Here is a 111,367-nt window from a genome sequence, read left to right as displayed (position 1 = left end):
CGATCCTCGGCAGCCTGCAGATGCTGCAGAAGCGCCTGCCGGACGACCCGCAGACCACCCCTCTCGTCATCAATGCCATTCGCGGCGCCGAACGCGGCGCGGCCCTGACCCAGCGGCTGCTGGCCTTTGCCCGGCGCCAGGAACTGGATGTGCGCCCCGTCGATGTGCGCGATCTGGTGGAAGGCATGGTGGAGCTTGCCCGCCGCTCCCTTCCGCCCGACATCGCCATCGAGGTCGAATGCGAGACCGGCCTGCCCGCCGTCCTGACCGACGGCAACCAGCTGGAGACGGCGCTGCTGAACCTCATCGTCAATGCCCGCGACGCCATGCCGAACGGCGGCCTCATTCGGATTCTGGCGCGCCCGCGCCATGTCCTGCAGCGCGAAGGCCAGCTCGAACCCGGCCTTTATGTCGAGCTTTCGGTGATCGATGACGGCGAAGGCATGGATGCCGAGACACTGGCGCGCGCGCCCACGCCGTTTTTCACCACGAAAGGCATCGGCAAGGGCACCGGGCTCGGGCTTTCCATGGTACAAGGCCTGACGGAGCAATCGGGCGGTGCATTGCGGCTGACCAGCCTGCCGGGTTTCGGCACCACGGTGACGCTGCTGATGCCCGCGCAGGCAGGGGCCGTGCAGGCCGCAACAAGGACGGAAGACGCAATGACGACGATGCAGGACAAGCCTCAAGCGGGACGCCCGCTGACCGTGCTTGCCGTGGATGACGATGCGCTGGTGCTGATGAATACCGGCCTGATGCTGGAGGATCTCGGCCATACGGTGATCGAGGCGTATAACGGGGTCGATGCGCTGGCCATCGTCGAAAGCGGGCAGGAGATCGACGTGGTGATCACCGATCATTCGATGCCGCGCATGACGGGCGCCGAACTGGCCGGACGCATCCGGCAGATCCGGCCGCACCTGCCGATCGTGCTTGCCACCGGCTATGCGGAGCTGCCGAGCGGCGACGGCGCCAACCTGCCGCGCCTGCCCAAGCCCTTTTCGCAGCAGCAGCTGGGCGAAGTCCTGGCCAGCCTGCCAGCCTCCCTCTAGCGATTTCGCCGCGAACATTTGCCGCTCCTTGGGTGTTTGGCATGCAACAACGCCAGGAGGACAGACAATGGTGTTCAAGCCCCAGACCTATCATGAACGAGAGCCGACGGTGGATGTGCAGTATCCGCCGCAGGCCGCGCTGGAAACCCGGGTGGCGGCAGCGCTCGCCAGCGCCGGCGGACTGGATGCGACCGACCTTGCGGTGACGGCCGAAGGAAACACCATCGTCCTGACCGGCAGCGTGCTGCAAACCGGCGAAATCGAGCGTGCTGCGGAAGTGGCGATGTCCGTCGAGGGCGTCACCTCCGTCACCAATCGCCTCAGTGCCAGCGAAACCTCCTGATTTTCCGGATCTTCGCCGAGCTTCAGACATCGAAAAGCCCGGGGCGTTGGGTAACGCCCCGGGCTTTTGCTGTTGGAAAGAGCTGCAGCCTATCGCGGCAGGGCGTAGGCGATCACGTAGTCGCCGGGCTTGGTGCCGATCGAGCCATGGCCGCCCGCGACCATCACCAAGAACTGGCGCCCGTCCTCCGCCGAATAGGTCATCGGGGTTGCCTGGCCGCCGGCCGGCAGGCGTGCTTCCCACAGTTCCTCGCCTGTCGTCAGGTTGTAGGCGCGCAGATAGTTGTCGACTGCTGCGCCGAGGAAGACGACGCCGCCCTTGGTGATCATCGGTCCGCCGATGCCCGGCACGCCGAGCTTGAAGGGCAGCGGCAGCGGCGTCATGTCGTAGACGGTGCCGTTCTTCTGCTTGTAGGCGATCTCGCCCGTGCGCAGGTCGGCGCCCGCGACATAACCCCATGGCGGCGCCTGGCAGGGGATCTGCAACGGTCCGAGGAAGGGACCCATCTTCACGGCATAGGGGGCGCCCTCATTGCGGTTCAACCCCTGTTCCGACCCCTTCTCGCCTTCCCCCTTCGGCGGCACGTCCGCACGCGGCACGAGCTGCGATGTGAAGGCGAGATAGGTCGGCATGCCGAACATCACCATGCGCTCCGGATCCACCGCGACCGAACCCCAGTTGAAGGTGCCGAAATTGCCGGGATAGACGAGCGTACCCTGCAGCGACGGCGGCGTGTACTGACCCTCATATTTCAGCTGCTTCAGCCGGATGCGGCACACCATCTGGTCGAATATGGTGACACCCCACATGTCCCGGCCTTCCAGCGTGCGCGGCCGGAACGTGAGCGCCGTAATCGGCTGCGTCGGAGAGGTCGTGTCTTCAGGAATCGCGCCGCCCGGTGCCGGGATCTCGCGGATCGGGCGCAGCGGTTCGCCGGTGCGGCGGTCGAGCACGTAGATATCGCCCTGTTTGGTGGGGCCGACAAGGGCCGGCACCTGCACACCATCCGGCATGGTCAGATCGATCAGAACCGGCTGGGCCGGCACGTCCATGTCCCACAGGTCATGATGCACCGTCTGGCGCACCCAGCGGTCGGCGCCGGTATTGAGGTCGAGCGCGACGATGGAGGACGAGTACTTCTCGACACTCTCCGAACGGTTCATGCCGAGCTGGTCCGGCACCTGGTTGCCAAGCGGAATGTAGACGAGGCCAAGTTGTTCATCGACGCTGAAGACCGACCAGCTGTTCGGCGAGTTCGCCGTATAGGTCTGTCCTTCCGGCAGCGGTGCAGTCTCAGTCGGATTGCCGGAATCCCAGTTCCAGACCAGCTGGCCGGAATTGACGTCGAAGGCCCGGATCACGCCGGACTGCTCCCGGACGGAATAGTTGTCGTTGACCGCTCCGCCGATGATGATCTTGCCGGCGGCGATCACCGGAGGCGACGTCGAATAATAGTAGCCGGCCGGATTGTAGGGCATGCCCTGTTCCAGATGCAGCACGCCGTTATCGGCAAAGCCGGTGCAAACCTGACCGTTGGTGGCATCAAGCGCGATCAACCGGGCATCCGAGGTCGGCAGGTAGACGCGCTGGGCGCAGGCTTGCCCCGGCTGGGCGGCCGGATCGGCATAATAGGTCACGCCGCGGCACGTCTGGTGCTGGCGATCGGGATTGAGGCCGACATTCGGATCGTATTTCCACTGCTCCTTGCCGGTTGTCGCGTCGATGGCGATTGCCCAGTTGTGCGGCGTGCACAGATACAGCGAATTGCCGACCTTCAGCGGCGTCACCTGATAGGTCGTCTCGCCGACATCCTCCGGCAGCTTCACGTCGCCGGTCTGGTAGCGCCAGACTTCCTGCAGGTTCGCCACGTTCTGGACATTGACCTGGTCGAGCGGCGAGTAGCGCTGACCGTAGGGCGTGCGGCCATACTGGTGCCACTCGCCGGGCGGCACGTTGCCGCCGAGATTGGGCGCGGCCGCGACCTGCTCTTCCGGCAGCCGGCCCTCCATATCCGTCGTGTCGGTGAACATCGAGAAGATGGCAACGGCAATGGCCAGCACCAGCACTACACCCAGAGGTCCGGCGCCGGCCGCATAGCGGGTGCCGGTATTGGGGCTGCGGAAACCGAGCGGCCGGCGCACCCACGGCGTCAGCAGCCAGAGGCCGAGCACGATGATGACACCGCCGCGCGGGCCGAGCTGCCACCAGTCGAAGCCGACCTCCCAGATCGCCCAGGCAAGCGAACCGATGACAATGAGGGAATAGAGAAGCAGCGCCGAGGAGCGGCGCATGAAAAGCAGAATGGCAGTGACCAGAAATGCAATGCCGGTGATGAGATAATAGGCGCTGCCGCCCAACATCAGGAGTTGGGCGCCACCGGCGGCCAACGCAATCCCTATCAAGGCGAACAGGATCGCAGTGATCGTAACGGACATGTCAGAAATCCCGAAAGTGCGAGGGGTGATCGAGGCTTTTTTGGGGCCCTACCCGGCGGGTCAACTGCCAAGCGTGCCGAAGGTTCCATGAAAAAGACCGTCCGCCCCAGCCGCCAGCCGCAGCCCGGAGAGAGCCGAGGGGGAAGCCGGAGAGAGCCGTGTCATGCCCGCCTGCGCTTCGGGACAGGCGACAGGCGAGCCATGCCACCGGCAAAGCGCCACAACCAACGCCCGAAGCCCGGGCATGCTTCCAGGGCCTCGCGAAGCGCACGCACAGGAAGGCGGATCAATCCTCGCCCAGTTCCTGCAGGATCTGGTGACGGGCCCGGTTCAGGCGACTCTTGACCGTGCCGACGGCACAGTCGCATATTTCGGCGGCGGATTCGTAGCTCTCTCCCAGGATGGCGACCAGCGTCAGCACCTCCCGGTAATGCGGGGGCAGCCTGGCGAGCGCCCGCTGCACCTCGCGGACACGGGCCTGCACCTCCTGTGTCGCCTCCATCGGGGAATCGCCCGACACGGCCTCCTCAAGCCCCGGTGCCTCGCGCCCCAGCACCTTGGCGCGCGTATAGAATGTGTTGCGCATGATGGTGAAGAGCCAGGATTTCAGCTTGGTCCCCGGCTCGAACTTGTCGAGGTTGGCCAGGGCCTTCATCAGCGTTTCCTGCACCAGATCGTCCGCATCCGAGGGATTGCGGCAGAAGGTGCGGGCAAAGGCGCGGAGAGCGGGGATGAGTCTGACAATATCTGCGCGTGCAGGATCGCGACTCAACTGTGATTCTGACACCGTTGCAAACCTCTCCAGTATCGGTGGTGGGATCGAGGTGGCAAACGTTGCGCATATGCATTTAGTTCCGCCCGCCCCTGCCATTCGCGGTTGTTGCGCAATAGGCCGCAAACCCGCCCGGAGCCTGAAGCCGCCTGCGGATGCAAGGCGCGACGTCCGGAACAAAGCCAGCCTCTCTGCCGTTCTCACGGGCAACATCAGGACAAACCGGAAAGGGAGATGTCATGAGCATTGTCGGCACGCAGGTGATTGCCGAAGGCAGCGGAAACGCAGGCTATACGGTGGAATTCATCGAACAGGATGGCGACGTGATCTCCGTCAGCCTGCGCTCGCAGACCTCGGGGGTGAACCGGACCAACGCGGTGGCCAAAGCCAAGGAATTCATCAGCCGGATGGTTCGCGACAACGAACTGCCGGACGAGATGGTGGATGCCGAGAACCAGGACGGTCGCGCCGCGACCATGGCGAGCTCCGCCTCCCGTCGCAGCGAGCCGCGCAACCTTGAGGAGCAGCTGCAGGAGGGACTGGAGGACAGCTTTCCGGCAAGCGACCCGATTTCCATCGCCGTTACCTCCATTCCCGGCCGTGACGGCCGCGGCTGAGACGCAAATGCGCACATTGATACAACGCCCGGCCCGGAACCGACCGGCCGGGCGTCGTGTTGCGGGCCTGTCCCATTGACAAGCGGGACCTTTCCGCGCTTTCCAGTAGTTTGACAGGGGATGCCGCCCCATCTTTCGCCGCACAGCCGGCGGAAAACGGCTGGGGCATCCTCCAGACAACCGGACCGCCGAGAGGTCGGAATGAAGCAGAACACGGACGAGACCACCACCGGCAACACCAGCACCGGCAAGCCGGAGCTGGGCGCAACCGTCAGCACGAAAGTTGCCGGCCTTCTCAGCGCAATCGAGAAGGAACCGGTGCCGGACCGGCTGATGGAGCTTGCGCTTCAGTTGCAGAAGGCGCTCAACGAAAAGCAGGCCCTGCCGGACTGAGCGGTCGGAAGGCTGCCGCGCACGCCGCGCCTCAGCGCCCGACCTGCACCGGCGTTATGGTATCGCTGCTGACCCTGCCCTCCAGCACGCCGCGCGGACCGTCGGACGGAAAACGCCCGGACATATCCTCGATCACCGTATACAGTTTCTCGCTGCGAAAGGCGCTCGCCATGTCGGTGGAATTGCCCTCCGCCGGCAGGGCATCGGTGTCGGTGTAGTCCACCTCCGCTTCGGTGGCGACCAGCCGCGCGTCGCCCGTCGTCCGCGCCCGTACCACCACTTCACCCTGCGGCGGACGATCCATCCACTGCGGATCCTCTGCCGGCGCATTGGGAACGAGGCGATAGATCTTCATGTCCTCTGCCAAGGTCTTGCACTCCTTCTGTCGTGAGAGCGCAAAACGCCCGCCCGCGCGCTTCGTTCCGCGGAACCTTGCCCGCCGCCTGCGGTTGCTGCGGCACCGGAGAGACCAAGGAGGAACCGATGGAAAATCCCGGCAACTGCCATCATCTCTGCATCGACATGCAGCGCCTCTTCGCCGAGGACACGCCCTGGCAGATCGACTGGATGGAGCGTGTGCGCGGACGGGTGGAAAGGGTGGCGCGCGCCACGGCGCAGCGGACGATCTTCACCCGCTTCATTCCGCCGCAACGCCCCGAGGCAGCGACCGGCATGTGGCGTCCCTATTTCGAGAAATGGTCGAACATGACGCGCGAGGCCCTTGGCGAGGCGATGATCGATCTGCTGCCGGAACTCAGGCAACTCGTGCCCCCGGCCGTGGTGTTCGACAAGCCGACCTATTCGCCCTGGCTCGACGGCCGGCTCCACCGCCACCTGCAGGACAAGGGCGCCGGAACCCTGGTCGTTTCCGGCGGGGAGACCGATGTCTGTGTGCTGGCGACAGTGCTCGGCGCCGTCGATCTCGGCTACCGCGTCATCGTGGTGCGGGATGCGATCTGCAGCGCCTCCGACCAGACCCATGACGATTCCATCGATCTTCTGGCGCGGCGCTTTTCGGTGCAGGTGGACCTGATGGAGGCGGATGCGGTGCTGGCCTGGTGGCCCTGAGCGGCGAGGTGCCACGGAACAATCTCCCGCCCCACCGGTTGGATTCGCAGACGGCAACAGCCCGCAGCGAGGAGGCAGGCCATGCGACATGAACCGAAAAGCGGCGGCAAGCCCGGCGAGATATCCCAGTGGCCGCGCTGGGAGGGGCCGGCGGAAAATCGTCCCAGCGGCTATGTGCAGGGCGAGGCGGACATTTTCGCCGAGCACCCCGTGGAAGACAAGAAGCGCGATGCGCGCGACTATCCGCTGGAGGATCTCTCGCCCGAAGAACGGGCGCAGCGCCAGGCCGAGGGCGGAGACAAAAGCGGAGACAAGGGCGGACATAGGGGCGGAGACAGGGCATGAGCACGGAACTCTGGTTCTTCGCCGTCGCGATCGGCCCGGTCCTGCTGGGCGGGGCGATCGTCTATGCCCTGATGCGCCGGCGCCGCATCAACCCGGTCGAGGACATGCGCCGGGAAGAGGCCGTGCGCGACCTTTACGACAAGCCGGGTTCCCGCAGCCGCTGATCCACCTTCGGCGGGAACCTTCTTCCGGTACCCGCGGTTAGATGGAGGCGACATCCCTGCTGCATTGACGGCCACCACCAGACCGGCGGCGGGGCCACGCACCCAATACCCCCGAGAAACAAGAACCAAGAAACAACCCACACCGAGGAGAGAAACACCATGGCTGACAAGACCCTTGAGGATCTGTTCTACGAGACGCTGAAGGACATCTATTATGCCGAGCGCAAGATTTCCAAGGCGCTTCCGAAGATGGCGCGTGGCGCCACCGACGAAAAGCTGAAGCAGGCCTTCCTCAAGCACAAGGAGGAAACCGACGGGCAGATCGAGCGCCTGCAGCAGGTCTTCGAGATCATCGGCAAGCGCGCCCGCGGCAAGACCTGCCCCGCCATCGACGGCATCATCGAGGAAGGCGAGGAAATCCTCGACGACTTCAAGGGCACGCCGGCTCTCGACGCCGGACTGCTGGCGGCAGCCCAGGCCGTGGAGCACTACGAGATCAGCCGTTACGGCACGCTGCGCGCCTGGGCGGGTCAGCTCGGCCTGAAGGACGCCGTGAGCCTGCTTGAGGAAACGCTTGCCGAGGAAACCAAGACGGACGAGACCCTGACGAAGCTGGCCGAAACCGCGGTGAACAACGCGGCCCGCAAGGCCGCCTGACGCGGGAAGTTCCCGAGACAGGAACACGAGGCCCGCCGTCCCGCAGAGGGGGCGGGCCTTCTGATGGCCACATGACGGCCACGAGGAACGCCCGCGGAGAAGGATCGCCGCGGGCTGGTTCGATGGACGCTCTGTCGCGAGCCGCCGCTCAGGCGGAGACGTGCTGCGAATGCGGTATCACGCGGCTCCACTCGCCGCTGACCTCCTGCCGTCGGAAGACGGTGCGTCGCAGCGTCTGGATGTCACGGGCCGCGTGGGCCCTTGCCGCCTGCAGCGCCAGTTCGTAGCTCGGGAATGATGCCGAGGGCTGGCCGTCCAGCACATAGATCCAGCCGGTCGAGTGCGGCACGATGTCGAAGTATTTTTCCATTGATGGGTCCTCCTTGCCAGCGCTTCGAACTGCCGGAAGAGGAAGAAGTTCCACCCCTTCTGCATTTTTACGCGAACGGAGGATTGCCAGCCGGCGCTGCAACGCACAAAATTCGATTCTCTCGGAACTTTAGCGGCTTCGGGGCGTTCTGACGGTTGGGCGAATGGAGAGGAAGATGGCGGACTCGAACGAGTGGATCAGAAACCGGGCCTACGCGCTGTGGGAAGAAGAAGGCCGCCCGCACGGCCGCGATGCCGAGCATTGGGCGCGGGCCTGCGAGGAATTCGAAGCGCAGTCGGAGGCGACCGAAAAGCCGGCGGCGGCAGTGACGGCGTCCCGGACCAGGAAAGCGGCAAGTCCGGCAACCGAGGCACCCGTCAGCACGGCGGAGCCGAAGAAACCGAAAGCCTCTGCCAAGACCAAGACAGCAACGGCCAAGGCACCTGCAAAACCGGTGGCAGAACCGAAGCCGGTGGAACCGATTGCCGCTCCGGCGCGCAAGCGGTCGGCCAAGACCCCCGTGGCCTGAGCCTCTCCCCCTATCGCCAGACTGTGCAGCGTCGCGGATCTCTTCGCGGTGCTGGGATATCGTTGTCTTTATCGTCGAGAGCGGCATGCAGGTCGAGTTTTCCGAGTTCCGGTTTTCCAGAGCGCAATGGAACAGCGCCGAAGGGCGAAGCGTTGATAGCGACGCGACAGGGGGCGCCGCCTGCGACAGGCCGGGCGGCTCGATTGTCTTCCTGTGCGCCGCGCGGAGGGCATTGGCATGATGAATGCGCCCTTTACCTTCGATGACCGCCGCGAGCGGCGCGGCAGCCGCGACCGGATCCTTGATCCGACACGCCTCGGAAGGGACATGCCGGCGATGAAAATTCTCTCCGTCACGTCCGAACTGTTTCCCCTGGTCAAGACCGGCGGCCTCGCCGACGTGACCGGTTCGCTGCCCAAGGCGCTGGCAGCGCTCGGCATATCAACCACGACCCTGCTGCCCGGCTATCCGGTCATGCTGAGGCAGATCGGCCAAAGCGGCGTACCGCTGATGACCTTCGAGGATCTGCTGGGCGAGCGGGCAACGCTGGTGCATGCCCGCCACGATGACCTCGACCTGCTGGTGCTCAACGCCCCCACCCTGTTCGACCGGCCGGGCGGCCCCTATGTCGACGCCAGCGGCAAGGACCACCCCGACAACTGGCGCCGCTTCGCAGCGCTATCGCGCGCGGCCGCCGAAATCGCCGCCGGCGCCCTGCCCGGCTGGCAGCCGGATCTCGTACACACCCATGACTGGCAGTCGGCCCTGACCTCCGTCTACATGCGCGAGATGGGCTGCCGGGTGCCGGTGGTGCTGACCATCCACAACATCGCCTTCCAGGGCCAGTTCGGCGCCGACCGGCTGCCGGCCATCGGTCTGCCGGACCACGCCTACAGCACCGGATGCCTCGAATATTTCGGCGATATCAGCTATCTCAAGGGCGGGCTGCAGACGGCCGACATCATCACCACCGTCAGCCCGACCTATGCCCGTGAAATCCTCACCCCACGCTTCGGCATGGGCCTCGACGGCGTGCTGAACGAGAGGGTGATGGCGCTGCGCGGTATCGTCAACGGCATCGATCTCGATGTCTGGAACCCGGCAACCGACCCGCACCTGCCACGCAACTACGATGCCACGAGCCTGAGGCGCAAGCGGGAGAACCGTGAGGTGCTGCTGGAGCGTTTCGGGCTTGATCAGGACGAGGGACCGGTCTTTTCCGCCGTGACCCGTCTCACCTGGCAGAAGGGCATGGACATGTTTGCCGATGCCGCCGACGAGGTCCTTCGCCAGGGCGGCAAGGTGATCGTGTTCGGCCAGGGCGATCACGAGATCGAGCAGGCATTGCGCACCACCGCCGCCCGTTTCCCGGGCCGCATGGCCGTGCATATCGGTTATGACGAGCCGACCGCGCACCTGATCCATGGCGGTTCGGACGCCATCGTCCAGCCCTCCCGATTCGAACCCTGCGGCCTCACCCAGCTTTATGCGCTGCGCTACGGTTGCGTGCCGGTGGTATCGCGCACCGGCGGGCTGTCGGAAACCATCATCGATGCCAATGATGCGGCCATGTCCGCCCGCGTTGCGACCGGCTTCCAGTTCCATCCCGTCAACACCGACGGACTGCGGCTGGCGCTGCGCCGCGCACTCGATACCTATGCCGACCCGCGTCACTGGGCCAGACTGCAGAACCAGGGCATGAAGACCCGCTTTTCCTGGGAACGCAGTGCGGACAAATATGCAGCGATCTACACCAATCTGGTGAACCGGCGGGTCTCTGCCTCCTGACCACGCCGCTCCACGCGGCAGATGCGCCTGTTAAGCCATGCCACAAGGCCAGCCTTTCACATCCGGAGGCTGGCTTTTTTCCCTGAGCGCAAGACCTGTCCTCACGACAGGCAGGGAAGCAGCACCCCGTCAAGGCGCGCGCCCCCTGCCGGCAGTCGGCAGAGGGCGCGCGCCTTGACGGGGTGGCTGGCAATCAGCCGCGGCGGAACACGGCAAGGCTTCGACCCTCGAGATCGAAATCCTCTTCCTGATCGATCTCCTGGCCGCGAATGGTGACATCGGCGGTGGTCAGTTCGAGAATCCACCGGCCCTTGTTGAGCGGCGGGATCTTGAACGGCACCAGTCCCTCGAACGGGTTGAACAGCATCAGCACGTCGGACCAGATGCCCTTCTGGCCCTCCAGATCGCGCCGGCCGAGATGCAGGCCGAGCGTCGTGCCCTCCATCCATTGTTCCGGCTGCTGATAGCCGCCGCCGGCATTGAACCAGTTGACCTCCATGCCGTCGCGCCAGTTCTCGCGGCGGAAGATCGGCTGCGTCTGACGCAGCTTGATGAGGTGCCGCGTGAAAGTGCGCAGCGCCTCGTTGGTCTCCGGCAGGTCTTCCCACTGGACCCAGGAAATCTCGCTGTCCTGGCAGTAGCCATTGTTGTTGCCCATCTGGCTGCGGCCGAACTCGTCGCCGGCAAGCAACATCGGCGTGCCGTGCGAGAGGAACAGGGTAGCGAGGAAGTTACGCTTCTGCCGCTCGCGCGTGGCGTTGATGGCCTCGTCCTCCGTCGACCCTTCCGCGCCGTAATTATAGCTGCGGTTGTCGTTGTGGCCGTCGTTGTTGTCCTCGCCGTTCGCCTCGTTGTGCTTCTCGTTGTAGGAGACGAGGTCGTTCAGCGTGAAGCCGTCATGGGCGGCAAGGAAGTTGACGCTTGCCCAGGGCCGCCGGCCGCGCTGGTCGTAGATGTCGCCGGAACCGAGCAGGCGCGCGGCGAAATCCGGCGCGGTGTTCTGGTCGCCCTTCCAGTATTCGCGGGTCGTGTCGCGATATTTGTCGTTCCATTCGGCCCAGCCGGGCGGAAAACCGCCGACCTGATATCCGCCCGGACCGATATCCCATGGTTCGCCGATCAGCTTGACACGGGAGAGGATCGGGCACTGGGTGATGGCGTCGAAGAAACCGCCGCGCTGGTCGAACCCTTCCGGCTCGCGCCCGAGGATGGTGCCGAGGTCGAAACGGAAGCCGTCGACATGCATGTGCTCCACCCAGTACCGCAGCGAATCCATCACCATCTGCAGCACGCGCGGGTGGGAAGTGTTCACCGTATTACCGGTGCCCGTGTCGTTGATATAATAGCGGTGATTGTCGTTCAGGGTGCGGTAGTAGGAAAAGTTGTCGATACCCTTGAAGGACAGCGTCGGCCCCAGCTCGTTACCTTCCGCCGTGTGGTTGTAGACCACGTCGAGGATCACCTCGATGCCGGCATCGTGGAAGGCGCGCACCATGTCGCGAAAGCCCTGGATGCCGCGCGGACCGTAATAGCGCGAGGCCGGCGCGAAGAAGCCGATCGTGTTGTAGCCCCAGAAATTGTGCAGGCCCTTGTCGAGCAGGTGCTGGTCGTCGGGAAATTCATGCACCGGCATCAGTTCCACCGAGGTGATCCCGAGGCTCTTGATGTAGTCCACGGTTGCCTTGTGCCCCATGCCGTCGAAGGTGCCGCGCAGATCCGGCGGAATGGCCGGGTTGAGCCTGGTGAACCCCTTCACATGCGTCTCGTAGACGATGGTGGATGGCCAGGGAACATTCGGGCGGTTGTCCGGCGTCCAGTCGAAATCCTTCGGGTCGATGACCCTGCATTTCGGCGTGAAGGGCGCGCTGTCGCGCTCGTCGAAGGTCAGGTCCTTGTCGTCATGATAGATGTCATAGGCAAAATGGGCGTCGTTCCAATCGAAGGTGCCGACCAGTTCGCGGGCGTAAGGATCGATGAGAAGCTTGTTCGGATTGAACCGGTGGCCGTTTTCCGGATCGAAGGGACCGTGCACACGATAGCCGTAGAGCTGGCCCGGCTTCACGCCCGGCAGATAGCCGTGCCAGATCTCGTGGGTATATTCCGGAAGTGTCACGCGGGCGATTTCCCGCTTGCCGGTCTGATCGAAAAGGCAGAGCTCCACGCGGTCCGCATGGGCAGAGAAAATTGCGAAGTTGGTGCCCTCGCCATCGAAATTCGCACCGAGTTCCAGCCAGGAACCGGGCTCGACGCTGACTGTCTGAAAATTGCTGTCCATACCGCACCTTGCTGTGACTGTGCGCCAACAAAGCGCGACCGGCAAAATCGTTCCGTGCCGCTGCAAAGATGCGGCCTGCCGGGCCGCCTGCGGCGGCACTTCCTGCATCGCTGCGGTAACCTTTTGCCGGCCTCGCGCGTTTCCTCAGACCGGTGCCCGCGCATGACGCGCGGGCAAAGCGGAGAGACAAACGGAGACGACCATGACAGCGCTTACCCCCGAAGAAATGGAGGGCCGCCTGAACGCCCATCGCGAGCTGATGATCGATTTCATCGCAGCCCTGCTTTCCGGCGAGGACCGTGTGCAGGACTTTACGCGACGCCTGGTGGAGGATGCGAGTTTCAAGGATCATCAGGAGGATCCGGGAGCCTTGCCGGATCTCGGCCTTGCCACCGAGGCAAGTGCGGCCGACGAAGTGCGCTCGATCCTGGAAGCGGCACGCGCCAGGGCAGAGGCAACGCAGGAGCAAAGCTGACGGCCATCCGCCTTCACCGGCGATCTGTCGCGCTCTGCGCCGGGTCGCGGCCTGCCTTCTTTCCGGCCAACTTCCATCGCATTGTTAAGAAGTGTGGCGGTTCTGTGGAACCGGACGATGACACGATCGTTCAGGTGGCACAGGCTGCAAGGAGGGTTTCAATGTCTCGCGAATGGATGGAAGCCGCCAGCGTAATGCTGGCGATCGTGACCTGCTACATGCTGATCGTACCGGTGTGAGCCCATTGGCGCGCCGCCCTAAAGCCGACCGGACAGCGCCTCTGCCTTGCCCCTCAACGGTCCGCATCACGGCCGGCGGCGAAATAGGCTGCCAGATTGTCGATGTCGGCATCCGTCAGATTGTCGGCGGCCCGCACCATCAGGTGGTGGAACCGGGTACCGCCCCTTTCCCCGTCGCGAAACAACCGGAGCTGCCCCGCCAGATAGGGCGCGCTCTGCCCGAAGAGCCTCGGATAGAGCGGATTGCCGTCCTCCCGTTCATGACAGCTGAGGCAGGCCGGGATGCGATCTTCCGGACGGCCTGACCGGGCAAGCGCCTGCCCGGCCGCGACATCCGCGCCCCGAGGATTGACGGGCGCCGGCGCGCCGGCGCGCTGCCGTTCGCCGGTAAAGCGGGCGGCAAGGCCTGCCACATCGTTGGCGTTCAATCCATTGACCGCCGTCTGCATGATGCCGCTCTGCCGCTCTCCCTTCAGATAGGCCATGAGGCTTGCCCGCAGATAGGCTTCCGACTGGCCGGCAAGGCTGGGGATCAGGCTCTCGCCCGTCAGCCTGTTTTCCGCATGACAGGCATTGCAATCCAGGGCGGCGCTCATGCCCGGTCGTAATGGCGCTGCCAGCCCGGCAAGCTGGCGGTATTCGCTCGCCGTCATGCCCGGCAGCTTTCGCAGGAAGGCAACCATGGCCCAGACCTCGTCCTCACGCTGTTGCGAGGGCCAGGCCGGCATGCCGGTAAAGCGCACCCCGTGCTGCACGATCTGAAACAGTTCCGCATCGCTCCAGATCGGCACCCTGGGTTTCAGGTCGGGCGGCACCGGCAGCATGCCGAACACCACCGCCGAGCGCGGCGCGGCGGGCGATCCGTGGCACATGGCACAGCCCTGCTCGAAATGACCGGCGGCCATCGGCAGCATCTGCGGATTGTCGAGCGGCGGCACCGATATGCCGAGAGCGGCGGTGCGCGTGGAACTGCGCATCGACCAGTGCAGGAACCAGTCGGTGATCGGCCAGTGGCCGCTCGCCGCGCCGATACCGACCAGCCCGGACCAGGCCAGAACAAGGCCGAGAAGCGGTGCGGCGATGGCCGCGGCGACGAGATATCTCCAGCGGATGAACATCAGCCCTCCCCCAGCCCTGGCGCATCCGGCGCATTCAGCGTGCGGGCCAGCAGCGTGACGCCGCCGACGAGATAGACGGCGGCTCCCACCATCAGCATCACGACGCCGCCGATCTGCTGGTCCTCTGCCGCCGACAGCGTGGTGCCGAAGCAGGTGACGAAACCCTCGCCGTAGAGCGGCCGCGGCGCGAGCGAGAGGAGCGCGCCAAGCAGCGTCATGTGCATGGAGGTGAACAGCAGGCCCAGCGTGCCGCCCAGCCGGCGCTCGCCCTGGCTGCGGCCCCCACCGCCGAAACAGGAAAGCCACAGCACGAGACCCGCCGCGAGGAAGGAGGCCTGCTCCAATGCCCGCACCAGCGGCACCTGTTCCGAAAGCGCCCGCAGCGCCGGCAGATGCCAGCCCCAGACCGTCACGAGTTCTATCATGGACGCCAGCAGCGGCGTCATATGCGCGCGGGTGGAGATGTGGTCGAAGCGGGTGCCGGACAGGCCGATGGCAAGCAGCGGAGCGGCCCCCGCCACCACCGCCATATGGGTGATCATGTGGATCGAGAAGGAGGCGGCATCCCCCAGCGCCAGCAGGGTCCAGGCGGCAGCGAGAAGCAGGAGACCGGCAGCAACGAAGACACGCCTCATGCCTGACACTCCGACATGAAAAACAGCGGCAGCGCGGTGAAGACCACCGCCACGAGGCTGAGCCCGGAGAGAAGCAGTGTGGCAAACCCCTGGAAGCGGCGCCGGTCCCGGTCGGTGGCCGCCGCATGGGGTGGTTCTTCCGAACCGAAGCCCCATTGGCGCCAGGCAAGATAGGCGGCAAACAGGATGAAAGCGGCCGCGCCGGCCGTGAACACCGCAAGGCTCACCCGGTAATCGTTGAAGCCAAGCCCCATCAGGCCGGGCTTGGCGCAGTGGATGGCCATGACCACGTAGCAGACAAGGAAGTGGAAGGCCCAGACCGCCGGTCCGGTAAACAGTGTCCAAAGCGTCTCCACTTCGCGCGGGATGAAGCTTTTCATGGTCTCACCTCAAGCTCGGAAACAGGCCGATGGTGGCGAAGGTGGCAAGCGCGGTGAACAGCATGAAATGCCAGTAGAGCACCACGTTGCGCAGGTCCTGGTCGTAATCGGCGGTCAGCCGTCCGGCAAAACTGCGCGCCAGGCAGTAAAGCTGCATGATCAGCGCCACCAGCGCGTGCACAGAGGTCCAGATCACCAGCATCCAGACAATGGCGGGATAGACATGCGCCGTCGGTTCAAGACCATGCACATGGGGACCCATCAGGCCGGCCAGCGTTCCGGCGAGTGTGAGGCCTGCAGAAAGGCAGAGCAGCAGGCGGGTCGCCAGGCAATGGTCGCGATCATTGGCGAAGCGTGCCGCCATCATCGCGGCCCAGGCCAGCGCAAAGAGCCCTGCGGCCAGCATCGGCCAGAACAGCCCCGGTCCGGCGAGGCCGGCGGTGAAATCCTCGTGGATCGTCCAGTAGAAAAAGTAGCCGAAGGCGAGGCTTGCAAAGGCGGTTCCATCCCCCACCATGGTGATGAACATCGCCCACCAGCCGACGGAGGCCGGCCCGGAGACATAGAGCGGGAATTTCCTGCCCATGCCCGCGTCGCGCATCTCGGCTTCGGGGATCGGCGCGGTTCCGGTCCACAGCCAGTAGAGGATGGCAAAAAGAGTGCCGAAGCCGCAGGCAATCGTCACCCACCACCATTCGAACGTCAGCGCAATGAACACCCCGCCCAGCAGGAAGGCGGCAACCATCGTCACATGCGAGGTCCCGCCGACGCGCAGCACCTGCAGCGGTTCGCCATCAAGCACCGAGGTTACCAGCGTCTCGCGGTGACCCGTCTCCGCGTCCGGAAGGTAGAAACGGCCCTCCTTGATATGCTGCTTGAGTTCGGGCTGGTCCCAGAGCGGATAGCGGCTTTTGATGATCGGGATCGACCGAAGCCCCCAGGTCTCCTCCGGCTCGTTCAGCCATTCCAGCGTGCCGGCATTCCACGGATTTTCCGGCGCATGCGGCTGCGACTTCTTCGGCCGCACCACATCGATGACGACAAGCGCGAAGCCGGCGGCGAAGATGAAGGCGCCGATGGTCGAGATGAGGTTGAGCCAGTCCCACCCCATGTCGGCCGGATAGGTGAAGACACGCCGCGGCATGCCGCGAAGCCCGGTGAAATGCATCGGGAAGAAGCCGACATTGAAGCCGATGAACATCAGCCAGAAGGCGATCTTGCCGATGCGGGCGGACAGCATCTTGCCGGAAAAGAACGGGTAGAAATAATAGATGCCGGCCGTCACCGGAAACAGCATGCCGCCGATCAGCACGTAATGCAGATGGGCGACGATGAAATAGGTGTCATGCGCCTGCCAGTCGAAAGGCACCAGCGCCACCATGACGCCGGTCAACCCGCCGATGATGAAGATGGCCAGCCCGCCCGCCCCGAACAGCATCGGCACGGAAAAGACGACGCGTCCCGCCAGCATGGTGGCGATGAAGACGAAGATCTGCACACCGGTCGGAATGACGACCGCCTCAGAGGCCGCGGAGAAGAAGGCAAGCGAGATCTGCGGCAGGCCTGTCGCGAACATGTGGTGCACCCACAGCCCGAAGCTCAGGAAACCGGTGCCCACCGCCGCCAGCACGATCCAGGAATAACCGACGATCGGCCGCTGCGCGAAGGTCGGCACGATCATCGCCATCAGCGCGATCGCCGGCAGGAAGATGATGTAGACCTCCGGATGGCCGAAGATCCAGAACAGGTGCTGCCAGAGAAGCGGATCACCGCCGCGCGCCGCATCGAAAAACGGCCAGTCGAACATGCGCTGCATCTCGAACAGCAGGTCGCCGGCAATCAGCGGCGGGAAGGCAAACAGGATCATGCCGGCCACCACCAGCAGATACCAGGCAAACAGCGGCATCATGTTGATGCGCATGCCAGGCGCGCGGCACTTCATGATACCGACGATCAGTTCGACGGCGGCCGCGATCGAGGCGACTTCGATGAAGGAGAGGCCGAGCAGCCAGATATCCGCGCCGATCCTGCTCTGCTCCTTGTCGGTGGCAAGCGGCGGATACATGAACCAGCCGCCATTCGGCGCCGCACCGAAGAAGATCGAGCCGCAGACGAAGACACCGCCGATGGCAAAGCTCCAGTAGCCGAAGGCGGAAAGGCGCGGAAACGGCAGTTCCCGCGAGCCGAGCATCGAGGGCAGCACGAAGATCGCCACCGCCTCGAAGATCGGCACGGCAAACAGGAACATCATCACCGTGCCATGCAGGGTGAAGGCCTGGTTGAAGAAATCGGCGGTCAGCAGATCGTTTTCCGGCACGGCGAGCTGCAGGCGCACCAGAAGCGCCAGAAGGCCGGCAAACAGCATGAAGGCAAAGGCCGTGCAGCCGTACCACATGCCGATTTCGCTGTTGTTGACCGACGTCCAGTAACGCCAGCCGGACGGCGTGCGCCAGACCTCGCGCAGCCGCTCCTCCTGCGCGGCGCGCTCTTCCTCGGAAAGGAGAGGTCCAAGCTCGCTCATTGCAATCCTTTCAGATAGTCGGCGATCGCCACCACCTCATCCTGAGGCAGCATGGCAAAGCCCGGCATGCGGATGCCGGGCTTGATCGCATCGGGGTACTGGATGAAACGCCGCAGGTTGTCCCGCGTGTTGGCAAGCGTGCCTGCGGCAATCGTGGGGCGGGTGCCGAAGGCGGTCAGATCGGGTCCGAGCGCACCATCGGCCGGCGTGCCCTCAATCGCATGGCAGGCGGAACAGCCGTGCCGCAGGAAGAGGCGCAGGCCGGGATCAGCATTGCCCGCCACAGCCGTCGCGGCCGGCGCTGCCGCCCGGGACGAACCCAGCCAGGCTTCGAAAGCCTCTGGCTCCATGGCCTCGACGCTGAACGCCATCAGCGCATGAGCCGTGCCGCAGAACTCGGCACAGACGCCGCGATAGCTGCCCGGCCTTGTCGCCTCCAGCTGCAGTTCATTGGTCCTGCCGGGGATTGCATCCATCTTGCCGCCGATCGACGGTATCCAGAAGGAGTGGATCACGTCCTTCGCCTTCAGCAGGAACAGCACGCGTTCGCCCACCGGCAGGCGCACCTCGTTTGCCGTCTCCCGCACCACGGAGCCTCCGGAATCGAGATAGCGCACGCGCCACCAGAACTGCTCCGCCGTCACCTCGATACGGCGCAGGTTCTCGCCCTCGCCGCCGAACCAGGGACGCATGGCCGGCATCAGCCAGACGGCATAGGCAAGCAGCGCACTGAGAACGACGACCGGGAAAATGCCGCCGCCGAACAGGATGAGCAGGCCGGCGGTCCGTTCCTTCACCGGCGCCTTCTTCAGGCGGCCGGCATAGATCACGAGACCGACGACCATAAGCCAGATGATGCCACCACCGGCAACCATCACCCAGAAGAGCCTTGCCACCGCATCCGCCTCCGAGCCGGCGGGATCGAGCGAGGACTGCATGCCGGAACAGCCGGACAGAAGCCCGGCCGGCACGCCCCACAGCGCGGCCCGGCAAGGGGCACGCAGCCTCGATAATGGTGATCGGATTGGCCGGCTTTCGCCGGTCAAGCGGTCAGCGCGCATCCCTGCCCCTGCGGTTGGTCGCGAAATTATCCGCCGGCGTCACGACGGCATGCGGGGTGCAACTGCCTTGCCATCCGTTTGTTCCAACCCCGCGTTGAATTTTTCACGCAGGCGAAAGCGGCGTGAAGGACAGGCGGCGGAACCTTGTCCGGCATGGCGCGGTTAGAGAGACATGTCCTGGTCGAAGCCGGGACAGCGCCTCTCGTCGTCGATCGGGAGAAACGGACAGGAGGAGTTTGATGCTGAGGATTCTGGAGACCATCCGCGGCATGTTCGGCCGGCCAAGGCCGCGTGCCGCCCAACCCGGATCCGGGGAGGCAGAGATGCATGTCGTGCTGCCAGAGAATGTCGGACTGCCGCTTCCCCGGACACCGCAGGAGGAAATGGCCGTGCCCGCCTCCATCAACGGGCGCGACCTCTCGAGCGGTCGCCTGTGAGCGACCGGCCTGCCGGCAACGGCACACCTGAGAGAAGAAAGGAAACACCGCATGACAGAGATCACATCCGCACACATTCTGATTCTCGCCACCGATGGCTACGAACGCTCGGAACTGCGCGTGCCCCTCGAAGAACTGCGCAAACGCGGCGCGACGGTCAAGATCGCTTCCCTCAAGCCCGGCGAGATCAAGAGCTGGGACGAGAAGGACTGGGGCGACAGCGTGCCCGTCGACCTGACCGTCGGCGAGGCCAGGCTCGATGACTATCATGCGCTTGTCATTCCGGGCGGCCAGATCAACCCGGACATCCTGCGCACCAGCGATGAAGCCGTGCGTCTCGTGCGCGCCTTCATCGACAGCGGCAAGCCGGTCGCCGCCATCTGCCATGGCCCCTGGCTTCTGGTGGAGGCGGATGCGCTGCGCGGCCGCAAGGCGACCTCCTACCATTCCATCCGCACCGACGTGAGGAATGCCGGCGCGACCTGGGAGGACAAGGAGGTGGTGGTGGACCAGGGCATCATCACCTCGCGCTCGCCGAAGGACCTGCAGGTCTTCGTCAACAAGATCGTCGAGGAAGTGCAGGAAGGAAAGCATGCCCGCCGCGCGGCCTGAGGCGCCGCCGGATCCGGACGGATCCGGAAAGCACAAGCGAGGTCGCCCGCCGGGCGGCCTCTTTTCGTCTCAGCCGCCAGCCTCAGCCGCCTGCATCAGGAAGGAGAGCAATCTTCGCTCCTCGGCCCGCAGGCCGGCAAGATCGGCTTCGGCGCGCAAGGGCGCGGCGAGCGCCGCATCGAGTGGCGCCGGATCTTCCGGCAGCGAAAGGATGGCCGGGTGGATGTAACTGTTGCGGCACACAGCCGGCGTGTTCTGCAATTCCTCGGAGGCGGCGGCGGTCAGAAGCTTCATCCGGATCTTCTCGTCATCGAGGCGCGCCTGCCGCGCCGCGCAGAAGGCGGCAAGACTGCCGCCCCAGGTGCGGAAGGTCTTGGCGGAAACGGCAAGGCCGGCCGCCTCGGCCAGGTAGGCGTTGAGCCGGCCGGAATCGACCGTATGCGGCGTTCCGTCCTCGTCCGGCCAGGAAAACAGCTGGCGGCCGGGCAGGTCGGCGATCTCCTCGAAGATCCGTTGCAGACGCGGGTGACGGATGGTGTGGCTGACGCGCTTGCCGCCCTTCGCCGTAAAGCGCAGCTGTACGCAATCCTCGCCGAGCCGCATGTGCCGCTTCAGCAGAGTCGTGGCGCCATAGGTCTTGTTCTCCCTGGCATAGGCGCGGTTTCCCACCCGCAGATGCGTGGCATCCAGCAGCGCCACAAGCGCCGCGATGACCGCCTCCGGCCGGTCGAGCCCGGCGCCCAGATCACGCTGCACACGCCGCCGGATGCGCGGCAGCGCCCCGCCGAAACGGATCATCTGATCGTATTTCAGCTCGCTGCGGAAGGCCTGCCAGTCGGCATGGTAGCGATACTGCTTGCGCCCGCGCGCATCATAGCCCGTCGCCTGCAGATGGCCGCGCGGATCAAGGCAGATCCAGACATTCTCATAGGCCGGCGGCAGGCCGAGCGACAGGATACGCGCCTTCTGCGCCCCCTCGCCCAGCAGCGTGCCGTCCGGCATGCGATAGCAGAAGCCCCGCCCCTTGCGCTGGCGGCGGATTCCGGGCTGCGTGTCGCTGACATAGGTGAGGCCGACTTCAGCGAGAGAAAGCGGATCCGGATCGGAAGTGCGCGTGATGTCCATGGCGGCCAAACGCCGGTGCCGGGGCTTCGTTCCCGCCGCAGCCGCTGCGCCGCCTCTGCGGGCGGAGAGGCCGGGAAGCCCCTCGGAACCTCGCGGCGCAGCGGAACCCGCGCACCCGAACCGGCTCAGCGCTGGTGGCCCTCCTTGCCGGTCTCGGTAGCCTGCCGTTCGAACAGGCGGCGCGGCCCGGTCAGCTGCCAGCGGAAGCCCTCGGAGGCATATTCCACCTCCACCTGGGCGCTGAAGGAGGCGGCGGCATGACGGCGGATGATGGTGGTGCCGAAACCGGTGGCGACCGGCTGCGACACCGGCGGCCCGCCGCGTTCCTCCCAGCGGATCGTCAGCAGCGCTTCCTCCTCCCCCTCGCTGCCGGCAACCGCCGACCAGCCAAGATCCACGCGGCCTTCCGGCACCGACAGGGCGCCGTATTTCACCGAATTGGTGGCGAGTTCATGCAGCACGAGGCCGAGATTCTGCACCGCCTCGGCGCGCAGCACGAAATCCGGCCCGCGCACATCGACACGGTTGCGCGTCTCGACAAAGGTTTCCAGATGCATCGCCACGACACGCGCGATCGGCACGCCGGCCCATTGCTCCTGCGCCAGCATCTCGATCGACTTGCCGAGCCCCTGCAGCCGCTCGCCGATGGCCTGCTGGAAGGCCTCCATGCTGGTTCCGCGCCGCGCCAGCTGGCGCATCATCGCCTGCACGAGGGTCATGATGTTCTTGGTGCGGTGCACCAGCTCATGCATGATCAGATGCACGCGATCCTCGGCCTCGCTGCGGTCGAAGGAGGCATTCGACAGGGCAACGGCGACCTGATTGGCTTCCGTGATGCGCGTTTCCACCGGCGAGACGATCTCGCCACGCCCGATGCGTTCCGCCATGGCGGCGATCTCTTGAATCGGGCCGCGCAGCTGGCGCGCCACCAGATAGGCGACCGCCAGCCCGACGAGAAGAATGGCAAGACTGCCGACGATGAGATAGCGCGAGGTGGTGAGAATGGTGGCCTGCGCCGTGGCGATCGGGCCCCAGACAACCACCTTCCACGACCATTCGGGAAGCTGCGCATAGCCGTACATCTGGCGCGGTTCCCTGCCCACATCCTCGATGGTGCCGCTCATGCCCGTCATCAGCGCGAGCGTTTCCGGCGCAAACGGCGCCCGTTCGCCGGCCCATGCCGCCGTGGAGGTGACGACATGGCCGGTCTGGTCGAGCACGGCCACCGACCAGCCCTTCGGCAGGCTGTCGGTGTTGATCAACCGCTGCAGGTCCTCGGCATTCTGGGTGAGGACGAGGGCCGCGCCGGCACTTGCCAGCTCCGCCGGAAGCGGCATGAGCACGTTGAACACCCAGCGCTGGCTGGTGACCCCGAAGAAGATGTTGGATACCTCGATCCTGCGGCTCGCCAGCACCGATTGCAGGCCATCCATGTTGGCCATCGGCAGCAGGGGCTGGCCGTAGGAGACGCGCGTGTTGAGCTTCTGGCGACCATCCCTGTCCACCAGCAGCACGTAGCGGTTGCTTGCACGAAGGCTGGTCTGGGTGCGGGCATGGAAGGCGGCGAGATCGCCGGTTTCAAGCTCCGGCGAGGTGGCGATCAGGCGCAGCGTCGTTGCCGCATCGCGCAGTTCCCGCTCAATGGTGCGGGCAATCGTGCTGGCATCTTCCTGGGTATCGGCATTGAGAGTGTCGCGCTGCTGGGCTTCGAGGCGCAGCATCAGGAAAATCACGAAGGCGATCAGGGGTACGGCAATGACGGCTGCAAGCGCGACCAGGTAGACACTGATGGACGCCGTCGGAAAGAATCGCGCGCTTCGTTTCATCTCAGGCAGCCCGTGCGGGTCTAAACACCGAACGGTCGCCCATGGCGGCTGTCCACATTGCCTGTCACCCTCTTTACCCGTGCAACCTAGCCATCCCTTCTATCCGAGTTCTCGAATGGAACCAAGCCGTGATCGGATTTCTGGTCGGGAGCGGACCTTCGGGCCCGCTTCACTCCGTGCTTTCCGAGGAATCCCAGCGGGGCGCACCGGCTGCCGGGCGCTTGGGCTCGGCCTGGCCGGGCGGCACGTTGTGGGCGGTGCTGTCTTCCGAATGGGTGATGACGGTGGGCTTGGCCGCGGCGACACCGCTTGCCTTGCGATCGGCCTGGCTCTTGCCGAACTGCCCCTTCGCATCCTGTTCCGGCTGCATCCCGTGCCCGCTTTTCGGCATGTCCTTGCGCATGATCTTCTCCCCTTGCCGGTGCTTCACCACAGCCCGATGGCAGCAGCGTGCATACAACCAGCGGGAGCATGAAAGGTTCCAGCGCGATGGAAAGACAGCAGGTGGCCATCGCAGACGAAAAAGCCGCCGCAGTATACCCCGCAGCGGCTTCAGCATGTCAGGCAGGGATCGGTCAGGCCGTTCAGAGACGCTGCGTCGACTGCGGGTCAAAGACCACCGCCTTGTCCAGGTTCATGACGAACTGGAAAGGCTGGCCGACCGAAAGCGTCACGTCGGCACGGGTGCGGGCGGTAAAGGTCTTGCCCTTCACCTGTGCCGTGACGAAGGTGTCGGAGCCGGTCGGCTCGACCATCGTCACATGTGCATCGATCACCGTGGTGCGCCGGGCGGCCGGATCGGCAAGGCTCGCATCGGTGATCGTTTCGGGGCGCAGGCCGAGAATGACCGCCTGTCCATCCCGCAGGGCGCCCTGCGCCACCGTGGACGGCACCGGCACGGCAATCTCCGCTCCCTCGAACAGCACGATGCGCTGGCCCTCGCCCGTGCCCTGCACCTTGCCATGCAGCATGTTCATGGCCGGAGAGCCCATGAAATCGGCGACGAAGATGTTGGCCGGCAGGTTGTAGATCTCGGCCGGCGTGCCGACCTGCTGCACATTGCCTTCCTTCAGCACCACGATCTTGGTGGCGAGCGTCATCGCCTCGATCTGGTCATGGGTGACGTAGACGATGGTGGCATGGGTGTTCTGGTGCAGCGCCTTGATCTCGGCACGCACCTCGACGCGCAGCTTGGCATCGAGGTTCGACAGCGGTTCATCGAACAGGAAGACGCGCGGCTGGCGCACCAGCGCCCGGCCCATGGCCACGCGCTGGCGCTGGCCGCCCGACAGCTGGCTCGGCCGGCGCTTCAGCAGGTGTTCGATCTGCAGCGTGCGGGCGGCAACCTTGATCGCCTCCTCTCGCTCGTTCTTCGGCACGCCGCGCATTTCCAGCGCAAAGCCGATGTTTTCCTCCACCGTCATGTTCGGATAGAGCGCATAGGACTGGAACACCATCGCGATGTCGCGCTTCGACGGATGCAGGTTGGTCACCACCTGATTGTCGATGACGATGTCGCCGGAGGTGGGCGGCAGAAGGCCGGCGATGGAGTTCAGCAGCGTGGACTTGCCGCAGCCGGACGGGCCGACGAGGACGAGGAAGCCGCCCTTTTCCAGCTCTATATCGATGCCTTTCAGAACCTCGACCGGACCGATCTTCTTGCGCAGGTTCTTGATCTGAAGAAAGCTCATGGCACTTATCCCTTGACTGCGCCGGCCATCAGGCCGCGCACGAAGTAGCGTCCGGCGACGATGTAGACGAAGAGCGTCGGCAGCGCCGCAAAGACGGCCGCGGCCATGTCGACATTGTATTCCTTGACGCCGGTGGAGGAGGAGACGAGGTTGTTGAGCGCCACCGTCATCGGCGAGGACGCCCCCGACGAGAAGGACACGCCGAACAGGAAGTCGTTCCAGATATTGGTGAACTGGTAGATGATCGTGACCACGATGATCGGGCCCGATGTCGGCAGGAGGATGCGCCAGAAGATGCGGAAGAAGCCCGCGCCGTCCATCATCGCCGCCTTGATCAGCTCGTCCGGGAAGGCTTCGTAATAGTTGCGGAAGAACAGCGTCGTGAAGCCGAGACCGTAGATGACATGCACGAAGACGAGGCCGGTCGTGGTGTTGGCAAGCCCCATCAGCCCCAGCATGCGGGCCATCGGGATCAGCACCGCCTGGAAGGGAATGAAGCAGGCAAACAGCATCATGCCGAACACGATCTTGTGGCCGGGAAAGCGCCACTTGGTGAGCACGTAGCCGTTCAGTGCGCCGAGCAGCGTCGAGATCAGTACGGCCGGAACCACCATCTTGATGGAATTCCAGAAATAGCCCTTGATGCCGCCGCAGGTGACGCCGATGCAGGCCTCGCCCCAGGCCTTCACCCAGGCATCCACAGAGGGAGCGGTGGGAAGAGCCAGCATGTTGCCGCCGCGGATCTCGTCGAGCGATTTCAGCGAGGTCGTCAGCATCACGTAGAGCGGCAGCAGATAGACGGCCGCGAGGATCAGCAGCAGGCCGTAGATGACGAAGCGGGCGGTTTTTGCAGAGCCCGCGCTGACGGTTTCGGTCGCGCCGCTCATCAGTTCTTCTCCCTGAGTTCGGAATAGAGATAGGGAACGATGATCGCCGTGATCCCCATCAGCATCATCACCGCGCTGGCCGAGCCGACAGCCATCTGGTTGCGGGTGAAGGTGTAGGAATACATGAAGGTAGACGGCAGCTCGGTGGCATTGCCGGGACCGCCGCCCGTCAGCGCGATGACAAGGTCGTAGGACTTGATCGCCATGTGGGCCAGCACGATGAAGGCGGACAGGAAGACCGGGCGCAGCATGGGAATGATGATGCGGCGATAGATGGCCGACATCGGCGCTCCATCGATCTGCGCCGCCTTGATTATCTCGCCGTCAATGCCGCGCAGGCCGGCCAGGAACATGGCCATGACGAAGCCGGAGGCCTGCCAGACGCCGGCGATCACCACGGTGTAGATCGCCATGTCCGGATTGACCAGCCAGTCGAAGCGGAAGTTTTCCCATCCCCAGCTGCGCATGGTGTGTTCCAGTCCGAGGCCCGGATTGAGGAACCACTTCCAGGCCGTGCCGGTGACGACGAAGGACAGCGCCATCGGATAGAGGAAGATCGGCCGCAGCACGCCTTCGCCGCGGATGCGCTGGTCCATCAGGATCGCGAGCGCCAGACCGATGACGATGCAGATGCCGATATAGAGGCTGCCGAAGATGGTGAGGTTTTTCATCGCCATGTACCAGTTCGGCTGCGACCACAGCCGCTGATAGGCATCGAAGCCGACCAGCTTGTAGACCGGCAGGATGCGCGAATTGGTGAAGGACAGGTAGACCGTCCAGAGAATGAACCCGTAGACGAAGACGAGAATGATGGCGAAGGACGGCGCCAGAACGAGCTTCGGCAGGGTATCGCGGACACGATCCGCGAAGGCCGGACGGGCACTCACTGCCGTCACCGCCGGTATCGGTTCGATATTTGTCATCATGACCTCCGGCCACGGGCCAGATCGATTTCGGGAATGGAGTGTCGAGCAATCTCAACTTCAAAAAGTGGCCGGGAGGGTATCCCGGCCACGGGTGCGGACGTCAGGCGTCCGGCATGCGATCACTTGGCGGCAGCAACGGCTTCCGGCAGGCGCTTCAGCGCTTCGTCGGTCGAGATCTGACCGTTGAGGTGCTGGGTCACGACGTCGAAGATGGCTTCCTTGATGGCCGAAGGCTGGGCATAGCCATGGGCCAGCGAGCCCATCAGCGTGCCCTTGGCAGCGGCTTCCGCCACGTCCTGGATGCCCTTCTTGCCGCAATCGTCGAACTGGTCGCCGGGCACGTCGGTACGGGCCGGAACGGAGCCCTTCACCGTGTTGAAGGCGATCTGGAAGGACGGATCCTCGACGGCCGCGGCCATCTTCAGCTGCGCATCGCGCTTGTCGCCACCGACGTCGAACATCACGAACTGGTCGGCATTGAAGAGCACGTTGCCCTGGGTGCCGGGGAAGCGGATGCAGACGAAGTCGGTGCCCGGCTTCTTGTTAGCGCGCAGGAATTCGCCCTTGGCCCAGTCGCCCATTTCCTGGGCGCCGGCCTTGCCTTCGATGACGAGGGCAGACGTCAGGTTCCAGTCACGGCCGGAGAAGTTCGGGTCGAAATAGGTCTTCAGCTTCGACATGTCGTCGAAGACCTTGCGCATGGTATCGCCGCTCAGCGCCGCGGTATCCAGGTCGAGGATCGCTTTCTTGTAGAAATCGGCGCCACCGACGGAGAGCACGACGGCTTCCCACAGCGTTCCGTCCTGCCAGGGCTGGCCGCCATGAGCGAGCGGAATGATGCCCTGGGACTTGAAGTTGTCGAGCATGGCGACGAGTTCGTCGAAATTGGTCGGGGCCTTGCCGCCGGCCTTGTCGAGAGCCGCCTTGTTGATCCACAGCCAGTTGGTGGAGTGGATGTTCACCGGTGCGGCAATCCAGTTGCCGTCATACTTGGCAAAATTCTGCAGCGCCGCCGGGATCACCTTGTCCCAGCCCTGCTTCTGGGCAACGTCGTTGAGATTGCCGACAACGCCCATTTCCGCCCAGTCGCGGATGTCGAAGCCGAGCATCTGCACCGCGGTCGGCGGATCGCCGGAGGTGACGCGGGCGCGCAGCGCAGTCATCGCCTGAACGCCGGAACCGCCGGCAACCGGCATGTCCTTCCAGGAGACGCCTTCCTTCTGCAGGTTCTGCTTCAGCACGTTGAGTGCCGCAGCTTCCCCGCCGGCCGTCCACCAGTGCAGGACTTCGACGCTTTCCTCGGCCTTGGCAGCACCGGCTGCAAGGGCGATGATCGCAGCACCGGCTGCGAGTGTCTTGATAGAGCGAATGTTCATTGAGAAACTCCCTAAAGATCCGGGCTCCTCTCCGGATGTTGAATTTATAACGATACAAACCGAGTCTGTGTCAACCCGGCCATGGAATATTTTTCATTTCGTACACCATGAGGTAGAGCACTGAAATAATTATGGAAAATCTGGCAGAGGGGATACCGCCGAACCCGAAAATATGTTTTGTATCGTTTTATGACGTAAGGTTGGGAGCCCTTGCGGGGAGGCAGTGATCGATGACGCGTGAGGAGAGCGGGCGTGCCGGCGGGGCGCCCGACAATGACAGAATGATGGAACCGCCCGGCAAGGGCAAACCGACACTGAGGACAATCGCCGGACTGACCGGCCTTGCGGTGACGACCGTGTCGCGCGCGCTTGCGGGCGACGTGCAGATCGCGCTGGAAACCCGCATGCGGGTGTCGCAGGTGGCGCGCGAGATCGGATACATGCCGGACCGCGCCGCACAGCGCCTGCGCACCGGCCGCACCAACGTGATCAGCCTCATCCTCGATCCGCACGAGGAAATCCTCGGGTATGCGACCTCGATGATCAACGGCGTGACGGAAGCTCTGCGAGACACGCCCTATCATCTGGTCATCACCCCGCACTTCTCCGACCGGCCGCAGATCGAGCCCGTCGCCCACATCCTGCGCAACCGTACCGCCGACGGGGTGATCTTCACCCGCACGGAGCCGCTGGACGCGCGGGTGAAGATGCTGCTGGAAAGCGATTTTCCCTTCATCTGCCACGGGCGCACGGAGCTTGCGACACCGCACCCCTACGTCGATTACGACAACTATGCCTTCGCCTATCAGGCGGCGCGCCGGCTGACCGCGAGCGGCTGCCGCAAGCTTGCGATCATTCTGCCGCCGACCGCCTTCACCTTTGCCCACCACATGCGGCACGGCTTCATGACGGCGATCCGCGAGGAGGGTCTCGCCTACGAGATTCCGCAGGAGGTGACGCTGGACAGCAAGTCGGACGCGATCCGCGACTGCTTCTTCGCGCTGTTTGCCCACCCGGACCGGCCGGACGGCGTGGTCTGCGGTGGCGAGGTGATCGCGATGGCCGTGATGGCGGCCGCCTACGACCACGGCCTGAAGCTGGGGCAGGACGTGCATATCGTCACCAAGCAGACATCGGGCCTGTTCGATCAGGTGCGCCCGCGCATTCCCACCATTTACGAGGATCTGGCCGAAGCCGGCCGCCTGATGGGCGAGCTGCTACTGAAGCGCATCGCCGAAAAAAAGCCGGTCACGGAACTGCAGTACCTGCAGACCGTCACCGGCTTCTGAGACGCCCCCCAACGTCTCGGGACGAGGGTCAATCCTCGTCCTGGAACACTTCCTCGCGCTTGGCGCGAATGCTGGGCAGCAGGACCACGACGAGCACGACGAGAGCGATGGCAAGCAGCGTGGCGCTGATCGGCCGGATGAGGAAGGTGGACGGGTCGCCGCGCGACAGGATCATGGCGCGGCGCAGGTTTTCTTCCAGCAGCGGGCCAAGCACGAAGCCGAGCAGAAGCGGCGCCGGCTCGCAGCGCAGCTTGACCAGCACGTAGCCGATGAAGCCGAAGAAGGCGACGGCATAGAGGTCATAGACATTGGAATTGACGCTGTAGACCCCGATCGAGCAGAAGGCCATGATGATCGGGAACAGCACGTAATAGGGGATGGTCAGCAGCTTCACCCACAGCCCGATCAGCGGCAGGTTGAGAACCACCAGCATCAGGTTGCCGATCCACATCGAGGCGATGATGCCCCAGAACAGGGCCGGCTGCTCGGTCGCGACATTCGGACCCGGCACGATGCCCTGGATGATCATCGCGCCGATCATCAGCGCCATCACCGGATTGGCCGGAATGCCGAGCGTGAGAAGCGGGATGAACGAGGTCTGCGCACCGGCATTGTTGGCCGATTCGGGACCGGCAACACCGGCAATCGCACCGTGGCCGAATTCCTCAGGGGTCTTCGAGACACGTTTTTCGACCGTATAGGAGGCAAAGGCGGCCAGGATTGCTCCGCCCCCCGGCAGGATGCCGAGCGCCGAGCCGATCACCGTGCCACGCAGCACCGGAGCAACCATGCGGCGAAAATCATCGCGCGTCGGCAGCAGGCCCGTGATCTTCTTCACGAGGACCGTGCGGTTCTTTTCGCCCTCCAGATTGCGCAGGATTTCCGCAATGCCGAAGACGCCTACCGCCACCGCGACGAAATTCAGCCCGTCGGCATATTCGCGGATGCCGAGCGTGAAACGCGGCGTGCCGGAATAGATGTCGGTGCCGACAAGACCGAGCAGCAGCCCCAGCACCACCATGGCGAGCGCCTTGATGATCGAGCCGGAGGCCAGCGCGATCGACGAGACGAGACCGACCACCATCAGCGAGAAATATTCGGCCGCGCCGAATTCCAGTGCGATCTTGGTGAGCGGCGGCGCGAAGATGGCGACCAGGAAGGTCGAGACCGTGCCGGCGAAGAAGGAGCCGAGCGCGGCGATGGCAAGAGCCGCTCCCGCCCTGCCCTTGCGGGCCATCTGGTAGCCATCGATCGCCGTGACGGCCGACGAGCTTTCACCCGGCATGTTGATGAGGATCGCCGTGGTCGAGCCGCCATACTGCGCACCGTAATAGATGCCGGCCAGCATGATGAGCGACGAGACCGGCTCCAGCTGGAAGGTGATCGGCAGCAGCATGGCGATGGTGGCCGTGGCGCCGATGCCGGGCAGCACGCCGATCAGGGTGCCGAGCAGCACGCCGATCAGGCAGAAGAACAGGTTGGCAAGCGAAGTTGCGGTGGAGAAGCCGAGTGCGAGATTGCTGAAAAGATCCATGACCGGCCTCCTAGTAACCGAGCCAGGGGCCGAAGCTGCGGAAGGGCAGCCCGAGCCCGTAGCTGAACACCACGACCGAAAAGACCGTCAGCGCCACCGAAAGTACCGCCGCCATCAGGGGCGTCATGCGGCTGGAGGCGAAGGAGGCGATGAAGGCCGTTGCAAACAGCGCGGGCACGAATCCGAGTCCGCGCACCGTGATGCCGAAGAAGATGGCCGATGGCAGGATGAACAGCAGGCCACGCCAGGCAATCGGCCCGACGCCCTCATGCACGGTCCGCAGGGCCTGCACGACGATGATCAGCCCGAGCAGGACAAGCGCTCCGGCCAGCACCAGCGGGAAATAACCCGGTCCCATTCGAAAGGCGGTGCCGATCGGTAGATCGAGAGCCTGCAGTGCAAAGAAAACACCGAAAAGAATGAAAAGCGCGCCACACAGCGCATTGGTCTTGTCGAAACCGACGGATTTCATGGGTCCCCTCGAATAAGTCAGAGGCGCGGCCCCTCGCCGCGTTCACCGGCGCGCCACAAGGCGGCACCCCGGTCCTGCCGCATCGCGGTTCTTCCCGCAGGTGCGGGGCCGGTGCGGTGAAGGCCTGCATCACGGGGATGCAGGCCCTGCGGCAACACTCAGTCCGCGTACTGGCCGGCGGCCTGGATCACCGGCTTCCAGCGGGCGATCTCGCTTTCCAGCTTGGCCTTCAGCGCGGCCGGTGTCGCATCGGTATCCGACGAGGGCGCGGTGCCGAGTTCGGCGAAGCGGGCGGCGACATTCGGATCCTTCAGCGCCACCTGCAGCGCCTTGGAGAGACGCTCCGTCGCGGCCGCCGGCGTGCCCTTCGGCGCATAGATGCCGTGCCAGATACCGACCTCGAAGCCCGGCAGCCCGGCCTCGACAGCCGTAGGCACGTCCTTCAGCACGTCGAGGCGCTTCGGCGAGGTGACGGCATAGGCCTTGATCGTGCCGCCCTGGATCTGCTTGGTGGTGTTGGTGGTCTGGTCGCACATGATGTCGACCTGACCGCCGAGCAGATCGGTCATGGCCGGGCCGGTTCCCTTGTAGGGAACGGTGACGAGCGGCGTCTGGATGGCGCTCATGAACAGCATGCCGCACAGATGCGAGGCGGCACCGATGCCGGCATTGGCGACGGTGACGGTATCCTTGTTGGCCTTGGCATAGTCGATCAGGCTCTTGAGGTCCTTCGCGTCCATGTCCTTGCGGGCGACGATCGTCATCGGCACGTCGGTGACGAGGCCGACATATTCGAAGGCGTTCAGCGTGTCATAGGCAAGCTTGCGATAGAGCGTGGCACTGGTGGCCATGCCGATGTGATGCAGCAGAAGCGTGTAGCCGTCTGCCTCGGAACTGGCAACGCGCCCGGCGCCCAGCGTACCGCCGGCACCGCCGACATTCTCGATGATGATCTGCTGGCCGAGATCCTTCGACATGGATTCGGCCACGAGCCGCGCCACCGTGTCCGTCGGACCACCGGCGGAGAAGGGAACCACCATGGTGATCGAGCGCTCCGGATAGCCGGCAGCCGCAGACAGGCCGGACGAGAGGGCAACGGCGGCAAATGCGGTCGCGCAGGCAAGGGCCTTGAAGAATTTCATCGACATCCTCCTCAGATGAAACCAAGCCAATCGCCGCGGCTCCTCCCGGGCGATCTGGTGCGTCCATCTGTCTTGGCCGGCAGGCTTTCGGCAATTGCCACGGAAACCCCAAAACGTCCGGCAGGCGGCTTTTGCAGCGCAAAATGGGTGGAAACCGAAACATTGCGCCCGTGGCACGGGTGGAAATCCACCCATCGCCATCACTGCCGCACGTCTCTTGACTGCCCGAACCTCACTCCTCCAGCTCGCGCAGGCTCTCGGGTGAGAGGAATTTCCTGTCGAGACCGTATTTCTGCATCTTTTCGTAGAGTGTCTTGCGGCTGATTCCCAGCTGCTCGTAGACCGGCTTCAGCGCCCCGCCATGGGCGGCAATGGCACTGGCGATGATGTTGCGCTCGAAGGCAGCGACCCGGTCGGCCAGCCGCCCGCTTTCCGGCTTCACCAGGGCGCCGCCATCGCCGGGGCGCATGTCGAGCCCGAGAACCAGACGATCGGCGGCATTGCGCAGCTCGCGCACATTGCCCGGCCAGTCCTTCTGCGCGACGGAAGCCACCACCTCCTGCGGCACCTCCATATCGTCACGGCCATAGCGCGCGCAGGCCTCGCGCACCAGCTGCAGGAAGAGCAGCGGAATATCCGCCCGGCGCTGTGCAAGCGCCGGCACGCGCAGCGTTGCGACATTCAGCCGGTACAGCAGGTCGGCACGGAAGCGACCGGCCTGAACCTCCGCCTCCAGATCGACCTTGCTGGTGGCGATGAAACGGACATCGAGCCCCACCGTCTCGTTGGAGCCGAGCCGCGTGATAACCCGCTCCTGCAGCACGCGCAGAAACTTCGCCTGCAGGTCGAAGGGCAGCGAGCCGATCTCGTCAAGCAGGATTGTGCCGCCGCGGCCGTGCTCGAACTTGCCGTAACGCGGGCGCAACGCGCCGGGAAAGGCGCCGGCCTCATGACCGAACAGCTCGCTTTCGATCAGGTTTTCCGGCAGCGCGGCGCAGTTGATCGCGATGAAGGGCCGGTTGGCGCGCGGGCTGACATCGTGCAGCGCACGCGCCACCACCTCCTTGCCGACGCCGGTATCGCCGATCACCAGCGTATCGGCATCCGCCGCGCCGATTGCCCGGATCTGGTAACGCAGATCGACCATCACCTGCGTGCGGCCGGGAAGGCGCGTTTCCAGATCGTCCCGCTTGCCGGCGACCGCCCTCAGGCGCCGGTTTTCCAGCACCAGACCGCGCCGGTCGAGCGCACGGCGGATGACGCCAGCCAGATGCGGGGTGGTGAAGGGTTTCTCGATGAAATCATAGGCGCCCTCGCGCATGGCCTTTACCGCCAGCTGCACATCGCCATGGCCTGTCACCAGGATCACCGGGATTTCCGCATCCAGTTCGCGGATGCGCTGCATCAGCGTCATGCCGTCGATGCCGGGCATGCGGATGTCGCTGACGACGACACCGTCGAAGGCATAGCCGATGAGTTCCAGCACGTGATCGGCACTGGCCAGCGTCTGCACCGACAGGCCCGACAGTTCGAGTGCCTGCGCCGTGGAGCGGCGAAGCTCCTCCTCGTCATCCACCAACAAGACCCGCTGCATGCCTACTCCGCCGCCTGCCCCACCTCGGCCGCCACCTCGTCCAGTTCGATCCGGAAGAGCGCGCCGCCATCCGGATGATCGCCGACGCTGAGGCTGCCGCCGAAATCCTTGACGATATTATAGGAGATGGACAGGCCAAGCCCCAGCCCCTTGCCGACGCCCTTGGTGGTGAAGAAGGGATCGAAGATGCGCTCGCGGATGGCGGCGGGCACGCCCGGCCCGCGATCGCGGATCTGCAGCACCACCCGGCCCGCCAACCGGCCGATGGTCAGGTCGATGCGGCGATCGCCCAGCCCCTCCACCGCATCGGCGGCATTGGTAAGGATATTGACCAGCACCTGCTGCAGGCGCACCGAGCCCGCCTTGACCACCGCAGGCGGTTGGGCCAGCGTGACGCAGAGTTCGGCATCGGCCGCCTTCAGCCGCGCCGCGACGATTTCCAGCGTGTCGCGGATCACTTCGTCCAGCGCGACCGGACCGAGCTTCTCGTTCGGCTTGCGGGCGAAATTGCGCAGATGCCGCGAGATGGCGGCCATACGGTCGATCAGCGCCGAGATGCGGCGGATATTGTCGCTCGCCTCCTCCAGCCGGCCGCGCTCCATCAGCACGGCGGCACTGTCGGCATAGGTCTTGGCAGCGGCAAGCGGCTGGTTGAACTCGTGCGACAGCGCCGCCGACATCTGCCCGAGCCCGGCCAGCTTGCCGGCCTGGATGAGATCCGCCTGGGTCTGGCGCAACTGCTGCTCCGTCAGTCGCCGTTCGGCAATCTCCTCCTCGATGCGATGGTTGACGCGGGCAAGGTCGGCGGTGCGTTCCTCGACGCGCCGTTCCAGCTCCACCTGCGCCTCGGCCTGCAGGTGGAGCCGTTCGGCCAGCCGGGCCCGGCGCTGCATCAGGATCGCCAGCCCAAGACCGGCAAGACACAGCAGGAGCAGGCCGACCACCACCACGCTCTGCGCCTGGGCGCGGGCGGAGGCGGTATCGGTCAGCACATTCACCGTCCATCCCGCCTGCGGCATCGGCTGCGAGGTCACCAGATATTCACGCGCGCCCGCCCCTTCCGAGACCGTCATCAGGCGGTGGCCGGCATCCATCCGCTCGGTGATCGGCAGTTCGCGCAGCCTCGCATCCGAATAGCGGCGCGAAGCCTCCGTGCGTGCCAGCCTTTCGGGCGTCAGCGGCTGGATGGCGCTGTAGAGCCATTCCGGCGTGCCGGTCATGAAGATGATGCCTTCGGGATCGGACACGAAGATGCGGGAATCGCCACCGACCCAGGAGGCCTCGATCGTATCGATATCCACCTTGAAGACGATCACGCCGAGAATGCGGCCGGCGATCTCGATGGGCGAGGAGAAATAATAGCCGCGCCGCGCCGACGTGGTGCCGAGCGCGTAGAAGCGGGCCTGCGCGCCGGCCGCTGCCTGCTGGAAATAGGGACGGTAGCTGAAGTTCTGGCCGATAAAGCTGGTCGGCAGGTCGTAATTGCTGGCGGCGATCGTCTCGCCGTCCATCGTCATCATGTAGATGTCGGAGGACTTCAGCAGCGCGTTGATGCCGCTGAGATAAAGGTTGGTGGCATGGCGCAGCACCGGATCTTCGGGAGACTGGATCAGCGCCTCGATGGCCGGCTGGTCGGCGATCAGCGCCGGCAGCGGCTCGAAGCGGCGCAGGTGGCCGTCAAGCGCGGCGACGGCAAGCCGAAGGGTGGTGCCGCCCTGCACCTCCGCCTCCCTCAGATAGCGGCGCTCGATGATGGTGCCACCATGGAAGACAAACAGGATGCCGATGACGACGAGAGCCCCCAGCGCTGTCAGAAACTGCTTTTTCACCCGCAACGCCCCTCCCCCGAGGCTGTGGCCAGTTGACCCGATCTTGCAGCGCAACTCAAGAGCCCCCGTGGGCTGCCCTGCAAGCCTCGCAGTGGCCGATTAACCGAACCTTCATGCGCAGGACCTAATGCTGCCAGGGCGTGTTCGGCACGGCCTGCGTCGCGGGCAAGACCTGCCGGCGGCAGAGGTCAGGAGCTTTGACATGTACAGACCCGGTGAGCCGGCGAGATCGGGCATGGCGCGCCCCGCCCAGGCGGCTGCCACGCGCACGGTCGGTTCGCTGCTCGACCACGCGCTGGCGGAGACCGCCACAGAGCGCGGCGCGCCGATGACACGGCATCCCGCCGCCTCGCCCGCCACGGCAACGAGAGCGCCGGGCGCAACGGACGGGCTGGAGGCGCGGCTGGACAGCATTCGCGGCAATCTTGCCTCGATCGGCGCCGCGGACCTCATGCGCATGGTGCATGGCGGCTGGCGGCTGATCGCCGCCTTAACCCTCGCCGGACTGGTTGCGGCCCTTCTCTACGCGCTGACGGCAACGCCCCGCTTCACCGCCTCGACCGAAATCGTCATCAACCCCTCGAACCTCAACCTCGTGGCAGACGACGTGTTTGCAGCAAGCCCGCAGCGCGACACGCAGCAGATGGAGGTGGAAAGCAAGCTGCGCCTGCTGACCTCCGGCAGCGTGCTGCTGCAGGTGATCCGCGATCTCGACCTGACGCGGGACGACGAATTCTTCCGCCCCGGCCTGCTTGCCGGGCTTATCTCCGAGCCCGCCGGTCCGCAGGACCGCGAGCTTGCCGTCCTGCGGGCGCTGGAACGCCGGGTGACGGCAACGCGGGACGCCACCTCCTTCGTCGTGACGGTATCCGTCTGGTCGACCGAGCCGGAAAAATCGGTGCGGCTGGCCGCAGCGGTGGTGAAGGCCTTCGAGAACCAGCTCTTCGAGAGCGCATCGGACAGCGCCGGCCGGCTGGCTGCGACCATCAACAGCCGGCTCGACGAACTGCGCCGCTCCGTCAGCGAGGCGGAAGAGCGCGTTGAAACCTTCAAGCGGGAAAACGGGTTGCAGCAGGCGCAGGGAGAACTGACCTCCACCCGCAAGGCCAGCACGCTCGATACGCAGGTGCTCGACGCGCAGCAGCGGCTGATCCAGGCGGAAGCCCGCGCCGCACAGATGCGCGCCGCGCTGTCGGCCGGTCGAATGGCAAGCGATGCCGTGTTCGATTCCGCCACGATGACGGCGCTGCGCGCCAGTTACACGGCCCTGGATCAGCAGGTCAGCGCGTTGTCGCTCACCTATGGCGCCCGCCATCCCCGACTGGTCAGCCTGCAATCCGAACGATCGACCGTGGAAAAGGCGATGACCGAGGAAGCGCAACGCATCCTCGCCGGCGCCAGCGCAGATGTGGAAGAGGCACGCGCCAGCCTCGCCGCTCTGAAGGGCAAGGCCAGCGACGAGCGCGCCACGGTGTTTACCGACAATGATGCACAGGTCGCGCTGCGGGAACTGGAACGCGACGCCCGCGCCAAGGCCTCGGTCTACGAGACCTATCTGGCACGCACCCATCAGATCGCCGAGCGCCAGCAGATCGACACCAGCAATGTGCAGGTCATTTCGGCGCCGGTTCCGCCGCACGGCCGGAGCTGGCCGCCCGGTGTCGCGATCCTCGCCCCTGCCGGCGCCTTGGCCGGCGCCCTGCTGGGACTGGGGCTGGCAATGGCCGCCGGGCTGTGGCGCCACGCCCTGCGCCCTGCCGATCGCGCCAGCGCCCCGGGGGTTTTTCGCAGCCCGTTCTGAACCGAAAGGCCGCACGCCTTGCCGGTCGCGGATCAAACGGCCGCGCCGGTGGTTCTATCCCTGTCACCCGATGACATCGCAACAGTGACAAGGAGGACAGCATGGCCAACGCCAGTTCGAAACACATCGGTTCCGGCGCGCAGGGCAAGCAAAGCGGCACCGGCGCCATGACCGACATCGACAAGGACAAGCTGCCGGACAACATGGTTCTGTCCAACCGCGACAAGTCGCAGCATTCCCGCGAGCGCGGGCTGGACAGCAAGATGGTGCAGAACGAACAGTATCACGACCAGGAGGCAAACCACCTGGAGGAGTGAGCCCATCCCGCAAACCGCGCCGGCGCCTCCTGATCTTGTGAGGGGCCGGCCGGTTGCAATGTCGGTCAAAGCGGTTAGACTTTGGTGATCGCCGGCTATGGGACAAGGGCGCCGGCGGCTGGAAGACGACGCGCTTTCGCCCTCCGAAAGGAGGTGGCATCGTGACCATGACCGACGAACAGACCGTTCTCGAACCGGGAGACCTGCAGTTCCTGCAGTCCTATTTCGACGGCATCCTGCAGCAACGGGGCCTGGATGGCGAGGACCTGACGGCCCGGCGGGCCGCAACCAATCTCGCAGCGGAGATCATCGCCCTCTACCAGACGGGCGTGCGCGAACCGCAGGAACTCAGCGTCCGGCTCGGCCTGTAAGATGCAGGGCCGCCTGGAGGGACGGGCGGGACCTGCTCAGCGCTTGGCGAGCAGATCGCGCTCATCCCGCATCAGGTAAAGGCGCGTCACCATGTCGAGATGCCGTGCCAGCCAGTCGGCCATGGCCTTCTCCTCTGCCAGAATGCGCTCGAACACCGCGATCGCCTCCGTGTCGCCCAGTTCGTCGGCGGCGGCAATCAGCACGCGATAGCTGGCAATTTCCGAATGCTCGAAGGCATAGGCGGCCATGGTGGCCTTCACCACTTCGTCGGCGGCCATCATGCTGCCGATACCCTGCGCCGCCGCGCTGACGCGCCCGGCCATTTCACGCAGCAGGGAGACGCCGCCGGGCGTGCGCGCCAGCAGGGCATGCAGCGCCGCGGCCTGCTCTTCCGTCTCGGCCAGATGCCCCTCCATCCGCTCACGCAGTTCCGGATAGCTTTCGATCCGGCCGATCTGCGCCTTGAGAAGCGAGATCGCCTGGATTTCCATGGCATGCGCTTCGCGAAGCCAGGCCTGGAAGTGGTCGATGGCATGGGTCATCCGGCTTGATCCTCCCTTGGTGGCGCTGGTTCCTCAACAGCCGTTGCGCCTGCAAGGTTCCCGTGCGTCCCGTCGAGCATGGCGATCCGGCGCCGCAGCGCCTTGACTTGAATCATCGGCAGGCATCCTCCGGCGGCAGTCCGTGAATGCATCTTCCGGGAACGATCCGGGCGGGGCGCGGTTGGAAAGGCAAACAGCAGGAGAACCGGATGCCCAATCCCCGCGAACCAAGCGAACAGCCTCCGATGCCGGCCCCCGTCTGGACCCCGGAGCCTCCCATTCAGGAACCGGAACCAGACCGTCTGCCGGACGAGGTGCCGACACCGAACCCGGACGAGACGCGCGAACCGCCGGCGCATTTTCTGCCGGGCGCCTGACCCGTCCGGGCCGCCGCGCCTGGCTCCCGTCTCCCCCGTCTGGCCCTTCCCCTCTGCCAGACATGGCACGCCGGCTGGAACCCGGCGCGCCTTCTGGCGTTTTCCGCGCAGGATCGACAGTGAAAGGCGACAGGCGTGGATGCACACATGGTGAGAACCGGCAGGCGGGAAACCCGACAGGCTGAGAAGGCGGGGGCCGCCCGCATCATCCGCCCCGGCCGCAATGCCTGGCGCGACGCCACCGCACGACAGGCCGCCTTCCTGATCGATGGCGCGGATTATTACCGTCGCCTCGAAGAGGTGCTCGTCAGGGCGCGCCACTCCATCTTCATCGTCGGATGGGATTTCAATCCCGACATCCGCCTGCGTCCCGAAGATGCCGCCAGCCCCACGCTCGGTTCGATCCTCCGGGCGCAGGTGGACGCGCAGCCAGACCTCGTGGTGCGCATCCTCGTCTGGGGCATGGGGCCGATCTATTCGGGCAAGAGCCTGCGGCTGTTTCACAAGAGCGGCTGGAACGACCATCCGCGCATCCGCCTGCAGTTCGATTTCCAGCACCCGGTGCGGGCCAGCCATCATCAGAAGATGGTGGCGGTGGACGATGCCGTGGCCTTCCTCGGCGGGATCGACCTGACCGCCCGCCGTTGGGACGACCGCCGCCATGCCGCGACGAACGATCTGCGCTGCTCGCCGGACGGCACCTGCTACGGGCCGGTGCATGACCTGCAGTCGATCGTTTCGGGAGACGCCGCCCGTCTTGTCGGCGATGCCTGCCGCAAGCGCTGGAGGCGTGCGACCGGCGAGGCGCTGCCTGCCTCGCCTCGCAATCCCGACGCCCTCTGGCCGCAGGATCTTGCTCCAGCCCTCACCGACTGCCCCGTGGCGCTGGCCCTGACCGAGCCCTTGTTCTGGAACGGGCGACGCGGCCGGCGCGAGGCGGTACAATTGACCCATGATGCGCTGCGCGCGGCCCGGCGCCACATCTATCTGGAATCGCAGTACCTCGCCTCCTTTTCCGTGGCCCGCACGCTGATCGACCGCCTGCAGGAGGATGACGGCCCGGAAATCGTCATCCTCGTCACTCAGGAATCGCACGGTTTTCTCGAAAAGCTGATGATGGGGCACAACCGCAACCGGTTGATCCGCCGGCTGAAGCGGCACGATCCGCATGGCCGGCTGCGGGTCTATTATGCGGTGACGCCGAATGCGGAAGGCCAGGAACGGGAGATCATCGTTCATGCAAAACTTGCGATCATCGACAATCACTTCGTGCGCATCGGCTCCTCCAATCTCAACAACCGTTCCGAAGGCCTCGACACCGAATCCGACCTTGCCTTCGAGCCCGTAACGGTGGAGGGGTTTGCCGCCATCGCCGCACTGCGCGACGACCTGATCGCCGAGCATCTGGCGGCGGCGCCCGGGGAAATCGGCCGAAGCATGGCCGAGACCGGCTCGCTGATCCGCACGATCGAGCGTTTCAACCACAAGCCGCGCGGCCTGCGGCCCTTCCTGATCGATGTCTCGCGCGGCGAAACGGATTGCCTTCCCGGGACGGCTCTTGCCGATCCGCGTCGCCCCTTCTGGCCTTTCCGGAAGCTGAAGATCGGCACCCGCTGGGCGCTGTCACGTCTGATGCGCGCCTTTTCCTGACACCAGCGGCGGCGGACGCCGGCGGAAATGGGCTTCCGCCGCCAGAAGCAGCGGGACACCGATGCACAGAGGCACGAAGTAATACAGCACGCGGAAGGCGACCAGCGCGCCGATGGAGGCGCTGGCCGGCAGCAGAAGCAGCATGGTCGCCTCCAGCACGCCGAGCCCGCCCGGAACATGGCTCAGCATGGCGGCAATCGTTGCCGTCACATAGGAAGCGGCAACCTGCAGATAGCCGGCATCGGTGAAGGTGGCGAGCAGCTGGTGCAGGGCGGCGGCCACGCAGCCGAAATTGACGGTGCCCACGGCGATCTGCGCGATGCACATCGCGGTCGTCGGCATCTCCATCCGGAACGACCGGATCTTCAGCGGCGGCCGGCCCCAGACCGAGCAGATCACGTAGGCGACGGGATAGGAGAGGAAGGCGAGTCCCACCCAGACGCGCGCCGCAGGTCCCAGCTGCAGCAGGCCTTCGCCCGCCCGCGGCATCGACAAAAGCGTTATCGCCGCCAGCATGCTGAGACCGAGCAGCACGGTGGCACCGCAGAACAGGATGACCTTCGCCACCTCGTCTGCCGTCAACCCCCAGCGCGTATAGAAGCGATAGCGCACCGCGCCGCTGGAGAGGGCGGCACCGCCGACATTGTGGCCGATCGAGAGTGCCGTGAAGGAGGCAAGCGCCGCCCGCCGATAGGCCTGCGGCTTTCCCACATAGCGAAGGGCAAGATAATCGAACAGCGACAGGCAGACATAGGATGCGGCAACGAAGGCACCGGCAGACAGCAGGCGCCACACCGGAATCATGGCGAGCGAGGCGCGGATGTCCTCCATGCTGTAGCGGCTGAGGCTGCGATAGACGAGCACGACCGCCACGCAGATGATGGCTGCCACGACAATCCGGATGATCAACTGCCTCACATTGGCTCCCCAGCGGTTTCGGACCGGCACCGGCCGATCATGTTCAGGTCTGGTAAGGGAACGAAACGCGGGAGAAAGGGGTTCCCTGCGTCATGACCGAACCCGTTGCAGATACGCTCTCCCCCTCCCCGCGGATCCTTCGTATCCTGAGTTACAATGTTCACGGTTGCGTGGGCACCGACCGGCGGCTTGATCCCGGCCGCATTGCCGACGTGATCGCCGAGATCGGGCCCGACATCATCGGCCTTCAGGAACTGGATGTCGGGCGCAAGCGCAGCGGCGGCGTGGACCAGGCGGAGGAAATCGCCCGGCGCCTGAAGATGGACTTCCAGTTTCACCCGGCGCTCAGCGTGGAGGACGAACGCTATGGCGATGCGCTGCTGACGGCACTGCCTATGCGGCCCGTCAAGGCGGCGGCCCTTCCCTCGATCGGCGAGCCGCGCGGCGCGCTCTGGGTGGAAGTGACGGCCGACGGCCGCACCTTCAATGTGCTGAACACCCATCTCGGGCTGCTGCGGCGCGACCGGCAACGGCAGGCGGAGGCGCTCTGCGGCCCGGACTGGCTCGGGCATCCGCAGCTGGTCGATCGACCGGCGATCCTGATCGGCGATTTCAATTCCATTCCGTCCTCCCGGCCTTATCGCCGGCTGGCCGAACGGCTGCTTGACGCCCGCCGGGCGACCGGACGCCTGCCGGGCCCTACCTTTCCGTCGCGCTGGCCGCTGCTGCGTCTCGACCACATCTTCGTGGCCGGCGGACCGAAGATCCTGAGCGCCGTGGCGGCCGGCTTTCCCGAGGCGCGTCGGGCCTCCGACCACCTGCCGCTGCTCTCAGTCGTGGAAATCTGACGGAGGGCGGCGATGGACGGCGTCCCGGCTGCCGGGTTCAGTGCGTGTTGCCCTTATGGTGCTCGCTCTCCTGGTTCACGCCACGGATGATCGCCGGATCGTCGTTCATCGAAACGGTACCCGCGCGCGGATGAATGCGTTCCTCGCCTTCGCGCAGGGAGCGGCGCAATGCCTCGTCCCGATCGAGGTCGGCGCGCGCATCGAAATCCGGGCCGGCATTGGCGGTGTTTTCCCGCTTCTCGATGATGGCGCGCTGCTGCTGATGGGTCTTGTTGCCTTGCATGACTGACTGTCTCCTTGTTCGTGTGCCAGGCGGCTACTTGTTTGCCCGCCCGCGCTGGTCGGGGTCGATGCCGCCCTGCGGCGTGGTGTCGTTCTCCACATCGCCCTCGACGCTGTTTTCGCCCTCGATTAGCTCTTCGCCCGTGAAGCGGCTGAGGCCTTTCGACTGTCCGATGCCGGGATCCCGGTCGAGATCGGCATCGCTTGGCCGGGACGGCCGCACATGCTTGCTGGTTGGCATGATATCCTCCTGAATGTCAGAGGCGGCCGGCTCAATGCCGCGCCACGAACTTGTTGAAGCGGCTGGTCTTGCCGCCCTTCGTTTCATCCTGGTGCAGGAAGGCGAGGTCGTTCTCGTCGAAGATCGCGAAGAAATCGTCCCAGCCGATCGTCTCGAGGCTTTCCTCCGGCTCGCCGAAGTCGACGCGAAGGATGCCTCCCTCGCCGGATCCTTTGACGCGGGCCGGGTGGCCGCCGCGATCCTCGATCCAGCGGCGGATTGTCGTGTGATCGGTGGTCTGGATGGCGTCACTCATCGTGCAGTTCCTCCTTCTCGGGCCTTGTGGCACCCGATCTGTGGTCCTTGCGCCGGAACGGAACCGGCTTGCCGACCAAACCGACGCGCGCCATCGAGGTTCCTGCAAAGTTGCCGCAAGGGGCTGGAACCTTCGCGGGCGAGCGCCGTTCAAAGGGGGTCGCCCGCGCCGATCCCGGAGCGTCCTGCCATGGGGTCCGGCGGGCGGCAGCGTCATAGAACCTCCCCCACTCGGGCGCTTCCACGGGCACTGGCTGCCCCGGAGGCGCCCTCTCTTTATCCGGGTGCTACCCTTGTCACGGGCCGGCGTGCTGTGACAATTTGCCTTGATGACTTTGGGGGCCTGCGGCAATGGCTCTCATTGTGCACTGCGAGAGCCGCCGCCAAATTGCGTTTCATCAAGACCCGGGAACCGCCGCGGTCCGACGAAAGAGCGAGTGCGCCATGTTCGATCATTTCGACGCCCTGATACTGGCCCGCATCCAGTTTGCCTTTACCGTGTCCTTCCACATCATCTTCCCGGCCTTCTCCATCGGGCTTGCCAGCTATCTGGCGGTGCTGGAAGGCCTGCATCTGTGGACGAAGAAACCGGTCTACATCGAGCTTTTCGATTTCTGGAAAACCATCTTCGCGCTTGCCTTCGGCATGGGCGTCGTCTCGGGCATCGTGATGTCCTACCAGTTCGGCACCAACTGGAGCGTGTTTTCCGACAAGGCGGGGCCGATCGTCGGGCCGCTGATGGGTTATGAAGTGCTCTCCGCCTTCTTCCTGGAAGCAGGCTTTCTCGGGGTGATGCTGTTCGGCCGCAAGCGGGTCGGCCCCGGCCTGCATTTCTTTGCGACCCTGATGGTCGCCTTCGGCACACTGATGTCGGCGACCTGGATCCTCTCGGTGAATTCGTGGATGCAGACGCCTGCCGGCTTTGCCATGAACGAGGCCGGCCAGTTCGTGCCGACCGACTGGTGGGCGGTGATCTTCAATCCCTCCTTCCCCTATCGCTTCACGCATATGGTGCTGGCGGCCTATCTGACGACGGCGCTGGTGGTGGGGGCCGTCGGCGCCTACCACCTTCTGCGCCGCACTGCGCCGCTGCGGGCCGGCACCATGTTTTCGATGGCCATGGGCATGATCTCGGTGGTGGCACCGCTGCAGATCCTGGCAGGCGACGCGCATGGCCTCAACACGCTGGAACACCAGCCGGTGAAGGTGATGGCGATGGAAGGCCATTTCGACAGCCATCCAAACGGGGCGCCACTGATCCTCTTCGGCATTCCCAATCAGGAGGAGAAGCGGGTCGATTATGCGGTGGAGGTGCCGAAGCTTTCGAGCCTGATCCTGAAGCACGACCTGAATGCGCCCCTGAACGGGCTGGACACCGTGCCGGACGAGCTGGAGCCGCCGGTGGAAATCGTCTTCTTTTCCTTCCGCGTCATGGTGGCGCTCGGCTTTGCCATGCTGGGTCTCGGTCTGTGGAGCCTGTACTGTCGGTTCAAGGGCACGCTCTACAGCAGTGACTGGCTGCACCGGCTCGCCGTCGTGATGGGGCCTGCCGGCTTCGTTGCGGTGCTGGCGGGCTGGATCACCACCGAAGTCGGCCGCCAGCCCTACACGGTCTATGGCCACCTGATGACGACGCAGTCGCTGTCGCCCATCTCGGCACCGGCCGTAGCCTCGTCGCTGATTGCCTTCATCATCGTCTATTTCCTCGTCTTCGGCGCCGGTACCTTCTACATCCTGCGCCTGATGGGCCGCCTGCCGCGCGATGCGCATGGCCATCTGGGGCAGGGTCCGATCCGCACCACCGGTTTCACGCCGGCGCCCGGCCTGCCGGACAGTCCCGGCGGTGCCCATCATCACGGCAACCGAGGAGGTGCCCGCCATGGAGCTTGATCTTCCCTTCATCTGGGCCGCCATCATTGCCTTTGCGGTGCTGGCCTATGTGGTGCTCGACGGCTTCGATCTCGGCGTGGGCATCCTGTTTCCCTTCTTCCGGCACAAGCGCGAGCGCGACGTGATGATGAACTCGGTCGCCCCGGTCTGGGACGGCAACGAGACCTGGCTGGTGCTGGGCGGCGGCGGGTTGCTCGCCGTCTTCCCGCTGGCCTACGCGACCATCCTGCCGGCGCTCTATGCGCCGATCATTGCCATGCTTCTGGCGCTGATCTTCCGCGGCGTGGCCTTTGAATATCGCTGGCGCACGAGGCGGGCCGAACGCCTGTGGGACTGGGCCTTTGCCGGCGGCTCGACGGTCGCCGCCCTGATGCAGGGCATCGCGCTCGGCGCGCTCGTGCAGGGCATCAATGTCGAGAACCGCGCGTATGCCGGCGGGTGGTGGGACTGGCTGACGCCGTTTTCGCTGCTGACCGGCCTTGCCGTACTGGTGGGCTATGCGCTGCTTGGCGCCACCTGGCTCGTCATGCGCACCACGGGCGACCTCGCCGACCGCGCCCGCCGCATCGCGCTGATCACCGCGGTGGCGACCGTGGCCGCCATGGGGATCGTCAGCCTGTGGACGCCCTTCCTGAAACCGGAATATCTGGACCGCTGGTTCCGTTATCCGACCGCGCTGTTCACCGTCCTCGTGCCGCTTCTGGTGATCGGCTGTTTCGTCATTCTGGTCAACGGGCTGCAGCAGAAGCACGACACGCGTCCCTTCCTGGCAGCACTTGGCCTGTTCGTGCTGGCCTATGCCGGTATCGGCATCAGTTTCTACCCCTATATCGTGCCCACCTCGGTCACGATCTGGGAAGCGGCGGGACCGGACGAGAGCCTGCTCTTCCTGCTGATCGGTGCGGCCGTGCTGATCCCGGCGATCCTTGCCTATACGAGCTATGCCTACTGGGTATTCCGCGGCAAGGTGGATCCGGAGGAAGGCTATCACTGATGGCACCGAACAAGGCCAGGCAGATCGGCTGGTTCATCCTGCTCTGGGCCGCCGGCGTCCTGGCCGTCGGCCTCGTCGGGCTGGTGATCAAGCTCTGGCTCGGGGCCTGACGATCAGCGCCGCATCAGGGCGATGAGATAGCGCGCATCGCGATCGGACGGATTGAAGAAGACGCAAGGCTGCGGCGCACCGAGCTCCAGACAGTCGCCTGCCTGCAGTTCATGCACCGTCTCGCCCTCGGTGAAATCGAGCCGGCCTTCGAGCAGCAGGATCTGCTGGCGCTGGAAGGCAAAGGCCGAGGCCGGATAGGGAACCCGCACGCCGGCGGGAAGCGTCACCTCGATCAGTTCCAGCCCGCCGCCATTGGCCGGCGAGACGGCGCGGCGCGTATAACCGGTTTCCGGATCGGTCCAGACCGGCTGGTCGGCTGCTCTTGCCAGCCGCTCCTCCGCCCGTTCCGCCAGCGCCAGAAGCACGGAGAGCGGCAGGCCGAAGGCGCCCGACAGGCGGCCGAGCACGGTTGCCGTCGGGCTCGCCTCGCAGCGCTCCACCTTGCTGATCATCGCCTTCGACACGCCGGAGCGCTCGGCCAGCTCCGAGAGAGACCAGCCGCGGCTTTCCCGCTCCAGCCGGATCCGTCCGGCAATCGCATCAGCAATGACATCCATTCTTGCAATTCCTCAAAATCGTCTCCTATAGTAGACGAAATGCAGCCTATAAGAAACAGAACCGGCTCACATCATTTAACCGGCGAAACCGGAGGGGAACAATGCGCCAGATTCACTTCAACGCCTTTGACATGAACTGTGTCGGCCACATCCAGCACGGGCTCTGGGCGCATCCGCGTGACCAGTCGCATCGCTTCAACGAGATTGCCTACTGGATGGACTATGCGAAGCGGCTGGAAACAGGCCTGTTCGACGGGATTTTTCTGGCCGACGTGGTGGGCGTGAACGACGTTCTGGGAGGCTCCCCGGACGCGGCGATCCGCGGTGCCGTGCAGGTCCCGGTCAACGACCCGATGATGCTGGTGCCGGCGATGGCGGCCGTGACGACCCATCTCGGTTTCGGCGTCACCGCCAACCTGACCTACGAGCCGCCCTTCCTGTTTGCCCGGCGCATGTCGACGCTCGATCACCTGACCGGCGGCCGCATCGGCTGGAACATTGTCACCGGTTATCTCGACAGCGCCGCGAAAGCCATCGGCCTCGACGCGCAGGCCGCCCATGATGATCGTTACGATCTGGCCGACGAATACATGGAGGTCGTCTACCGGCTGTGGGAGGAAAGCTGGGCGGACGGTGCGGTCCTGCTCGATCGGGCAAACCACCTCTATGCTGATCCGGCCCGCGTGCGGAAGATCAGCCACGCCGGCAAACAGTACCGGCTCGACGCCATGCATTTGTCGTCCCCCTCGCCGCAGCGCACGCCGGTGCTCTATCAGGCGGGTTCCTCCACCCGCGGCCGCCAATTCGCCGCCACCCATGCCGAATGTGTCTTCGTCAACGGCCAGAAAATCGAGGGCGTGAAAGCAATCGTGGATGACATCCGCGCCAAAGCGGTGAACTATGGCCGCCAGGCGGACGACATCAAAATCTTCATGGGGGCAACGATCGTCACGGGGAAAACGGAAGCGGAAGCCCGCGAGAAATTCGAGGATTATCGCCGTTACGTCAGTTCCGAGGCGGCCCTGGTGCATGCCGCCGCCTCCCTCGGCATCGATTTTTCCAGATATGATCTCGATGAGCCGATCGAAACCGGCAGAAGCAATGCCATCGTCTCCAATGTCGAGGCGGTGACCCGCAGCGCCGGCCCCCAATGGACGAAGCGCAAGCTTTTGGAGCAGATGGTGCTCGGCAGCCGGCAGGCCCCGATGATCGGCTCGGCAGAACAGATCGCCGATCAGCTCGCCAACTGGAGCCAGGAGGCTGGAATCGACGGCTTCAACCTGTCGCGCACCGTGGTGCCGGAGTGCTTCGACGACATCATTTCGCTGGTCGTGCCGATCCTGCAGGAACGCGGGCTCTACAAGACGCAATATGCAGACGGACCGCTGCGCCAGAAACTGTTCGGCGCGCCGCGCCTGCCCGACCGCCACATCGCCGCCGGTTTCCGGCAAAAGGCGGGTTAAGTGCCGGACAGTCGGAGCAAGGACGGCGGAAAATGGCAGATGCTCGGCTGGCTTTGCCTCGCCGTCGTCCTGTCGCTCTCTTCGTGGTTTTCCGCCACCGCCGTGGCACCGGAAATGATCCGCGATCTGTCGCTTGGGGCCGGTGCAGGAGCCTGGCTGACGAATGCGGTCCAGCTGGGTTTCGTCACCGGCGCGCTCCTCTCCAGCCTCGTCAACCTGCCGGACATCGTGCGGATGAACCGGCTCGCCGCCGCATCGGCAGCGCTTGCCGGGCTGGCCAATGCGGCTCTTCTGCTGGAGCCGGGACTGGAGGGCGCCGTCGCCTGCCGCTTTGTCACCGGCTTTGCGCTGGCCGGCGTCTATCCGCCAGCGATGAAACTCGCCGCCACCTGGTTCCAGAAGGGCCGCGGGCTGGCGCTCGGTTTCGTCATCTGCGGGCTAACCGCAGGCTCGTCCCTGCCGCATCTGTTCCGGGCCGTGACCGCCACGCTCGACTGGCAGGTGGTCGTGACGCTCGCCTCCCTATCCGCCCTCCTCGGTGCCGGCCTGTTTCTCGCCGTGGTGCGCGAAGGTCCCTATCCCTTCTCCCGGGCGATGTTCGATCCGCGCCAGATCGGCCAGGTCTTCCGCAACCGCAGCCTGATGCTGGTGAATGCCGGTTATCTCGGCCACATGTGGGAACTTTATGCGCTCTGGGCCTGGCTGCTCGCCTATCTCTCCGCAACGCCCACCGTCTTCACGGGCAATATCGCGGGCACCGGATCGCTCGCCACCTTCGCAGCACTCACCGCCGGCGTCATCGGCTGTATCGCGGGCGGTATCCTCTCCGACCGTTTTGGTAGGGCCGTGACGACAGCTGGCATGATGCTCGCGTCAGGCACCTGCGCGCTTTTGGTTGGTTTCGTTTTCGACGGACCGGTGATCCTGCTTATGCTGGTCGTCATCGTCTGGGGCATGACGGTGATCGGTGATTCCGCCCAGTTTTCCGCCGCCGCCACGGAGCTGTCCGACCAGCATCTGGTCGGCACCGCGCTCTCCCTGCAGATGGGGCTCGCCTTTGCGCTGACAACGATCAGCATCTGGCTGATGCCGCAGCTCGCAGAGCTGCTGGGCAGCTGGCGCTGGTGTTTTGTCTTCCTCGCGCCCGGCCCCTTCCTCGGGGCCTGGGCGATGCTTCATCTGCGCCGCAGCGGCCGGCTGTCCTGAGGCCACGCGCCTCGGCCGCTGGCCTCACACGCCCCTGGTCGGAATGCGGTTTTCCAGCAGGCGGAAGGCATAGACCAGAATGCCCGTCAGGCAGAGATAGATCAGCGCGAGCAGCAGCAGCGGCTCATAGGTGAGGTAGGTCTCCTGCCGGACGCGGGAGATGATGGCATAGACATCCACCACCGTGACGGTTGCCACCAGCGGCGTCGATTTCAGCTGCAGCACGGTTTCGCCCGTCAGCGTCGGCAGTGCCCGATGGATGGCGCGCGGCAGCCAGATGCGGCGAAACAGCGTAAAGCGCCCCATGCCGAAGGCGCGCGCCGCCTCGAGCTCTCCTCGCGGCACGCCGGCAAAGGCGCCACGCATCACCTCGCCCTCATAGGCGGCAAACGAGATCATCAGCGCCGTGAAGCCATAGGGCCAGGCCTGCCGCAGATAGGGCCACAGGAAGGACGAACGGATTTCCGGAAACTGGGCAAACACCGAGCCCAGCCCGTAATAGAGCAGCCAGAGTTGCAGCAGAAGCGGCGTGCCACGGATCAGCGTGCAGAAGCCGCGCGCCAGAAGCGCCAGCGGCTTCGGGCCAGTGACCTGCACAAGGCCAAGCGGCACGGCAAACAGGAAACCGACGATTGCCGTGGAAAACAGCATCAGCAGCGTCTGCCCGACGCCGTAGATCAGGCGATCCTGGTAGCGCGGTAACCAGTCCCAGCGCATGAACCAGGCCACACAGAAGATCAGGACGGCAAACACCAGCATGAGGAAAATGCGATGCGGCTCGAACAGGCTGCGCCCCTTCGGCGCCACATAGGCGGATGGCACCTGCACTTCGCTCATGCCGCACCTCCGGGCCGGGTCATGCCGCGCAGCGCCCGCTTTTCGATGGCGCGAATGACGAGGTTCGAGACGAGCGTGATACCCAGATAAAGCACGCCGGCGGCGAGGAAGAAGGTCATGTAGGCCTTGGTGGTGCCGGCCGCCTGCCGCGTCACCAGCGTCAGTTCGGCAAAGCCGACGACGGCGAGAAGTGCGGTATCCTTGGTGGCGATCAGCCAGAGATTGGAAAGGCCGGGCAGCGCAAACGGCAGCATGGCCGGCAGCGTGACACGCCGCAGCGCCAGAAGCGGCGACATGCCGTAAGCGCGGGCCGCCTCGATCTGCCCCGGCGGGATCGACAGGATCGCGCCGCGCAGCACCTCGGTGGAATAGGCGCCCTGCACCACGCCGATGACGAAGATGCCGGCGGCAAGACCGCTGATATCGACGGATGGCAAGCCGAGAAGCGCCATCACCTGGTTCACCGCATCCGTGCCGGCATAATAGAGGATGAGGATCAGCACGAGCTCCGGCACGCCGCGCACGACGGTGGTATAGACCTCCAGCAGATCACGCAGGATGGGCCCGCCCCACAGCTTGCCGGCAGCCCCGCCGGTGCCGATCAGAAGCCCCAGCAGATAGCCGCCGAAGGCCACCTGCAGCGAGGCCACCAGACCGCCCAGCAGGACGCCGCCCCAGCCGGGCGAGGTGAGGGAAAGAAGGTGAAGTGTGGCGTCCATCAACCAACGCTTTCAAGGCCGTACAGCACCGCCGGTGCGTCGCCCGGGCAACGCAGAAACCGGCAGTGCTGACGTGTCAGGCAGGCTTACTTGCCGTAGATGTCGAAGGTGAAGTAGTTCTTCGAGATCTTGTCGTAGGTGCCGTTGGCGCGGATGGCCTTGATGGCGGCGTTGAACTTGTCCTTCAGCGCCGTGTCTTCCTTGCGAAGCCCGATGCCGACGCCGGCACCGAGGATTTCCGGATCATCCTTGACGTTGCCCTTCACGTCGCAGCAGGCCTTGCCCTGATCGGATTCGAGGAAGGCTTCGAGCGTGATCAGGTCGGCCTGAACCGCATCGACGCGGCCGGCGGCGAGATCCTGGTTGGCTTCATCCTGGGTCTGGTATTCCTTGATCTCTGAGACGACCGGACCGAAGTACTTCTTGGCGTAGTCGGCATGGATGGTGGAGACCTGAACGCCGAGAATCTTGCCCTTCAGGCCTTCCGGCGTGGCGTCGAACTTCTCGCCCTTCGGGCCGATCACCGCCGTCGGCGTGTTGTAATACTTGTCGGAGAAGGCGATGGTCTTGGCGCGTTCCGGCGTGATCGACATGGAGCCCATGATGGCGTCGATCTTCTTGGAGGTCAGCGCCGGAATGATGCCATCCCAGGCAACCGGCGTCAGCACGCAGGTGACCTTGGCTTCGGCACAGACAGCGTTCATGAAATCGACTTCCCAGCCGACCCACTTGCCGCTGGCATCCGGCGACGAGAAGGGCGGGTAAGGCTCGGCGGCAACGCCGACCTTGAGTTCCTGGGCGGAAGCGGCGCCAACGGCGGCAACGCCCATCAGCAGCGCGACGGCTGCGGACTTGAGGAGGTTCTTCATGGTTTTCCCCTTTCGGTAATGCTTTTGGTTCTGGTTCTTCAGTGGATGGAGCTGATGAACTTCTTCAGCCGCTCCGATTGCGGATTCTCGAAAATGGCTTCGGGCGGACCCTGCTCCTCGATGACGCCGCCATGCAGGTAGACGACATGGCTCGCCACCTGGCGGGCGAACTTCATTTCATGCGTCACGAGGATCATCGTGCGCTTTTCCTGCGCGAGATCACCGATGACGGACAGAACTTCGCCGACCAGTTCCGGATCGAGGGCCGAGGTCGGCTCGTCGAACAGCATGACCAGCGGCTGGATGGCAAGCGCCCGGGCAATGGCCGCGCGCTGCTGCTGCCCGCCGGACAGGAAGGAGGGATAGGCATCGCGCTTTTCATAAAGGCCGACGCGGCGCAGCAGCGCCTCCGCCACCTCAACTGCCTTGTCGCGGGGCTGGCCGAGCACATGCACCGGCACTTCGATGACATTCTGCAGAACCGTCATGTGTTGCCAGAGATTGAAGCTCTGGAACACCATGCCGAGCTTGGTGCGCAGGCGCTGGATCTGCCGACGGTTTGCCGGCATCAGACCGCCATGGCCATCCGACTTCATCTCGATCGTCTCGCCGTGAATGGTCACCTTGCCGGCGGTCGGCAGCTCCAGCATGTTGATGCATCTGAGGAAGGTGGACTTTCCCGATCCGCTGCCGCCGATCAGCGCGATCACATCGCCCTGCCTTGCCGTCAGCGATACACCCTTCAGAACCTCCAGCGGACCAAAACGCTTATGGAGATCACGAACTTCAATGGCTTGCGCCGTTTCCGCCATGTTACCTTCACTGCCGGACCAACACCCTGATCCGATCTGCTAAACCGACTGTTCCCCCAGCATTTGTTGTTATCATACGGTGCTGGCGCCGCAAGCTTGCGATGAAGTTTTGCACTTGTCCAAAAATTACTCAAGCGTATAATAAGCACCTCATCGCATTTTCCTTCCGTTACTCCCCGAGGTTTCTCATGCATGCTTACGGCTCCCAGGCCATGTCGACTTCCCTTCTTCGCGTTCTCATGCGCCGTCCGGGAGCAAGCCTGAAGGCCGCCAAGGCGGCCGAATGGCACTATGGTCCGACCTTCGATGCCGAGCGGGCGATTGCCCAGCATGCGCATTTCGCGGAGCTGGTTGCACAGTCGGGCGCGGAAATCCTGTGGCTGGAAGACAATGGCGATGGCATGGCCGATGCCATGTTCACCCATGACCCCTCGTTGATGACAGACCAGGGCGCCATCATCCTGCGCATGGGCAAGCGGCTGCGCATGGGCGAGCCGGACCTTCACGCAAAGGTCTACGAGCAAGCCGGCATTCCGATCCTCGGCCGCATCGAGGCGCCGGGCAGCGTCGAGGGCGGCGACTGCGTGTGGGTGGACGACAAGACGCTGGCCGTCGGGCGCGGCGTGCGCACCAACCAGGCCGGCATCGATCAGCTGTCCACCATTCTTGCGCCGCTCGGCGTCACCGTTCTCGGCTATGACCTGCCGCTGTGGCAGGGGGAACAGGCCTGCCTGCACCTGATGTCCGTCATCAGCCCGCTGACCGAAACCATGGCGCTGGTGCATGCGCCGCTGATGCCGGCCGCCTTCTATCTGCTGCTGAAGGAACGCGGCCATACGCTCATCCACGCGCCGGAAGCCGATTTCGCAGCCAGCAACGGCCTGAACCTCAACGTGCTGCCGACCGCACCGGGCAAGGTGCTGATGGTCGAGGGCTTCCCGGCCACCAGGGCGGCGATGGAAGCGCATGGCTGCGTGGTGACGACCTTCGAGGCCGACGCGCTGTGCATTGCCTGCGAGGGCGGCCCGACCTGCCTGACCCGGCCTGTCCTGCGGCGGGCTTCGTGAGCCGGCGCACCTTTCACAGGGCAAGCGAGGCCGAGCGCCGCGAGGATCTGATCGCCGCGACGCTCGACTGCATTGCCGAATTCGGCATCCAGGGCGCCACCGTGCGCCAGATTGCCACCCGCGCCGGCGTGACCGGCGGCCTCATCCGCCACTACTTCGCGAGCAAGGACCTGATGATGCAGGCCGCCTATCGCGAGGTGATGCGCATGATGAGCGAGCCGGCCTATGCGGCAGCGGATGGCGATGGCACCGCGCGTGAAAAGCTGGTGCGCTTCATTGCCGGCAACCTCACCCCGCCGGTTACCGATCCGCGCATGCTCTCGCTCTGGGCGGCCTTCATCGGCCACATCCGGGTGGAACCGGAATTTGCCGCCATCCACCGGGAAAACTATATCGGCTTCCTTGCCGTGCTGGAGGGACTTCTCAGCGCCTTCTTCGCCGAACAGGGCCGGCCGATCGACACGCAGACCTGCCGGCGCCATGCGATTGCTCTCAACGGCCTGATCGACGGGCTGTGGCTGGAGGGAACGCTGGTGGCGGACATGTTTTCCGAAAACCAGCTTGCCGATACGGCACTGACCTCGGTAGAGCGGCTGCTCGGCCTTAGCGCCGGCGAGCTTTCCGCCGCCAACCGCACCTGAACGGGAGATTTTTCCAGTGCGTTACGCCTCCATTACCGACCGCCTTGCCGATCTGGGCTCCGGCCGCTGGGCCCTGCATCTGGCTGCCCGCCGCATGATCGCCGCCGGCGAACCGATCATCGAACTGACCATCGGCGAGCCGGACCTGCCGCCGGACCCTGCCCTGCTGGAGGAATGCAGCCGGGCCATGTATGCCGGGCGCACCCGCTATTCCAACGGCCGCGGCGAGCCGGGCGTGCTGAAGGCGCTGGTTGCCAAGTATGAACGGCGCCGGCCAGGTGTCACGGAAAGGAATTTTCTCTGCTTCCCCGGCACCCAGACGGCGCTCTATGCCGTGATGACCGGCCTGGTGGAATCAGGCGACGGCGTGCTGGTGGGCGATCCGCTCTATGCGACGTATGAAGGCGTCATCGCGTCCACCGGCGCGCATCTGATCCCGGTGCCGCTGCGCCCGGAAAACCGCTTCCATCTGCAGGCCGAGGATCTGGAGCGGGCGATCACGCCGGAAGCCCGCGTCCTGCTGCTCAACACGCCGCACAATCCGACCGGTGCCGTGCTGACCGAAGCGGAAATCGCCGCCATCGGCAAGGTCTGCCGCAAGCACGATCTCTGGATCGTCTGCGACGAGGTCTACGAGCAACTGCTGTTCGGCGGCGACTTCGCCTCGCCCTTCGACACGCCGGAACTGGCGGAGCGCACCATTGTCGTCTCCTCCATCTCCAAGTCGCATGCCGCTCCGGGCTTCCGCAGCGGCTGGGCGGCAGGTCCTGAGGAATTCTGCAGCCGGCTGCTGCCGGTGTCGGAAACCATGCTGTTCGGCGTGCAGCCCTTCATCTCAGACATGACGGCGCTGGCGCTGTCGCAGGATTTTCCGACCGCCGGCATCATGCGCGACAATTATCAGCGCCGTGCCGGCTTGGTGGAACGCACGCTTGCCGGCAGCAACCTGTTGAAGCCGATGATGCCGGAAGGCGGCATGTTCGTGGTGGTGGATGTCACGGCCACCGGTCTCGACGGCGCCGATTTCGCCCGCGAACTGCTCAACACGGAAAAGGTTGCCGTCATGCCCGGTTCCTCCTTCGGCCATCAGGCGGCAGGTTTCATCCGCATCTCGCTGACGGTGCCGGACGAGGTTCTGGAAGAGGCCGTGCGCCGCATGGCAACGCTTGCCGGACGCCTGGCAGCACTGCCGGTGGAACAGAAGGCTGCCGGCGGACGCCTCGGCGCCTGAGCCGTCGGCATTTCATTCGACCCGACCTCCCCGCCGTCCGGGCGGGAAGGTTTTTTGCATGAAGATGCCCTACAGCTTGCCGGCGCCCGCATTGGCCCTGACATAGGCCGGAACCTCCGCGGCCGGAACCGGTGGCTTGCCGTAAAGCGTCGGCGTCCAGCCGAGATCCGGCGAGATCGGCTTCTTCGGATCGCTGTTCAGCGCTGCGGCAAAATCGGCCGCCTGGCCGTTGACCATCGAGCCGCGATCAACAAAGCGCGTGCCGCCCTGCACGACCGCCGCCTCACCGATGCCGCCATTTCGGATCTCGAAATAGTTGTTCTCGGAATAGATCGCTGAATCCTTGCCGATGCCGAAACCGCTGCGGAAGACCGGAAACTCACCCTTGGCCTTCAGGGCGAGATCATGCTTCTCCCGCAGGTCCGCCGCTGCCTTGATCGGCAGGGCGGCGGTGCCGGAAAAATAGTTGTTGTAGCTGTGCACCTTGCCGAAACGTACCCGCGGCAGACGCTGGCCGGCATTGTCGAACCAGTTGGCCCGATAGGTGACGTTCAGCTTGCCAGCATCCGAGGTTCGACTGTCGCTGCCGCCGATCAGCGAGGTCTTGTCGTGCCCGGCAAAGTGGTTGTAGGTCAGCGTCACGCGATCGGCGCCGTTGGTGATGTCCACCTGTCCGTCGTGATGCTGCACCTTCTGCTCGACCATGTTGTTCGGAAAGGGAAAGACCGGCGGAAACAGATGGTCCGGCCGCTCGCCGTCGGTAAAGGTGCAGTGGTCGATCCACACGCGCGTTCCGCCACTGATCGAGATATTGTCATACTCGGAATTCCAGCGGCCGCCGGGGCACTGCTGCGGGCCGGTGGCGGCATCGACAAAACTCTCCTGACAACCTGGATAACTTGTATCGAGCTTCCAGGAGTCGCCCGGATCCCAGGCCGGGAAGTAGTCGAAGGCGTCCTCGAAGGTGATGTTGCGGATGATCACGTTCTCGGTCCCCTCGCCGATGACGAGATTGCCCTTGATGATCCTGGCGTCGTCGCCAAGCCCGATGAGCGTGGTGTTGGAGGTGAGCCTGATGACGATGCGCGCCTTCTGGCGGTCCGCCGAGCGCTTGCGCGCCTCCTCCAGCGGGCCGGTCAGTTCCCGCTCCGGCCGCTTCTTGTCGGTCAGCCGCACATTCCAGACAGCCGGTGCATAGGCGGCCTTGTAGGCTTCGAAATCATAGGCCGGATCGGCGTAATCCTTCTCGAACAGCTCCCTGTTGCTGTCGTCCACCGAGAGATTGATGGTTCCCTTTACCTGGATGATCTTCGCAAGATCCGGGTTGCCGCCGGCCTGCAGGGCCGCCACCAGTTCGGCACGGCTGGTGACCGTGTAGATGTGGTCGTCCGCAGCGCGGGCGCCGCCATCAGTGCCGGCGGCCCAGCCGTCATTGGCGGCAATCGCCTGCCTCAGCAGGTCGGTTTGTGCCTGCGCCACCGGGGCACACAGGCTGAGGCCCGCGATCAGCGCGCGAACCAGACGAAGGCTCTTTCGGCCGTCATGCATGGTGATGTCTCCTCCCACAACCGTGGCGCCCGTGCCATTACCACGAGCGCCACAAACTTATATGACATATATACCGCATGTCATAATACAATTTTGTGTGGGAGCCACCCAGCGATGACGACAGACAGCCAGGGCTCATTCGACCTCGTCGCCGGTCACGCGTCGGCCCTGCCGGGAGATACTGTCGGCCTGGGTTTCAAGGTCATAGGCCGTGGTCGGCCCGCCGGAGGCATCGCCCGCATCGGCCACCCGGCCGCCGGCCGGAGCCCTGATCGTCTCTCCGGTCCTAAGGTCGGATTCGGCAATCTTCTTCCGCTCCCGCAGGAGATCGGCCGTCATCGGGTCGGGCGTCTTGCGGGGCTGCGGCTCGCCCGTCCCGGCACTGGTTTCGACGGGAATTTGCTCCCGCGTATCTGGCTTAGAACTCTGCATGCTGGTCTCCTTCAGGCTGCTTGAGCGCATGAAGGCCAAACCCGTGGCTGGGGGCTGTGTTCCGAAACGGAGCTAGACGCCGAGATAACGGTCCTGAAGCTCGGGGCTCAGCGCATCCGCCTTCCCCTCCCAGACGTTGCGGCCGTTTTCCAGCACCACGCAGCGGTCCGCAACCGGAAGCAGTTCGGACAGCGTCTTGTCCACGACCAGAATCGACAACCCGTCGGCCTTCAGCGCCCGGATCGCCCGCCAGATATCCTGGCGGATCACCGGCGCCAGCCCTTCGGTCGCCTCGTCGAGGATCAGGAGCCGCGGATTGGTCATCAGCGCACGCCCGACCGCCAGCATCTGCTGCTCGCCGCCGGAGAGCGAACGGGCCATCTGGTCGCGCCGTTCGGCAAGCCGTGGGAAGAGGTCATTAACGCGCTCGAGCGTCCAGCGGCCCGGCCGCGCGGCGGCGACGAGGTTTTCGTAGACGGTGAGATTGGGAAAACAGCGCCGCCCTTCCGGCACCAGCCCGATGCCGAGACGCGCCACCTTGTGCGGAGGCTGCCGGTCGGTCGGTTTGCCGTCTAATACGATACGGCCGGATTTCGGCGGCATCAGATTGCAGATCGACTTGATGGTGGTCGACTTGCCCATGCCGTTGCGGCCCATCAGCGCCACGACCTCGCCTTCGTCCATCTTGAGCTGAACGCCGAACAACGCCTGGCTGCCGCCATAGAAAGTCTGGATGTCCTGAACATCGAGCAGCATCAGGCATGGTCTCCGAGATAGGCGGTGCGTACGGCCGGATCGTTGCGGATCTCGTCGACCGTCCCGGTGGCGATCACCCGGCCGTAGACGAGTACCGAAATGCGGTCGGCGAGCGCAAAGACGGCATCCATGTCGTGTTCCACCAACAGGATCGGCGCTTCCTGTCGCAGGCGATCAAGAAAACCGGTCAGCACCTTCGAGCCCTCCGGCCCCATGCCGGCCATCGGCTCATCGAGCAGGAAGGCCTTCACATCAAGCGCCAGGGCAATCGCGATTTCCAGTTGGCGCTTTTCGCCATGCGAGAGTTCGGAGGCCGGCACATGGGCGCGGGCCGCGAGCCCCACACGCTCCAGCCGCTCCATCGCAGCCTCCGTCAGCGCGCGGTCGCGCATCACGGGTTTGAAAAAACGGAAGCTTGAGCCTTGGCCGGCCTGTACCGCCAGCATGACATTGCGCAGCGCCGAAAATTCGCCGGCGAGCGACGAGATCTGGAAAGTGCGCCCAAGGCCAAGCCTGGCGCGTTCCGCCACCGTCCGGTGTCCGATCTCCTGGCCCGCCAGCCGGATCTGACCGGAATCCTGCCGCAGCGTGCCGCAGATCTGGTGGATCAGCGTGGACTTGCCGGCGCCGTTCGGCCCGATCAGCGCGTGGATTTCGCCCGGATAGAGGTCGATGGATACACCATCGGTCGCCTTCAGCGCGCCAAAACTTTTGCGCAGGTCGCGGATGGCAAGAACCGGCTCAGCCATGACGTTCCTTTCCGGCAAGAAGCCCGATCACGCCGCCACGGGCAAACAGCACCGTTACCAGCAGGATAAGACCGAGGAAAAACTGCCAGCGTTCGGTAATACCGCCGAGCCAGAACTCCAGCACCACGAAGAGGGCAGCCCCCGCCACCGGCCCCATCAGACGGCCCGTGCCGCCGAGGATGATCAGCACGATCAGTTCACCCGACATGTGCCAGGAAAGCATTGAGGGGCTGACGAAGCGGTTGAGATCGGCATAAAGCGCGCCGGCCACGGCCGTGATCATCGCCGACAGCACAAAGGCCGTCAGCCGGATCGGCATCGGCGAAATCCCGATCGAGGCAACCCGCACCTCGTTCTGCCGCACCGCCTGAAGAGCCGCCCCGAAACGCGAGCTGCGCAGCAGCGCGGAGAAGATCAGGGCTGCCAGCAGCACACCGAAACAGACGAGGAAGAATTCCATCGGCCGCATCGTGTTGACGCCGGGAAAGGCATTGCGCAGCACGATGGAAAGCCCGTCCTCGCCGCCATAGGCCGGCCAGGAGATGGCGAAATAATAGACCATCTGCGCGAAGGCGAGCGTGATCATGATGAAATAGACACCGGAGGTCCGAAGGCTGATCGCCCCGATCGCAAGACTGACGATACCGGCGGCGATCGCCGCAGCCAGCCACACCACAGGCATCTGGTTCGAGCCTTCGAAACCGAACAGCATCGGCTCCCCGGACATGGCATGCGAGGCAAGAATGCCCGCCGCATAACCGCCGGTGCCGAAGAAGGCGGCGTGGCCGAAGGAGACGAGACCGCCGAGACCGAGCGCGATGTTGAGCCCGACGGCGGCGAGTGCCAGGATGGCGATGCGCGTGACAAGCGTCACCGTAAACGTTTCGCCCATCGCCTGGGCGATGAAAGGTGTCGCCAGCAGCGCCAGCAAAAGCACGAGGTTGATGGCATTTTCCCGCTTCATGGCATTGGTCCTCATGCCTGAGCCGGGAACAGCCCGCGCGGTTTGACCGCCAGGATGATCGCCATCAGGATATAGATGAGCATGGAGGCGAGCGCACCGCCGATCAGCCCCGCCTGATCCGGCGGCACCATCAGCGCCAGCGCCTGCGGCAGCAGGAAACGGCCGAGCGTATCGACGGAGCCGACCAGCAGCGCACCGACGAGCGCCCCCTTGATCGACCCGATGCCGCCGATGACGATCACCACGAAAGCGAGGATCAGCACCGGCTCACCCATGCCGACCTGGACGGACTGCAGCGCACCGACCATGGCACCGGCGAGCCCCGCCAGGGCGGCGCCCAGCGCAAAGACCAGCGTGTAGAGCGTGCGGATATCGACGCCGAGGGCCGCGATCATCTCGCGGTCGCTTTCGCCCGCACGGATACGCATGCCGAGCCTGGTCTTGGAAATCAGCGCATAGAGGCCGAAAGCGACAAGCGCGCCGGCAAGGATGATGGCCAGCCGATAGACCGGATACTGTGCGCCGCCCGGCAGCCCGACCGCACCCTGCAGCAGTGGCGGAATGTCGAGATAAAGCGGAAAGGAGCCGAACAGCCAGCGCGTGCCTTCGGAAAAGATCAGGATCAGCGCGAAGGTGGCGAGCACCTGGTCGAGGTGATCACGCTGATAGAGCCGCCGGATGACGGTGATTTCGATCAGCGCACCGGCCGCGGCCGCCGCCGCGAGGCTGGCGACAAGGCCGAGCCAGAAGGACCCGGTGAGTGCCGCAACACTGGCGCAGGCAAAGGCGCCGACCATGTAGAGCGAACCATGAGCCAGATTGATCAGGCCCATGACCCCGAAGATCAGGGTCAGCCCGGCTGCCATGAGAAACAGCATGACGCCGAGCTGAACCCCGTTCAGCAGCTGCTCGATGAGGAGAGCAAAAGTCACGAACGCGCCTTACTTCTTGCAGTCTTTCGCATAGGCATCGCCGTGATCGGTGAAGATCTTCTCGACGATCTTGTTGGTCAGCGTGCCGTTGTCCTTCACCACTTCGGTCAGGTAGATGTCCTGGATCGGGTGGCGGTTGGTGTTGAACTTGAATTTTCCACGCGGCGACTGGATGTCCGCCTTGCTGAGTTCCGTCGTGAAGGCCTTCACATCCTTGACGCTTGCCTTGGAGGCAGCGGCCAGGATCAGCTGTGCCGCATCATAGGCCTGCACGGCATAGATCGACGGCAGGCGCCCGTATTCCGCCTGGAAGGCCGGCACGAATTTCTTGTTGGCGGCGTTATCGAGGTCCTTTGCCCACTGGCCGGAGGCCTTGGCACCAAGCGCCGCGTCGCCGATCGCCGGCAGCACGTCCTGGCTGAAGGAGAAGCCGGGGCCGATGACCGGGATCTTCACACCGGACTGTGCATACTGCTTCATGAAGGCAATGCCCATGCCGCCCGGCAGGAAGACGAAGGCCGCATCGGCGCCGGAGGCGCGGATCTGGGCGATCTCGGCGGCGTAATCCGTCTGGCCGACCTTGGTATAGACCTCGTTCGCCAGTTCGCCCTTGTAATAGCGCTTGAAGCCGGTCAGCGAATCCTTGCCCGCCGGATAGTTGGGCGCCATGATGAACATCTTCTTGTAGACCTTGTTGGCATATTCGCCCATGGCCTCGTGAAGATTGTCGTTCTGATAGGCGGCATTGAAATAGAGCGGATCGCACTTTTCGCCGGCAAGCGCCGCCGGTGCGGCATTGGTCGAGACGTAGATCTTGCCCTGCGCCACGGCACCCGGCACGACCGCCATCAGAAGGTTCGACCAGACGATGCCGGTCAGGATATCCACCTTGTCGCTCTGGATCATCTTGTCGGCGATCTGCACGGCCAGTTCCGGCTTCTGTGCATCGTCTTCGGTGATGACGGTGATATCCTTGTTGCCGGACTGCTTGATGGCCAGCATGAAACCGTCGCGCGTATCGACGCCCAGGCCTGCACCGCCGCCGGAAAGCGTGGTGATCAGGCCGATCTTCACCGGCTCCGCCATGGCAAGAGACGAGGCGCCAAGCGTCAGCGTCAGCGTCGCCGCCTTCAGAAAAGTCTTCATGTGATGCACTCCCGTTGTTCTTTGACGTCCCACTCTGTGATGTGCGACCTTTTGCGGCCGTTCTGTCATCCCCGACGCAACCATAGACGCAGGCGGGGATATTTTCCTAGTCGAAAGCGATCATCCACATGTCGCGGGTGCCGGATGGACGTCAGGCCGCCCGATCCTGCTTGAGACGGAAGCGCTGGATCTTGCCGGATTCGGTCTTCGGCAATGCATCGACGAAGATGATCGACCGTGGATACTTGTAGGGCGCGATCACCGACTTCACGTGTTCCTGCAGCAACTTCACGAGAGCCTCGCAGGCCTGCGCCTTGTCCGTCAGCACCACATGCGCCTGCACGATATGGCCGCGCTCCTCGTCCGGCACGCCGATCACGGCGCATTCCAGCACCGCCTCATGCTTCAGGAGAGCCGCCTCCACTTCCGGTCCGGCAATGTTGTAGCCGGCCGAGACGATCATGTCGTCGGAACGGGCGGCGAAATGGAAATAGCCGTCCGCGTCCTGGGTAAAGCTGTCGCCTGTCAGGTTCCAGCCGTCGCGCACATATTCCATCTGGCGCTCGTCGGCCATGTAGCGGCAGCCGATCGGCCCCTTCACGGCCAGCCGGCCGATCTCGCCGCGCGGCACCTCGTTCATCTGCTCGTCGACGATCTTCGCCTGATAGCCGGTCAGCGGGCGACCGGTGCAATAGGGCTTCGCTTCCCCGAGCCTGTTGGAAATGAAGATGTGCAGCATCTCGGTGGCGCCGATGCCATCGAGGATCGGCTTGCCGGTCTTCGAGGTCCATTCCTCGAACACCGGGCCGGGCAGCGTTTCGCCGGCAGAGACCGCGATGCGCAGCGACGACAGGTCCGCCCTGCCCTCGTCCATGGCCGCCAGCATGGCGCGATAGGCGGTGGGGGCGGTAAAGCAGATCGTCGCCCTGTAGGTCTCGATGATCTCCATCATCTTCGGCGGCGTGGCATGTTCGAGCAGGGTGGCGGCCGCACCGAAGCGCAAGGGGAAGATGGCAAGCCCGCCAAGACCGAAGGTGAAGGCGAGCGGCGGCGAGCCGACGAAGACATCCTCCGGCGTCACGTTCAGCACTTCCTTGGCATAGGCATCCGCAATGATCAGCAGATCGCGATGGAAATGCATCGTCGCCTTCGGAACGCCGGTCGAGCCGGATGTGAAGCCGAGCAGTGCCACGTCGTCGCGCCCCGTCAGCACGGCATCGAAGCGGACCGGCTTGTTCAGGGCGGCGCGATCGAGTTCGGCGTCATGGTTGGCGGTACCGTCAAAACCGATCACCTGGGAGAGGAAGCGGCTTTCCTTGGCGACGGCGACCAGTTCATCCATCAGGCGCGTGTCGCACAGCGCCATGGAGATTTCCGCCTTGTCGACGATCTTGGCCAGTTCGCCGGCGCGCAGCATCGGCATGGTGTTCACCACCACCGCGCCCGCCTTGGTCGCGGCCAGCCAGCAGGCGACCATGGCCGGATTGTTGGCGGAGCGGATCAGCACGCGGTTGCCGGGCTTCAGCCCGTAATCCTCGACCAGGGCACGGGCAATCCGGTTCGTCCAGTCCGCCAGTTCCTTGTAGGTGCGCCGGCGGCCGTTGCCGATCAGCGCCGTATGATCGCCGAAGCCCTTCTCGACCATGCGGTCGGTCAGTTCCACGGCGGCATTGAGATGGTCGGGATAATCGAAGCCGTCGAGCAGCAGATCCGGCCACTGTTCGAAGGGCGGAAGATTGTCGCGCGCAAACGTATCCACGTGACTGGTGGGTCCCAGCATGGCTCTGTTCCCTTCTGTCTTGAGGCATCGTCGCGCGGGTTTCCTCTCCCGCACACGCACCTTTCGAGGCTGTTTCCGCCTCTTGATGGGCAAAGAATTGCACCGGACCGCCGCGCATGCAAGAGAGAAATTTTAAGTCTATAATAATTTTTCGCACCGCATGGGCCGACCACGCGCCGCAAGGCGCCTTTCCCCAAGGGGCAAGGGGCTGGCGCAAATCCCCGCCATGGGCTTTAGGTAAAATGAAGCCATACGGAACTAGAATGGCCGGAAACCTCCGGCAACGGCAGGACAACGCGGACGGCGACATGACCGAGACCAACCAGAACGGCGGCAAGCAGCCGGAATTCGACATCGACAGTGCCGATTTCACCTTCGATGCCCAGATACGGCTGATGATGGGCGCCTTCTGGCGATCGACGGTTCGCAACCGGGTCCTGCTGCTGACGGTCGCCCTGCTCGCCGTGATCCTCACCACGGTCTATGCCCAGTACCGGCTGAACTACTGGAACACACCCTTCTACAATGCGCTGGAGCGGCGCGACGTGCCGGCCTTCCTGTCGGAGCTGCAGGTGTTCTTCGTCATTGCGGGCTCGCTGCTGATCCTCAATGTCGTGCAGGCCTGGCTGAACCAGATGACCGCGCTCTACATGCGCGAAGGGCTGGCGCGCGACCTGGTTGATCAGTGGATGGCGCCGCGCCGGGCGCTGAAACTCGCCAGTCTCGGCACCATCGGCATCAATCCGGACCAGCGATTGCATGAGGATGCCCGCAACCTCGCCGAACTGTCGACCTCGCTTGCCATCGGCCTTGTCAATTCGACGATCCTGCTGCTGAGCTTCATCGGGGTTCTCTGGGCGATTTCCGCCGATTTCAGCTTCACCATCGAGGGCCGCGAGATCGCCATTCCCGGCTACATGGTGTGGGCGGCACTGCTTTATGCGGCCACCGCCTCGCTGCTCAGCAATCTGGTCGGCCGACGGCTGCCCGGGCTCAACACCTTGCGCTATTCAAAAGAAGCCGAACTGCGCTTTGCGCTGATGCGCACAAACGAGAACCTGATGGCGATCACGCTGACCCATGGCGAGGACAGTGAAAGACGGCGCATTCATCTGGCGATCAGCGAGGTTCTGAAGGTCATCCGGCGGCTGGCGCTCGGCTATACCAACCTCACCTGGGTCTCGGCCGGCTTTGGCTGGCTGACGACGATCGCGCCGATCCTGATCGCGGCCCCGGTCTATTTCAACGGCAGCATCTCCTTCGGCGGGCTGATGATGGCGGTGGGCGCCTTCAACCAGGTCAACACGGCACTGCGCTGGTATGTCGACAATTTCCGCCCGATCGCCGACTGGAAGGCGGCGCTGTATCGCGTCGCCGTCTTCCGCCGGGCGCTTGGCCAGATCGGCGAGGAGGAACAGGCGGACGCGACACCCGCGCTGCTTTCGCCCTCGCCGGACAGGCGCATCCTGCTCGGCGATCTCGTGCTGCTGCCCGGCCCCGGGGCGCGCGAGGGAGAACGCGGCATGGAGCTTCCCGGCGAGGTCAGCATCCTCCCCGGCGAGCGCGTGATGTTCAACGGCGATCCGCGCGCCAACCGTCACCTGCTGTTCCTGGCCATGGCAGGCCTGTGGTCCTGGGGAACCGGCGAGATCCGCATGCCATCCTCCGATACCGTTCTGTTCATGCCGCAGAAGGGCTATTTCCCCGATGCGAGCCTGCGCGAGGTCATGGCCTATCCGCGCAAGGTGTCGGAATTTTCCGACGAACAGCTGGCCGAGGCGCTCGCTGCAGTCGGGCTCGGCCGCCTGGCGGAACGTCTCGATGCCCGCGAACGCTGGGACAGGGCCCTGGACGACGAAGACCGCACCCGCCTGCGTCTGGCCAGCGCCCGCCTGATCCAGCCGGAATGGCTGGTGATCGATGACGCTCTCGAAACCCTCGATCCGGAAGCCCAGCAGGAATGCGGGCAGCTTCTGGCAACCCTTGATAATACAGCAATCGTTTATATTGGACGTTCCGAGGTATTTTTGCAGCTCGATCCGAAAGTTGTACACCTTTCGCCGCTGCGCGCCGGATGAAAACCAGAATCATGATACAGACTCGGTGTTTATGCTTGCCTTCACAACCGAGTTAATTCATTACATACAACTATGCATGAAACACATGCTTTGGGGCCATGATGCAGCGAGATATGGGCGCGGATGCCGGCCGTGGCCGCAATGGCCGCACATTTGATGAGCATGTCTGCGCCAACCGGGAAACGGTTGCACGTCTGCATCATGTCTGCACCTTTGCCAACCAGCTGTTCGGAACGGAACATGCCTTCATTGCCATTGCCGGCGATTGCCGGGGGCCGGCCCGGATCCTGCCGCTGACGGACTGCTGTAGCTTCCCTCTTCACCTGCCTGATCTACCGGACGAGGATCTCGTCGTGATGCTCGACCGCACCGGCCGGAGCGAGGGCTTTGACGCCGAGGCGAGAGGCTTCCTGGCCGGTGCCTGCCTGCAGGAACCGGACGGTCACCGTTTCGGCATGTTCTGGATCGCCGATCCGGCCGCCCGCGACACCTTTTCGCCGAGCGACGCGCGCAACCTGCGCGCCGTGGCGCGGATTGCGGCCGACCACCTGCTGGCGGAACGCGAGCGGCAGCTGGAGCGCATGCCGGCAATCTTTGCCCGGGCGACGGACCAGGCTCTGCTGTGCCTCAGCGAAGACGGCGAGATCGCGTTCGCCAATGACGCGGCCCTGCAACTGTTCGGCTTCCGCCGCGAGGATCTGCTGGGGCAGCCCTGCGACATCCTGATTCCGGCAAGACTGCTGACCGAGCACTACCTGCACGGGATGATCCTTGCCGCTGGCGCAGGCGGGCATCCGGTCGAGCGTCCGCGGATCGAGACCCTGGCCTGCCGCAGCGATGGCAGCGAATTCCCGATTGCCGTGACCTTCTCAGTCTGGAAAGAACAGGGAAAGGTCTGGAACAGCTGCATCATCGACGACCTGTCGGACCGCCGGACAGCGGAGCCGGAGGTGGTACACCTCATCCATCAGGACCGGCTGACCGGCCTCTTCAACCGCGACCGTTTCGAAAGCCTTGTTCAGGAACATTGCCGGCAGCAGAACGCTGGCGCACTGATCATCCTGGAGCTTGCCGGGATCGGCGCGATCGGCGAACAGATGGGGCCATCCCTCAGCGATACGCTGCTCGTCCATGCGGCCAATCGCATCCGGCTCTGCCTGCCATCCGGCGCGCAGGCGGCCCGACTGGGCCTTGACCAGTTCGCGATCCTGCTGCCGGCCCCGCTGGATGCGGCAGGGCTGCAGGACATTGTCGATACGCTGCTGGAGGCTTTGCAGCCTCCCTTCGAGATTCACCATCAGCGTCTGCAGGTCACCTGCGCCCTTGGCCATGCGGAGGCCGGACCGGAACTGGCGGCCGACGACCTGCTTGGCCGGGCAGACTATGCCCTGTCGCATGCGCGCCTGCTGGAACGCACCGCGGCCGTGGGCTTCGACACGCGCCTGCAGACGGAGGCCTGCCACAGCCGGGCCGCGCACAACGACATCGTGCGGGCCCTGCGCCAGGGCGAGTTCGTCCTGCAATACCAGCCCCAGGTCAATCTGGAGGACGACAGCCTTTGCGGCATGGAAGCCCTCATCCGCTGGCAGCATCCGGTGCGCGGACTGCTGCCGCCTGCGGAATTTCTGCCGGCTCTCGAGCGAAGCACGCTCAGCATCGAGGTCGGCTGGTGGGTTCTCGGCGAGGCGGTGCGCCAGATGGGCGAGTGGGCGGCGGCCGGCCTGCCGCGCGTCAAGATGAGCGTCAACCTGTTTCCCCTGCAGTTACGAAGCCCGGATTTCGTGGAGGCGGTCTCGCGCCTGCTGGCGCAGCACGGCGTCGAGGCACGCTTCCTCGAACTCGAGATTACCGAAACCGCCGCGCTCACGGATGGCGACCAGTCACTGCGTCTCATCAGCGCGCTGCGCGAGATCGGCGTCGGCATTGCCTTCGACGATTTCGGCACCGGCTATGCGTCGCTCGGCACCCTGCAGCACTATCCGATCACCACGCTGAAGATCGACCGCGGCTTCGTACGGGATCTGCTGACGCGCCAGCGCGATGCCGCCATCACCCGCGCACTGATCATGCTCAGCCGCGACATCGGCGTCACGACCATTGCCGAAGGCATCGAAACCATCGAGCAGGAACTGACCCTGAAGATGATGGGATGCGATTGCGGCCAGGGCTATCTGTTCGGCCGCTCGATGCCCGCATCCGACATTGCCGGCCTGCTGGCAAGGCTGCCAAGCCGGCTTGCCGCCCCTGCGATGCGCGCCGGCTAGGCAGGTCCGGCAAAAGCGGGCAGTGCTCTGGCGCTCGCAATTCCGGCCGGACGACAGGATGGATTGCGTCCGGTCATGCCGGTGTTGCCGGACACGGCCCGCCACGCCTCCGGCAGGGCCGGCGGGGCCCTTGCCCTTCACGCCGCCGGTCAAGCCCCGGCATTCCGTTCGATCCGGCGCAATCGCTCAATCCAGCAGAAGGCGAAGCTGCGTCGCAAGCTCGCGGGCGGTATAGGGTTTCTTCAGCCAGCTTCCGTCGGCCGCCAGCTGCTTGCCGGCGATCTCCGGCTCGGCATAGCCGGAGGTGAACAGGATCTTGATGTCCGGCCGGCGCTCGCGCACCACCTTCGCCAGCTGGTCGCCGGACATGCCGGGCATGGCGATATCGGTGAACAGCAGGGCCACTTCCGGATGCCGGTCCAGCACATCCAGCGCCTCGTGGCCATTGGCGGCCTGGTGGACGGTGTAGCCGGTATTTTCCAGCCGGGCCACGGCCACCCGGCGCACGCGCGGATCGTCTTCGACAACGAGAATGGTTTCGGTGCCTCCGGGCAGTTGCGGTTCTGCCACCGGAACCTCCGGCGCTGCGAGCGTGGCGCCAGCCCGGCTTGCCGTCGGCAGGAACAGCCGGATGCTGGTTCCCTGACCCGGCTCGCTGTAGATCTGGATATGGCCGCCGGACTGGCGCACGAAACCATAAACCATGCTGAGGCCGAGGCCCGTGCCGGCCCCGGTGGTCTTCGTGGTGAAAAAGGGTTCGAAGGCGCGCTGCTTGATCTCCTCGGTCATGCCCGTTCCCGTGTCGGAGACGGCAACCAGCACGTAATCGCCGGCCCGCACCTGCGGATACATCTGCGCATAATCGAAATCGAGATGAACGCGGCTGACCTCAAGCGTCAGTTGCCCGCCGTCCGGCATGGCGTCGCGGGCATTCAGCGTCAGGTTCAGCAGCGCGTTCTGCAGTTGCGGCCCGTCCACAAGCGCTTCGTTGCCGCCGCCGCGCACCGTGGTGCGCAGTTCGATGCGGTCGCCGATGGTGCGGCGGATCAGCTCCGAGAAGCTCGCAATCATCTGGCCGAGATCGGTGACGCGCGGGTTGAGCGGCTGGCGACGGCCGAAGGCCAGCAGCTGACCCGTCAGCTTGGCCCCGTCATTCGTCGCCCCTTGCGCCTCGCGCAGCAGGACCTGCGCCTTTGGTTCGGTCACCCGCATCTCCAGCATTTCCAGGTTGCCGCTGATGATGGTGAGCAGGTTGTTGAAGTCGTGCGCCAGACCGCCGGTCAGCTGGCCGATGGCTTCCATCTTCTGTGCCTGGCGCAGTTCTTCCTCGATCTTGTGGCGGCTGGTCAGGTCGCGGATGAAGCCGGTGAAGATGCGCCTGCCGTTCGAGACGGCCTCGCCGACGGCAAGCTCCATAGGGAAGGTCGAGCCGTCCTTGCGCAGCCCCTTCACCACCCGGCCAAGGCCGATGATGCGGCGCTGGCCGCTGGTCAGGTAATTGACGATGTAACGGTCGTGGTTCTCGCGGTCCGGCGAGGGCATGAGGATCGCGACATTGCGGCCCTCCACCTCCTCCGCGTCATAACCGAACAGGTCTTCCGCGGTGGAGGAGAAGGAGGTGATGATGCCGGCCTCGTCGATGACCACCATCGCTTCCGGCACCGTCTGCAGGATCGAGCGGAAATGCGCCTCGCGCGCAGCAAGATTTTCCTGAATGGTGGCGGCGGCGCGAAAATCCTCGTTGATCTGCACGATCAGCGGACCGTCGCCGGTCTCCTGCAGAATCCAGCGGCTCAGCACCGAGATCGTATGCCCGTCCTTGTGCCGATATTCGAGATTGCTCTTGAAGGCGCCTTCGGCGCGAATTGCGTCGATCACCTCGGTCATCACGATCGGTGGCTGCGGCGCCAGCAGTGCAAGCACGTCAAGGCCCACCACCTCTTCGGCCTGCCAGCCGAAGAGACCGACACTGCCGCTGCTCCAGTGACGGATGAAGCCTTCCGCATCATGCGCGATGACATTGATCGGGTCTAGAAGAGACAGCAGGTTCGATACCTCCGACGATGGCGTGCCGGAACTGATGATCTCTGCCATGCAAACCCCTTGGCTTCTGGAACAGGCGGACCGTCAGTGCGGCCAGACCGCCTGCCGCGTCTTGACGGCACGATCGCCGATGTCGTCATAACTATCGCCATCGCCGCACAGCGCAAGCAGTTTTCCGGGCTTGGCAAGGTCGAAGGCATGGCGCCCGTTCGGCGAAATCACGCCACGCGCGATCAGCTTTGTGATGGTGCGCGACACGGTTTCAATCGTCAGGCCCAGATAGTCGGCCATGTCCTGCCGGCTCATCGGCAACTGCACGGTGCGGGCCATCTGGCGCTCGCCCTGCATGCGCCGGGCAATCAGCATCAGGAAGCTGCAGACGCGCTCTTCGGCGCTCTTGCGTGACAGAAGCACCATCTGGTCCTGGGCGGCGGCCATTTCGTCGCACATCAGCGAGAAAAGCTGCGGGCGAAGTTCGGGCGAATGCTCGATCGCGTCGATGAAGGCGCGCTTGGTGAGGCGGCGCACCTTGACCGGCGTGACCGCCTCGGCGCTGTAGAGATAGACGTCCTTGAGCGACAGGCCCACCATGTCACCGGCATAGAGGAAGCCGGTGATGACGCGGCGCCCATCCCCTATGATCTTGAAAATCCTCAAGACTCCTTCCGTGACCTCAAAAATGTGCTGGGCATCGTCACCCTGCCAGAACAGGCCCTCGCCGACATCCAGCGTCTCGCGCGGAACCGAGGCGAAGAGTTCGTCCAGCGTTGCCAGTTGCGGCTTCATCGTCGCCATGGCGGCGAAAGCGGAATGTGCGTTGGTGGCTGTCGAAAGCATGTCCGTCCCTCTGTCTTGATGGCCAAACTATGGTGGGCGGCGGTGACAGAAGGATGCCGGGCATGTTACGGTCCGGTTGAATCGTGTAACAGTGTGTAACAGCCAATCCGGTGGTCTGGCAGGTGGTCTGGTCAGGGGCATGACGAAATTCGAGAAGCGGGCCGAGCGCATCCTCATCGTGGATGATGATCCTCGTATCCGTCAGATGGTAACGCGTTACTTCGAGGACGAGGGCTTCCTCGTCACAGGCGCATCCGACGGCGCCTCCATGCGCAAGGCGATGGCCGATTTCACAGTGGATCTGATCCTGCTCGATCTGGTGCTGCCCAACAGCGAGGACGGGCTGGCGCTGGCCCGCGAGATCCGCGCCGCCTCCGACGTACCGATCGTGATGCTGACCGGTCGCGACGATGTGGTGGACCGCATCATCGGGCTGGAAGTCGGCGCCGACGATTACATTCCGAAACCCTTCCACCTGCGGGAGGTGCTCGCCCGGGTGCGCAGCATCCTGCGCCGCCGCAAGCCGGCCGAAGCCCCGGCACAGGAACAGGGCCAGGTCTACGAGTTCGACGGCTGGCGGCTGGAAATCCACCGCCGCCGCCTGCTCAACCCGCACGACGAAGAGGTGGAACTGACCACCGGCGAATTCGACATGCTGGCGGTGATGATCCGCAATGCCGGCCGCGTTCTGACGCGCGAAATGCTGATGGACCAGACGCGCGGCCGCCAGTTCGAAGCCTTCGACCGGGCAATCGACGCGCAGATCGCCCGTCTGCGCAAGAAGATCGAGACCAACCCGGCCCATCCCGTTTTCATCCGCTCCGTGCGCGGCGTGGGCTATATCTTCGCGGCCGAGGCGAGCAGCACCGAAGCGCGGGGCGCGTAAAACCGTGCCGCGCCCTCGGTTCGCACCCTGAGTTCGCACCTTCAGGCCGGCAGTTGCAGGCGCGCACCGCCGGCACTGGCGGCAAGCACCCGAAGCCGCTCCCAGAGCGCGGAGCGCACACCGTCCTCGTCCAGAACGGTCGCCACCACATGCAGCGGCACGTCGAGCACCGCGCCCTCTTCGGTGTCGCGCAGCGTCGCGAGGCACAGACCCTTGAGGTAGCCATGCCCGTTTTCGCAGACCAGCAGGCGCTCGCGCGCCTCGCCTTCGTCACGCGCCGCGATGATGCGTTCGCAGAATCGGCGCCAGTCGCCGAGATCGGCTGCCGCCTCCGCCGCATTGGCAAGCGGAAACGCCCGGTCCACCTGCGCGACCGTGATGTCGGCTACGTTATAAGCGCTGTTCATAGGCCTTCCTTCGAAGGGACTTGCCCTTCCTGTCTCCATGCACACCATCAGGCGTCGCATGCCGTATTAGAAGGCCGAAGGTAGCGGAAGAGCCTGCCTCACGCTTTGAGCAGAATCAACTGCGACAAATTCGTCACAAATGCGTCACCCCGTCAGCTTCACCAGGTGGCGAGCACCGGCGTCTCCAGCAATCTTCCGCTGGTGACATCGGCAATGCCGAGATCGGTCTGATGCGGACCGGCATTGCAGGCAAGCGTTGCCCCGAAGCAGGCCTTGAACACCAGATAGGGCGGCTGCCAGTCGACGATGCGGTCGATGGCCGCGCGGATCGCCGCAAAGCCGGCGGCGGTTTCCTGAACCCCGGCCTCGGCCACCAGCCCGGCCAGAGGCAGCGGCAGCACGGCCTGCACGGTGCCGCCGGAGGCAACCGCAAGCCCGCCGCCGGCGGCAATGACCGCATTGGCGGCGGCAGCCATGTCGACCGGATCCTGACCGAAAACGGTGAGGTTGTGGCTGTCATGCGAGACGGTGGTGGCAAATGCGCCGCGCCAGGTGCCCCATCCGGTCAGGAAGCCGACCCGCGGCTTGGGGTCGGCAAGACCGTGGCGGTGCGCCACGGCAATCAGCGTGGCGCCCTCCGGCGGCACGACGCAACCGTCGCGGACAGCGGTGACCGCCTCGCCCCAGCAGGTAAAGCGCGGCTGGTCGATGGTCGCGACACGCGCCGTCTCCCCCGTGGCCGCGATCCGGAAGTCCTCTGGCGAAAGCGGCGAAAGCTTCATCGTGCCCGTCAGCGTCACGGTTTCGGTGGCCGCAGGCGGGCTCAGCAGCGCGCCACCGGCGGCGACTTCCCGGCCGGAAACGAGAACGCGGCGGGCCTCGAAGCGCGAGAGATCCTCGAACAGCACGAGATCGGCGCGGCGACCGGGCGCAACCAGGCCGAGATCGGGCCTTCCGAGACGGCGCGCGCCGTTCAGCGTGGCTGCCTGCAGCGCCCATTCGGGACGCATGCCATAGCCGACCAGCCGCCGCACCACGTCGTCCAGCCCGCCGCCGGCCTGCAGGTCATCGGGGAACACGTCGTCGGTGCACAGCGTCACCGTCTGCGGCAGGTGGCCGAGCCGCTCCAGCGCGGCGACGAAATCCGGCAGCAGATGATCATGGCTGCCGCGCAGTTCGATGGCGAGGCCGGCGCGCAGCTTCTCCATCAAGTCGTCGCCGGAGACCAGTTCATGGTCGGAACTGACGCCCGCCGTGACGAAAGCCTGCAGATCGCGGCCCGTCAGGCTGCGCGCATGGCCACAGACCAGCTTGCCGGTTTCGAGACCCGCCTGGATGATGTCGGTCATGCGCGGATCACCCTCGATGATGCCGCGCATGTTCATCATTTCCGCGATGCCGGCGATATCCGGCCGCGCCAGAAGGTCGGCCAGAACATCCGGACCGAATTCGGCACCGGCCCGCTCCAAGCCCGGCGCGGAGGGAACCGAGGACGGGGCAAGCAGGATGACGCGCAGCGGCAGGTCGATCACCGCATCCGCCGCCCAGTTCACCCCGGCAAGGCCCAGCACATTGCCGAATTCGTGCGGATCCCACACCACCGTCGTCACGCCGCGCGGCACCACGGCCTGGGCATAGGCGGCCGGCGTCACCATGGAGCTTTCGATGTGCATGTGCGTGTCGACCAGGCCGGGCGCGATGAAGGCACCGGCGGCATTGATGGTGGAGGCGCTGTCGAGACGCGAACCCGGTGCATGCACGCTTGCAATCAGCGGACCGACAATGCCCACATCCGCCGGCCGCAATTCGCCCGTCACCACGTCGACCACCGTGCCGCCGCGCAGCAGCAGGTCGAACGGCACCTCGCCCCGTGCCGCCTGCACGGCGCGCAGGCGCAGTTCCGGCAGGTTGAGGTCGAACAGTTCAAAGGGGCGGGTCATCGGGAGGCTTCGCTTTTCAGGACGTCGAGGATGATGTCGCGCGCCTGCTCGACGGCGATGTCGATGGCGCAGGCGGCGTTGAAGGGGGCGCGGCCGGGGCGGGTTTCCACCACGGTGCGGCCACGGGTATGGGTGCCGGTCAGTTCGGCGTCGAGGCGCACCGGGCGCCACGTCACCAGATCCTCGCGCAGGAAGACGACGGCCGCCACGGCATCATAGAGCGACATGGCGGTGCGGCCGCGACTGACGGCTATATCGATGAAGCCGGAGAGCAGATCGGCCAGCAGCGCGCTGTTGCGCCCGCCCGCCCCGCGCACCGGCTGCACGTCGGCGGGCGCCGCCAGCACCTTGCGGCAGAGATCGAGATCCACCATGCGCAGCGGCAGGCCATGGGACAGCACGATGGCAAGCGCTTCCGGATCGGCAAAGGCATTGAATTCGGCGGAGGCGGTGTGATTGCCGCTGGTGACGCCGCCGCCCATCCAGACAAGATCGGTGATGCGGGCGGCAAGGTCCGGCCGGGCGAGCGCAAGAGCGGCCAGGTTGGTCAGCGGTCCGAGCGCCAGGATGCGATGCTCCGCGCCTCCATCCTCCAGCCAGGCGCAGAGGGCGGAAAAGGCATCCCCGGTGTGCAGGACCACGGGAACCTCCGGCAGGCGGGCGCCGGCCGAAGGCATGCCATGATCACCGAGGATGCCTGTCGCCGTCTCCAGACGGCCGAGGACCGGGGACGCGCGTCCCCGATGGATGGGGAACGTCCAGCCGAAGGCCGCCTGCGCGCCGGCTGCATTGCGTTCCACCTGTTGAAGGCCGGCATTGCCGAAGACCAGCGACACGCCATCGATCGGCTGCCCGCGATGCGCTACCACCAGAAGGGCCGCAATGTCGTCAAATCCCATGTCTGTATCGATCCACACCCCCATCACGCCGCCTCCGAGGCAAAAGCCCGGCGGGGAACGAGACGACAGGCGAATTTGCCGCGCGCAATGCCCTGGAAAGGACCTGGGACCAGGGTCACCACGCGCGGCCGCCGGACCCGTTCCGCCGCTTTCGGAACATGGCCGGTGATGGCAATTCGCATGTCTGGGGCTTCCGGATGGCACGCGGATCGAGGCGACCATCCATCTCCACCATCAAAGGCTGCAAGGAAGGCAGAAATAGGGCCGGCGCACAGCTTTGCAACATTCGCCGGCCGATCAGGGCCGGAATGATGCGCGCGGCCGCGCATCCGGGCAGAAAGCGTCATTGCTCGTCTCCGTTCAAGAGTTCGCGTTCTGCCGGGCAGGGTCCGGAGGATTGGCGCAGCATCAGCTTCATCGGCACGGCGGCGCGTTCGGCAACGACCGTGCCCAGTGCCGTTACCTGCCCGTGCGGCAGATCCTCGATCACCGCGGCGAGTGCCTGCACCGCCTGTCGGGCAATTTCGCCCATGTCCATGCGCAGCGTCGTCAGCGAGGGGGTGATGACCGAGGACCAGATGAGGTCATCAAAGCCGGTGACGCTGGCCGCCGCCGGCACGGCGATGCCGGCCGCCTGCAGTTCCGTCAGTGCGCGAACCGCCGTCAGGTCCGACAGGGCGGCGAAGGCGGTCACACCCTGCCGCACCCGTGCGGCAAGGCCGAGCGGCGCTTCCGCTCCTTCCGCCTCCGCATGGCGCTCCAGCCACAGCACATCGGCCCGCACATCCGGGCCAAGACCGGCACGCAGGCCGCCGACCCGGTCGTTCTGGACATTGGAGAGGGCGCTGCCCGCCAGGATCAGCACGCTCCGGTGCCCCAGGACACGCAGATGTCGGCCCATCTCTTCGCCGCCAGCCCAGTGATCGGAAGCGACCGTATTGCCGGGCGTGGCCGGCGTGTCGATGACGGCGACGGGGCAGCCGATGTCCGCGATGCGGGTGCCCCGGCGCGGGATGATGATGATACCATCGACACCCCGGTCGATGAGGCGCAGGATCGCCTGTGTCTGCTGCTCCACCGCGCCACGCGAGTCACCGATCAGAACGCCGTAGCCGGCGGCCGAGGCAGCATGCTCGATGGCCTGGGCGATCTGCGGAAAGAGCGGATTGGCGATGTCCGGCAGCACGAGCCCCAGCACGCCGCTGCGGCCGGTGCGCAAGGCACGGCCGGCCACGCTCGGCACGTAGCCGAGGCTGTGGGCCGTGTCGCGGATGCGCTCGGCAAGCTCGCTCGAAACGCGCCCCTTGCCGGACAGCGCGTTGGAGACGGTTGCCACGGATACGCCGAGCGCCTGGGCAATCGCGGACAGGTTGGGCTTCTCGCTCTTCATCGGGACGGATCGAATCTGGTTAATCGTTTAATCGATAACGTGAACCGCACGGCCTGTCGAGAGACTTTCGGCCTGCGGCCGGCACGATGCAGCGCAACCTCTCCTTGCCGGACACGCGCAGCGCGTCACAATACGCACATGCGGGCGGCATTTTCCAAGGAATGCCGGGTTTTTGCAGCATTATTCCTTGCGATGCGGCGCCCGGCAATGGCACTTTCGCCGGATGTTCCGCGCAGGCTTGCAAAGGCCTTGCGGACAAGACCCGGAGCGCCAGGCGGCGCCCCGCCACGCCAGAACCACCGGAGCCGTTCAATGGACGCCGCGCAATCCGCCATCGCCGAGAAGAGCCGCACAACGCCCGCCCGTCAGGCACCCGCCCGCATGGAGCCGCTGGCGAAGCTGCCGGTATTCTTCAACCTTGACGGCAAGCGGGTGGTGCTGGCCGGCGGTTCGGACGGTGCTGCCTGGAAGGCGGAACTGCTGGTCGCTTCCGGCGCGATTGTCGATGTCTTCTGTCCCGAGGACGCACTCGGCGAGGTAATGCGCGGCCTGATCGCCAGCCATGCCGCGGAGGCGGCATCTCTGTCTGCGGATGCCGCCGAAACGCGACCCGGCATCCGGCATCGAGATCACCCCTGGCACATCGCCATCTTCGGCAATGCGGCGCTGGCACTCGGCGACTGCGAGACGGACGAGGAGGCAAAGGCCTTCTATTGCGCCGCCAGGGCGGCCGGTGTGCCCGTCAATGTCATCGACAAGCCGGCCTTCTGCCAGTTCCAGTTCGGCTCCATCGTCAACCGTTCGCCGGTGGTGATTGCCATTTCCACCGATGGCGCAGCGCCCATTCTGGCCCAGGCGATCCGCCGGCGGATCGAAACCCTGCTGCCACCGGCACTGAAGCCCTGGGCGGAGATCGCCCAGACCATTCGCGAGGCGATCAATGCGCGCCTGAAGCCGGGTACCGAGCGGCGCAGCTTCTGGGAACGCTTCGTCGACCGCGTCTTCCGCGAGGCGCCGGCAGACGGCATTGCCGAGCAACTGATTGCGGAGGCCGGGCACATTGCCCAGGCGGTGGAGGCGAGCGGCGAAGGCCGCGTCACGCTGGTCGGCGCCGGCCCCGGCGATGCGGAACTTCTGACGCTGAAGGCCGTGCGGGCGCTGCAGGCGGCCGATGTCATCCTGTTCGATGATCTGGTCTCCGCCGACGTGCTGGAACTTGCCCGCCGCGAGGCCAAGCGCATGCTGGTTGGCAAGCGCGGCGGCCGCGAGAGCTGCAAGCAGGAAGACATCAATGCGATGATGATTGCGCTGGCCCGGAGCGGCAAGCGGGTGGTTCGCCTGAAATCCGGCGACCCGATGATCTTCGGCCGCGCGGGCGAGGAAATCGAAAGCCTGGAGCGCGAGGGCATCCCGGTGGAAATCGTGCCGGGGGTTACCGCGGCAACCGCCATGGCCGCGCGGCTCGGCGTGTCGCTCACCCATCGCGACCATGCGCAATCGGTGCGCTTCGTGACCGGCCATTCGCGCAAGGGCGAACTGCCCGCCGATCTCGACTGGGCCAAGCTTGCCGATGCGACGGTGACCACCGTGTTCTACATGGGCGGGCGCACGGCCGGCGCCATTGCCGCCAAGCTGACCGGCCACGGCATGAGCCCCTCCACCCCTGCCGTCATCGTCAGCGCCATCGCGCGCGAGGAAGAGCGGCGCTGGGCAGGCCCCCTGTCGGACATGCCGGCCGCCATGGCCGAGATCGGCTACGACAATCCCGTCCTGATCGGCATCGGCGATGCCTTCATCAAGGCGAAGGTTGCGACGGAGACAGCCGGACTGCCTCACACGGACAGCGCTGTCGCTCGCGCTGTATGAAGGCCAAGGGAGAAGCGGGCCGTGGCTGTTCGGTCATAGCCCGGCAAAGTGAAGTTGGGAGATCTGCTGACATCGTGTCTGTCTTGCAGCGGGATTTGCTCACCGAAAGATCGCTGCGGCAGGACGGACAGGGCTTTAGGCGTCCGTCTCAGACGGTTCCCAGCCCGTCACCGCGGCCCATTGGTCTGCACGTCGGATAACGCCCCACAGAAAATCGTCCTTTCCGTCCGTGTAGGCTTTACGATCGTTCCGATGTCTTTGGGCCAGATCCATTTTCAAAGCCGCATAGGCGGCCTGCTCTGATGGGTGCGTCCTCATGTAGTCGCGAAACAGAAGAGCCCACTGTTCGTGCCAACTGCCAGACAGTCGCACGTGAATATGGGTCCGCTCAGTCCCAGGACGCTCCCGGAAGTATCGCTTTGTCCGCTCTGCATTGGTCGAGCGCCACGTGTAACCACATCGCTCCAATGGCGAGACAAGGCTCTCGATAGGGTCGAAAGCCTTGACCGAAACCTGAATGTCTATGATCGGCTTTGCGGCAAGCCCATTAACGGATGTCGATCCGATATGGTCAATCCGGATCGCCAGTGGACCCAGTGCGGCGCGGATAGCTTCCGCCTTCGCACGAAAGCTACGCTCCCACATCGGCGACCAATTGCTGATGACGATAGGCTCGAGCGAGGCCACTGGCGGCTCCCATGATGTGTGCTCCTGTCGGCTCGTAGAAGAGCGAGCCGCAGACGTCAACTCACGGACCGACCTGCCGTGGCCGCTCGGCGCGCAGTGCTGCCGTCACCTCCACCACCAGCGGCAGGTCGTCTAGCTCGTCCAGATTCACGGAAAGCTTGCGCTGCCAGTTGGGATGGCTTTCGCTGGTGCCGGGGATATTGGTCGGCTCCGGCTCCTTCGTGAGATCGGCGAGCCGCACGCCGAGCAGCATGGAAGGTGTGCGCGCCATCAGGCGATGCAGCGAAACGATCAGGCGGTCGAGATCGTCTCCCTTCAGGGAAACGCTGTCCGGCGCGGGGGCGGCCAGATCCTCGGCACCCACAAGGCGCACAAGATCGGCGCGCTCCGTCTCTCGCTGCGCAAGATCCTGATCGGCCGTCGCCTGCGGCACCAGTCCATGCTCGGCGCGGGCGCTAATATCGGCACCGGCCCACCAGCCGCCCAGCGTCTGGTGATCGTGGGTGGAAATGCAGGCCAGCGACAGCGCCGGGTAATCCGCCGCCGCAATGAAGCCGTCCTGATCACGCTCATAGGAGAAAATGCGGTAGGAAAGCAGGTTGGCACGCGCCAGATCCTCCTTCAGGCCCGGCGGCAGGTTGCCGAGATCCTCGCCGATCACCAGGCACTGGTGATCATGCGAGGCCTCGGACAGCACCTGCAGCAGCGCCTCCTTCGGATAATCCACATAGGCGCCTTCGGACGGAGGGCTGTCGAAAGGTACGAGAAACAGCCGGCCAAGCGCTGCGGCATGATCGATGCGCACCGCACCGGCATAGCGCATGGCAGCATCCAGCATGCGGCGATAGGGCGGCTCCTCCCCTTCGGCGATGGCGGACGGCAGGAAAGCCGCAAGCCGCCAGTCCTGACCGTCGACGGCCCAGGGGTCCGGCGGGCCGCCGATGCTGGCCGACGACAGATAGATCTGCGGCTCGCTCCAGGTGGCCGCACCGTCGAGTGCCTCACCGACGGCAAGGTCGAGGTAGAGGCCGATGCGCAGGCCGGCACGCTCCGCCGCCCCCACCGCATCCGACAGCTGCACATGCGCAAGCCACTGCAGGAACATGTGAAATTCGATCTCGTCCTGCCGCGACTGGGAAAAGGCCTGGACGGCGGGGCTCCTCGCATCGCGCATCTCCTGCGGCCAGTCGTGCCAGCCGGCGGCGTGGCCGCGTGCCACCATGTCCATTGAGATCGTCTCGAACAGTGCATGCAGCCTGAGACTCTCGCTGCCCTGCCGGCAGAAGGCATCGAAGCAGGCAGGCGTATAGACCTTGTCGTTTCCTTCGCGCCACACGCGCCAGAACCGGCGCAAGGCCGCAAGCTTCACCGCCGCGACCGCCGGATAATCGACCAGTTCCCCCGCCCGCAATCCTTCGAGGTCGGCGGACAGATCCGGCTCCGGCGCATAGCCCGGCAGGCGATCCACGGCAATGTAAAGCGGATTGAGCCAGCGGCGGCTGGACGGTTCATAGGGGCTGCAGCGGCCGGGATCGGCCAGGAACGGGGCGTGCAGCGGGTTGAGACCGATGAAATCCGCCCCCCATTCGCCGGCCAGATGACAGATCTCGGCCAGATCGGCGAAATCGCCAATGCCCCAGTTGCGGCCGGAGCGCAATTCGTAAAGCTGCAGCGTCAGCCCCCAGACCCGCTCGCCGGAGAGCAGCGGCGGCAGATAGCAGGCCGGCATGGCGGCGGCAGCCTCATCGTCAAGCGCCACATTGAGCGCCGCGAGGATCTTTCGCTTGGTTGTCCGGGAGATCGGCACCTCCGTGCCGTCGGGTTCCGGCCGGGTGAAGGCGATGCCGTGCTGGCGCGCCAGCCCATCCAGCGGCACGGCAGCGGGTGGACGATTGTTGGGGTCAAAACGGCCAGGTTCAGCCATCGGCAAGGCTCCAGATCAGGGACCAGGGAGAAGCCTCCCAGGCATTGATGCGACCAAGGCGGAAGAGAACCTCCCCCTTGGCCGGCACGGGCACGCGGGTTGTAGAATCACTCAGATTCGCCTGCAATTGCAAGCGGTGGCCGGACAGGCTCCACTCGACGAGAAGGCCGTGTCCGTCCGCCTCGAAGCGGCCGGAATGCGGGCCTGCCCCCGCCAGCAGCGGCACGATCCGCCGGTGGCGCAGCGCAAGAAGGGTACGGTAGAAGCCGAGCATCTCCTCTGCCGCCTCGCCGGACAGATGCTGCCAGTCGAGCTTGGCGCTCCTGAACGTTGCCTCGGCGGTCGGATCGGGAAGATCATTGCCGTCAAAGCCCGGCAGGCGGGAGAGTTCCTCGCGCCTGCCCTTGCGCACCTTTTCGTTCAGATCCTCGTCGAAATCGCAGAAGAAGGGAAAGGGCTCGCGCGCACCCCACTCCTCGCCCATGAACAGCATGGGCAGTTGCGGCGCCAGCAGATAGACGGCGGTGATCGCCCTGATCGCCTCCAGCGGTCTGGAGGCGATCATCCGGTCGCCGAGCGCCCGGTTGCCGATCTGGTCGTGGTTCTGGATGAAGGAGATGAAGGCGGTCGGCGGCAGGAAGGCGCTCGGCATGCCGCGCGCCTCGCCACGATAGGCCATGCGCTCGCCCTGGAAGACAAAACCTTCCGCCAGCGCCCGGCCGATGCCGGCCGCTCCCTCGGCATAATCGGCATAGTAGCCGAAGGTCTCGCCGGTGGCGGCCACATGCAGCACATGGTGGATGTCGTCATTCCACTGAGCGGAAAACAGCGCCGGACGCCCGTCTTCCCCTCGCTTCAGCAGGTCGCTGTCATTGTCCTCGTTCTCGACGATCAGGTGCACGTGCCGGTCGCCAGCCGCAGCCAGCACCCGCCTTGCCAGCTCATGCAGCAGGTGCTCCTCGCTGTCATCCTTGATGGCGTGCACGGCATCGAGCCGCAGGCCGTCGAAGCGAAAATCGCGGATCCAGGACATGGCGTTCTCGATGACGAAGTCGCGCACCGGCCGCGAGCCCGCATCGTCATAGTTGATGCCGTTGCCCCAGGGCGTGCGGTGATGCTCGGTGAAGATCGGCGCATAGGCCGGCAGGTAGTTCCCGTCCGGGCCGAAATGATTGTAGACCACATCGAGCAGGACGCAGAGCCCGCGCTCATGCGCGGCATCGACCAGTTCCATCAGGTCTTCCGGCCGGCCGTAACGGCTTTCCGGCGCATAGGGCAGCACACCGTCATAGCCCCAGCCCCAGCCACCGGGAAAGTCGGCGATCGGCATCATCTGCAGGGCCGTCACGCCGAGATCGCGCAGATGGTCCAGCCGGTCGATCGCGGCGCGGAAGGTGCCCTGCGGCGTGAACGTGCCGACATGCAGTTCGTAAAGCACGAGTTCTTCCAGCGGGCGCCCCTGCCAGCCAGCCTGCCGGCGCGGGAAGGCGGCAAGGTCCACCACTTCGCTGGGACCATGCACGTCGCGCGGCTGATGGCGGGAGGCGGGATCGGGCACCAGAAGCCCATCCGGCAGGCGGAAGGCATAGAGCGCTCCGGGGCCGGCTTCCCGCACATGCAGGCGATGCCAGCCGTTCTCGTGCCGCTCCATGGGCAGCGGCGCCTGCCCCTCGATCTCGAGATCAATACGCTGATGCAGAGGCGCCCATAGCCGGAACAGGGTGCCGGTCGGATCGCAGACGGGGCCAAACAGGAATTCGCTCACGCGGGCAAGCCTTTTGATGGAGGAGACCGACGATAGAACGGGCACCGAATGGAAAGGTTGCGCAGGAGCGACGGCGATGCCGGCGGATGATCCGTCGGCTAGCCGGCCAAGTCGGCATGCTCCCGCACGCCTCGACAACCCAGGGGCGATTTTGAGGAACAGCGGCCGCAACCGAACCTGCCGACGTCCTAAAAAGCCCGGAAATGCGGGCTTTTCGGGGTTTTCACCAGCGTCACGCAAGCTTCATGGACAATGATCGCGCATCATCTCTGAGCAAAGCCTGTCACCCACACAAGAATGATCAAAGTCGAGAGCGCCCTCGCACAGGATGATTCCCAATATTGTCATCTCGAGGTTAAGCTATGCCCACGATCACATTTGCGAATACAAAGGGGGGAGCCGGAAAGACCACGGTTGCTCTCGTTCTGGCAGCGGAACTGGCCCAGCGCGGCCTGCGCGTTGCGCTTCTCGATACCGATCCGCAGCAGTGGATCACCCGCTGGCAGCGTCTCTGCGAAAAGCCGATGAACTTCACCGTCGTCTCCGACGTCACCGAAGAGACCATCGAGCAGCAGGTGAAGACGCTCGGCAAGAAGATGGACTATGTCATCATCGACGTTGCCGGTGGCGTGACACCGCTGCTCGCCAAGTCGATCGGCCTGTCCGACCGGGTGATGATCCCCGTCCAGGGTTGCGCCATGGATGCCGTCGGCGCCGCGCAGGTGCTGGAAATCCTCAAGGAACTGGCCGCGCAGTGCGACATCCGCATCGCCCATTCCGTCGTGCTGACCCGCATCAACTCGATCATCACGACGCGGGCGCTGATGGCGGTGAAGGCGCTGCTGGCCGAGCAGCAGGTGCATGTGCTGGAGACCGCCCTCATCGAGCGCGCCGCCTATCGCGACATGTTCGTTACCGGCGGCACGCTTCACACCATGGAAGCCGAGCGCGTCAGCAATCTCGACAAGGCACAGGAGAATGCCCGCCTGTTTGCCGAGGAAATCATGTCGCTTGTCCCGATGAAGGTGGCAAAGCCGAAAACCGCCAAGGCGGATGCCACCAAGGCCAAGGCGCCGAAAGCTCCCAAAGCGGAATCCGCCAAGCAGCGCAAGGCTGCCTGATCCACCGCCCGGCGGAAACCTCAGGCGCCCGCAGCGATGCGGGCGCCTTTAGCTTTATTCAGGCAAGAAGCGTCGCGGTGAGGCTCTGCCCGCCAAGCTCCACCGCAAAGGCAGAGGGTGCCGGAATGAGCGGTGCACCGGACAGCGTGCCGGTCGTCACCACCTGTCCCTTGCGCAGATGGCCGCCCATCGGCAGGCCGGCATTGGCGGCGCGAAGCACCGCCGCCAGCGGATCGCCATCGGGATGCCGCGCTGCATCATCGAACAGCACCGTTTCCCCGTTGACGAGCCGCAGCCGGCCGAGTGCGGCATCTGGCAAGAGCAGGCAGGGATCGAGCTGCGGCCCGACCAGATAGCCGACATTGCTCATGCAGTCGGCAAGAAGATGCGCCAGGCTGTCGCGCGGACCATCGACATAGCGGCTGCGCACCAGCTCGACACCGATCGCGACGCTGCTGATGGCCTCGAGCACGTCCTCGCGGCGATAGGGTTCGGCCCGCGGCGAAAGATCCTCGGACAGGGTCAGCGCCAGTTCGATCTCCACCTTGATGCCGGGCTCGAAAGCGGCCTGCAGCGCCTCGCTGACGAAGAGCAGCGGTGCGGCGAGGATGGCATCCTTGCGCAGTGACAGCTTGTAACCGGCCGGCGTACCGATGCCGAGCTCACCGGCAAGGGCGGACTGCACGGCATAGCCGGTCGCTTCACCGGAGATCGAAAGCAGATCCCGTTCCAGGCCCGTGCGGTTGCGGATGGCATCGCGCAGGATACCGGCGGCCCGCGAAATTTCCGTTTGCTGCAAATCGCTGTTCACGCTGACGAATCTCCCCCTGTTGTCCGATCAAGCCGTGGCATGGCCGCTGGCAATCTGCAACGCCTGCTGGGACAGGACGACGCAAAAGAAAACCCGGCCAGCGGATCGCGGCCGGGTCTGTCCTCGTGTCTCGTCATTGCGCTTCATCTCGTTGCGCTTCATCCACCCGGCCTGCCCGGGGAGATGGCAGGCCTGCAGGCGAAGGGCTGAGGCTCAGCGCTGTGCCGGCGCCTGGTGCTCGGCCGCGTCGAGAATGCGGCTCAGCGTCAGCGCCGCCAGCGTACAGATCGCGCCCGAGATCAGGTAGCCGCCGATGAAGATGATGCCGAACTTGCTGGCAAGGCCCAGCGCCACCAGCGGTGCAAAGCCGGCTCCCACCAGCCAGGCGAGATCCGAGGTCAGCGCCGAACCGGTATAGCGGTATTCCTGGGCAAAGCGCGAGGAGACGGCACCGGACGCCTGACCGAAGGAAAGGCCGAGAATGCCGAAGCCGATGATGATGAAGGCATCCTGGCCGCGACCGCCGGCATCCAGCAGGAAGGGTGCGGAGAAGCTGAAGATCGCGATGATGACGGCGCCGACCATCAGCTGCTTGCGCCGGCCGATACGATCCGCCAGAGCCCCGGATACCACCACCGCGCCGAGACCGACCATGGCACCGATGATCTGCACGAACAGGAATTCGCCCGGCGACTGGCCGCCATGCAGTGTGACCCAGCTCAGCGGGAAAATGGTGACGAGGTGGAACATGGCAAAGCTTGCCAGCGGCACGAACGCGCCGAGCAGGATGTCGCGGCCATGCACCGCGATGGTCTCGGACACTGCGCGCGGCTGCAGTTCATGGCTTTCGAACAATTCGCCGAACTCCCGGCTCGCCACGATGCGCAGGCGGGCAAACAGCGCCACCACGTTGATGGCAAAGGCGACGAAGAACGGGTAGCGCCAGCCCCAGGTCAGGAAATCCTGCTGCGAAAGGCTGGAATAGAAGTAGCCGAACAGGGCGCTGGCCAGCGCAAAGCCGAAGGGAGCGCCAAGCTGCGGCATCATGGCATACCAGCCGCGATGCTGCTTCGGCGCATTCAGCGCCAGCAGCGAGGCCATGCCGTCCCAGGCGCCGCCCAGGGCAAAACCCTGGCCGAGGCGAAACAGCGCCAGAAACGCCACCGACCATACGCCGACGCTTTCATAGCCCGGCAGGAAGGCAAGCGAGGCGGTGGAGCCGCCCAGCACGAACAGCGCGATGGTGAGTTTCGAGCCGCGGCCATAGGTGCGGTCGATCCACATGAAGAACAGCGATCCCACCGGCCGCGCAATAAAGGCCAGCGAAAAGACGGCAAAGGACATCAGCGTCGCCGTCACCGGATCGCCGGCAAAGGTGAACACCAGATAGGGAAAAACCAGCACCGAAGCGATGCCATAAACGAAAAAGTCGAAAAATTCCGACATGCGCCCGATGATGACACCGATCGCGATGCTGCCGGGCGACAGCGGCTTGTCGTCATGCATGCGTCGGGCGTCGCGCTCGAAGTCGGATGAAGTGGGATTTCCAGCTGCTGTAGTCATGAATGCACTCCTCCTGTGCGGCGAATAGTCGCCTCCCCAAGGGAGAGGATGATGCATATTTGGCCGTTATCAAGTACGAAATGCGGGAAGTTCCAAATTCTGCCGTATTCCCGGCGTGTTAACGCCGCTTAATGGTCTTCGTTTACCATCCCGTAACAGGCCTTATGCGTCGTTAGCCGATTATTCAGCGCGCGGCCCCTAAAACAGCCTCTCGCCCTGTGGGTTCCGGGTGCACTGCACGAAAATGTTTTGCACTGCGACGAAAGACCTCATAGGGAGCAGTGACTTCCTGCTTTAGTCGCAAGTAGACAAAACGCAAATTTCGAACTGAAAGATGCCACGGTTGATGAAGCTCATTCGCCGGCTTAGTGCCCTGACCTTACCACTGGCCCTGTCGGGCTGTAATCTCGTCGTGATGTCGCCGTCTGGCGACATCGCCGTGCAGCAGCGTGACCTGATCCTCGTCTCGGTCGCCCTGATGCTCCTGATCATCGTGCCGGTGATCTGCCTCACGCTCTATTTCGCGTGGCATTACCGGCGCTCCAACACGACCGCCAAGTACGATCCGGAATGGCATCATTCCACCCGGCTCGAAGTGGTGATCTGGTCGGCGCCGCTGGCCATCATCATCGCGCTCGGCGCCGTCACCTGGGTCAGCACCCATCAGCTCGACCCCTACCGGCCGCTCGACCGCATCGACGCGGAGCGCCCGGTGACGGCCGAGACGAAGCCGATCACCATCGAGGTGGTGGCGCTCGACTGGAAGTGGCTGTTCCTCTATCCGGAACAGGGCATCGCGACGGTCAACGAGATCGCGGCTCCGATCGATACGCCGATCGAGTTCAAGATCACCGGCTCGACCGTGATGAACTCCTTCTACATTCCTGCACTCGCAGGCCAGATCTACGCCATGCCGGGCATGCAGACCAAGCTGCACGCGGTGATGAACAAGGAAGGCGTCTACGAGGGCTTTTCCGCCAATTACAGCGGCGACGGCTTCTCCGGCATGCGCTTCAAGTTCCACGGCCTCAGCAATGCCGGCTTCGCCGACTGGGTCAGCCGCGTGAAGAGCCAGGGATCGACGCTCAACCGCGACGCCTACCTGAAGCTTGAGCGCCCGAGCAGCCGCGTGCCGGTCACCTACTACGCTGCCGTCGAGAACGGTCTCTACGAGGCGATCCTCAACCTGTGCGTCAAGCCGGGCCAGATGTGCGTCAACGAGATGATGCACATCGACATGATGGGCGGCGCCGGCGTCGACAGCGAGGAAAATCGCCAGCGCCTCGAATACGATACCCGCTGGGCCGTCGATGCCGGTCCGGGCGCAACGCATCCGGCCACCGGCCATGGTGCAAAGCAGGGTCAGGAAGCCGAGGGCGTCAACGCCCCTGCGGCCGCCGCCGACGAAGGCCATGAAGGCCATGGCGCGGCTCCCGACCAGCTGAACACAAACCCCAAGCCTTAACGCGGCTGAGACGGACTGGAAACGACCATGTTCACGAACACTAACCTGATGGAATTCATCTTCGGTCGGTTGTCATGGGATTCTCTGGCTTTCACCCATGAGCCGATCATTCTGGTGACCTTCATCGCCGTTGCCTTCGGCGGCCTCGCCGTCCTTGGCGCCCTCACCTATTTCCGCCTCTGGGGCTATCTCTGGAAGGAATGGTTCACCAGCGTCGATCACAAGAAGATCGGCATCATGTACGTCATCCTGTCGCTCATCATGCTGCTGCGCGGCTTTGCCGACGCGGTGATGATGCGCACGCAGCAGGCGATCGCCTTCGGCGGCAATGAAGGCTATCTGCCGCCGCACCACTATGATCAGGTCTTCACCGCCCATGGCGTGATCATGATCTTCTTCTTCGCCATGCCGATCGTCACCGGCGTGATGAACTTCGTGGTTCCGCTGCAGATCGGCGCGCGCGACGTGTCCTTCCCCTTCCTGAACAATTTCTCGTTCTGGATGACGGCAGCCGGCGCCGTGATCATCATGCTGTCGCTGTTCGTCGGCGAATTCGCCCGCACCGGCTGGCTCGCCTATCCCCCGCTCTCGGGTGCCGACTATTCGCCGGGCGTTGGGGTGGATTACTACATCTGGGGCCTGCAGGTGGCCGGTGTCGGAACAACCCTGTCAGGCATCAACCTGATCGCCACCATCGTGAAGATGCGCGCTCCGGGCATGACCATGATGAAGATGCCGATCTTCACCTGGACCTCGCTCTGCACCAACGTGCTGATCGTCGCCTCCTTCCCGATCCTAACGGCGACGCTCGTTCTTTTGACCCTTGACCGCTACGCTGGTACGAATTTCTTCACCAACGACCTCGGCGGCAATCCGATGATGTATGTGAACCTCATCTGGATCTGGGGCCACCCGGAAGTCTACATCCTGATCCTGCCGGCCTTCGGCATCTTCTCCGAAATCGTATCGACCTTCTCCGGCAAGCGCCTGTTCGGCTATGCCTCGATGGTCTATGCCACCGTCGTCATCACCATCCTGTCCTATCTGGTGTGGCTGCACCACTTCTTCACCATGGGTTCGGGTGCCAGCGTCAACGCCTTCTTCGGCATCACCACGATGATCATCTCGATCCCGACGGGCGCGAAGATGTTCAACTGGCTGTTCACCATGTATCGCGGCCGCATTCGCTATGAAGTGCCGATGTACTGGACGATCGGCTTCATGGTGACCTTCGTCATCGGCGGCATGTCGGGCGTCATGCTGGCGGTCCCCCCGGCCGACTTCGTGCTGCACAACTCGCTGTTCCTGATCGCGCATTTCCACAACGTGATCATCGGCGGCGTGGTGTTCGGCCTGTTGGCCGGCGTGAACTTCTGGTTCCCGAAGGCCTTCGGCTACAAGCTCGATCCGTTCTGGGGCAAGATGTCGTTCTGGTTCTGGCTGATCGGCTTCTACTTCGCCTTCATGCCGCTCTACGTGCTCGGCCTGATGGGCGTGACGCGCCGCGTCAACCACTTCGAGGATCCGTCGCTGCAGATCTGGTTCGTGATTGCCGCCTTCGGCGCCTTCCTGATCGCGCTCGGCATCGGCTCCTTCGTCATCCAGCTCGTCGTCAGCTTCTTCAAGCGCGAGCAGCTGCGTGACACGACCGGCGACCCTTGGGATGCCCGCACGCTGGAATGGTCGACCTCGTCGCCGCCGCCGGAATACAACTTCGCCTTCACCCCCGTCGTGCACGACCATGACAGCTGGTACGACATGAAGAAGCGCGGGTACGTGCGTCCGCTGGAAGGCTTCAAGCCGATCCACATGCCGAAGAACACCGGTACGGGCGTCATCCTGTCGGCTCTGAGCGTGGCGCTTGCCTTCGGCATGATCTGGTACATGTGGTGGCTGGCTGCCCTGTCCTTCCTCGGCATCCTGGTCGTCTCGATCGCACACACCTTCAACTACAAGCGCGATTACTACATCCCGGCAGAAACCGTCGTTGCGACGGAGGCCGCCCGGACCAAGCAGCTTGCGGAACAGGCCTGACCAACATGAGTGAAACCCAAGCCGTTTCGGCCGAGAAGCCGACCTTCTACCTGACGGAAGACCATCATCCGGAAAACAGCACCATGCTGGGCTTCTGGATCTACCTGATGAGCGACTGCCTGATGTTCGCGGTCCTCTTCGCCACCTATGCCGTGCTCGGCCGCAACTATGCGGCCGGCCCCTCGCCGGCCGACCTGTTCGACCTTCAGCTCGTGGCGATCAACACCGCGATGCTGCTGTTCTCCTCCATCACCTATGGCTTTGCCATGCTGCGGATGGAAAAGGGCGACAAGGGCGGCACGCTGGGCTGGCTGGTGCTGACGCTCATGTTCGGCCTCGCCTTCCTCGGGATCGAACTCTACGAGTTCCACCACCTGATCCATGAAGGTGCAGGCCCGCAGCGTTCCGCCTTCCTGTCGGCCTTCTTCACGCTGGTCGGCACGCACGGGCTGCACGTCACCTTCGGCTGCATCTGGCTCGTCACGCTGATGGTGCAGGTCATGCAGCACGGGCTGATCGAGGCCAACCGCCGCCGGCTGATGTGCCTGTCGATGTTCTGGCACTTCCTCGACGTGGTCTGGATCGGCGTCTTCTCCCTCGTTTACCTGATCGGAGTGCTCGGATGAGTTCGCACCCCCACGCACCGGCGCAGGAAAGCGCCCACAACACGCATCACGGGCACAGCCACGGTCACGAGGCCGCCCATGGGACGTTCAAGAGCTACATGACCGGCTTTATCCTGTCGGTCATCCTGACTGCCATTCCCTTCTGGCTGGTGATGGGCGACGTGCTGGACAGCAAGGCGCTGACGGCAGGGCTGATCATGGTGCTCGGCGTGGTGCAGATCGTGGTCCACATGATCTACTTCCTGCACATGAACACCAAGTCGGAAGGCGGCTGGACGATGCTGGCGCTGATCTTCACCATCATCATCGTGGTCATTGCACTGTCCGGCTCGCTCTGGGTCATGCATCATCTGAACACCAACATGATGCCGCTGAACCCGGAAATGATGAAGAACATGCCCTGACGGCAGGACGGGCGGCCGGTTCGGGCGCCCCTCAAGGATGAAAGACATGACGAACGAGGTCCGCCCCACTCCCGCAAAGCGCCACACGGCCTTTGCCCTCGTGATGGCAGGCCTCGTTCTCGTCTTTCTTTCGCTTGGCACCTGGCAGGTGCAGCGCCTGTTCTGGAAGCTCGACCTGATCGCCCGCGTCGATGCCCGCGTGCATGCCGAAGCCGTTTCGGCCCCCACTCCCGCCGACTGGCCGCGCATCACGGCGACCAGCGACGAATATCGCCACGTCACCGCCACCGGTACCTTCCTCAACGACCGTGAAACGCTGGTGCAGGCCGTCACCGAGCTCGGCCCCGGCTTCTGGGTGCTGACCCCGCTGAAGACCGCCGATCGCGGCACCATCCTGATCAATCGCGGCTTCGTTCCGGCAGAACGGCGCGATCCGGCAAGCCGTGCCGCCGGTCAGACCGCCGGCGAAACCACACTCAACGGACTGTTGCGGCTCAGCGAACCAGGCGGCGCCTTCCTGCGCGCCAACGATCCCTCCGGCAATCGCTGGTATTCCCGCGACGTCGCGGCAATCGCCGCAGCGCGCGGCCTCTCCGATGTGGCCCCCTATTTCATCGACGCGGACAAGACGCCGAACGAGGGTGGCTATCCAGTCGGCGGCCTCACCGTCATCGCCTTCCGCAACAGCCACCTGGTCTATGCGATCACCTGGTACACGCTTGCCGCGATGTCGGCCGGCGCGGTGGTCTATCTGCTTCGCCAGCGCCGCAGGGCCTGAACCGTCGGCCCGCGCCGCCCCCGCGACGGCCCGGCGCGTCAGAGGGAACCTGACCCTCCGCTTTCCGTTAGGATCTCGACAGGAAAGGCAGGCACGATGCTCAAGGACCCAGAAAACGACCCCATTGCGAGCCCGGAAGACAGCCCGGCGGCGCGCCGACGCAAGCAGCGCGGTGGACGCGGCATCGTCACCTTCTTCATCCTCTTCGCGCTCGCCGCCTTCAGCATGTATCTCTTCATCGTGATCTACGGCTCGGTCGCCTCCACGCCCTGAGCGTGGCGGAAGCCCCCACACGACAGGCGTCCGTGGACGGCAGAGGCGCGTGACCGGCACAGGAAGACCCGCCGACGGGGGGCTACAGTGTAACCGGTTCGTCTGGATGATAGGCCATGCCGCGGGCGCGGAAACGCTCCGGCGCGCCGGGATCGGAATAGCGCGGCAGCTCGTCCATGTCGGTCTTGTTGAGGATGACGCCGACCGTCTTCGAGGCCATGCCGGGTTCGGCCTCCATCAGCCCCTGCACCAGCTTGACCGGCGTCTGCCCCCATTCGGCAACGAAAACATAGGCATCCACATAGGGGGCGAAGGCCTTGGCATCGATGGTCGGCACCAGCGGCGCCAGATCGACCACGATGTATTCGAAGCGAGTGCTGATGGTTTCCATCAGCCGGCCCATATCGGCGGAGGCGAGAAGTTCGCTGGTATGCGGCTGCATGTGGCTGCGCGAAGCGACCGGCAGGACGGCAAGCTTCGCCTTGGCGTCAAGGCTGATGGCGCTCGTCCAGGGCGCTTCGCCGCGCAGCACTTCCAGGAGCCCGTGCGGCGCCTCGGCGCCGAGAACGGAGCTGGACCCGCCCTGGGTCGGGTCGGCATCCAGAAGCAGCGTGCGCTTGTTCATTGCCCCCAGCATGATCGCGAGATTGGCCGCAACGGTGGACTTCCCCTCCCCCGACAGGGCCGAGACCACGGCGATCACCCGGCACTCGCGGTTGGGTAGCGCGACGTCGCAGGCGAGCTTGGCATTGCGCAGCGTCTCGGCGAAGGCCGAGCGGGGATGTTCCGCCGCAACGCGTGTCAGCCTGCGGGCGAAGCGCTCTGCCTCGCCTGCCTCGTCGTAACCGGCATCGGCCGTCTCCGCAGCAGCCGCCCCCTTCTTCCTGGTGCGCGCTGCGGCCTCGGCGGCCGCGGAGCGCACCAGCGGCAGATAGCCGAGGAAACGCATGCCGAGACGGGCACGCACATCCTGGCCCAGGCGGAAGGAGCGTTCCTTCAGCTCCAGCAGCGTCGCGACGCCGCCGCCGACGAACAGGCCGAGCACGATGGAGAGCGCCATGGTCATGGTCTTCTTCGGGCTGGAAGGCGCCGTCGGCACACCCGCCTCGGAAATCACGCGCGCCTTGGCAATCGGGAAGGACTGCTGCTGCGTTGCCTGTTCGAACCGGTCGAGATAGGTCTGGTATGTGGCCTTCAGCGAATTGGCCTTCTGTTCCAGTTCCCGCAGCTCGACCAGCGAGACATTGGCCTGCGAATTGTTGCCGGCAACGTGATCGATGCTGTCGCGCAGCGACTTCTCCCGCGAGCTTGCCACCTCGTAATCGTTGCGGAAGCCCGATGTCATCTGCTGCAGTTCGCGGAAGATCTGCTGGGCGAGATCATTCTTCTGGCCCGCCAGAAGCTTGGCCTGCGGATGATCGGCACCGAACTGCTCCACGACGGCCCGCTCACGCTCCTGCGTCGCCTGATAGCGGCGGCGCAGGTCCTTGATCACCGAATTGTCGGTTTCGGTAGAGGAGACCAGCGCATTGTTGACCGCCGCCTGCGGCCCCTGATCGACGATCGCCTTGTATTGGTTGTAACGGGCCTCGGCCGTTGCGGCATCCGCCTGCGCCACGATCAACTGGCTCGTTAGGTCGGAAAGCTGCTGCGAGGACAGAAGCTCGCCGCGCGGCGAGATCAGGCCATGCTTGATCTTGTACTGCTCCACCGCAAGCGCCGCTTCCTGCGATCGCTTGTTGAGATCGTTCAACCGCTCCTGCAGCCAGCTCGACGCACGCTCGGTCGCCTCGAAATTGGCGCTGAGCTGTTCGGAGAGGTAGGCGGCGGCATAGGACTTGGCGAGACGCGCCGAGAGCAGCGGTTCCGGCGACTGAACGGCAATGGCGATGACGGAACTGCGACCGACGCGATTGACATCGAGGGAATCCTGCAGGATGGCGGCAGCCTTTTCCCGCCGGCCATTGCGCGCCGCATCTTCCGAAACCGGCGCATCGGCCGGGGTCAGCAGGCCCACAACGCTCTTCACGCTTGCCTTGGCCAGTGCGATCGGCGACTGGGGCGGATCGAGAAACAGCTGGTTGTCGGCGAGGTTGAGATCATCCACCACCCGCAGCGCCAGCACCTTCGACTTCAGGATCTCGACCGCGCTCGACATGCGGTTGTCGGTCTGCTGCGCCGACTGGCTGGTCTCCTCCTGATCGGCATAGCGCGACAGGTTCTCGTCGATCAGGATCTGCGTCATCGCCGTGTAGGTGGGCGGCGTCAGCAGCAGATAGAGCCCGCCCAGCGCCATGGCAGCCACCACGCAGATGATGATCAGCCGCACATGGCGCATCAGCGAGGTCCACAGCCGGTCCAGGTCTATGAAGGAATCCTGGTCCCGGTTTGCTGCCGGAAAGGTCGCCGAGCGGAGATTGACATGATCCATCGTGGAGATCCCTTAACGTCCCTCGATCCGAGGGGATTGTCAGAACGACGCCTTGGCAGGACGCGCGGTGGAAACGAAGAGGCGGCGCAAACGCGCCTCGATCGGCATTCGGAGATGGCGCAGGGCTGCCGGATGGGCAATGGCAAGCCGAAGGCAGCCGGCGAGCGATCGCTGCTTGATCTGCTCGACGAGAGCCAGGAAGACCCTTGCCTCGATCAGGCTGCGGGTGCGGCGGCGCTGGGCCTGACGCGCCTGCGGGTCGAGGGCAAAGCGCCGGATGAAGCCGCGATCCGCCTCGATCATCGCCTCCACATGCCGGGGTTCCAGCACGCGGGAGATCGAGCCCTCGCGAATATGATAGACATAGCCGACGCCCGGCTCCACCGCGCAGCGACCGCCCGAGGCGAGTGCCGAAGCCAGCAGCAGATAATCCTCCCCGATGCGCAGGCCGGGGTCGAAGCGCAGCCCCTTGTCGTTCAGGAAAGCGCGCAAAAACATCGGCTTCATGTAGCCGAAGTTGAAGGTGGAGCGGAAAATCACGTTGGAGCCGATGAAATCCGCAAGCGTCAGCAGCGGACGCCGCCTGAGTTCGGCGCCGGAGAACATGGTGACCGCCGCCTCGCCCGGCCTTGCGACCTCCAGATTGTCGACAACGATCTCAGCCCCGAGCCGCCCTGCGGTGGCAATCATCGCGGCGGAGCGATCCGGACGCACCTCGTCATCGGAATCCAGCACGGCGATCCAGCGGCCGAGCGCCGCCTCGATGCCGGCATTGCGCGCCGCCCCCGGCCCGCCATTCCTGTCCATCTCGATCAGCCGCACGCGGGCATCGCCGAAATAGCGCACCAGTTCCGCCGTGCCGTCGGTGGAACAATCATCCACCACGACCACTTCCAGCGACACGCCGGTCTGCGCGAGCGCGCTGTCGATGGCGCGGCCGATTGTTTCGCGCGCATTGTAGGCGGCGATCACGAAGCTCACATCCGGCACGGGCGCCTCGTTCATGCGGCCTCCATCTGTCCATACTGGCGGATTTCGCGCAGGCCTAGCACGCCGCTGACCGCCCCCAGATGCAGGGCGCCGCGCAGGGCGTAACGGTTGCGGGCAACAGGCGAAAAGAGCGATCCGAGCGCGGCAAGACCGCAGAAGCCCGCCTTGGCGGTGGCAATTGCCGCCTGCACCAGCCGGTCCGGCAGGGATCTGCGGGCACCGAGAATGCGGCCATGCGTCTGGCCGGAGCGGAAGCGACGCTTTGCCAGCCAGCCGAAGCGCGCCCGCTTTTCCGGCACGGGCTCATGCAGAAGGGCTTTCTCGGCAAAGGCAATGGAGCCGCCCTCGGCAGTGAGGGCGGAAAAGAACTGCGTATCCTCGCCACCGCTCTGGCCGAGGGACAGATCGAAGCGCCGTCCCTTGACGCGCGGGCTGCGCAGGTCGATCAGCGCATTGCAGGTATAGCCGGTGCGGATGGTCTTCCCCACCCAGACGGGCCGGGTGGAATGAAAGTCGCCGCTCTTCATCCAGGCCGGCGCGCTTTGCGCATAGATGGCATCGACAGGCCCCAGCACCGCATCGGCCGCGGTGGACAGCGCCGTCGTCAGCAGTTCGGACAGCCATTCCGGCGAGGCGGTCTCGTCATCATCAATGAAGGCGAGATAATCCGCCTGGCTTGCGGCAAGGCAGGCATTGCGGGCGATCGATATGTTCGACTTCGGGCAATGCACATAGAGGATCTCGAAGGGGGAACGCGGCAGCAGGCCTTCGACACGCGACTTCGCGCTCGGCACCGCATCATTGTCGGCGACAATCAGGCGCAGGCGCGTGCCGGCCGGCACCACCAGCGAAAACAGCGACAGCAGGGTCGCCTCCAGCTCGGGCCGGCGGAAGGTGCAGATGCCGATATCCACATGAACGAGGGACTGGTCGCGCCAGGATGTCATGCGGCAGCCCTCCGGAAGCGGGACCCCAGCACCTCCCGCCAGAAGCCGGCGGACCAGGCGAAATGCATGATCATGGCGGCGACGGCGGCGAGCGGCCCGTGGGCATTGCGCTCGGCCAGCGCCAGCCAGAGGCCGTAGGCAAGGCAGAGACCGGCCCAGGCCAGCAGGGGCAGAGCAGCCGCCCAGTGAACGACCGCCAGCAGCGCGCCAACGGCCACCGGCACCACTGCCAGCGGCAGCGCCTGGCGCAGCTTCGGCCGCATGCCGTGCTTCAGCAGGTTGCGGGCGCGCCCCCGGCCATAGCCCATGTATTGCCGGAACAGCGACAGGGGCTTGGCGCGCGGATAATAGGTCATGAAGGTGCGTCCGGTCATCCAGATCCGGAAGCCCGCGCGGCGCAGCCGCACGTCGAGTTCGGCATCCTCGTTATGGGTGAAGGTCTCGTCATAGCCGCCGACGGCGCGGAAGGCCGCCAGCCGCATCAGCGCATGGTGCCCATGTTCGATCCAGTGACCGGCGGCACCGGCACGATGCCTGGCGCCGCCATTGCCGAGCCTGGAATTCTGCGCCACGGCCGTCGCCTTCTGAAAAGTGCCGAAACCGACCGTCTTCATGCCGACCACCACGGAATCGGCCCCGGTATCGACGGCTTCCTGCAACAGCACCTGGCAGTAATCCGCCGGATAGTCGCCATGCGCATCGACGCGGATGAGGTAGGCACGTCCCTCGCCGTGGCGCTGAACGGCGAGATTGACCGCGGCGCTCTGGATGCGATGCGGATTGTCGAGCAGGACGAGACCGGCGATCTCGTCCGACAGACCCTGAACGATGGCCCGCGTGCCATCGGTGCTGCCGCCATCGGCAACCACGATCAGCATGTCGTGATTACCGCGACCGGCGCTCAACTGTCGCACAAGCGTCTCGATGTGGGCCGCCTCGTTGAGGCAGGGAATGACGACGAGAACCTTCATTTCGGCGGGCGTTTCGATCGACATCGCATCAACCTTCCGACGGCAGGAGGTGAGAAAGGGCATGATCGGCGGTTGTCGTCCGCCGCGGTGACAGCATTGCAAGCTGACGCACCAGCGCCTCGCAATCCTGACGCGTCGTGATCCACTGGCGGCGTTCGACAGCGGCCAGATTGTCGTGAAGCGCGGCGTAGGTTTCGACAGACAACGCCGAAAGCTGTGCCGCCAGCGTCTGCGGATCGGCATCCGCCAGCAACAGCCCCAGACCACGCGCCGCCAGAAAGCGCCCGGTCTGGGTGCGGGCAAGCGCCACCGGCACCGCGCCGTGCAGCGATGCCTCGTAAAGCCTGTTCGGCAGAAGCCATTCCGAATTCAGCCCTTCCTCGAAGAAATCGATGGCCCAGGCGAAATGAACCTCGCGATAGATGGCGGCGAGATCCTCCGGATTGCGATAGGTGCCGTGGAAGCTCACATGCGGCGCCTTGTCGACCATGGCGGCAAAATCGGGGAACTGCCTCGGCGAAACGCGTCCGCGGATGACAATCTCGACGCGGCCCTGCATCCGTGCGGCAAGCCGGCTCAGAATGTCCCATGTCTTGCGGCAGCGGATCGCTCCGAACCAGCCGATTCGCCAGGGCGCGCCGGCCGGCGGCATCTTCGGCGCCGGCGCGCCGAGCGCCATCCGCCCGTCGAGATCCAGGACCTTGTTCTCGAGCAGCAGCACCGGAAGGTCCAGAGGCGAGAGCGGCTGGAAATAGTTCTCGACGAAGGCCGGCGAGCTGGTGACGAGCAGGGACGCAGCGCGACCGAAGCGGCCTTCCGCCGCCCGCAGCAGCCTTCCCTTGAGGCCGCGGTCAAGCAGCAGGCGGTGAATGTCGAGGCATTCGTAGACGAGTGGCACATGGCCGCCGAACAGCCGACCGGCGGCCGGCGCAAGCGCCAGCGTTTCAAGGTTGCGGGCGATGATGACATCCGGCGGCTGGACACCGTCGAGCAGGCGCCCAAGCGACAGGCGCGCCCGCGCAACCGCCGCCATCCGCTGGCCCAGCCGTCCGTCGGCGGTGCGGCCCAGCACCCGCAGGTCGATCTCGCCATCATCGGCCAGCCGGTTCTCGTCGCGCAGGAATCCGGCCACCGTCAGCCGGGCACCACCGGCCTTCAGCATGATCACGCGCCGGCGGATGGCCGGATCGGAAAGATCATGGGCGAGATAAAGTATGTGCAACGTCACGTCGTCCAACTCCTGTTCCCGCCTTTGGCGGAAGTGCCGGCATGATGTCTGACGAAGCCGCCGGGCGCGGCTCAGTCGAGCGTGCAGAGCACGGAACCCTTGAAGCGGCAGCCTTCGCCAAGCGCGGTGAAGGCAATCCGCTCCACCTGCATGGTCACCGGGCCGGCATAGGCGAAGGTGCCCATCCAGTCCTTCAGCGTGTCGGTGGCCCAGAGGCTGGCAAAGATCTTCTGCGGATGACTGGGGATCTTCGCAGGGTCCCTCACCTCGTGGACCAGCTTTCCGTTCAGGAAGTAGCGCAGACGGTCCTTTTCCCAGATGAAGGCATAATCATTGAAGCCCTTGTCGGCACCGCCGGGGACCGGCACCAGCTTCTCGTTGCCGCCCTTGGCCGACACATACTGGTTGAGCTGCACCTCGCCGGTGTTCTTGCCGAGCACCTCGAAATCGATCTCGTCATGCGGCTGCTTGTCGGTCGGCCCGATATAGGAGAAGAAGGCCGAATTCAGCCCGGAGCCGGTGCCGGCCTTCATGCGCACTTCATAGGTGCCGTAGCCATAGCGCTGGCGGGTCTGGATTTCGCCGCAGACATAGGCGCGGTCGCCGGTCTGCTGCTGCTGCAGCCCCAGCTGCAGGCGCCCGCCCTCCACCTTCACCTGCCCCTTGGACCAGGTGCAGTTCTGGTGCGGACCGTTGTTCCACCCATCGGAAACGTACCAGAAGGCGCTATCCAGCCGGTCGAATTCCTCCACGAAGGAAGCACCCAGGGTCTGCGCCGACACCGGCGCTGCAGCCAGAATGGCAAGGCCTGCGGCAAGGACCGGAGCGGTGGGGCGGATCGGGATTTTGCGCGTCATTCTCTACCTCTGTTGCTCGATCAGGCGGGCCGAACGACCTGCCCCGGACTTGGTTCCCGGCGATGCGGCCGCATCTGCAGGGGCGGCCCGGCGATTGCGGCTGCCGGTCAGGATCTCGTAAATGCCGGGGCACATGTCCCGGACCAGACGGTTGCTAAGAACAAGCACGGCGAAGGTGAGGAGGACGCCGCCGATGTAGAAGACCGGATAGAGGTCCGCGCCGGCATAACGGTTCCACACCATCCAGAACAGCATCAGCAACGGGTAATGGGCGCAGAAGGTCCAGAAGCTGAGGCTGCCGCTTTCGGCGAGACGCCGGCCGAGACGGGTGCGCGCGAGCGGTGCCGAGAGCAGCCAGAAGCCTGCGGCGCCCAGCATAGCGAGAAGATTGCGCAGGATATCGAGACCCAGCGGATAATCCGGCCCTCCAGACAGAAGCGGATCGGCCAGAAGAAGCGCGCCGAGCAGCACGAGGCCGACCCCGAGCGGCGCATGCTGATCCAGTTTTCGCACATCCACACGATAGAGCGCCAGGAACATGCCCAGGGCAAAGCTGAAGAGAATCGACTGCTTCAGCACAACGCCGGAGGTCAGCGGTGGAAAGACCGCGATTGCGAAGAGGATCCCGAGCGTCGGTCCCGGCACCCTTTGCAGCAGAAAGGCGAGAACCGGCGACAGAAGGATGCAGACCATCAGGTCGCGCAGGAAATAGAGCGGCAAATTGACCGGGAAATCGCCGAGCGCCAGCGCATGGTCCAGCCAGTCGGCGGGCGAAGCGTTCCACAGATCCGGGAAATAGCCGATGCCGATGCCGGCGCGCTGGATGATCAGCACGGCCAGCAGCAGGGAAAGGTTCCACAGCAGGAACGGCAGAAGAAGGGTGCGCGCCTTCTGCCTCAGGGTACGGCGATAATCGAAGCCGGCCATCCCCTTGCGAAACAGAAGGTAGCCGGAAATGGCGCTAAGGCAGGGAACGCCGATGCGAAACAGACTTTCGCCCAAGAAGACGCGAAGCCAGTCGAAGTCGTCATTGTGCTGCAGGAAGGGGCTCGCATCGTGATCGTAGGGAACGTGCACGAAGACGATGCCGGCAATCAGCAGCATGCGCATCAGATTGATGCGGGAGGATATGTTCTGATCAACAGTCACACCATTCACCCCTCTCTGGTCGCGTTTCCCCCGTCGCGACCGGTTCCGATGAAACGGTCCCTTGCCCACGGAAAAGTCTGCTGCCCAGCTTTGGGAATAATGTGGCAGTGCAGCAAAATCTCAAGATGCGAATAGCCCGCGGCAGGGTTTCCGGGCGGCCGGACCGCCGCGCGAAGGGCGACATGCAGCCGTTAGCCGCTTGAATTCGGCGGGCTTTCTGCCGCACGCGCCTCTGCGAAAATGTTCCAAATTTTTACAGATCGCCCGCCGGAAAATCCGCCATTCGCTCGGTTTGGCCGGCTTAGCGCAACTTTTCCGATGCGAAACAAGGCGAAAATGCGGCAAAACTCACCGGAGCGGACCTCACGGCTGACAGACGGCAAGAGGATTGCGCCATTAAGGAACACATGGACCAAAACAAAACATTCGCCTTCCGCGAAAATTTGCGGCAGTTTGAAAGCCGCACCGATGGGTCTTGCCGCAATGCAATATGCGGACAAATTTCAGCCGGAATGAGAGGGTTCTCATCGGTCACGCCGCCCGTTCATCCCGGGCAAGGGCGAAAAGACAGCTTCACCATCGCCCCGCGGCCCACCGGGCCGCCGGGCACAGACTGCCGTTTCCTCCAGGCTCCCGGCTCCGCCCGGGAGGCCGCGACACTGACAGGCTGAGGGCGACCCATGGCGACGTTTACCGTGATCATTCCGTTCTACCAGCGCGAACCGGGCATCCTGACCCGCGCCTTGCGCTCGATCTTCGCGCAGACCTATACGGATTTCGATATCATCATCGTCGATGACGAATCCCCCTATCCCGCCGGGCGGGAACTGGAGGGGCTGGCAGGGTCCGAGCGGGAGCGCATCCGCGTCATCCGGCAGCCGAATGCCGGGCCGGGCGGCGCGCGCAATACCGGGCTGGACAACATCCTGCCCGAGACCGCCTTTGCGGCATTTCTCGATTCCGACGATATCTGGCTGCCGACGCATCTGGAAAATGCCCACAGGGCGATGACCGGCCTGCGGGGCGATTGCTACTGGGCCTCTATGCAGGCCGACGAGGATTTCTATTACCACTTCGGCATGGCCAGGCTCGAGGAGGAAGCCGATGCGCGACGGATCATGGAGGAGCCGCTGGTGCTGGAAGTGGCGGATCTTGCCAGCGTGATGCTGCGCAACTGGAGCTTTCTGCATCTGTCCTGCATGGTGATCGCCCGGCCGATCTTCGAGACGGTGCGGTTTGAGCCGATGCTGCGGCTGGCGGCAGAGGACGTGCTGTTCTTCTGCGACTGCATCCTGGCCGCAGGGCGTCCGATCCTGTGCGACGCAGCCGGAGCTGGTCGCGGGCGCGGCATCAACATCTTCCACAGCATCGACAACCAGTCGCCGCAGTTCCTAAGCCAGCAATTCAACACCTGGATGGCGCTCGACCGGCTGGAAAAGCGCTTTTCGCGCCGGCCGCAGGATGTCGCCTCCATCGCCTCCTACAAGAACACCGCCCGCCGCCAGGCCCTCTGGAGCCAGGCCGGCCTGATGCGGCGCCGCAAGTTGCCGGACCTGCAGATGCTGGCCCGCTGGGCCATGCGCGATCCGGCCCTGATCCGCACGTTCTTCGAACTGGGAACGGGCAAAATCAGGAATGCGCGCTAGCTGATGGCGGACATGTCGCGTTTCAACCGTCCACCGAACCGAGGGACTGCACGATGAAGCCCTACTACTGGGAATCCCACCATGGCAATTTCGGCGACGACCTGAACCTCTGGCTGTGGGACTATCTGCTGCCCGGCCTGCGCGAGGTGCACCCGCAGACGCTGCTGGTCGGCGTCGGCACGGTGCTCAATCCGGTGCTGCTGCCGAAGGGCACGCCGAAGCTCGTCATCGGCAGCGGCTATGGCTACGGCACGCCGCCCGACATATCCGACCGCAGCGAATGGGACGTGCGGGCCGTGCGCGGACCGCTGACGGCCGACAAGCTCGGGCTTCCCGCCGACATGGGCATCATCGATCCGGCCGTGATGGTCACCGACATGCCCGAATTCCAGAACCAGCCGAAGCGCTTCAAGCGCACCTTCGTGCCGCATTGGGAATCGGCGGAGTTCGGCATCTGGGAAGCGGTCTGCGAGCCGGCCGGCCTCACCTATCTCGATCCGCGCGGCGAGGCACGGGAAGTGATTGCCCGCATCGCCCAGTCGGAACTCATCGTGGCGGAATCCATGCATGCCGCCATCCTGGCCGATGCCTTCCGCGTGCCGTGGATCGCAGTCAGCACCTCGCGCGCCATCAACAGCTTCAAGTGGAGCGACTGGGCCGCAACCGTCGGCGTTACCTATCGCCCGCGCTATGTGCCGGTCTCCACCCGGGCGGAAGCGATCCACAAGCAGTCGCGCTTCTGGGGACTGAAATTTGAAGGCAACAGCATTGCCCAGGCATCGCCAGCCCCTGTGGCCGATGGCGATGTGGGAACGCTGCCGCCGCGCACGTCCACGCAGGCGCCGTGGCGCAAGGCCGCCAAGCAGGTGCTGGCCGCGCCTTCCGCGCTTGCGCTGTGGCAGGCAAGCCGCACCGAACCGCAACTGTCGGCAGGCGACCGCCTGGAGGAACGCAAGGAGCGGCTCCGCACCGTGCTGGAAGGGGTGCGGCGCGATTATTTCTGACGCCGACCGCCCTTACGGCTGGGCAACAGGCACGCCTGGCAGCAGATAGCGCAGCTTGCCGGCCGGTACCGGCGGCTGCGCATGGCGTTTGCCGGCCAGTGCATCCAGCTTGTCGCACAGCACGCCGGCCAGGACGGCAGGCGCCGTCTGCGGATGCGCAAGAAGATGGCCGAGCGCCACCGCAGCGCCACCCGTCGCCTTGACGTCGAGGATGTGCCGCAGGTCGTGGCGCGCCCGGATGTGGTCCTCGTGCCGCTTCACCACTCGCGCCTGCGCCTTCGTCAGCAGGCCGGGCGTCAGGCGCAGACGCCGCTCCGCCTCGTAGAGCCGGCGCAGATCCTCCGTCCTGTGGCGACCGCTCAGCGAATTGGCCCGTACCACCGCCCCATAGCCGCAATGATCGATGACCTTGTAGCGGGCGCCGCGGGCAAGCGCGCGCAGATAGAGATCATAATCCTCGCCAAGCCGCAGGCTTTCGTCGTAACGCAGACCATGCCTCATCAGGAAGCTTCGCCGCATCACCGGCTTCAGGAAGCCGATTTCGCCGCGCGGGCGCCCGCGCCTTGAGATGTTGCCCTCCACGAAGTCGACAAGCGTCAGCCGCCGCGTGCGCGCCTCGAACCGCTCCGGCTCCACCGGTTGGGCCGGATCGTGATGGATGAAGCCGATATTGTCGGCGATCAGGTCCCAGTCCGCCTCGGCCTGCATCGGGGCAAACCGGCCGGGAAAGAAGAAATCGTCCGCATCGAGAATGCCGATCAGCGGAGCGGTGGACATATCGATGGCGTGATTGCGGGCGGCGGACGGTCCACGGTTCTGTTCGAACCTGGCGACCCGCAGACGGCCCGTGCCATCGTCGGCGCGATGCGCCGCATCCGACGTCCCGTCGGCGGAGCCGTCATCGACCACCACCACCTCCTGAACGGCCGTTTCCGCCAGCGCGGAACGGATCGCCTTGCCGATCGTGCCGGCGGCATCCTTGGCCGCGATGATGACGCACACGCCTGTGCCGTTTTCCTCGATCATGCCTGCCTCCATTGCGGTCGATCGCTCGATTACAAACTAGGATGATCGCCAGCATAGGAAAGCACCTGCAGCAAAAATGCGGCAGAGCAGCATCATGATGGGTGGCTGGCAGAGGGTCAGCGGTCGCGAATCTTCAGGTTGGGCGTGCGGCCGGCGCCCATATCGCTCGAAACATCGGCTTCGCCGAGCCCGGCCCCGCGCGCCTGTTCCTGCCGTTTCGCACGCGCGGCCTTTTCCCGCGCCACCAGCAGCAGCACCCCGATGAAATAGCCGACCTGCAAAAGGATGGCACAGAGAACAGTCTGCCAGAGGGTGGTAAACGACGAACCGCTCAGGAAGTAAGTGGCGGCGGCAAACACGACGAGCACGACGGACATGCTGACGATGACGCGCGGTCCATACATGGTGCCAACCTCCCGATCTTCAGGTTTCGCCACAGACACTCCTGCGTCTTCCACCTTTTTTCATTCAGGTTCTACAGGTATGCGCCCCAAGAGTTAGCACATCTTCCTGTATGGGTTCCATGAATATTTGGTAATGCCGCTTCAGCTTCTTGTGCGCCGGCGTGTTCCCGCCTGGCCCGGCGCAGGCCGCAGTTTCGCCACGATTGGCAGGCCCGGAGAGCGTCTTGCCGCGCCGCGCGCCGCCCCGGCAAGGTCGGTCCGATCAAAAATTGTTACACAGCAATCGCGGTCCGCGATTACCCCTGCTGCAATGCAACAACAACGCCGCACTGCAAAAACAAAGCCCCTGACAGATTTTCCGCCCCTGCATCGCCGAGTGCAAAGATGAGCGCCGACGCTCCGGCCCAAGTGCAGGTGAGGCTTCATTTGACAAAGGTTAAGCCTTTCGCTGTCGCATCCGCGCAAATTTCCGAAAATACACAATAAAAAGATGCCACAGGCTCAAATTGCATTAGCGCGTCCTGAATATGATCAACGCAGTCGCACCCCGCATGGGTGCCAGAATGGGACCGTCGCCCCAGCCTGATACAAAAAATAACTGGAAACAAATTCCGGACGCACAATTATTATCCCATCCGCCGGCACATGATGCGCCGCAATGGCACCGACCACTCGCACTACCAATGGAGTCCTCTCTATGAAGTCCGCGACACGATCGGCAGGTTCGCCGCTTCCCGCAACCGACGAGATGCACTTCGCCTTTCCCACAGGCGGCGTTGCCAAACGCGCGTTCGATATCATCACGGCCATGACGGCCCTGGTGGTTTTCAGCCCGCTCTTCCTGATGATCATGGCTCTCGTCAAGTTTTCCGACGGGGGCTCGGTCTTCTATGGCCACAAGCGGGTGGGCCACAGCGGCCGCACCTTCAAGTGCCTGAAGTTCCGCACAATGGTGCCGAACGGCGACGAGGTTCTGCGCCGCCACCTGCACGGCAATCCCGAGGCGGCGGCGGAATGGCGCGCCACCCGCAAGCTGAAGGACGACCCCCGCGTCACCACCGTCGGCACCGTGCTGCGCAAGCTCAGTCTCGACGAACTGCCGCAGCTCATCAACGTGCTGCGCGGTGAAATGAGCATCGTCGGGCCTCGCCCGGTGGTGGACGAGGAACTCTCCCTCTACGACACCTTTGCCGTCTACTATCTGCGCACCCGGCCGGGCCTGACGGGCCTCTGGCAGATCAGCGGACGCAATGACGTCTCCTATGAGAGCCGCATCGCCTTCGATACGCACTACGTCCAGAACTGGTCGCTGATGCGGGACGTCTCCATCATCCTGAAGACCATTCCGGCCGTGTGCATGTCGCGCGGCAGTTACTGACGCATCCCGAAAGACGCCGCGGCATCCATTGTCGCGGCACAGGAGCATCCGTTTCCAGACAGCCGCCATTTCCTGCGAATGGCGGACTTTCACCGACATGCCGCATGAGACTGCGGCATGTCGAGAGCGCCAGAACAAGGATCATTCATGCGGGTTGAACCACGACATGCAGCACGGCCGGGCAGAAGCCCGGTCGCTTCCGGCCTGAAGAGCCTGATCACGGCACTGGTTGCCGGCGCCCTGATGGCGGCGGTGCCGTTCGCGACGCTTGCGACGGCGCAAGCCGCCGAGGAACAGTCCTACCGGCTCGGCGTCATGGACAAGCTGCGCGTGCGCGTGGCGGAATGGCAGGCGGCGGAAGGAGAGATCCGCAGTTGGGATGCCATTGCCGGAGAATACAGCATCGGTCCCGGCGGTGGGCTGTCGCTGCCCTTCATCGGCAGCATTGATGCGCTGGGCAAGACGACCTCCGAGATTGCCGAGGAGATCGGCAAGCGGCTGCAGCAGCAGCTTGCCCTGCGCAATCTGCCTTCCGCCTCCGTCGAGGTGGCAGAGTTCCGGCCGGTCTTCCTGGCCGGAGATGTCCAGACGCCCGGGGAATATCCGTTCTCCGTCGGCATGACGGTGCTGAAGGCGGTCAGCCTGGCCGGCGGCCTGCGCCGCTCGGAGGCCGGCCAGCGCTTCGCGCGCGATTTCATCAATGCCCGCGGGCAGACCGAGGTCTTCGATAGCCAGCGCGCCCGCCTCATTGCCCGCCATGCGCGGCTGGAGGCGGAGATGAACGGCAGTCCGGAGGTCGTCATGCCCGCCGAACTGCAGAAAGTGCCGAACGCCGCAGACCTGATCCGCAGCGAAACGGCACTGATGAAGCAGCGCCGGGACCGCTACGATCTGCAGTTGAAGGCACTGGCCGAACTGAAGTCGCTCCTGCAGAGCGAGGTGGAAGCACTGAAACGCAAGACCGAAACGCAATCGCGCCAGCTGGAAATCGCCGAGCAGGACCGTGACAAGATCAGCAAGCTCAGCGAGCAGGGGCTTGCCCTCAACTCCCGTCTGCTTTCGATCGAGGAACGCACGGCGGAAGTGCAGTCGAACCTGCTCGACATCGACACCAACATCCTGCGCGCCAAGCAGCAGATCAGTCAGGCCGACCAGGACGAGATCAACCTGAAGAACGACTGGGAAGCCCAGCGCGCCAAGGACATGCAGGATACCGAGGCAGAACTGGAAAAGCTCAATCTGCAGATCGGCACCAACCAGCAGCTGATGGCGGAGGCGATGGCGCAATCGGCCGAGGCCATCAAGTTCGACCCGAGCGGGCGGACGGCGTCGATCCGCTATTCCGTGGTCCGCGACGACGGCACGGGACCGAAGGAGATTGCCGCCGACGAGATGACCAGGCTGCAGCCGGGTGACGTGATCCGCGTCACCTCCGAACTGCTGATGCAGTGAGGCGCCATGAAGATTGCCAAGGCCGCCTTCATCCGTCCCGATAACAATGCGCTGTACGGAACGGCGGCGGTGGCCCTGTCGCTGTTCGTCTTTGCCTATTCCACCCGCTTCGGGCAGATCTCCATTCTCGCCTATTACGGGCTGTGGCTGCCGCTGGTGCTGCTGGACTATCGGCGGGTGCTGGGCAACTACCTGCGCTTCTTCTGGATCTTCGGCTTTGCGGCCTTCTGCTTCCTCTCGGTCTTCTGGTCGCCGGCCCCCGGCATCTCGATGCGCACGGCGATCCAGTATCTCACCCATATCGTCTGCGCGCTGATTGCGATGCGCACGCTTTCCACCGCGACCCTGACACGGGGCGCCGTCGTCGGATGCGGCATCGTGCTCGTCTATTCGCTGCTGTTCGGCGTCTATCACTATGATCCTCTGGATGGCACCTACAGCTTCGTCGGCGCCTTCGCCTCGAAGAACCAGCTCGGCTTCTTTGCCTCGCTCGGCCTGCTGTTCACCTATGCCGGCATCATGATCGTCGGCTTTCGCCGGCTGTGGCTCGTGGCGGCCGCCTGCACGGCAGCCCTCTCCGCCTACAGCCTGTTTGCCTCGCAATCGGCCACCTCGGTCCTGACGACGCTTGCCATCATCATGCTCTGCCTCGGCCTGCAGGTGCTGGGGCAACTGGCGCCGAGACAGCGCAAGATCCTGTTTGCCGCCGGACTGGTCATCGCCGTGATCGGGGCCAATGCGGCGCTGGCGCTTGGCGCGATGGATGCCGTGCTCGGCGCCTTCGGCAAGGATTCCACCCTCACGGGACGCACCTATCTGTGGCAGCAGGGCATTGAGGCGGCGCGGCAATCGCCGCTCGCCGGTGTCGGCTACCAGGGCTACTGGGTCCAGGGTTTTCCGGAGGCGGAACGGCTGTGGGAGGAATTCTACATCGCTTCGCGCACCGGCTTCCATTTTCACGACACCTATATCGAGACCATGGTGGAGACCGGCGTCATCGGCACGGTGCTTCTGAGCCTCACCCTGCTCATCGGCCTGTTCGGCCATCTGAAGCGGCTGCTGCACGATGATGAGAATCCCGATTCCATGGTGATGTTCGCCATTCTGGCGCTTCTTCTGGTGCGCTCCTTCGTGGAGATCGACATCATGCATCCCTACCACGTGGGATCGTTCCTCTTCTATTTCGCCGCCGGCCGGCTGACGTTGAGGCCGCAGCCTGCACAGGCGCAGGCACAGCCGGTCATTCTGTGGCCGCCGGCCGGGCCGCGGATCGCCTGAACGGGGGGCCGCGGGCCAGGGAAAGAGATCAAGCAGGAAAGAGGGGCGGGACGAGAACAATGAAGACGCTTTACGGCATCCAGTATCTTCGGGCGATTGCAGCACTTGCAGTCGTCCTCTTTCATGCCGCCGAACGCTCCGGCGAGCATTTCGCCATCGGAGCGGCCGGAGTCGACGTGTTCTTCGTCGTCAGCGGCTTCATCATGATGGTGATCAGCCACAACCGGCCGCTGACGCCGGCGGGCTTCCTGCGCGACCGCTTGCTGCGCATCGTGCCGAGCTACTGGATCGTGACCAGCGTCATGGTGGCGGGTGCCGCGGCGGGGCTGTTTCCTAACCTCCTGCTCGACCTGCCGCACCTTCTCGGCTCCTACCTCTTCATGCCGGTTCCCTCGCCGAATGGCGGCGCCCTCTGGCCGGTTCTGGTGCAGGGCTGGACGCTGAATTACGAGATATTCTTCTACCTCGCCTTTGCGGCAACGCTGCTTCTGCCAGAGAACCGGCGGCTCGCCGCGCTTGCGGCGCTGTTCGGGCTGCTCGTTGCCACGGGCTTCCTGATCGAGGCAGCCGGAGGGCCGCTGTCCTTCTACACGCAGCCGATCCTCCTCGAATTCCTGGCCGGCACCATCATCGGCCGGCTGTGGATCGCTGGAACCGTTCCGCGCACCGAAACCGGGCTGATGCTGATTGCCATCGCCGTTCTCTCCTTCGCCACGATCTATCTGATGCGCCTGGAGTTCAGCACCTTCCTCTGCGGCCCGCTGGCAATCGCTCTCGTGATCGGCGTGCTGGCGCTGGAAAAGGGCGATGCCCTGCCGCCGCTGCCGGGCCTCGCCTATCTCGGCGACGCCTCCTATTCCATCTATCTCTGGCACACGCTGGCGATTTCCGTGGTACTGAAGGCGGGCGCGGTCCTGTCGCTGCCCGCGCCGCTGATCACCTGGATCGGGGCGCTGGCCGGCGTCGGGCTCGGCATCGTCTGCTATGAATGCCTGGAGCGCCCGCTGCAGCACTTCATCAAGCATCGCCGCCTTGTCATCCGCCTGCCGCGCCGACAGGCCGCCAAGTAGCGTGCCAAGGCCGTCGACATAAGGCGAAGATTGCGCAGGCTCAGCGCCGGGGAACGTCGTCGCTCGTCAGTTCGAAGTGATCGAGAATGATCTGCAGATTGCGGCGGTGAGACTTGAAATAGAGGTCGAACAGGTCACCCACCAGCGGCACGCTGCCGAACAGCGCGTCCGTGCCGAGATTGGCAAGCATCTGCATCTGCTTGCGGGCAGGAAGGCCGAGCCGTCGCGCCTCGTTGAGGATGAGAATGCCGACCAGCGCGCCGCCGGCATCGCCCACCACCGGCACCAGGCCGAGGATCGAATCGGCACCGAAGCGGATATTGGTTCCCGGCACCCGCAGGGCCGTGTCCATCAGGCGGGCCAGTTTGGCCAGCCGCGCCAGCCGGCGCATGGCGTCGGCATCCAGCAGCGGGCGGCGGGCGGCGCCCGCATCCATTCCGGTATCCCAGCCGGTGTCTCTTGCCATGCACGTCGTCTCCCGCAGGTTGCGCACCCTTTGGGGACAAACGCCGGCAGCAGGCGGCGGTTCCAGCGCCGGGATCAGGTCACCGCACCAACCTGCCAGGGCACGAATTCGTTGTCGCCGTAATCATAGATCTCGCTCAGCGTCTTCTGCCCGGACGCCACCGCAATCACATGCTCGAAGATGCGCTCGCCGGACTGCTCGATCGTCTCGTCACCGGTGACGATGCCGCCGCAGTTCAGATCCATGTCCTCCTTCATGTGCTCGTACATGTCGGAATTGGTGGCGATCTTGATACAGGGGGCGGGCTTGAAACCGGAAACGGAGCCGCGCCCGGTGGTGAAACAGATGACGTTGCAGCCGCCGGCCACCTGTCCCGTGACGGCCACCGGATCGTAACCGGGGGTATCCATGAAGACGAAACCCTGTTCGGTCACCGTCTCGGCAAACTCGTAGACCGCCTTCAGCGGCATGGAACCGCCCTTGGCCACAGCACCAAGCGATTTTTCGAGAATGGTGGTGAGACCGCCAAGCTTGTTGCCGTGCGAGGGGTTGTTGTTCAGTTCGTCGCCATTGCGGGCGGTATAATCGCGCCACCAGTCGATGCGGTCGAGCAGCTTCTGCGCCACCGCCGGCGTCACGGCGCGGCGGGTGAGCAGATGTTCGGCGCCGTAGATTTCCGGCGTCTC

General features: G+C 64.7%; 108 protein-coding genes (2 of these 108 only partly in view). 45 read left to right on the top strand and 63 right to left on the bottom strand.

Annotation, left to right across the window (positions count from 1 at the left end; genetic code table 11):
- Positions 1-1,052 carry the 3' portion of a PAS domain-containing hybrid sensor histidine kinase/response regulator family protein gene (locus KLP42_RS04370; protein WP_252192761.1) on the top strand. It extends 505 nt beyond the left edge of the window, so only the last 1,052 of its 1,557 coding nucleotides appear in the window; the start codon falls outside the window, past its left edge; it ends in the stop codon at positions 1,050-1,052.
- A gap of 67 nt (positions 1,053-1,119) precedes the next feature.
- Entirely contained in the window at positions 1,120-1,395 is a 276-nt protein-coding gene (locus tag KLP42_RS04365; RefSeq protein ID WP_215564975.1) for a BON domain-containing protein, read from the top strand.
- Between the two features lie 89 nt (positions 1,396-1,484).
- On the opposite strand, the gene KLP42_RS04360 is transcribed toward KLP42_RS04365, so the two are convergent.
- The gene (locus tag KLP42_RS04360; protein WP_215564974.1) at positions 1,485-3,830 is read right to left on the bottom strand and encodes a glucose/quinate/shikimate family membrane-bound PQQ-dependent dehydrogenase; all 2,346 of its coding nucleotides are present in this window, start codon (positions 3,828-3,830) and stop codon (positions 1,485-1,487) included.
- A gap of 286 nt (positions 3,831-4,116) precedes the next feature.
- Entirely contained in the window at positions 4,117-4,602 is a 486-nt protein-coding gene (locus KLP42_RS04355; protein ID WP_252192760.1) for a sigma-70 family RNA polymerase sigma factor, read from the bottom strand.
- A gap of 239 nt (positions 4,603-4,841) precedes the next feature.
- On the opposite strand from KLP42_RS04355, the gene KLP42_RS04350 reads away from it, so the two are divergent.
- Together KLP42_RS04350 and KLP42_RS04345 are read left to right on the top strand one after the other, a co-directional pair.
- A complete protein-coding gene (locus KLP42_RS04350) occupies positions 4,842-5,219 on the top strand; it encodes a hypothetical protein (RefSeq protein ID WP_215564972.1) in 378 nt (125 codons plus the stop codon).
- A 201-nt stretch (positions 5,220-5,420) separates the two neighbouring features.
- Entirely contained in the window at positions 5,421-5,612 is a 192-nt protein-coding gene (locus KLP42_RS04345) for a hypothetical protein (protein ID WP_215565458.1), read from the top strand.
- 31 nt (positions 5,613-5,643) lie between these two features.
- On the opposite strand, the gene KLP42_RS04340 is transcribed toward KLP42_RS04345, so the two are convergent.
- Positions 5,644-5,979: a hypothetical protein gene (locus KLP42_RS04340; protein ID WP_252192759.1), complete on the bottom strand. Its 336-nt coding sequence runs from the start codon at positions 5,977-5,979 to the stop codon at positions 5,644-5,646.
- A gap of 116 nt (positions 5,980-6,095) precedes the next feature.
- On the opposite strand from KLP42_RS04340, the gene KLP42_RS04335 reads away from it, so the two are divergent.
- The 4 genes from KLP42_RS04335 (at position 6,096) to KLP42_RS04320 (ending at position 7,846) form a co-directional block, all read left to right on the top strand.
- Positions 6,096-6,680: a cysteine hydrolase family protein gene (locus tag KLP42_RS04335; RefSeq protein ID WP_215564971.1), complete on the top strand. Its 585-nt coding sequence runs from the start codon at positions 6,096-6,098 to the stop codon at positions 6,678-6,680.
- 81 nt (positions 6,681-6,761) lie between these two features.
- Positions 6,762-7,025 (top strand): hypothetical protein, encoded by a 264-nt coding sequence (locus KLP42_RS04330; protein WP_215564970.1) that lies wholly within the window; start codon positions 6,762-6,764, stop codon positions 7,023-7,025.
- Positions 7,022-7,189 carry a hypothetical protein gene (locus KLP42_RS04325; RefSeq protein ID WP_215564969.1) on the top strand — a complete coding sequence of 56 codons (168 nt, stop codon included), beginning with the start codon at positions 7,022-7,024 and terminating at the stop codon, positions 7,187-7,189. Before KLP42_RS04330 ends, KLP42_RS04325 begins: the two co-directional genes overlap by 4 nt.
- 159 nt (positions 7,190-7,348) lie before the next feature.
- A complete protein-coding gene (locus KLP42_RS04320) occupies positions 7,349-7,846 on the top strand; it encodes a YciE/YciF ferroxidase family protein (protein ID WP_215564968.1) in 498 nt (165 codons plus the stop codon).
- A gap of 148 nt (positions 7,847-7,994) precedes the next feature.
- On the opposite strand, the gene KLP42_RS04315 is transcribed toward KLP42_RS04320, so the two are convergent.
- Positions 7,995-8,216: a hypothetical protein gene (locus KLP42_RS04315; protein ID WP_215564967.1), complete on the bottom strand. Its 222-nt coding sequence runs from the start codon at positions 8,214-8,216 to the stop codon at positions 7,995-7,997.
- A gap of 175 nt (positions 8,217-8,391) precedes the next feature.
- On the opposite strand from KLP42_RS04315, the gene KLP42_RS04310 reads away from it, so the two are divergent.
- Complete coding sequence (locus tag KLP42_RS04310) at positions 8,392-8,745, top strand: DUF2934 domain-containing protein (RefSeq protein ID WP_215564966.1); 354 nt, start codon at positions 8,392-8,394, stop codon at positions 8,743-8,745.
- A 336-nt stretch (positions 8,746-9,081) separates the two neighbouring features.
- Positions 9,082-10,533, top strand: a complete 1,452-nt coding sequence (gene glgA / locus KLP42_RS04305; protein ID WP_215565416.1) for a glycogen synthase GlgA — start codon at positions 9,082-9,084, stop codon at positions 10,531-10,533.
- Between the two features lie 193 nt (positions 10,534-10,726).
- On the opposite strand, the gene glgX is transcribed toward glgA, so the two are convergent.
- Complete coding sequence (gene glgX / locus KLP42_RS04300) at positions 10,727-12,808, bottom strand: glycogen debranching protein GlgX (protein WP_215564965.1); 2,082 nt, start codon at positions 12,806-12,808, stop codon at positions 10,727-10,729.
- A 202-nt stretch (positions 12,809-13,010) separates the two neighbouring features.
- On the opposite strand from glgX, the gene KLP42_RS04295 reads away from it, so the two are divergent.
- Positions 13,011-13,283, top strand: a complete 273-nt coding sequence (locus KLP42_RS04295) for a hypothetical protein (protein WP_215564964.1) — start codon at positions 13,011-13,013, stop codon at positions 13,281-13,283.
- Positions 13,284-13,575: 292 nt separating this feature from the next.
- On the opposite strand, the gene KLP42_RS04290 is transcribed toward KLP42_RS04295, so the two are convergent.
- The 5 genes from KLP42_RS04290 to coxB are packed head-to-tail and all read right to left on the bottom strand — an operon-like array spanning position 13,576 to position 19,237.
- A complete protein-coding gene (locus KLP42_RS04290; protein WP_215564963.1) occupies positions 13,576-14,640 on the bottom strand; it encodes a c-type cytochrome in 1,065 nt (354 codons plus the stop codon).
- Entirely contained in the window at positions 14,640-15,275 is a 636-nt protein-coding gene (locus KLP42_RS04285) for a cytochrome c oxidase assembly protein (RefSeq protein ID WP_215564962.1), read from the bottom strand. Before KLP42_RS04285 ends, KLP42_RS04290 begins: the two co-directional genes overlap by 1 nt.
- Complete coding sequence (locus KLP42_RS04280; RefSeq protein WP_215564961.1) at positions 15,272-15,655, bottom strand: hypothetical protein; 384 nt, start codon at positions 15,653-15,655, stop codon at positions 15,272-15,274. The genes KLP42_RS04285 and KLP42_RS04280 overlap by 4 nt, the downstream gene beginning before the upstream one ends.
- Positions 15,656-15,659: 4 nt before the next feature.
- A complete protein-coding gene (gene ctaD / locus KLP42_RS04275; RefSeq protein WP_215564960.1) occupies positions 15,660-18,176 on the bottom strand; it encodes a cytochrome c oxidase subunit I in 2,517 nt (838 codons plus the stop codon).
- Complete coding sequence (gene coxB, locus KLP42_RS04270) at positions 18,173-19,237, bottom strand: cytochrome c oxidase subunit II (RefSeq protein ID WP_215564959.1); 1,065 nt, start codon at positions 19,235-19,237, stop codon at positions 18,173-18,175. The genes ctaD and coxB overlap by 4 nt, the downstream gene beginning before the upstream one ends.
- 239 nt (positions 19,238-19,476) lie before the next feature.
- Between coxB and KLP42_RS04265 the strand changes: the two genes are divergently transcribed.
- Both KLP42_RS04265 and KLP42_RS04260 read left to right on the top strand, forming a co-directional pair.
- Positions 19,477-19,674 carry a hypothetical protein gene (locus KLP42_RS04265; RefSeq protein ID WP_215564958.1) on the top strand — a complete coding sequence of 66 codons (198 nt, stop codon included), beginning with the start codon at positions 19,477-19,479 and terminating at the stop codon, positions 19,672-19,674.
- A gap of 51 nt (positions 19,675-19,725) precedes the next feature.
- On the top strand, positions 19,726-20,286 hold the full coding sequence (locus KLP42_RS04260) for a type 1 glutamine amidotransferase domain-containing protein (protein WP_215564957.1): 561 nt from the start codon (positions 19,726-19,728) through the stop codon (positions 20,284-20,286).
- A gap of 69 nt (positions 20,287-20,355) precedes the next feature.
- On the opposite strand, the gene KLP42_RS04255 is transcribed toward KLP42_RS04260, so the two are convergent.
- From KLP42_RS04255 to KLP42_RS04225, 7 genes are all read right to left on the bottom strand, one after another.
- Complete coding sequence (locus tag KLP42_RS04255) at positions 20,356-21,411, bottom strand: DNA topoisomerase IB (protein ID WP_215564956.1); 1,056 nt, start codon at positions 21,409-21,411, stop codon at positions 20,356-20,358.
- A gap of 125 nt (positions 21,412-21,536) precedes the next feature.
- Positions 21,537-23,237 (bottom strand): HWE histidine kinase domain-containing protein, encoded by a 1,701-nt coding sequence (locus tag KLP42_RS04250; RefSeq protein ID WP_215564955.1) that lies wholly within the window; start codon positions 23,235-23,237, stop codon positions 21,537-21,539.
- Between the two features lie 169 nt (positions 23,238-23,406).
- On the bottom strand, positions 23,407-23,640 hold the full coding sequence (locus KLP42_RS04245; protein WP_252192758.1) for a hypothetical protein: 234 nt from the start codon (positions 23,638-23,640) through the stop codon (positions 23,407-23,409).
- Positions 23,641-23,821: 181 nt separating this feature from the next.
- Positions 23,822-24,928, bottom strand: coding sequence for an ABC transporter ATP-binding protein (locus KLP42_RS04240; protein WP_215564954.1), 1,107 nt, complete (start codon positions 24,926-24,928; stop codon positions 23,822-23,824).
- A 5-nt stretch (positions 24,929-24,933) separates the two neighbouring features.
- Complete coding sequence (locus tag KLP42_RS04235; RefSeq protein ID WP_215564953.1) at positions 24,934-25,815, bottom strand: carbohydrate ABC transporter permease; 882 nt, start codon at positions 25,813-25,815, stop codon at positions 24,934-24,936.
- The gene (locus KLP42_RS04230) at positions 25,815-26,738 is read right to left on the bottom strand and encodes a carbohydrate ABC transporter permease (protein WP_215564952.1); all 924 of its coding nucleotides are present in this window, start codon (positions 26,736-26,738) and stop codon (positions 25,815-25,817) included. The genes KLP42_RS04235 and KLP42_RS04230 overlap by 1 nt, the downstream gene beginning before the upstream one ends.
- A gap of 122 nt (positions 26,739-26,860) precedes the next feature.
- Positions 26,861-28,117, bottom strand: a complete 1,257-nt coding sequence (locus KLP42_RS04225) for an ABC transporter substrate-binding protein (RefSeq protein WP_215564951.1) — start codon at positions 28,115-28,117, stop codon at positions 26,861-26,863.
- A gap of 230 nt (positions 28,118-28,347) precedes the next feature.
- On the opposite strand from KLP42_RS04225, the gene KLP42_RS04220 reads away from it, so the two are divergent.
- Positions 28,348-29,406 (top strand): LacI family transcriptional regulator, encoded by a 1,059-nt coding sequence (locus KLP42_RS04220; RefSeq protein WP_353844808.1) that lies wholly within the window; start codon positions 28,348-28,350, stop codon positions 29,404-29,406.
- Between the two features lie 28 nt (positions 29,407-29,434).
- Here the strand turns inward: KLP42_RS04220 and KLP42_RS04215 are convergent, their stop codons facing one another.
- The 5 genes from KLP42_RS04215 to KLP42_RS04195 form a co-directional block, all read right to left on the bottom strand.
- Entirely contained in the window at positions 29,435-30,940 is a 1,506-nt protein-coding gene (locus KLP42_RS04215; protein WP_215564950.1) for a tripartite tricarboxylate transporter permease, read from the bottom strand.
- Positions 30,941-30,950: 10 nt separating this feature from the next.
- Entirely contained in the window at positions 30,951-31,412 is a 462-nt protein-coding gene (locus tag KLP42_RS04210) for a tripartite tricarboxylate transporter TctB family protein (protein ID WP_215564949.1), read from the bottom strand.
- A gap of 158 nt (positions 31,413-31,570) precedes the next feature.
- Positions 31,571-32,554 (bottom strand): tripartite tricarboxylate transporter substrate-binding protein, encoded by a 984-nt coding sequence (locus tag KLP42_RS04205; RefSeq protein WP_215564948.1) that lies wholly within the window; start codon positions 32,552-32,554, stop codon positions 31,571-31,573.
- Positions 32,555-32,786: 232 nt separating this feature from the next.
- Entirely contained in the window at positions 32,787-34,148 is a 1,362-nt protein-coding gene (locus tag KLP42_RS04200) for a sigma-54-dependent transcriptional regulator (protein ID WP_215564947.1), read from the bottom strand.
- A gap of 2 nt (positions 34,149-34,150) precedes the next feature.
- Positions 34,151-35,977, bottom strand: coding sequence for a sensor histidine kinase (locus KLP42_RS04195; RefSeq protein WP_353844806.1), 1,827 nt, complete (start codon positions 35,975-35,977; stop codon positions 34,151-34,153).
- 202 nt (positions 35,978-36,179) lie between these two features.
- Between KLP42_RS04195 and KLP42_RS04190 the strand changes: the two genes are divergently transcribed.
- From KLP42_RS04190 to KLP42_RS04180, 3 genes are all read left to right on the top strand, one after another.
- Positions 36,180-37,778, top strand: coding sequence for a GumC family protein (locus KLP42_RS04190; protein ID WP_215564946.1), 1,599 nt, complete (start codon positions 36,180-36,182; stop codon positions 37,776-37,778).
- Positions 37,779-37,879: 101 nt separating this feature from the next.
- Positions 37,880-38,095, top strand: a complete 216-nt coding sequence (locus KLP42_RS04185) for a hypothetical protein (RefSeq protein WP_215564945.1) — start codon at positions 37,880-37,882, stop codon at positions 38,093-38,095.
- 161 nt (positions 38,096-38,256) lie between these two features.
- On the top strand, positions 38,257-38,466 hold the full coding sequence (locus KLP42_RS04180) for a hypothetical protein (RefSeq protein WP_215564944.1): 210 nt from the start codon (positions 38,257-38,259) through the stop codon (positions 38,464-38,466).
- Positions 38,467-38,502: 36 nt separating this feature from the next.
- Here KLP42_RS04180 and KLP42_RS04175 read toward each other — a convergent pair whose 3' ends face one another.
- Positions 38,503-39,009: a ferritin-like domain-containing protein gene (locus KLP42_RS04175; protein WP_215564943.1), complete on the bottom strand. Its 507-nt coding sequence runs from the start codon at positions 39,007-39,009 to the stop codon at positions 38,503-38,505.
- Positions 39,010-39,218: 209 nt separating this feature from the next.
- On the opposite strand from KLP42_RS04175, the gene KLP42_RS04170 reads away from it, so the two are divergent.
- Positions 39,219-39,386, top strand: coding sequence for a hypothetical protein (locus tag KLP42_RS04170; RefSeq protein WP_215564942.1), 168 nt, complete (start codon positions 39,219-39,221; stop codon positions 39,384-39,386).
- A gap of 147 nt (positions 39,387-39,533) precedes the next feature.
- Positions 39,534-41,036 (top strand): phospholipase D-like domain-containing protein, encoded by a 1,503-nt coding sequence (locus tag KLP42_RS04165; RefSeq protein ID WP_215564941.1) that lies wholly within the window; start codon positions 39,534-39,536, stop codon positions 41,034-41,036.
- Here KLP42_RS04165 and KLP42_RS04160 read toward each other — a convergent pair.
- Positions 41,010-41,954 carry a putative bifunctional lysylphosphatidylglycerol flippase/synthetase gene (locus KLP42_RS04160; protein ID WP_215564940.1) on the bottom strand — a complete coding sequence of 315 codons (945 nt, stop codon included), beginning with the start codon at positions 41,952-41,954 and terminating at the stop codon, positions 41,010-41,012. The genes KLP42_RS04165 and KLP42_RS04160 overlap by 27 nt on opposite strands.
- A 92-nt stretch (positions 41,955-42,046) precedes the next feature.
- Between KLP42_RS04160 and KLP42_RS04155 the strand changes: the two genes are divergently transcribed.
- Positions 42,047-42,802, top strand: coding sequence for an endonuclease/exonuclease/phosphatase family protein (locus tag KLP42_RS04155; RefSeq protein WP_215564939.1), 756 nt, complete (start codon positions 42,047-42,049; stop codon positions 42,800-42,802).
- Positions 42,803-42,839: 37 nt separating this feature from the next.
- Here KLP42_RS04155 and KLP42_RS04150 read toward each other — a convergent pair whose 3' ends face one another.
- Genes KLP42_RS04150 through KLP42_RS04140 form a run of 3 tightly spaced genes read right to left on the bottom strand, consistent with a single transcriptional unit; the run spans position 42,840 to position 43,620 of the window.
- Complete coding sequence (locus KLP42_RS04150) at positions 42,840-43,085, bottom strand: hypothetical protein (protein ID WP_215564938.1); 246 nt, start codon at positions 43,083-43,085, stop codon at positions 42,840-42,842.
- Positions 43,086-43,118: 33 nt separating this feature from the next.
- Entirely contained in the window at positions 43,119-43,325 is a 207-nt protein-coding gene (locus KLP42_RS04145) for a hypothetical protein (RefSeq protein ID WP_215564937.1), read from the bottom strand.
- A 31-nt stretch (positions 43,326-43,356) separates the two neighbouring features.
- Positions 43,357-43,620: a hypothetical protein gene (locus KLP42_RS04140; protein WP_215564936.1), complete on the bottom strand. Its 264-nt coding sequence runs from the start codon at positions 43,618-43,620 to the stop codon at positions 43,357-43,359.
- Between the two features lie 443 nt (positions 43,621-44,063).
- Here KLP42_RS04140 and KLP42_RS04135 point away from each other — a divergent pair, with 443 nt between their 5' ends.
- From KLP42_RS04135 to KLP42_RS27240, 3 genes are read left to right on the top strand one after another with little or no spacing between them, the layout of a single operon-like run.
- Positions 44,064-45,509, top strand: coding sequence for a cytochrome ubiquinol oxidase subunit I (locus KLP42_RS04135; RefSeq protein WP_215564935.1), 1,446 nt, complete (start codon positions 44,064-44,066; stop codon positions 45,507-45,509).
- Entirely contained in the window at positions 45,499-46,503 is a 1,005-nt protein-coding gene (cydB, locus tag KLP42_RS04130) for a cytochrome d ubiquinol oxidase subunit II (protein WP_215564934.1), read from the top strand. The genes KLP42_RS04135 and cydB overlap by 11 nt, the downstream gene beginning before the upstream one ends.
- Positions 46,503-46,613, top strand: coding sequence for a DUF2474 family protein (locus KLP42_RS27240; RefSeq protein ID WP_353844805.1), 111 nt, complete (start codon positions 46,503-46,505; stop codon positions 46,611-46,613). Before cydB ends, KLP42_RS27240 begins: the two co-directional genes overlap by 1 nt.
- Positions 46,614-46,616: 3 nt before the next feature.
- Here the strand turns inward: KLP42_RS27240 and KLP42_RS04125 are convergent, their stop codons facing one another.
- Positions 46,617-47,171, bottom strand: coding sequence for a helix-turn-helix domain-containing protein (locus tag KLP42_RS04125; RefSeq protein WP_215564933.1), 555 nt, complete (start codon positions 47,169-47,171; stop codon positions 46,617-46,619).
- A 101-nt stretch (positions 47,172-47,272) separates the two neighbouring features.
- On the opposite strand from KLP42_RS04125, the gene KLP42_RS04120 reads away from it, so the two are divergent.
- Complete coding sequence (locus KLP42_RS04120) at positions 47,273-48,634, top strand: LLM class flavin-dependent oxidoreductase (RefSeq protein WP_215564932.1); 1,362 nt, start codon at positions 47,273-47,275, stop codon at positions 48,632-48,634.
- A gap of 39 nt (positions 48,635-48,673) precedes the next feature.
- Complete coding sequence (locus tag KLP42_RS04115; RefSeq protein WP_215564931.1) at positions 48,674-49,840, top strand: MFS transporter; 1,167 nt, start codon at positions 48,674-48,676, stop codon at positions 49,838-49,840.
- Positions 49,841-49,864: 24 nt separating this feature from the next.
- Here KLP42_RS04115 and KLP42_RS04110 read toward each other — a convergent pair whose 3' ends face one another.
- The 4 genes from KLP42_RS04110 to KLP42_RS04095 form a co-directional block, all read right to left on the bottom strand.
- Complete coding sequence (locus KLP42_RS04110; protein ID WP_215564930.1) at positions 49,865-50,677, bottom strand: ABC transporter permease; 813 nt, start codon at positions 50,675-50,677, stop codon at positions 49,865-49,867.
- Positions 50,674-51,396, bottom strand: a complete 723-nt coding sequence (locus tag KLP42_RS04105; RefSeq protein WP_215564929.1) for an ABC transporter permease — start codon at positions 51,394-51,396, stop codon at positions 50,674-50,676. Before KLP42_RS04105 ends, KLP42_RS04110 begins: the two co-directional genes overlap by 4 nt.
- Before the next feature lie 86 nt (positions 51,397-51,482).
- Complete coding sequence (locus KLP42_RS04100; RefSeq protein WP_215564928.1) at positions 51,483-52,265, bottom strand: transporter substrate-binding domain-containing protein; 783 nt, start codon at positions 52,263-52,265, stop codon at positions 51,483-51,485.
- A 38-nt stretch (positions 52,266-52,303) separates the two neighbouring features.
- Positions 52,304-53,077, bottom strand: a complete 774-nt coding sequence (locus KLP42_RS04095; protein WP_215564927.1) for an ABC transporter ATP-binding protein — start codon at positions 53,075-53,077, stop codon at positions 52,304-52,306.
- Positions 53,078-53,289: 212 nt separating this feature from the next.
- Between KLP42_RS04095 and KLP42_RS04090 the strand changes: the two genes are divergently transcribed.
- The 3 genes from KLP42_RS04090 to KLP42_RS04080 are packed head-to-tail and all read left to right on the top strand — an operon-like array spanning position 53,290 to position 56,016.
- Entirely contained in the window at positions 53,290-54,144 is an 855-nt protein-coding gene (locus tag KLP42_RS04090) for a dimethylarginine dimethylaminohydrolase family protein (protein ID WP_252192757.1), read from the top strand.
- Complete coding sequence (locus KLP42_RS04085; RefSeq protein WP_215564925.1) at positions 54,141-54,785, top strand: TetR family transcriptional regulator C-terminal domain-containing protein; 645 nt, start codon at positions 54,141-54,143, stop codon at positions 54,783-54,785. Before KLP42_RS04090 ends, KLP42_RS04085 begins: the two co-directional genes overlap by 4 nt.
- 16 nt (positions 54,786-54,801) lie before the next feature.
- Positions 54,802-56,016, top strand: a complete 1,215-nt coding sequence (locus tag KLP42_RS04080) for a pyridoxal phosphate-dependent aminotransferase (protein WP_215564924.1) — start codon at positions 54,802-54,804, stop codon at positions 56,014-56,016.
- A gap of 69 nt (positions 56,017-56,085) precedes the next feature.
- On the opposite strand, the gene KLP42_RS04075 is transcribed toward KLP42_RS04080, so the two are convergent.
- The 8 genes from KLP42_RS04075 to KLP42_RS04040 all read right to left on the bottom strand — a co-directional run bounded on the left by KLP42_RS04075 (position 56,086) and on the right by KLP42_RS04040 (position 64,323).
- Complete coding sequence (locus KLP42_RS04075) at positions 56,086-57,564, bottom strand: pectate lyase family protein (protein WP_215564923.1); 1,479 nt, start codon at positions 57,562-57,564, stop codon at positions 56,086-56,088.
- Positions 57,565-57,699: 135 nt separating this feature from the next.
- Positions 57,700-57,996, bottom strand: coding sequence for a hypothetical protein (locus KLP42_RS04070; RefSeq protein ID WP_215564922.1), 297 nt, complete (start codon positions 57,994-57,996; stop codon positions 57,700-57,702).
- Between the two features lie 72 nt (positions 57,997-58,068).
- The gene (locus KLP42_RS04065) at positions 58,069-58,752 is read right to left on the bottom strand and encodes an ABC transporter ATP-binding protein (protein WP_502941264.1); all 684 of its coding nucleotides are present in this window, start codon (positions 58,750-58,752) and stop codon (positions 58,069-58,071) included.
- Positions 58,752-59,501, bottom strand: coding sequence for an ABC transporter ATP-binding protein (locus tag KLP42_RS04060; RefSeq protein ID WP_215564921.1), 750 nt, complete (start codon positions 59,499-59,501; stop codon positions 58,752-58,754). The genes KLP42_RS04065 and KLP42_RS04060 overlap by 1 nt, the downstream gene beginning before the upstream one ends.
- Positions 59,494-60,465 (bottom strand): branched-chain amino acid ABC transporter permease, encoded by a 972-nt coding sequence (locus KLP42_RS04055; protein ID WP_215564920.1) that lies wholly within the window; start codon positions 60,463-60,465, stop codon positions 59,494-59,496. The genes KLP42_RS04060 and KLP42_RS04055 overlap by 8 nt, the downstream gene beginning before the upstream one ends.
- An 11-nt stretch (positions 60,466-60,476) precedes the next feature.
- Positions 60,477-61,397: a branched-chain amino acid ABC transporter permease gene (locus tag KLP42_RS04050; protein WP_215564919.1), complete on the bottom strand. Its 921-nt coding sequence runs from the start codon at positions 61,395-61,397 to the stop codon at positions 60,477-60,479.
- A 9-nt stretch (positions 61,398-61,406) separates the two neighbouring features.
- Positions 61,407-62,543 carry an ABC transporter substrate-binding protein gene (locus tag KLP42_RS04045; protein WP_215564918.1) on the bottom strand — a complete coding sequence of 379 codons (1,137 nt, stop codon included), beginning with the start codon at positions 62,541-62,543 and terminating at the stop codon, positions 61,407-61,409.
- A gap of 151 nt (positions 62,544-62,694) precedes the next feature.
- On the bottom strand, positions 62,695-64,323 hold the full coding sequence (locus KLP42_RS04040; protein WP_215564917.1) for an AMP-binding protein: 1,629 nt from the start codon (positions 64,321-64,323) through the stop codon (positions 62,695-62,697).
- A 308-nt stretch (positions 64,324-64,631) separates the two neighbouring features.
- Here KLP42_RS04040 and KLP42_RS04035 point away from each other — a divergent pair, with 308 nt between their 5' ends.
- Together KLP42_RS04035 and KLP42_RS04030 are read left to right on the top strand one after the other, a co-directional pair.
- Positions 64,632-66,401 (top strand): ABC transporter ATP-binding protein/permease, encoded by a 1,770-nt coding sequence (locus tag KLP42_RS04035; RefSeq protein ID WP_215564916.1) that lies wholly within the window; start codon positions 64,632-64,634, stop codon positions 66,399-66,401.
- A gap of 98 nt (positions 66,402-66,499) precedes the next feature.
- Positions 66,500-68,665, top strand: a complete 2,166-nt coding sequence (locus KLP42_RS04030; protein WP_215564915.1) for a putative bifunctional diguanylate cyclase/phosphodiesterase — start codon at positions 66,500-66,502, stop codon at positions 68,663-68,665.
- A gap of 186 nt (positions 68,666-68,851) precedes the next feature.
- Here the strand turns inward: KLP42_RS04030 and KLP42_RS04025 are convergent, their stop codons facing one another.
- Both KLP42_RS04025 and KLP42_RS04020 read right to left on the bottom strand, forming a co-directional pair.
- A complete protein-coding gene (locus KLP42_RS04025) occupies positions 68,852-70,759 on the bottom strand; it encodes a hybrid sensor histidine kinase/response regulator (RefSeq protein WP_215564914.1) in 1,908 nt (635 codons plus the stop codon).
- A 33-nt stretch (positions 70,760-70,792) separates the two neighbouring features.
- Positions 70,793-71,545, bottom strand: a complete 753-nt coding sequence (locus KLP42_RS04020) for a Crp/Fnr family transcriptional regulator (RefSeq protein ID WP_252192756.1) — start codon at positions 71,543-71,545, stop codon at positions 70,793-70,795.
- A 139-nt stretch (positions 71,546-71,684) separates the two neighbouring features.
- On the opposite strand from KLP42_RS04020, the gene KLP42_RS04015 reads away from it, so the two are divergent.
- On the top strand, positions 71,685-72,431 hold the full coding sequence (locus tag KLP42_RS04015) for a response regulator (RefSeq protein WP_215564913.1): 747 nt from the start codon (positions 71,685-71,687) through the stop codon (positions 72,429-72,431).
- A gap of 41 nt (positions 72,432-72,472) precedes the next feature.
- Here the strand turns inward: KLP42_RS04015 and KLP42_RS04010 are convergent, their stop codons facing one another.
- The 5 genes from KLP42_RS04010 to KLP42_RS03990 form a co-directional block, all read right to left on the bottom strand.
- On the bottom strand, positions 72,473-72,838 hold the full coding sequence (locus KLP42_RS04010) for a hypothetical protein (RefSeq protein ID WP_215564912.1): 366 nt from the start codon (positions 72,836-72,838) through the stop codon (positions 72,473-72,475).
- A 158-nt stretch (positions 72,839-72,996) separates the two neighbouring features.
- On the bottom strand, positions 72,997-74,778 hold the full coding sequence (locus KLP42_RS04005) for an adenine deaminase (protein ID WP_215564911.1): 1,782 nt from the start codon (positions 74,776-74,778) through the stop codon (positions 72,997-72,999).
- Positions 74,775-75,701 (bottom strand): nucleoside hydrolase, encoded by a 927-nt coding sequence (locus tag KLP42_RS04000; RefSeq protein WP_215564910.1) that lies wholly within the window; start codon positions 75,699-75,701, stop codon positions 74,775-74,777. Before KLP42_RS04000 ends, KLP42_RS04005 begins: the two co-directional genes overlap by 4 nt.
- Positions 75,701-76,024 (bottom strand): hypothetical protein, encoded by a 324-nt coding sequence (locus KLP42_RS03995; protein ID WP_215564909.1) that lies wholly within the window; start codon positions 76,022-76,024, stop codon positions 75,701-75,703. Before KLP42_RS03995 ends, KLP42_RS04000 begins: the two co-directional genes overlap by 1 nt.
- Positions 76,021-77,067: a LacI family DNA-binding transcriptional regulator gene (locus KLP42_RS03990; RefSeq protein ID WP_215564908.1), complete on the bottom strand. Its 1,047-nt coding sequence runs from the start codon at positions 77,065-77,067 to the stop codon at positions 76,021-76,023. The genes KLP42_RS03995 and KLP42_RS03990 overlap by 4 nt, the downstream gene beginning before the upstream one ends.
- Positions 77,068-77,379: 312 nt before the next feature.
- On the opposite strand from KLP42_RS03990, the gene cysG reads away from it, so the two are divergent.
- Positions 77,380-78,933 (top strand): siroheme synthase CysG, encoded by a 1,554-nt coding sequence (cysG, locus tag KLP42_RS03985; RefSeq protein ID WP_252192755.1) that lies wholly within the window; start codon positions 77,380-77,382, stop codon positions 78,931-78,933.
- A gap of 135 nt (positions 78,934-79,068) precedes the next feature.
- On the opposite strand, the gene KLP42_RS03980 is transcribed toward cysG, so the two are convergent.
- The 3 genes from KLP42_RS03980 to treZ form a co-directional block, all read right to left on the bottom strand.
- Positions 79,069-79,620 carry a GrpB family protein gene (locus KLP42_RS03980; RefSeq protein ID WP_353844804.1) on the bottom strand — a complete coding sequence of 184 codons (552 nt, stop codon included), beginning with the start codon at positions 79,618-79,620 and terminating at the stop codon, positions 79,069-79,071.
- A gap of 61 nt (positions 79,621-79,681) precedes the next feature.
- Positions 79,682-81,544 (bottom strand): 4-alpha-glucanotransferase, encoded by a 1,863-nt coding sequence (gene malQ / locus KLP42_RS03975; protein ID WP_215564907.1) that lies wholly within the window; start codon positions 81,542-81,544, stop codon positions 79,682-79,684.
- On the bottom strand, positions 81,537-83,309 hold the full coding sequence (gene treZ, locus KLP42_RS03970) for a malto-oligosyltrehalose trehalohydrolase (RefSeq protein WP_215564906.1): 1,773 nt from the start codon (positions 83,307-83,309) through the stop codon (positions 81,537-81,539). Before treZ ends, malQ begins: the two co-directional genes overlap by 8 nt.
- Before the next feature lie 362 nt (positions 83,310-83,671).
- On the opposite strand from treZ, the gene KLP42_RS03965 reads away from it, so the two are divergent.
- On the top strand, positions 83,672-84,430 hold the full coding sequence (locus tag KLP42_RS03965) for an AAA family ATPase (RefSeq protein ID WP_215564905.1): 759 nt from the start codon (positions 83,672-83,674) through the stop codon (positions 84,428-84,430).
- Between the two features lie 58 nt (positions 84,431-84,488).
- Here the strand turns inward: KLP42_RS03965 and KLP42_RS03960 are convergent, their stop codons facing one another.
- The gene (locus KLP42_RS03960) at positions 84,489-85,241 is read right to left on the bottom strand and encodes a hypothetical protein (protein WP_215564904.1); all 753 of its coding nucleotides are present in this window, start codon (positions 85,239-85,241) and stop codon (positions 84,489-84,491) included.
- Between the two features lie 213 nt (positions 85,242-85,454).
- Positions 85,455-86,804: an MFS transporter gene (locus tag KLP42_RS03955; RefSeq protein ID WP_215564903.1), complete on the bottom strand. Its 1,350-nt coding sequence runs from the start codon at positions 86,802-86,804 to the stop codon at positions 85,455-85,457.
- Between the two features lie 334 nt (positions 86,805-87,138).
- On the opposite strand from KLP42_RS03955, the gene cyoA reads away from it, so the two are divergent.
- The 6 genes from cyoA to KLP42_RS03925 all read left to right on the top strand — a co-directional run bounded on the left by cyoA (position 87,139) and on the right by KLP42_RS03925 (position 92,384).
- Positions 87,139-88,269 carry a ubiquinol oxidase subunit II gene (gene cyoA, locus KLP42_RS03950; protein ID WP_215564902.1) on the top strand — a complete coding sequence of 377 codons (1,131 nt, stop codon included), beginning with the start codon at positions 87,139-87,141 and terminating at the stop codon, positions 88,267-88,269.
- Positions 88,270-88,296: 27 nt separating this feature from the next.
- The gene (gene cyoB, locus KLP42_RS03945) at positions 88,297-90,303 is read left to right on the top strand and encodes a cytochrome o ubiquinol oxidase subunit I (RefSeq protein ID WP_215564901.1); all 2,007 of its coding nucleotides are present in this window, start codon (positions 88,297-88,299) and stop codon (positions 90,301-90,303) included.
- A 5-nt stretch (positions 90,304-90,308) separates the two neighbouring features.
- Entirely contained in the window at positions 90,309-90,929 is a 621-nt protein-coding gene (gene cyoC / locus KLP42_RS03940; RefSeq protein ID WP_215564900.1) for a cytochrome o ubiquinol oxidase subunit III, read from the top strand.
- Positions 90,926-91,333 (top strand): cytochrome o ubiquinol oxidase subunit IV, encoded by a 408-nt coding sequence (cyoD, locus tag KLP42_RS03935; protein ID WP_215564899.1) that lies wholly within the window; start codon positions 90,926-90,928, stop codon positions 91,331-91,333. The genes cyoC and cyoD overlap by 4 nt, the downstream gene beginning before the upstream one ends.
- A 46-nt stretch (positions 91,334-91,379) precedes the next feature.
- Positions 91,380-92,111, top strand: coding sequence for an SURF1 family protein (locus KLP42_RS03930; RefSeq protein WP_502941263.1), 732 nt, complete (start codon positions 91,380-91,382; stop codon positions 92,109-92,111).
- A gap of 96 nt (positions 92,112-92,207) precedes the next feature.
- Entirely contained in the window at positions 92,208-92,384 is a 177-nt protein-coding gene (locus KLP42_RS03925; RefSeq protein WP_215564897.1) for a hypothetical protein, read from the top strand.
- A gap of 82 nt (positions 92,385-92,466) precedes the next feature.
- Here KLP42_RS03925 and KLP42_RS03920 read toward each other — a convergent pair whose 3' ends face one another.
- The 7 genes from KLP42_RS03920 to KLP42_RS03890 all read right to left on the bottom strand — a co-directional run bounded on the left by KLP42_RS03920 (position 92,467) and on the right by KLP42_RS03890 (position 100,957).
- On the bottom strand, positions 92,467-94,815 hold the full coding sequence (locus KLP42_RS03920) for a Wzz/FepE/Etk N-terminal domain-containing protein (RefSeq protein ID WP_215564896.1): 2,349 nt from the start codon (positions 94,813-94,815) through the stop codon (positions 92,467-92,469).
- Positions 94,816-94,854: 39 nt separating this feature from the next.
- On the bottom strand, positions 94,855-95,820 hold the full coding sequence (locus KLP42_RS03915) for a glycosyltransferase family 2 protein (protein ID WP_215564895.1): 966 nt from the start codon (positions 95,818-95,820) through the stop codon (positions 94,855-94,857).
- Positions 95,817-96,752: a glycosyltransferase family 2 protein gene (locus tag KLP42_RS03910; RefSeq protein WP_215564894.1), complete on the bottom strand. Its 936-nt coding sequence runs from the start codon at positions 96,750-96,752 to the stop codon at positions 95,817-95,819. The genes KLP42_RS03915 and KLP42_RS03910 overlap by 4 nt, the downstream gene beginning before the upstream one ends.
- Positions 96,749-97,747 carry a glycosyltransferase family 2 protein gene (locus KLP42_RS03905; protein ID WP_215564893.1) on the bottom strand — a complete coding sequence of 333 codons (999 nt, stop codon included), beginning with the start codon at positions 97,745-97,747 and terminating at the stop codon, positions 96,749-96,751. The genes KLP42_RS03910 and KLP42_RS03905 overlap by 4 nt, the downstream gene beginning before the upstream one ends.
- A 4-nt stretch (positions 97,748-97,751) precedes the next feature.
- On the bottom strand, positions 97,752-98,951 hold the full coding sequence (locus tag KLP42_RS03900) for a glycosyltransferase (RefSeq protein WP_215564892.1): 1,200 nt from the start codon (positions 98,949-98,951) through the stop codon (positions 97,752-97,754).
- Between the two features lie 71 nt (positions 98,952-99,022).
- Positions 99,023-99,808: an endo-1,3-1,4-beta-glycanase ExoK gene (gene exoK, locus KLP42_RS03895; protein WP_215564891.1), complete on the bottom strand. Its 786-nt coding sequence runs from the start codon at positions 99,806-99,808 to the stop codon at positions 99,023-99,025.
- 3 nt (positions 99,809-99,811) lie between these two features.
- On the bottom strand, positions 99,812-100,957 hold the full coding sequence (locus KLP42_RS03890; protein ID WP_215564890.1) for an acyltransferase family protein: 1,146 nt from the start codon (positions 100,955-100,957) through the stop codon (positions 99,812-99,814).
- 680 nt (positions 100,958-101,637) lie between these two features.
- Between KLP42_RS03890 and KLP42_RS03885 the strand changes: the two genes are divergently transcribed.
- Complete coding sequence (locus KLP42_RS03885; RefSeq protein WP_215564889.1) at positions 101,638-102,603, top strand: glycosyltransferase family A protein; 966 nt, start codon at positions 101,638-101,640, stop codon at positions 102,601-102,603.
- A 53-nt stretch (positions 102,604-102,656) separates the two neighbouring features.
- Positions 102,657-103,607, top strand: a complete 951-nt coding sequence (locus tag KLP42_RS03880) for a polysaccharide pyruvyl transferase family protein (protein WP_215564888.1) — start codon at positions 102,657-102,659, stop codon at positions 103,605-103,607.
- Positions 103,608-103,619: 12 nt separating this feature from the next.
- Here the strand turns inward: KLP42_RS03880 and KLP42_RS03875 are convergent, their stop codons facing one another.
- Both KLP42_RS03875 and KLP42_RS03870 read right to left on the bottom strand, forming a co-directional pair.
- On the bottom strand, positions 103,620-104,633 hold the full coding sequence (locus tag KLP42_RS03875; protein WP_215564887.1) for a glycosyltransferase family 2 protein: 1,014 nt from the start codon (positions 104,631-104,633) through the stop codon (positions 103,620-103,622).
- A 116-nt stretch (positions 104,634-104,749) separates the two neighbouring features.
- The gene (locus KLP42_RS03870; protein WP_215564886.1) at positions 104,750-105,037 is read right to left on the bottom strand and encodes an exopolysaccharide production repressor protein; all 288 of its coding nucleotides are present in this window, start codon (positions 105,035-105,037) and stop codon (positions 104,750-104,752) included.
- A gap of 697 nt (positions 105,038-105,734) precedes the next feature.
- Between KLP42_RS03870 and KLP42_RS03865 the strand changes: the two genes are divergently transcribed.
- The 4 genes from KLP42_RS03865 (at position 105,735) to KLP42_RS03850 (ending at position 110,215) form a co-directional block, all read left to right on the top strand.
- The gene (locus KLP42_RS03865) at positions 105,735-106,415 is read left to right on the top strand and encodes a sugar transferase (protein ID WP_215564885.1); all 681 of its coding nucleotides are present in this window, start codon (positions 105,735-105,737) and stop codon (positions 106,413-106,415) included.
- A gap of 243 nt (positions 106,416-106,658) precedes the next feature.
- Positions 106,659-107,867, top strand: a complete 1,209-nt coding sequence (locus tag KLP42_RS03860) for a polysaccharide biosynthesis/export family protein (RefSeq protein WP_252192793.1) — start codon at positions 106,659-106,661, stop codon at positions 107,865-107,867.
- A 6-nt stretch (positions 107,868-107,873) separates the two neighbouring features.
- Complete coding sequence (locus KLP42_RS03855) at positions 107,874-109,145, top strand: O-antigen ligase family protein (protein ID WP_215564883.1); 1,272 nt, start codon at positions 107,874-107,876, stop codon at positions 109,143-109,145.
- 59 nt (positions 109,146-109,204) lie between these two features.
- A complete protein-coding gene (locus KLP42_RS03850; RefSeq protein ID WP_215564882.1) occupies positions 109,205-110,215 on the top strand; it encodes an acyltransferase family protein in 1,011 nt (336 codons plus the stop codon).
- Between the two features lie 40 nt (positions 110,216-110,255).
- On the opposite strand, the gene KLP42_RS03845 is transcribed toward KLP42_RS03850, so the two are convergent.
- On the bottom strand, positions 110,256-110,651 hold the full coding sequence (locus KLP42_RS03845) for a DUF4112 domain-containing protein (RefSeq protein WP_215565408.1): 396 nt from the start codon (positions 110,649-110,651) through the stop codon (positions 110,256-110,258).
- Between the two features lie 104 nt (positions 110,652-110,755).
- Positions 110,756-111,367, bottom strand: partial view of a UxaA family hydrolase gene (locus KLP42_RS03840; RefSeq protein WP_215564881.1) — the 3' end only. Its footprint extends 921 nt past the window's final position; only the last 612 of its 1,533 coding nucleotides appear in the window; its start codon lies off the right edge, out of view; the stop codon is at positions 110,756-110,758.

It is taken from the genome of Rhizobium sp. CSW-27, from assembly GCF_018760785.1.
Lineage (GTDB): Bacteria > Pseudomonadota > Alphaproteobacteria > Rhizobiales > Rhizobiaceae > Neorhizobium.
Note: the sequence above shows the minus strand (reverse complement) of the source record. Positions and strands in the feature narration are given on the sequence as shown.

Excerpts from the sequence above, each read along its gene's own strand:
- KLP42_RS04365 (WP_215564975.1), top strand. The coding sequence starts at position 1,120 with ATGGTGTTCAAGCCCCAGACCTATCATGAACGAGAGCCGACGGTGGAT.
- KLP42_RS04360 (WP_215564974.1), bottom strand. The coding sequence starts at position 3,830 with ATGTCCGTTACGATCACTGCGATCCTGTTCGCCTTGATAGGGATTGCG.
- KLP42_RS04350 (WP_215564972.1), top strand. The coding sequence starts at position 4,842 with ATGAGCATTGTCGGCACGCAGGTGATTGCCGAAGGCAGCGGAAACGCA.
- KLP42_RS04345 (WP_215565458.1), top strand. The coding sequence starts at position 5,421 with ATGAAGCAGAACACGGACGAGACCACCACCGGCAACACCAGCACCGGC.
- KLP42_RS04335 (WP_215564971.1), top strand. The coding sequence starts at position 6,096 with ATGGAAAATCCCGGCAACTGCCATCATCTCTGCATCGACATGCAGCGC.
- KLP42_RS04330 (WP_215564970.1), top strand. The coding sequence starts at position 6,762 with ATGCGACATGAACCGAAAAGCGGCGGCAAGCCCGGCGAGATATCCCAG.
- KLP42_RS04325 (WP_215564969.1), top strand. The coding sequence starts at position 7,022 with ATGAGCACGGAACTCTGGTTCTTCGCCGTCGCGATCGGCCCGGTCCTG.
- KLP42_RS04320 (WP_215564968.1), top strand. The coding sequence starts at position 7,349 with ATGGCTGACAAGACCCTTGAGGATCTGTTCTACGAGACGCTGAAGGAC.
- KLP42_RS04315 (WP_215564967.1), bottom strand. The coding sequence starts at position 8,216 with ATGGAAAAATACTTCGACATCGTGCCGCACTCGACCGGCTGGATCTAT.
- KLP42_RS04310 (WP_215564966.1), top strand. The coding sequence starts at position 8,392 with ATGGCGGACTCGAACGAGTGGATCAGAAACCGGGCCTACGCGCTGTGG.
- glgA (WP_215565416.1), top strand. The coding sequence starts at position 9,082 with ATGAAAATTCTCTCCGTCACGTCCGAACTGTTTCCCCTGGTCAAGACC.
- glgX (WP_215564965.1), bottom strand. The coding sequence starts at position 12,808 with ATGGACAGCAATTTTCAGACAGTCAGCGTCGAGCCCGGTTCCTGGCTG.
- KLP42_RS04295 (WP_215564964.1), top strand. The coding sequence starts at position 13,011 with ATGACAGCGCTTACCCCCGAAGAAATGGAGGGCCGCCTGAACGCCCAT.
- KLP42_RS04290 (WP_215564963.1), bottom strand. The coding sequence starts at position 14,640 with ATGTTCATCCGCTGGAGATATCTCGTCGCCGCGGCCATCGCCGCACCG.
- KLP42_RS04285 (WP_215564962.1), bottom strand. The coding sequence starts at position 15,275 with ATGAGGCGTGTCTTCGTTGCTGCCGGTCTCCTGCTTCTCGCTGCCGCC.
- KLP42_RS04280 (WP_215564961.1), bottom strand. The coding sequence starts at position 15,655 with ATGAAAAGCTTCATCCCGCGCGAAGTGGAGACGCTTTGGACACTGTTT.
- ctaD (WP_215564960.1), bottom strand. The coding sequence starts at position 18,176 with ATGAGCGAGCTTGGACCTCTCCTTTCCGAGGAAGAGCGCGCCGCGCAG.
- coxB (WP_215564959.1), bottom strand. The coding sequence starts at position 19,237 with ATGCGCGCTGACCGCTTGACCGGCGAAAGCCGGCCAATCCGATCACCA.
- KLP42_RS04265 (WP_215564958.1), top strand. The coding sequence starts at position 19,477 with ATGCTGAGGATTCTGGAGACCATCCGCGGCATGTTCGGCCGGCCAAGG.
- KLP42_RS04260 (WP_215564957.1), top strand. The coding sequence starts at position 19,726 with ATGACAGAGATCACATCCGCACACATTCTGATTCTCGCCACCGATGGC.
- KLP42_RS04255 (WP_215564956.1), bottom strand. The coding sequence starts at position 21,411 with ATGGACATCACGCGCACTTCCGATCCGGATCCGCTTTCTCTCGCTGAA.
- KLP42_RS04250 (WP_215564955.1), bottom strand. The coding sequence starts at position 23,237 with ATGAAACGAAGCGCGCGATTCTTTCCGACGGCGTCCATCAGTGTCTAC.
- KLP42_RS04245 (WP_252192758.1), bottom strand. The coding sequence starts at position 23,640 with ATGCGCAAGGACATGCCGAAAAGCGGGCACGGGATGCAGCCGGAACAG.
- KLP42_RS04240 (WP_215564954.1), bottom strand. The coding sequence starts at position 24,928 with ATGAGCTTTCTTCAGATCAAGAACCTGCGCAAGAAGATCGGTCCGGTC.
- KLP42_RS04235 (WP_215564953.1), bottom strand. The coding sequence starts at position 25,815 with ATGAGCGGCGCGACCGAAACCGTCAGCGCGGGCTCTGCAAAAACCGCC.
- KLP42_RS04230 (WP_215564952.1), bottom strand. The coding sequence starts at position 26,738 with ATGACAAATATCGAACCGATACCGGCGGTGACGGCAGTGAGTGCCCGT.
- KLP42_RS04225 (WP_215564951.1), bottom strand. The coding sequence starts at position 28,117 with ATGAACATTCGCTCTATCAAGACACTCGCAGCCGGTGCTGCGATCATC.
- KLP42_RS04220 (WP_353844808.1), top strand. The coding sequence starts at position 28,348 with ATGACGCGTGAGGAGAGCGGGCGTGCCGGCGGGGCGCCCGACAATGAC.
- KLP42_RS04215 (WP_215564950.1), bottom strand. The coding sequence starts at position 30,940 with ATGGATCTTTTCAGCAATCTCGCACTCGGCTTCTCCACCGCAACTTCG.
- KLP42_RS04210 (WP_215564949.1), bottom strand. The coding sequence starts at position 31,412 with ATGAAATCCGTCGGTTTCGACAAGACCAATGCGCTGTGTGGCGCGCTT.
- KLP42_RS04205 (WP_215564948.1), bottom strand. The coding sequence starts at position 32,554 with ATGAAATTCTTCAAGGCCCTTGCCTGCGCGACCGCATTTGCCGCCGTT.
- KLP42_RS04200 (WP_215564947.1), bottom strand. The coding sequence starts at position 34,148 with ATGCAGCGGGTCTTGTTGGTGGATGACGAGGAGGAGCTTCGCCGCTCC.
- KLP42_RS04190 (WP_215564946.1), top strand. The coding sequence starts at position 36,180 with ATGTACAGACCCGGTGAGCCGGCGAGATCGGGCATGGCGCGCCCCGCC.
- KLP42_RS04185 (WP_215564945.1), top strand. The coding sequence starts at position 37,880 with ATGGCCAACGCCAGTTCGAAACACATCGGTTCCGGCGCGCAGGGCAAG.
- KLP42_RS04175 (WP_215564943.1), bottom strand. The coding sequence starts at position 39,009 with ATGACCCATGCCATCGACCACTTCCAGGCCTGGCTTCGCGAAGCGCAT.
- KLP42_RS04170 (WP_215564942.1), top strand. The coding sequence starts at position 39,219 with ATGCCCAATCCCCGCGAACCAAGCGAACAGCCTCCGATGCCGGCCCCC.
- KLP42_RS04165 (WP_215564941.1), top strand. The coding sequence starts at position 39,534 with ATGGTGAGAACCGGCAGGCGGGAAACCCGACAGGCTGAGAAGGCGGGG.
- KLP42_RS04155 (WP_215564939.1), top strand. The coding sequence starts at position 42,047 with ATGACCGAACCCGTTGCAGATACGCTCTCCCCCTCCCCGCGGATCCTT.
- KLP42_RS04150 (WP_215564938.1), bottom strand. The coding sequence starts at position 43,085 with ATGCAAGGCAACAAGACCCATCAGCAGCAGCGCGCCATCATCGAGAAG.
- KLP42_RS04145 (WP_215564937.1), bottom strand. The coding sequence starts at position 43,325 with ATGCCAACCAGCAAGCATGTGCGGCCGTCCCGGCCAAGCGATGCCGAT.
- KLP42_RS04140 (WP_215564936.1), bottom strand. The coding sequence starts at position 43,620 with ATGAGTGACGCCATCCAGACCACCGATCACACGACAATCCGCCGCTGG.
- KLP42_RS04135 (WP_215564935.1), top strand. The coding sequence starts at position 44,064 with ATGTTCGATCATTTCGACGCCCTGATACTGGCCCGCATCCAGTTTGCC.
- cydB (WP_215564934.1), top strand. The coding sequence starts at position 45,499 with ATGGAGCTTGATCTTCCCTTCATCTGGGCCGCCATCATTGCCTTTGCG.
- KLP42_RS27240 (WP_353844805.1), top strand. The coding sequence starts at position 46,503 with ATGGCACCGAACAAGGCCAGGCAGATCGGCTGGTTCATCCTGCTCTGG.
- KLP42_RS04125 (WP_215564933.1), bottom strand. The coding sequence starts at position 47,171 with ATGGATGTCATTGCTGATGCGATTGCCGGACGGATCCGGCTGGAGCGG.
- KLP42_RS04120 (WP_215564932.1), top strand. The coding sequence starts at position 47,273 with ATGCGCCAGATTCACTTCAACGCCTTTGACATGAACTGTGTCGGCCAC.
- KLP42_RS04115 (WP_215564931.1), top strand. The coding sequence starts at position 48,674 with ATGCTCGGCTGGCTTTGCCTCGCCGTCGTCCTGTCGCTCTCTTCGTGG.
- KLP42_RS04110 (WP_215564930.1), bottom strand. The coding sequence starts at position 50,677 with ATGAGCGAAGTGCAGGTGCCATCCGCCTATGTGGCGCCGAAGGGGCGC.
- KLP42_RS04105 (WP_215564929.1), bottom strand. The coding sequence starts at position 51,396 with ATGGACGCCACACTTCACCTTCTTTCCCTCACCTCGCCCGGCTGGGGC.
- KLP42_RS04100 (WP_215564928.1), bottom strand. The coding sequence starts at position 52,265 with ATGAAGAACCTCCTCAAGTCCGCAGCCGTCGCGCTGCTGATGGGCGTT.
- KLP42_RS04095 (WP_215564927.1), bottom strand. The coding sequence starts at position 53,077 with ATGGCGGAAACGGCGCAAGCCATTGAAGTTCGTGATCTCCATAAGCGT.
- KLP42_RS04090 (WP_252192757.1), top strand. The coding sequence starts at position 53,290 with ATGTCGACTTCCCTTCTTCGCGTTCTCATGCGCCGTCCGGGAGCAAGC.
- KLP42_RS04075 (WP_215564923.1), bottom strand. The coding sequence starts at position 57,564 with ATGCATGACGGCCGAAAGAGCCTTCGTCTGGTTCGCGCGCTGATCGCG.
- KLP42_RS04070 (WP_215564922.1), bottom strand. The coding sequence starts at position 57,996 with ATGCAGAGTTCTAAGCCAGATACGCGGGAGCAAATTCCCGTCGAAACC.
- KLP42_RS04065 (WP_502941264.1), bottom strand. The coding sequence starts at position 58,752 with ATGCTGCTCGATGTTCAGGACATCCAGACTTTCTATGGCGGCAGCCAG.
- KLP42_RS04060 (WP_215564921.1), bottom strand. The coding sequence starts at position 59,501 with ATGGCTGAGCCGGTTCTTGCCATCCGCGACCTGCGCAAAAGTTTTGGC.
- KLP42_RS04055 (WP_215564920.1), bottom strand. The coding sequence starts at position 60,465 with ATGAAGCGGGAAAATGCCATCAACCTCGTGCTTTTGCTGGCGCTGCTG.
- KLP42_RS04045 (WP_215564918.1), bottom strand. The coding sequence starts at position 62,543 with ATGAAGACTTTTCTGAAGGCGGCGACGCTGACGCTGACGCTTGGCGCC.
- KLP42_RS04040 (WP_215564917.1), bottom strand. The coding sequence starts at position 64,323 with ATGCTGGGACCCACCAGTCACGTGGATACGTTTGCGCGCGACAATCTT.
- KLP42_RS04035 (WP_215564916.1), top strand. The coding sequence starts at position 64,632 with ATGACCGAGACCAACCAGAACGGCGGCAAGCAGCCGGAATTCGACATC.
- KLP42_RS04030 (WP_215564915.1), top strand. The coding sequence starts at position 66,500 with ATGATGCAGCGAGATATGGGCGCGGATGCCGGCCGTGGCCGCAATGGC.
- KLP42_RS04025 (WP_215564914.1), bottom strand. The coding sequence starts at position 70,759 with ATGGCAGAGATCATCAGTTCCGGCACGCCATCGTCGGAGGTATCGAAC.
- KLP42_RS04020 (WP_252192756.1), bottom strand. The coding sequence starts at position 71,545 with ATGCTTTCGACAGCCACCAACGCACATTCCGCTTTCGCCGCCATGGCG.
- KLP42_RS04015 (WP_215564913.1), top strand. The coding sequence starts at position 71,685 with ATGACGAAATTCGAGAAGCGGGCCGAGCGCATCCTCATCGTGGATGAT.
- KLP42_RS04010 (WP_215564912.1), bottom strand. The coding sequence starts at position 72,838 with ATGAACAGCGCTTATAACGTAGCCGACATCACGGTCGCGCAGGTGGAC.
- KLP42_RS04005 (WP_215564911.1), bottom strand. The coding sequence starts at position 74,778 with ATGACCCGCCCCTTTGAACTGTTCGACCTCAACCTGCCGGAACTGCGC.
- KLP42_RS04000 (WP_215564910.1), bottom strand. The coding sequence starts at position 75,701 with ATGGGGGTGTGGATCGATACAGACATGGGATTTGACGACATTGCGGCC.
- KLP42_RS03995 (WP_215564909.1), bottom strand. The coding sequence starts at position 76,024 with ATGACGCTTTCTGCCCGGATGCGCGGCCGCGCGCATCATTCCGGCCCT.
- KLP42_RS03990 (WP_215564908.1), bottom strand. The coding sequence starts at position 77,067 with ATGAAGAGCGAGAAGCCCAACCTGTCCGCGATTGCCCAGGCGCTCGGC.
- cysG (WP_252192755.1), top strand. The coding sequence starts at position 77,380 with ATGGACGCCGCGCAATCCGCCATCGCCGAGAAGAGCCGCACAACGCCC.
- malQ (WP_215564907.1), bottom strand. The coding sequence starts at position 81,544 with ATGGCTGAACCTGGCCGTTTTGACCCCAACAATCGTCCACCCGCTGCC.
- KLP42_RS03965 (WP_215564905.1), top strand. The coding sequence starts at position 83,672 with ATGCCCACGATCACATTTGCGAATACAAAGGGGGGAGCCGGAAAGACC.
- KLP42_RS03955 (WP_215564903.1), bottom strand. The coding sequence starts at position 86,804 with ATGACTACAGCAGCTGGAAATCCCACTTCATCCGACTTCGAGCGCGAC.
- cyoA (WP_215564902.1), top strand. The coding sequence starts at position 87,139 with ATGCCACGGTTGATGAAGCTCATTCGCCGGCTTAGTGCCCTGACCTTA.
- cyoB (WP_215564901.1), top strand. The coding sequence starts at position 88,297 with ATGTTCACGAACACTAACCTGATGGAATTCATCTTCGGTCGGTTGTCA.
- cyoC (WP_215564900.1), top strand. The coding sequence starts at position 90,309 with ATGAGTGAAACCCAAGCCGTTTCGGCCGAGAAGCCGACCTTCTACCTG.
- cyoD (WP_215564899.1), top strand. The coding sequence starts at position 90,926 with ATGAGTTCGCACCCCCACGCACCGGCGCAGGAAAGCGCCCACAACACG.
- KLP42_RS03930 (WP_502941263.1), top strand. The coding sequence starts at position 91,380 with ATGACGAACGAGGTCCGCCCCACTCCCGCAAAGCGCCACACGGCCTTT.
- KLP42_RS03925 (WP_215564897.1), top strand. The coding sequence starts at position 92,208 with ATGCTCAAGGACCCAGAAAACGACCCCATTGCGAGCCCGGAAGACAGC.
- KLP42_RS03920 (WP_215564896.1), bottom strand. The coding sequence starts at position 94,815 with ATGGATCATGTCAATCTCCGCTCGGCGACCTTTCCGGCAGCAAACCGG.
- KLP42_RS03915 (WP_215564895.1), bottom strand. The coding sequence starts at position 95,820 with ATGAACGAGGCGCCCGTGCCGGATGTGAGCTTCGTGATCGCCGCCTAC.
- KLP42_RS03910 (WP_215564894.1), bottom strand. The coding sequence starts at position 96,752 with ATGACATCCTGGCGCGACCAGTCCCTCGTTCATGTGGATATCGGCATC.
- KLP42_RS03905 (WP_215564893.1), bottom strand. The coding sequence starts at position 97,747 with ATGTCGATCGAAACGCCCGCCGAAATGAAGGTTCTCGTCGTCATTCCC.
- exoK (WP_215564891.1), bottom strand. The coding sequence starts at position 99,808 with ATGACGCGCAAAATCCCGATCCGCCCCACCGCTCCGGTCCTTGCCGCA.
- KLP42_RS03885 (WP_215564889.1), top strand. The coding sequence starts at position 101,638 with ATGGCGACGTTTACCGTGATCATTCCGTTCTACCAGCGCGAACCGGGC.
- KLP42_RS03880 (WP_215564888.1), top strand. The coding sequence starts at position 102,657 with ATGAAGCCCTACTACTGGGAATCCCACCATGGCAATTTCGGCGACGAC.
- KLP42_RS03875 (WP_215564887.1), bottom strand. The coding sequence starts at position 104,633 with ATGATCGAGGAAAACGGCACAGGCGTGTGCGTCATCATCGCGGCCAAG.
- KLP42_RS03870 (WP_215564886.1), bottom strand. The coding sequence starts at position 105,037 with ATGTATGGACCGCGCGTCATCGTCAGCATGTCCGTCGTGCTCGTCGTG.
- KLP42_RS03865 (WP_215564885.1), top strand. The coding sequence starts at position 105,735 with ATGAAGTCCGCGACACGATCGGCAGGTTCGCCGCTTCCCGCAACCGAC.
- KLP42_RS03860 (WP_252192793.1), top strand. The coding sequence starts at position 106,659 with ATGGCGGCGGTGCCGTTCGCGACGCTTGCGACGGCGCAAGCCGCCGAG.
- KLP42_RS03855 (WP_215564883.1), top strand. The coding sequence starts at position 107,874 with ATGAAGATTGCCAAGGCCGCCTTCATCCGTCCCGATAACAATGCGCTG.
- KLP42_RS03850 (WP_215564882.1), top strand. The coding sequence starts at position 109,205 with ATGAAGACGCTTTACGGCATCCAGTATCTTCGGGCGATTGCAGCACTT.
- KLP42_RS03845 (WP_215565408.1), bottom strand. The coding sequence starts at position 110,651 with ATGGATGCGGGCGCCGCCCGCCGCCCGCTGCTGGATGCCGACGCCATG.